119 protein-coding genes, 1 tRNA gene and 1 pseudogene (2 of these 121 running past the window's edge) are annotated in these 109,756 nt (G+C 68.4%); 60 read left to right on the top strand and 61 right to left on the bottom strand.

Annotated features, from left to right (window positions below):
• The 7 genes from BM310_RS14200 to BM310_RS14170 form a co-directional block, all read left to right on the top strand.
• Positions 1–6 carry the final stretch of a hypothetical protein gene (locus BM310_RS14200; RefSeq protein ID WP_089808784.1) on the top strand. 1,263 nt of this gene lie to the left of the window's left edge, so the window shows 6 of its 1,269 coding nt (coding positions 1,264–1,269); its start codon lies off the left edge, out of view; it ends in the stop codon at positions 4–6.
• A 148-nt stretch (positions 7–154) separates the two neighbouring features.
• On the top strand, positions 155–745 hold the full coding sequence (locus tag BM310_RS14195) for an NUDIX hydrolase (RefSeq protein WP_089809274.1): 591 nt from the start codon (positions 155–157) through the stop codon (positions 743–745).
• A 78-nt stretch (positions 746–823) separates the two neighbouring features.
• Positions 824–1,597, top strand: coding sequence for a CPBP family intramembrane glutamic endopeptidase (locus BM310_RS14190; protein ID WP_394328065.1), 774 nt, complete (start codon positions 824–826; stop codon positions 1,595–1,597).
• 136 nt (positions 1,598–1,733) lie between these two features.
• A complete protein-coding gene (tgtA, locus tag BM310_RS14185; RefSeq protein WP_089808779.1) occupies positions 1,734–3,236 on the top strand; it encodes a tRNA guanosine(15) transglycosylase TgtA in 1,503 nt (500 codons plus the stop codon).
• A 79-nt stretch (positions 3,237–3,315) separates the two neighbouring features.
• Positions 3,316–3,591, top strand: a complete 276-nt coding sequence (locus BM310_RS14180; RefSeq protein ID WP_089809272.1) for an ArsR/SmtB family transcription factor — start codon at positions 3,316–3,318, stop codon at positions 3,589–3,591.
• Between the two features lie 54 nt (positions 3,592–3,645).
• Positions 3,646–3,951, top strand: coding sequence for a hypothetical protein (locus BM310_RS14175; protein ID WP_089808777.1), 306 nt, complete (start codon positions 3,646–3,648; stop codon positions 3,949–3,951).
• A gap of 302 nt (positions 3,952–4,253) precedes the next feature.
• Positions 4,254–6,278, top strand: a complete 2,025-nt coding sequence (locus BM310_RS14170) for a DUF7282 domain-containing protein (RefSeq protein ID WP_089808775.1) — start codon at positions 4,254–4,256, stop codon at positions 6,276–6,278.
• A gap of 59 nt (positions 6,279–6,337) precedes the next feature.
• Here BM310_RS14170 and BM310_RS14165 read toward each other — a convergent pair whose 3' ends face one another.
• Positions 6,338–6,808, bottom strand: coding sequence for a pyridoxamine 5'-phosphate oxidase family protein (locus BM310_RS14165; RefSeq protein WP_089808773.1), 471 nt, complete (start codon positions 6,806–6,808; stop codon positions 6,338–6,340).
• A gap of 221 nt (positions 6,809–7,029) precedes the next feature.
• Between BM310_RS14165 and arcS the strand changes: the two genes are divergently transcribed.
• Positions 7,030–8,787, top strand: coding sequence for an archaeosine synthase subunit alpha (gene arcS, locus BM310_RS14160; protein WP_089808771.1), 1,758 nt, complete (start codon positions 7,030–7,032; stop codon positions 8,785–8,787).
• 27 nt (positions 8,788–8,814) lie between these two features.
• Here arcS and BM310_RS14155 read toward each other — a convergent pair whose 3' ends face one another.
• Entirely contained in the window at positions 8,815–10,119 is a 1,305-nt protein-coding gene (locus BM310_RS14155; protein ID WP_089808769.1) for a beta propeller repeat protein, read from the bottom strand.
• Positions 10,120–10,441: 322 nt separating this feature from the next.
• Between BM310_RS14155 and BM310_RS21040 the strand changes: the two genes are divergently transcribed.
• Together BM310_RS21040 and BM310_RS21035 are read left to right on the top strand one after the other, a co-directional pair.
• The gene (locus BM310_RS21040) at positions 10,442–10,912 is read left to right on the top strand and encodes a hypothetical protein (protein WP_143105170.1); all 471 of its coding nucleotides are present in this window, start codon (positions 10,442–10,444) and stop codon (positions 10,910–10,912) included.
• Between the two features lie 156 nt (positions 10,913–11,068).
• The gene (locus BM310_RS21035; RefSeq protein ID WP_143105169.1) at positions 11,069–11,302 is read left to right on the top strand and encodes a hypothetical protein; all 234 of its coding nucleotides are present in this window, start codon (positions 11,069–11,071) and stop codon (positions 11,300–11,302) included.
• 165 nt (positions 11,303–11,467) lie between these two features.
• Here the strand turns inward: BM310_RS21035 and BM310_RS14150 are convergent.
• Positions 11,468–11,995: pseudogene (locus BM310_RS14150) on the bottom strand (transposase); the annotation flags it as partial.
• A 320-nt stretch (positions 11,996–12,315) separates the two neighbouring features.
• Here BM310_RS14150 and BM310_RS14145 point away from each other — a divergent pair.
• The 4 genes from BM310_RS14145 to BM310_RS14130 all read left to right on the top strand — a co-directional run bounded on the left by BM310_RS14145 (position 12,316) and on the right by BM310_RS14130 (position 16,448).
• Positions 12,316–13,119 carry an alpha/beta fold hydrolase gene (locus BM310_RS14145; protein WP_089808767.1) on the top strand — a complete coding sequence of 268 codons (804 nt, stop codon included), beginning with the start codon at positions 12,316–12,318 and terminating at the stop codon, positions 13,117–13,119.
• Positions 13,120–13,460: 341 nt separating this feature from the next.
• Positions 13,461–14,252, top strand: coding sequence for a helix-turn-helix transcriptional regulator (locus tag BM310_RS14140; protein ID WP_449271704.1), 792 nt, complete (start codon positions 13,461–13,463; stop codon positions 14,250–14,252).
• Between the two features lie 493 nt (positions 14,253–14,745).
• Entirely contained in the window at positions 14,746–16,131 is a 1,386-nt protein-coding gene (locus BM310_RS14135; RefSeq protein ID WP_218156440.1) for an FAD-binding oxidoreductase, read from the top strand.
• Complete coding sequence (locus BM310_RS14130; protein ID WP_089808761.1) at positions 16,131–16,448, top strand: YdhR family protein; 318 nt, start codon at positions 16,131–16,133, stop codon at positions 16,446–16,448. Before BM310_RS14135 ends, BM310_RS14130 begins: the two co-directional genes overlap by 1 nt.
• Before the next feature lie 253 nt (positions 16,449–16,701).
• On the opposite strand, the gene BM310_RS14125 is transcribed toward BM310_RS14130, so the two are convergent.
• Positions 16,702–16,986: a nuclear transport factor 2 family protein gene (locus BM310_RS14125; RefSeq protein WP_245778501.1), complete on the bottom strand. Its 285-nt coding sequence runs from the start codon at positions 16,984–16,986 to the stop codon at positions 16,702–16,704.
• 365 nt (positions 16,987–17,351) lie between these two features.
• Here BM310_RS14125 and BM310_RS14120 point away from each other — a divergent pair, with 365 nt between their 5' ends.
• The 4 genes from BM310_RS14120 to BM310_RS14105 are packed head-to-tail and all read left to right on the top strand — an operon-like array spanning position 17,352 to position 18,720.
• Positions 17,352–17,756 carry a hypothetical protein gene (locus BM310_RS14120; RefSeq protein WP_089808759.1) on the top strand — a complete coding sequence of 135 codons (405 nt, stop codon included), beginning with the start codon at positions 17,352–17,354 and terminating at the stop codon, positions 17,754–17,756.
• Between the two features lie 45 nt (positions 17,757–17,801).
• Positions 17,802–18,086: a ubiquitin-like small modifier protein 1 gene (locus BM310_RS14115; protein ID WP_177232633.1), complete on the top strand. Its 285-nt coding sequence runs from the start codon at positions 17,802–17,804 to the stop codon at positions 18,084–18,086.
• On the top strand, positions 18,079–18,357 hold the full coding sequence (locus BM310_RS14110) for a hypothetical protein (protein WP_089808757.1): 279 nt from the start codon (positions 18,079–18,081) through the stop codon (positions 18,355–18,357). The genes BM310_RS14115 and BM310_RS14110 overlap by 8 nt, the downstream gene beginning before the upstream one ends.
• 3 nt (positions 18,358–18,360) lie before the next feature.
• Positions 18,361–18,720, top strand: a complete 360-nt coding sequence (locus BM310_RS14105; protein ID WP_089808755.1) for a hypothetical protein — start codon at positions 18,361–18,363, stop codon at positions 18,718–18,720.
• Positions 18,721–18,736: 16 nt separating this feature from the next.
• Here BM310_RS14105 and BM310_RS14100 read toward each other — a convergent pair whose 3' ends face one another.
• Entirely contained in the window at positions 18,737–20,200 is a 1,464-nt protein-coding gene (locus BM310_RS14100; RefSeq protein ID WP_089808753.1) for an amidohydrolase family protein, read from the bottom strand.
• An 855-nt stretch (positions 20,201–21,055) separates the two neighbouring features.
• Here BM310_RS14100 and BM310_RS14095 point away from each other — a divergent pair.
• From BM310_RS14095 to BM310_RS14070, 6 genes are all read left to right on the top strand, one after another.
• Complete coding sequence (locus tag BM310_RS14095) at positions 21,056–22,021, top strand: metal ABC transporter solute-binding protein, Zn/Mn family (RefSeq protein WP_089808752.1); 966 nt, start codon at positions 21,056–21,058, stop codon at positions 22,019–22,021.
• Entirely contained in the window at positions 22,018–22,758 is a 741-nt protein-coding gene (locus BM310_RS14090; RefSeq protein WP_089808750.1) for a metal ABC transporter ATP-binding protein, read from the top strand. Before BM310_RS14095 ends, BM310_RS14090 begins: the two co-directional genes overlap by 4 nt.
• 3 nt (positions 22,759–22,761) lie before the next feature.
• Positions 22,762–23,628, top strand: coding sequence for a metal ABC transporter permease (locus tag BM310_RS14085; RefSeq protein WP_089808748.1), 867 nt, complete (start codon positions 22,762–22,764; stop codon positions 23,626–23,628).
• Positions 23,629–23,765: 137 nt separating this feature from the next.
• Positions 23,766–24,872 carry a putative sulfate/molybdate transporter gene (locus tag BM310_RS14080; RefSeq protein ID WP_089808746.1) on the top strand — a complete coding sequence of 369 codons (1,107 nt, stop codon included), beginning with the start codon at positions 23,766–23,768 and terminating at the stop codon, positions 24,870–24,872.
• Between the two features lie 154 nt (positions 24,873–25,026).
• Entirely contained in the window at positions 25,027–25,770 is a 744-nt protein-coding gene (locus tag BM310_RS14075; protein ID WP_089808744.1) for an AzlC family ABC transporter permease, read from the top strand.
• On the top strand, positions 25,770–26,144 hold the full coding sequence (locus BM310_RS14070; protein WP_089808742.1) for an AzlD domain-containing protein: 375 nt from the start codon (positions 25,770–25,772) through the stop codon (positions 26,142–26,144). The genes BM310_RS14075 and BM310_RS14070 overlap by 1 nt, the downstream gene beginning before the upstream one ends.
• Before the next feature lie 18 nt (positions 26,145–26,162).
• On the opposite strand, the gene BM310_RS21445 is transcribed toward BM310_RS14070, so the two are convergent.
• The 4 genes from BM310_RS21445 to BM310_RS14055 all read right to left on the bottom strand — a co-directional run bounded on the left by BM310_RS21445 (position 26,163) and on the right by BM310_RS14055 (position 30,846).
• Entirely contained in the window at positions 26,163–26,306 is a 144-nt protein-coding gene (locus BM310_RS21445; protein WP_177232632.1) for a hypothetical protein, read from the bottom strand.
• 125 nt (positions 26,307–26,431) lie between these two features.
• Positions 26,432–28,369 (bottom strand): aldehyde ferredoxin oxidoreductase family protein, encoded by a 1,938-nt coding sequence (locus BM310_RS14065; RefSeq protein WP_089808740.1) that lies wholly within the window; start codon positions 28,367–28,369, stop codon positions 26,432–26,434.
• A 165-nt stretch (positions 28,370–28,534) separates the two neighbouring features.
• Positions 28,535–29,647 (bottom strand): hypothetical protein, encoded by a 1,113-nt coding sequence (locus tag BM310_RS14060; protein WP_089808738.1) that lies wholly within the window; start codon positions 29,645–29,647, stop codon positions 28,535–28,537.
• Between the two features lie 59 nt (positions 29,648–29,706).
• Positions 29,707–30,846, bottom strand: a complete 1,140-nt coding sequence (locus BM310_RS14055) for a hypothetical protein (protein ID WP_089808736.1) — start codon at positions 30,844–30,846, stop codon at positions 29,707–29,709.
• Between the two features lie 174 nt (positions 30,847–31,020).
• On the opposite strand from BM310_RS14055, the gene BM310_RS14050 reads away from it, so the two are divergent.
• Positions 31,021–32,097, top strand: a complete 1,077-nt coding sequence (locus BM310_RS14050; protein WP_089808734.1) for an archaeosine biosynthesis radical SAM protein RaSEA — start codon at positions 31,021–31,023, stop codon at positions 32,095–32,097.
• Between the two features lie 397 nt (positions 32,098–32,494).
• Here BM310_RS14050 and purQ read toward each other — a convergent pair whose 3' ends face one another.
• Positions 32,495–33,178 carry a phosphoribosylformylglycinamidine synthase I gene (purQ, locus tag BM310_RS14045; RefSeq protein WP_089808732.1) on the bottom strand — a complete coding sequence of 228 codons (684 nt, stop codon included), beginning with the start codon at positions 33,176–33,178 and terminating at the stop codon, positions 32,495–32,497.
• 53 nt (positions 33,179–33,231) lie between these two features.
• Entirely contained in the window at positions 33,232–33,483 is a 252-nt protein-coding gene (gene purS, locus BM310_RS14040) for a phosphoribosylformylglycinamidine synthase subunit PurS (protein WP_089809269.1), read from the bottom strand.
• 223 nt (positions 33,484–33,706) lie between these two features.
• Between purS and BM310_RS14035 the strand changes: the two genes are divergently transcribed.
• Positions 33,707–34,735, top strand: coding sequence for a formyltetrahydrofolate deformylase (locus tag BM310_RS14035; RefSeq protein ID WP_089808730.1), 1,029 nt, complete (start codon positions 33,707–33,709; stop codon positions 34,733–34,735).
• Between the two features lie 45 nt (positions 34,736–34,780).
• Here the strand turns inward: BM310_RS14035 and BM310_RS14030 are convergent, their stop codons facing one another.
• Positions 34,781–36,034 (bottom strand): outer membrane protein assembly factor BamB family protein, encoded by a 1,254-nt coding sequence (locus BM310_RS14030; protein ID WP_089808729.1) that lies wholly within the window; start codon positions 36,032–36,034, stop codon positions 34,781–34,783.
• A 189-nt stretch (positions 36,035–36,223) separates the two neighbouring features.
• Between BM310_RS14030 and BM310_RS14025 the strand changes: the two genes are divergently transcribed.
• The 3 genes from BM310_RS14025 (at position 36,224) to BM310_RS21750 (ending at position 38,091) form a co-directional block, all read left to right on the top strand.
• Positions 36,224–37,309 (top strand): alpha/beta hydrolase family protein, encoded by a 1,086-nt coding sequence (locus BM310_RS14025; RefSeq protein WP_245778500.1) that lies wholly within the window; start codon positions 36,224–36,226, stop codon positions 37,307–37,309.
• Between the two features lie 76 nt (positions 37,310–37,385).
• Positions 37,386–37,676 carry an ArsR/SmtB family transcription factor gene (locus BM310_RS14020; RefSeq protein ID WP_089808725.1) on the top strand — a complete coding sequence of 97 codons (291 nt, stop codon included), beginning with the start codon at positions 37,386–37,388 and terminating at the stop codon, positions 37,674–37,676.
• Positions 37,666–38,091: a hypothetical protein gene (locus BM310_RS21750; protein ID WP_245778499.1), complete on the top strand. Its 426-nt coding sequence runs from the start codon at positions 37,666–37,668 to the stop codon at positions 38,089–38,091. The genes BM310_RS14020 and BM310_RS21750 overlap by 11 nt, the downstream gene beginning before the upstream one ends.
• A 30-nt stretch (positions 38,092–38,121) precedes the next feature.
• Here the strand turns inward: BM310_RS21750 and BM310_RS14010 are convergent, their stop codons facing one another.
• Positions 38,122–39,144 (bottom strand): phosphoribosylaminoimidazolesuccinocarboxamide synthase, encoded by a 1,023-nt coding sequence (locus tag BM310_RS14010; RefSeq protein WP_089808723.1) that lies wholly within the window; start codon positions 39,142–39,144, stop codon positions 38,122–38,124.
• 164 nt (positions 39,145–39,308) lie between these two features.
• Here BM310_RS14010 and BM310_RS14005 point away from each other — a divergent pair, with 164 nt between their 5' ends.
• On the top strand, positions 39,309–40,121 hold the full coding sequence (locus tag BM310_RS14005; protein WP_089808720.1) for a Sir2 family NAD-dependent protein deacetylase: 813 nt from the start codon (positions 39,309–39,311) through the stop codon (positions 40,119–40,121).
• Between the two features lie 37 nt (positions 40,122–40,158).
• On the opposite strand, the gene BM310_RS14000 is transcribed toward BM310_RS14005, so the two are convergent.
• The gene (locus BM310_RS14000) at positions 40,159–40,608 is read right to left on the bottom strand and encodes a DUF5518 domain-containing protein (protein ID WP_177232631.1); all 450 of its coding nucleotides are present in this window, start codon (positions 40,606–40,608) and stop codon (positions 40,159–40,161) included.
• 155 nt (positions 40,609–40,763) lie between these two features.
• Between BM310_RS14000 and cofH the strand changes: the two genes are divergently transcribed.
• From cofH to BM310_RS13985, 3 genes are all read left to right on the top strand, one after another.
• On the top strand, positions 40,764–42,155 hold the full coding sequence (gene cofH, locus BM310_RS13995) for a 7,8-didemethyl-8-hydroxy-5-deazariboflavin synthase subunit CofH (protein WP_089808719.1): 1,392 nt from the start codon (positions 40,764–40,766) through the stop codon (positions 42,153–42,155).
• An 81-nt stretch (positions 42,156–42,236) separates the two neighbouring features.
• Entirely contained in the window at positions 42,237–42,785 is a 549-nt protein-coding gene (locus BM310_RS13990; RefSeq protein ID WP_089808717.1) for a hypothetical protein, read from the top strand.
• Between the two features lie 141 nt (positions 42,786–42,926).
• Positions 42,927–43,535: a hypothetical protein gene (locus tag BM310_RS13985; protein WP_177232655.1), complete on the top strand. Its 609-nt coding sequence runs from the start codon at positions 42,927–42,929 to the stop codon at positions 43,533–43,535.
• Here the strand turns inward: BM310_RS13985 and BM310_RS13980 are convergent.
• The 6 genes from BM310_RS13980 to BM310_RS13955 form a co-directional block, all read right to left on the bottom strand.
• Positions 43,525–44,130 (bottom strand): class I SAM-dependent methyltransferase, encoded by a 606-nt coding sequence (locus tag BM310_RS13980; RefSeq protein ID WP_089808713.1) that lies wholly within the window; start codon positions 44,128–44,130, stop codon positions 43,525–43,527. The genes BM310_RS13985 and BM310_RS13980 overlap by 11 nt on opposite strands.
• A gap of 47 nt (positions 44,131–44,177) precedes the next feature.
• Entirely contained in the window at positions 44,178–45,335 is a 1,158-nt protein-coding gene (gene cofG, locus BM310_RS13975; RefSeq protein WP_089808711.1) for a 7,8-didemethyl-8-hydroxy-5-deazariboflavin synthase subunit CofG, read from the bottom strand.
• A 197-nt stretch (positions 45,336–45,532) separates the two neighbouring features.
• A complete protein-coding gene (cofC, locus tag BM310_RS13970; protein ID WP_089808709.1) occupies positions 45,533–46,153 on the bottom strand; it encodes a 2-phospho-L-lactate guanylyltransferase in 621 nt (206 codons plus the stop codon).
• Positions 46,154–46,192: 39 nt separating this feature from the next.
• Positions 46,193–46,978, bottom strand: a complete 786-nt coding sequence (locus BM310_RS13965) for a hypothetical protein (RefSeq protein WP_089808707.1) — start codon at positions 46,976–46,978, stop codon at positions 46,193–46,195.
• Positions 46,947–48,128 (bottom strand): tubulin/FtsZ family protein, encoded by a 1,182-nt coding sequence (locus BM310_RS13960; protein ID WP_177232630.1) that lies wholly within the window; start codon positions 48,126–48,128, stop codon positions 46,947–46,949. Before BM310_RS13960 ends, BM310_RS13965 begins: the two co-directional genes overlap by 32 nt.
• A gap of 243 nt (positions 48,129–48,371) precedes the next feature.
• Positions 48,372–49,256, bottom strand: coding sequence for a complex I NDUFA9 subunit family protein (locus BM310_RS13955; RefSeq protein ID WP_089808705.1), 885 nt, complete (start codon positions 49,254–49,256; stop codon positions 48,372–48,374).
• A 161-nt stretch (positions 49,257–49,417) separates the two neighbouring features.
• Here BM310_RS13955 and tmk point away from each other — a divergent pair, with 161 nt between their 5' ends.
• A complete protein-coding gene (gene tmk, locus BM310_RS13950) occupies positions 49,418–50,017 on the top strand; it encodes a dTMP kinase (protein ID WP_089808703.1) in 600 nt (199 codons plus the stop codon).
• A gap of 59 nt (positions 50,018–50,076) precedes the next feature.
• On the opposite strand, the gene BM310_RS13945 is transcribed toward tmk, so the two are convergent.
• Both BM310_RS13945 and BM310_RS13940 read right to left on the bottom strand, forming a co-directional pair.
• Positions 50,077–50,400, bottom strand: a complete 324-nt coding sequence (locus tag BM310_RS13945) for a hypothetical protein (protein WP_089808702.1) — start codon at positions 50,398–50,400, stop codon at positions 50,077–50,079.
• Between the two features lie 50 nt (positions 50,401–50,450).
• Positions 50,451–51,650 (bottom strand): glycosyltransferase, encoded by a 1,200-nt coding sequence (locus BM310_RS13940; RefSeq protein WP_089808700.1) that lies wholly within the window; start codon positions 51,648–51,650, stop codon positions 50,451–50,453.
• A gap of 161 nt (positions 51,651–51,811) precedes the next feature.
• Here BM310_RS13940 and BM310_RS13935 point away from each other — a divergent pair, with 161 nt between their 5' ends.
• On the top strand, positions 51,812–52,858 hold the full coding sequence (locus BM310_RS13935; protein ID WP_089808698.1) for a thiamine pyrophosphate-dependent dehydrogenase E1 component subunit alpha: 1,047 nt from the start codon (positions 51,812–51,814) through the stop codon (positions 52,856–52,858).
• Positions 52,859–52,910: 52 nt separating this feature from the next.
• On the opposite strand, the gene BM310_RS13930 is transcribed toward BM310_RS13935, so the two are convergent.
• Together BM310_RS13930 and BM310_RS13925 are read right to left on the bottom strand one after the other, a co-directional pair.
• Complete coding sequence (locus BM310_RS13930) at positions 52,911–53,318, bottom strand: hypothetical protein (RefSeq protein ID WP_089808695.1); 408 nt, start codon at positions 53,316–53,318, stop codon at positions 52,911–52,913.
• A 74-nt stretch (positions 53,319–53,392) separates the two neighbouring features.
• Positions 53,393–53,626 carry an Lrp/AsnC ligand binding domain-containing protein gene (locus BM310_RS13925; RefSeq protein ID WP_089808693.1) on the bottom strand — a complete coding sequence of 78 codons (234 nt, stop codon included), beginning with the start codon at positions 53,624–53,626 and terminating at the stop codon, positions 53,393–53,395.
• 86 nt (positions 53,627–53,712) lie between these two features.
• Between BM310_RS13925 and BM310_RS13920 the strand changes: the two genes are divergently transcribed.
• Both BM310_RS13920 and BM310_RS13915 read left to right on the top strand, forming a co-directional pair.
• Complete coding sequence (locus tag BM310_RS13920; RefSeq protein WP_089808691.1) at positions 53,713–54,396, top strand: potassium channel family protein; 684 nt, start codon at positions 53,713–53,715, stop codon at positions 54,394–54,396.
• A gap of 1 nt (position 54,397) precedes the next feature.
• Positions 54,398–54,628, top strand: a complete 231-nt coding sequence (locus tag BM310_RS13915; RefSeq protein ID WP_089808688.1) for an Lrp/AsnC ligand binding domain-containing protein — start codon at positions 54,398–54,400, stop codon at positions 54,626–54,628.
• 36 nt (positions 54,629–54,664) lie between these two features.
• Here the strand turns inward: BM310_RS13915 and BM310_RS13910 are convergent, their stop codons facing one another.
• The 4 genes from BM310_RS13910 to BM310_RS13900 form a co-directional block, all read right to left on the bottom strand.
• Entirely contained in the window at positions 54,665–55,165 is a 501-nt protein-coding gene (locus tag BM310_RS13910; protein ID WP_089808685.1) for a DUF5813 family protein, read from the bottom strand.
• Between the two features lie 371 nt (positions 55,166–55,536).
• Positions 55,537–57,984 carry a methyl-accepting chemotaxis protein gene (locus BM310_RS13905; RefSeq protein WP_089808683.1) on the bottom strand — a complete coding sequence of 816 codons (2,448 nt, stop codon included), beginning with the start codon at positions 57,982–57,984 and terminating at the stop codon, positions 55,537–55,539.
• Positions 57,985–58,071: 87 nt separating this feature from the next.
• Positions 58,072–58,248, bottom strand: coding sequence for a hypothetical protein (locus tag BM310_RS21025; protein WP_177232629.1), 177 nt, complete (start codon positions 58,246–58,248; stop codon positions 58,072–58,074).
• 61 nt (positions 58,249–58,309) lie between these two features.
• Positions 58,310–59,059, bottom strand: a complete 750-nt coding sequence (locus BM310_RS13900; RefSeq protein WP_089808681.1) for a tetratricopeptide repeat protein — start codon at positions 59,057–59,059, stop codon at positions 58,310–58,312.
• A 79-nt stretch (positions 59,060–59,138) separates the two neighbouring features.
• Between BM310_RS13900 and BM310_RS13895 the strand changes: the two genes are divergently transcribed.
• Positions 59,139–60,005, top strand: coding sequence for a hypothetical protein (locus BM310_RS13895; RefSeq protein ID WP_089808679.1), 867 nt, complete (start codon positions 59,139–59,141; stop codon positions 60,003–60,005).
• A gap of 149 nt (positions 60,006–60,154) precedes the next feature.
• Here BM310_RS13895 and BM310_RS13890 read toward each other — a convergent pair.
• A tRNA-Leu gene (locus tag BM310_RS13890) sits at positions 60,155–60,239 on the bottom strand.
• Positions 60,240–60,378: 139 nt separating this feature from the next.
• On the opposite strand from BM310_RS13890, the gene BM310_RS13885 reads away from it, so the two are divergent.
• Positions 60,379–62,043 (top strand): ABC transporter substrate-binding protein, encoded by a 1,665-nt coding sequence (locus BM310_RS13885; protein WP_089808677.1) that lies wholly within the window; start codon positions 60,379–60,381, stop codon positions 62,041–62,043.
• Positions 62,044–62,127: 84 nt separating this feature from the next.
• Here the strand turns inward: BM310_RS13885 and BM310_RS13880 are convergent, their stop codons facing one another.
• Both BM310_RS13880 and BM310_RS13875 read right to left on the bottom strand, forming a co-directional pair.
• Positions 62,128–62,481 carry a ferredoxin gene (locus tag BM310_RS13880; protein WP_089808676.1) on the bottom strand — a complete coding sequence of 118 codons (354 nt, stop codon included), beginning with the start codon at positions 62,479–62,481 and terminating at the stop codon, positions 62,128–62,130.
• A gap of 85 nt (positions 62,482–62,566) precedes the next feature.
• Positions 62,567–63,079: a peptidylprolyl isomerase gene (locus BM310_RS13875; protein WP_089808674.1), complete on the bottom strand. Its 513-nt coding sequence runs from the start codon at positions 63,077–63,079 to the stop codon at positions 62,567–62,569.
• Positions 63,080–63,171: 92 nt separating this feature from the next.
• Between BM310_RS13875 and BM310_RS13870 the strand changes: the two genes are divergently transcribed.
• The 5 genes from BM310_RS13870 (at position 63,172) to BM310_RS13850 (ending at position 67,187) form a co-directional block, all read left to right on the top strand.
• Complete coding sequence (locus BM310_RS13870) at positions 63,172–63,384, top strand: DUF4177 domain-containing protein (RefSeq protein ID WP_089808671.1); 213 nt, start codon at positions 63,172–63,174, stop codon at positions 63,382–63,384.
• Complete coding sequence (locus BM310_RS13865) at positions 63,377–64,450, top strand: hypothetical protein (protein ID WP_177232628.1); 1,074 nt, start codon at positions 63,377–63,379, stop codon at positions 64,448–64,450. Before BM310_RS13870 ends, BM310_RS13865 begins: the two co-directional genes overlap by 8 nt.
• Positions 64,451–64,516: 66 nt before the next feature.
• A complete protein-coding gene (locus tag BM310_RS13860; protein ID WP_089808669.1) occupies positions 64,517–65,521 on the top strand; it encodes a succinylglutamate desuccinylase/aspartoacylase family protein in 1,005 nt (334 codons plus the stop codon).
• Positions 65,522–65,645: 124 nt separating this feature from the next.
• Positions 65,646–66,650, top strand: coding sequence for an alcohol dehydrogenase (locus BM310_RS13855; protein WP_089808668.1), 1,005 nt, complete (start codon positions 65,646–65,648; stop codon positions 66,648–66,650).
• A 36-nt stretch (positions 66,651–66,686) separates the two neighbouring features.
• Positions 66,687–67,187, top strand: a complete 501-nt coding sequence (locus BM310_RS13850; RefSeq protein WP_089808666.1) for a hypothetical protein — start codon at positions 66,687–66,689, stop codon at positions 67,185–67,187.
• A 16-nt stretch (positions 67,188–67,203) separates the two neighbouring features.
• On the opposite strand, the gene BM310_RS13845 is transcribed toward BM310_RS13850, so the two are convergent.
• Together BM310_RS13845 and BM310_RS13840 are read right to left on the bottom strand one after the other, a co-directional pair.
• Positions 67,204–68,475, bottom strand: a complete 1,272-nt coding sequence (locus BM310_RS13845; RefSeq protein WP_089808664.1) for an amidohydrolase — start codon at positions 68,473–68,475, stop codon at positions 67,204–67,206.
• Positions 68,476–68,527: 52 nt separating this feature from the next.
• Positions 68,528–69,601, bottom strand: a complete 1,074-nt coding sequence (locus tag BM310_RS13840) for an anthranilate phosphoribosyltransferase (protein ID WP_089808662.1) — start codon at positions 69,599–69,601, stop codon at positions 68,528–68,530.
• Between the two features lie 103 nt (positions 69,602–69,704).
• Between BM310_RS13840 and ahbB the strand changes: the two genes are divergently transcribed.
• Both ahbB and BM310_RS13830 read left to right on the top strand, forming a co-directional pair.
• Positions 69,705–70,751, top strand: a complete 1,047-nt coding sequence (gene ahbB / locus BM310_RS13835; RefSeq protein WP_089808660.1) for a siroheme decarboxylase subunit beta — start codon at positions 69,705–69,707, stop codon at positions 70,749–70,751.
• 176 nt (positions 70,752–70,927) lie between these two features.
• A complete protein-coding gene (locus BM310_RS13830) occupies positions 70,928–71,269 on the top strand; it encodes a hypothetical protein (protein WP_089808658.1) in 342 nt (113 codons plus the stop codon).
• 11 nt (positions 71,270–71,280) lie between these two features.
• Here the strand turns inward: BM310_RS13830 and BM310_RS13825 are convergent, their stop codons facing one another.
• Complete coding sequence (locus BM310_RS13825; protein WP_245778498.1) at positions 71,281–71,712, bottom strand: hypothetical protein; 432 nt, start codon at positions 71,710–71,712, stop codon at positions 71,281–71,283.
• A gap of 45 nt (positions 71,713–71,757) precedes the next feature.
• Positions 71,758–72,537 carry a CehA/McbA family metallohydrolase gene (locus BM310_RS13820; protein ID WP_089808656.1) on the bottom strand — a complete coding sequence of 260 codons (780 nt, stop codon included), beginning with the start codon at positions 72,535–72,537 and terminating at the stop codon, positions 71,758–71,760.
• 205 nt (positions 72,538–72,742) lie between these two features.
• Here BM310_RS13820 and BM310_RS13815 point away from each other — a divergent pair, with 205 nt between their 5' ends.
• Complete coding sequence (locus tag BM310_RS13815) at positions 72,743–74,497, top strand: Rieske (2Fe-2S) protein (RefSeq protein WP_089808654.1); 1,755 nt, start codon at positions 72,743–72,745, stop codon at positions 74,495–74,497.
• Between the two features lie 2 nt (positions 74,498–74,499).
• Here BM310_RS13815 and BM310_RS13810 read toward each other — a convergent pair whose 3' ends face one another.
• A complete protein-coding gene (locus BM310_RS13810; RefSeq protein WP_089808652.1) occupies positions 74,500–75,537 on the bottom strand; it encodes an NAD(P)/FAD-dependent oxidoreductase in 1,038 nt (345 codons plus the stop codon).
• 322 nt (positions 75,538–75,859) lie between these two features.
• Here BM310_RS13810 and BM310_RS13805 point away from each other — a divergent pair, with 322 nt between their 5' ends.
• From BM310_RS13805 to BM310_RS13770, 8 genes are all read left to right on the top strand, one after another.
• Positions 75,860–76,750 carry an aldo/keto reductase gene (locus tag BM310_RS13805; RefSeq protein WP_394328061.1) on the top strand — a complete coding sequence of 297 codons (891 nt, stop codon included), beginning with the start codon at positions 75,860–75,862 and terminating at the stop codon, positions 76,748–76,750.
• Positions 76,751–76,797: 47 nt separating this feature from the next.
• Complete coding sequence (locus tag BM310_RS13800; protein ID WP_089808650.1) at positions 76,798–77,502, top strand: RAD55 family ATPase; 705 nt, start codon at positions 76,798–76,800, stop codon at positions 77,500–77,502.
• 3 nt (positions 77,503–77,505) lie between these two features.
• On the top strand, positions 77,506–77,919 hold the full coding sequence (locus BM310_RS13795) for a hypothetical protein (protein WP_089808648.1): 414 nt from the start codon (positions 77,506–77,508) through the stop codon (positions 77,917–77,919).
• A gap of 198 nt (positions 77,920–78,117) precedes the next feature.
• The gene (locus tag BM310_RS13790) at positions 78,118–78,546 is read left to right on the top strand and encodes a pyridoxamine 5'-phosphate oxidase family protein (protein WP_177232627.1); all 429 of its coding nucleotides are present in this window, start codon (positions 78,118–78,120) and stop codon (positions 78,544–78,546) included.
• A 181-nt stretch (positions 78,547–78,727) separates the two neighbouring features.
• Positions 78,728–79,135, top strand: a complete 408-nt coding sequence (gene msrB / locus BM310_RS13785) for a peptide-methionine (R)-S-oxide reductase MsrB (RefSeq protein WP_089808644.1) — start codon at positions 78,728–78,730, stop codon at positions 79,133–79,135.
• A 120-nt stretch (positions 79,136–79,255) separates the two neighbouring features.
• A complete protein-coding gene (locus BM310_RS13780) occupies positions 79,256–79,510 on the top strand; it encodes a hypothetical protein (protein WP_245778497.1) in 255 nt (84 codons plus the stop codon).
• Between the two features lie 165 nt (positions 79,511–79,675).
• Positions 79,676–82,147: a methyl-accepting chemotaxis protein gene (locus BM310_RS13775; protein ID WP_245778496.1), complete on the top strand. Its 2,472-nt coding sequence runs from the start codon at positions 79,676–79,678 to the stop codon at positions 82,145–82,147.
• 98 nt (positions 82,148–82,245) lie between these two features.
• Positions 82,246–83,271, top strand: coding sequence for an NAD-dependent epimerase/dehydratase family protein (locus BM310_RS13770; RefSeq protein WP_089808637.1), 1,026 nt, complete (start codon positions 82,246–82,248; stop codon positions 83,269–83,271).
• Between the two features lie 2 nt (positions 83,272–83,273).
• Here the strand turns inward: BM310_RS13770 and BM310_RS13765 are convergent, their stop codons facing one another.
• On the bottom strand, positions 83,274–83,861 hold the full coding sequence (locus BM310_RS13765; RefSeq protein ID WP_089808635.1) for a helix-hairpin-helix domain-containing protein: 588 nt from the start codon (positions 83,859–83,861) through the stop codon (positions 83,274–83,276).
• 145 nt (positions 83,862–84,006) lie between these two features.
• Between BM310_RS13765 and BM310_RS13760 the strand changes: the two genes are divergently transcribed.
• Positions 84,007–84,399 (top strand): pyridoxamine 5'-phosphate oxidase family protein, encoded by a 393-nt coding sequence (locus BM310_RS13760; RefSeq protein WP_089808633.1) that lies wholly within the window; start codon positions 84,007–84,009, stop codon positions 84,397–84,399.
• Positions 84,400–84,475: 76 nt separating this feature from the next.
• Positions 84,476–85,204: a hypothetical protein gene (locus BM310_RS13755; RefSeq protein ID WP_089808631.1), complete on the top strand. Its 729-nt coding sequence runs from the start codon at positions 84,476–84,478 to the stop codon at positions 85,202–85,204.
• Between the two features lie 38 nt (positions 85,205–85,242).
• Here the strand turns inward: BM310_RS13755 and BM310_RS21440 are convergent, their stop codons facing one another.
• Entirely contained in the window at positions 85,243–86,286 is a 1,044-nt protein-coding gene (locus tag BM310_RS21440) for a PAS domain-containing response regulator (protein WP_177232626.1), read from the bottom strand.
• Between the two features lie 71 nt (positions 86,287–86,357).
• Entirely contained in the window at positions 86,358–86,573 is a 216-nt protein-coding gene (locus tag BM310_RS13745) for a hypothetical protein (protein ID WP_089808629.1), read from the bottom strand.
• 184 nt (positions 86,574–86,757) lie between these two features.
• Between BM310_RS13745 and BM310_RS13740 the strand changes: the two genes are divergently transcribed.
• On the top strand, positions 86,758–88,665 hold the full coding sequence (locus BM310_RS13740; protein WP_089809253.1) for an ABC transporter ATP-binding protein: 1,908 nt from the start codon (positions 86,758–86,760) through the stop codon (positions 88,663–88,665).
• Positions 88,666–88,689: 24 nt separating this feature from the next.
• On the opposite strand, the gene BM310_RS13735 is transcribed toward BM310_RS13740, so the two are convergent.
• Complete coding sequence (locus BM310_RS13735) at positions 88,690–89,505, bottom strand: hypothetical protein (protein ID WP_089808627.1); 816 nt, start codon at positions 89,503–89,505, stop codon at positions 88,690–88,692.
• A 224-nt stretch (positions 89,506–89,729) separates the two neighbouring features.
• A complete protein-coding gene (locus BM310_RS13730; RefSeq protein ID WP_089808625.1) occupies positions 89,730–90,449 on the bottom strand; it encodes a fumarylacetoacetate hydrolase family protein in 720 nt (239 codons plus the stop codon).
• An 88-nt stretch (positions 90,450–90,537) separates the two neighbouring features.
• Here BM310_RS13730 and BM310_RS13725 point away from each other — a divergent pair, with 88 nt between their 5' ends.
• A complete protein-coding gene (locus BM310_RS13725; RefSeq protein ID WP_089808623.1) occupies positions 90,538–92,226 on the top strand; it encodes a spermidine synthase in 1,689 nt (562 codons plus the stop codon).
• Here the strand turns inward: BM310_RS13725 and BM310_RS13720 are convergent.
• The 7 genes from BM310_RS13720 to BM310_RS13690 all read right to left on the bottom strand — a co-directional run bounded on the left by BM310_RS13720 (position 92,223) and on the right by BM310_RS13690 (position 97,097).
• Positions 92,223–92,504, bottom strand: a complete 282-nt coding sequence (locus BM310_RS13720; protein WP_089808621.1) for a hypothetical protein — start codon at positions 92,502–92,504, stop codon at positions 92,223–92,225. The genes BM310_RS13725 and BM310_RS13720 overlap by 4 nt on opposite strands.
• 33 nt (positions 92,505–92,537) lie before the next feature.
• On the bottom strand, positions 92,538–92,909 hold the full coding sequence (locus BM310_RS13715; protein ID WP_089808619.1) for a DCC1-like thiol-disulfide oxidoreductase family protein: 372 nt from the start codon (positions 92,907–92,909) through the stop codon (positions 92,538–92,540).
• A 190-nt stretch (positions 92,910–93,099) separates the two neighbouring features.
• Positions 93,100–93,351: a hypothetical protein gene (locus BM310_RS13710; RefSeq protein ID WP_089808617.1), complete on the bottom strand. Its 252-nt coding sequence runs from the start codon at positions 93,349–93,351 to the stop codon at positions 93,100–93,102.
• A gap of 87 nt (positions 93,352–93,438) precedes the next feature.
• Complete coding sequence (locus tag BM310_RS13705; protein ID WP_245778494.1) at positions 93,439–93,831, bottom strand: SPW repeat domain-containing protein; 393 nt, start codon at positions 93,829–93,831, stop codon at positions 93,439–93,441.
• Positions 93,832–93,942: 111 nt separating this feature from the next.
• On the bottom strand, positions 93,943–94,785 hold the full coding sequence (locus tag BM310_RS13700; RefSeq protein ID WP_089808615.1) for a potassium channel family protein: 843 nt from the start codon (positions 94,783–94,785) through the stop codon (positions 93,943–93,945).
• Positions 94,786–94,899: 114 nt separating this feature from the next.
• Positions 94,900–96,132 carry a nucleotide sugar dehydrogenase gene (locus BM310_RS13695; protein WP_177232625.1) on the bottom strand — a complete coding sequence of 411 codons (1,233 nt, stop codon included), beginning with the start codon at positions 96,130–96,132 and terminating at the stop codon, positions 94,900–94,902.
• Complete coding sequence (locus BM310_RS13690) at positions 96,129–97,097, bottom strand: NAD-dependent epimerase/dehydratase family protein (RefSeq protein WP_177232624.1); 969 nt, start codon at positions 97,095–97,097, stop codon at positions 96,129–96,131. The genes BM310_RS13695 and BM310_RS13690 overlap by 4 nt, the downstream gene beginning before the upstream one ends.
• 112 nt (positions 97,098–97,209) lie before the next feature.
• On the opposite strand from BM310_RS13690, the gene BM310_RS13685 reads away from it, so the two are divergent.
• Positions 97,210–98,394, top strand: a complete 1,185-nt coding sequence (locus tag BM310_RS13685) for a glycosyltransferase family 4 protein (protein ID WP_089808611.1) — start codon at positions 97,210–97,212, stop codon at positions 98,392–98,394.
• Between the two features lie 114 nt (positions 98,395–98,508).
• Here BM310_RS13685 and BM310_RS13680 read toward each other — a convergent pair whose 3' ends face one another.
• The 13 genes from BM310_RS13680 to BM310_RS13625 all read right to left on the bottom strand — a co-directional run.
• Positions 98,509–98,751 carry a hypothetical protein gene (locus BM310_RS13680; protein ID WP_089808609.1) on the bottom strand — a complete coding sequence of 81 codons (243 nt, stop codon included), beginning with the start codon at positions 98,749–98,751 and terminating at the stop codon, positions 98,509–98,511.
• Between the two features lie 410 nt (positions 98,752–99,161).
• Entirely contained in the window at positions 99,162–99,332 is a 171-nt protein-coding gene (locus BM310_RS21435) for a hypothetical protein (protein WP_177232623.1), read from the bottom strand.
• A gap of 96 nt (positions 99,333–99,428) precedes the next feature.
• Entirely contained in the window at positions 99,429–99,986 is a 558-nt protein-coding gene (locus tag BM310_RS13675; protein WP_089808607.1) for a DoxX family protein, read from the bottom strand.
• A 111-nt stretch (positions 99,987–100,097) separates the two neighbouring features.
• Entirely contained in the window at positions 100,098–100,373 is a 276-nt protein-coding gene (locus BM310_RS13670) for a hypothetical protein (RefSeq protein WP_089808605.1), read from the bottom strand.
• A gap of 236 nt (positions 100,374–100,609) precedes the next feature.
• Positions 100,610–101,815, bottom strand: a complete 1,206-nt coding sequence (locus BM310_RS13665; RefSeq protein ID WP_089808603.1) for a M20 family metallopeptidase — start codon at positions 101,813–101,815, stop codon at positions 100,610–100,612.
• The gene (locus BM310_RS13660) at positions 101,808–103,208 is read right to left on the bottom strand and encodes an APC family permease (RefSeq protein ID WP_089808601.1); all 1,401 of its coding nucleotides are present in this window, start codon (positions 103,206–103,208) and stop codon (positions 101,808–101,810) included. Before BM310_RS13660 ends, BM310_RS13665 begins: the two co-directional genes overlap by 8 nt.
• Before the next feature lie 91 nt (positions 103,209–103,299).
• The gene (locus BM310_RS13655) at positions 103,300–103,986 is read right to left on the bottom strand and encodes a helix-turn-helix domain-containing protein (protein WP_089808599.1); all 687 of its coding nucleotides are present in this window, start codon (positions 103,984–103,986) and stop codon (positions 103,300–103,302) included.
• A 111-nt stretch (positions 103,987–104,097) separates the two neighbouring features.
• On the bottom strand, positions 104,098–104,706 hold the full coding sequence (locus BM310_RS13650; protein ID WP_089808597.1) for a translation initiation factor IF-2 subunit beta: 609 nt from the start codon (positions 104,704–104,706) through the stop codon (positions 104,098–104,100).
• Between the two features lie 120 nt (positions 104,707–104,826).
• Positions 104,827–105,798, bottom strand: coding sequence for an aldo/keto reductase (locus BM310_RS13645; RefSeq protein ID WP_089808596.1), 972 nt, complete (start codon positions 105,796–105,798; stop codon positions 104,827–104,829).
• Positions 105,799–105,876: 78 nt separating this feature from the next.
• A complete protein-coding gene (locus BM310_RS13640) occupies positions 105,877–107,112 on the bottom strand; it encodes a right-handed parallel beta-helix repeat-containing protein (RefSeq protein ID WP_089808594.1) in 1,236 nt (411 codons plus the stop codon).
• 113 nt (positions 107,113–107,225) lie between these two features.
• Positions 107,226–107,756: an SHOCT domain-containing protein gene (locus BM310_RS13635; protein ID WP_089808592.1), complete on the bottom strand. Its 531-nt coding sequence runs from the start codon at positions 107,754–107,756 to the stop codon at positions 107,226–107,228.
• Between the two features lie 87 nt (positions 107,757–107,843).
• A complete protein-coding gene (locus BM310_RS13630; protein ID WP_089808589.1) occupies positions 107,844–108,986 on the bottom strand; it encodes a deoxyhypusine synthase in 1,143 nt (380 codons plus the stop codon).
• A 109-nt stretch (positions 108,987–109,095) separates the two neighbouring features.
• Positions 109,096–109,756 carry the 3' portion of a bacteriorhodopsin gene (locus tag BM310_RS13625; protein WP_089808587.1) on the bottom strand. It continues 44 nt past the right edge of the window, so 661 of the gene's 705 nt are visible here — the last part of the coding sequence; its start codon lies beyond the right edge, outside the window; it ends in the stop codon at positions 109,096–109,098.

Raw genomic sequence — 109,756 nt, 5'->3', positions numbered from 1 at the left:
CGGTAGTCCGGCGCGGCCGTCGGACTCGGACGCGGCCGCGGACCGTCACGGTGCGCCCCCGGCACCGCACCACGCTGTTTTTGCGCGCTCCCGCCGGAGTCGGCGTATGGTAGACGACGAGACGACGGACGAGGGAGACGGCGCGGACGCGACGATGGACGACGCGGACACGTCGACGGACGATTCGGACGCGTCGACGGACGAACTCGCGTGGCGGACGACGGACTCCGCGATAGACTACGCCTGCCCGGGGTTCGACGTCCGGATGGACGACGTGACGCTCCCGGACGGGACGGAGACGGACTTCCACTACGTCGACGAACCCGAGGCCGTCGTCGTCCTCCCGTTCACGCCCGACGGCGACGTGGTGCTGGTCGAGGAGTGGCGACAGGCGGTCGGCCGGGTGAACCGCGGCCTCCCCGCGGGGTCGCTGGAACCCGACGACGACGATATCGCGGCGGCCGCCCGGCGCGAACTCGCCGAGGAGACGGGGTTCGAGGCGGGGTCGCTCGAACGCGTCGGCAGCGTCGAACCCGCCAACGGCCTCCTGAACAGCGTCCACCACCACTTCGTCGCGCGCGACTGCGAACCCACCGCCGAACAGGAACTCGACTTCAACGAGAGCATCCGCGTCGCCGTCGAACCGTACGAGGACGTCCTCGCCGCCGCGGTCGACGGTCACCTGCGCGACGGCCGCGCCGTGCTGGGAATCCTCCGGTACGAACTCGCCGGCCGGTGGCGCTGAGGACGAAGCACGAACCGTTTTGACGGGCCGTCCCCAACACCGACTGTGTCCTCCGACTCTCACACCGAGTCGGCGCCGGTGTCGCCGGACGCCGACGCCTCTCCGGCCGGGGGTGCCGCCCGCGCAATCGCCGTGGCCGTCCTCCTCGCCATCGCCGGCCCCGTCCTCGGCATCGTCCTCGTCAACCTCGCGGTGGTACCGCTGGCGTTCGCCGGCGTCGAGATAACGCCCATACTCAACATCTCGCTGTCGCTCGTGTTCCTGACGTGGGGCGGCATCGGCGGGGTGGCGCTCCTGTACCTGCGCTACCGCGGGAAGGACCTCTCGTACTTCGGCGTCCGCGTCCCGTCGTTCCGCGACTGGGTCGCCGCCGTCGTCGGTTACGTGGCCGCCCTCGCCCTCGGTCTCTCGGCGGCCGTGGCGGTGAGCCAACTCGGCGTCGAAGCGGGGACGAACCAGGCGGCCCAGTTGGGGATGGAGAACCCCGAAGTGCTGTTGCTCCTCCTGCCCGCGTCGTTCCTGTTCATCGGCGTCGGCGAGGAACTGCTGTTCCGCGGCGTCGTCCAGACGCGCCTCCGCGAGACGTTCTCGCCCGCCGTCGGTATCCTCCTCGCGAGCGTCATCTTCGCGGCCATCCACTACGCCGCCGTCTCCGGGTCGCCGATGGCCCGTTTCACCAGCATCAGCCTCCTCATCTTCCCGAGCGTCGTCTTCGGCATCGTCTACGAGTACACGGACAACCTCGTCGTCCCCGTCCTCATCCACGGCGCGTACGACGCGACGCTGTTCTCGATGCTCTATCTGGCGGTGAAGTTCGCCGAGATGCCGCAGGAGACGGTCCTGTTCGTCTGACTGCCCGGCGGCGAGGGCCGGCCGAACGCAACGATTCGCTCGGTAGCCACGTCGAACCGACCGAACGCAACGATTCGTCCGGCGGCGAGGGCCCGCCGAACGCAACCCTTAGCAACGCCCCCGGGAAAGACGAACCATGCGCGACCACTTCGAGATACGCGACGGGGACGCCGCCGGCCGAATCGGCGAACTCGACGTCCCCCGCGCGGGCGTGACGGTCGAGACGCCGGCGTTGTTGCCGGTGGTCAACCCCAACATCGTCACGGTGTCGCCCGCGCGCCTCGAATCGGACTTCGGGGCGCAGATTCTCATCACGAACTCCTACATCATCCACAAGAACGACGACTTACGCGAGGAGGCCCTCGACGTCGGACTCCACGAGATGCTCGGCTTCGACGGCGCCATCATGACGGACTCGGGGTCGTTCCAACTCGCCGAGTACGGCGAGATAGCGGTGACGACCGAGGAGATTCTGCAGTTCCAGTACGACGTCGGGACCGACATCGGCACGCCCGTCGACATCCCGACGCCGCCGGACGTCTCGCGCGAACAGGCCGAACGCGAACTCGCCGTCACCGAGGAGGCCCTGCGCGACGCCGAGGCCGTCGAGACGGGCGAGATGCTGGTCAACGCGCCGGTACAGGGGTCGACGTACCCGGACCTGCGCGAGGAGGCGGGGCGGGCGGCCTACGAGACGGACCTCGACGTGTTCCCCGTCGGCGCCGTCGTCCCCCTGATGAACGCCTACCGCTACGACGACATGGTCGACGTGGTGGCGGGGGCGAAGCGCGGACTCGGCCGCGACGCGCCGGTCCACCTGTTCGGCGCGGGCCACCCCATGATGTTCGCCCTCGCCGTCGCCGCGGGCTGTGACCTGTTCGACTCCGCCGCGTACGCCCTGTACGCCCGCGACGGCCGCTACCTCACCGTCCGCGGCACCGAACACCTGGAGGACCTCGACTACCTGCCGTGTTCCTGCCCCATCTGCGCGTCGCACACGCCGGACGAACTCCGCGCGGCCGACGACACCGAGCAGGAACGCCTCCTGGCCGAACACAACCTCCACGTCTCCTTCGAGGAACTGCGCCGCGTGAAGCAGGCGATTCGGGCGGGCAACCTGCTCGAACTCGTGGAGGAACGCGCCCGCTCGCACCCCGCGATGCTCGACGGCTACCGCGCCCTGTTGGACCACGCCGACCAACTCGAACGCGAGGACCCCGTCTCGAAGGGGTCGTTCTTCTCGCTCTCGGCGGAGAGCGCGCGTCGGCCGGAGGTGCGCCGCCACCACGACCGACTCGCCCGACTGGCGGCCGAGGGAACCGTCCTCCTCACGCAGGGTGGAACGCCGAAAGGCGACCGGTTCGACGCGACGTGGCGGGTAGTCCCGCCGTTCGGCCCGTTCCCCCGCGCCCTCTCGGAGACGTACCCGCTCACCGCCGAGGTGCCAGACCGGACCGACCGCGCCGCCCAAGAGGCGGCCGCCGAGGGCGTCGCCCGACTGGTCGCGGCGAACCCCGACACCGAGTTCGTCCTCGCGCACGACGACTGGCCCGAGACGGCCCTCGAACGGGTTCCGGACGCGGTGTCCGTCGAGTCGCTCCACGGCGTCTCGCCGGACGACGGCGACGAGACGGCCTGACTCGTCGTCGCTCGCCGAAGTCTCTTCTCGTCAGACACGTTCGATGGGCTTAGGTGCCGTGCGCGTGTCGAAGGGGACGATGGAGGCCGTCTTGTGGTACGTACTCACGGGGACGCGCGGCGGAGCGAACCGTGCGCGTATCCTCCGGTCCCTCGACGCGCGGCCTCGTAACGCGAATCAACTCGCCGAGGACCTCGAACTGGACTACAAGACGGTCAGACACCACCTCGACGTGCTGATGGAGAACGACGTCGTCCAGAGCAGCGGCGACGACTACGGCGCCGTCTACCTCCCCTCTGACCGGGCGCGCCAGAACTGGGAGACGATAGAGGAGATACTCGACGGAATGGAGTAACCATGGTGAGATTTGGGAAAGTGTATATAAACGGCAGGGAGCTAGGGAGAACGAATGAGTATCTGGGTTGACGTCGCGCGCGTCTCCAGCGCCGTGAACGTCGTGCTACTGCTCGCCCTCGCATCAGTCTGGGCCAGAAACTACCTCGACATCCGCTCGAAGTACCCGCTCGGACTGCTCGTCTTCGCCGTCTTCCTCCTCGCACGGAACGCGCTCGCGCTCTACATGTACATCGTCGACCCGACGCTCTCGGGGTGGTTCAGCACCGACGTTCCCGCCATCGCGTGGCGAGCGATGATGCTCCTGCACGTCTTCGAGACCATCGGTCTGCTGTTCCTCTCGTGGATAACGTTCGACTGACGCGCTCCCTTCGCCCCGCACCCTCACCACGCGGTCCGTCCCGTCTCCCTGTCCGCCAGCGTTTGTCCCGTCCTGCACCGTTCGCCCGTTCTCCCGCGCCGTCCGTCCCGTCCCGCGCCGTTCGCCCGTTCTCCCGCGTCCTCCTCCCGCCAGCGGCGTCTCGTCTCGCCGCCGACACATAGTTCGGCGTTCGTGAGAGTCCTCATCCGGGGAACGAAACCGACGGACGCCGGCCCAATCGGGGGCGAATTTGGGTGAGAGTCCGGAAAATCTTCTTTTAAATATCGGCCAACGTGTCGGCCATGCAACGCGCACTCACAGTGTTCGTCACGCTGGTCGTGCTCGTCGGAACCGTTCCGGCGGGCGTGGCCGCGACGTCCGCGACGCAGCAGTCGTCGGACGCGTCAGTATCGTTCGCCGCCCAGACGTCGGGCGGTTCAACCGTCGTCGTCGAGAACGTCACGCTCTCGGAGGGCGGGTTCGTCACCATCCACGACGCGAGCGTCGCCGAGGGCAACGTCCTCGGGAGCGTCGTCGGGTCCTCGGCGTACCTCGACGCGGGGACGCACGAGAACGTCACCGTCCACCTCGACGAACCGCTCCGCGAGTCGGGCGCGTTCGTCGCCATGCCGCACTTCGACACCGACGGTGACCGCGTCTACGACTTCGTCGCCGACAACGGCGAGACGGACGGTCCGTACACCGCGAACGGCAGCGCCGTCGTCTCGCAGGCGAACGTCACCGTCTCCGCGACGGTGTCGATGTCCGACCAGCCCACCGACGGCGCGTCCGTCGTCGTGGACCGCGTCGAACTCTCGCAGGGCGGGTTCGTCACCGTGCACGACGCGACGGTGACCGAGGGTGCGGTGTTCGAGAGCATCCGCGGTACCTCCGACTACCTCGCGCCCGGCGTCCACGAGAACGTCCGCGTGACGCTCGACGTGCCCGTCGAGGAGAACGCGACGCTGGTGCCGATGGCGCACATGGACACCGACGGCGACCAGAACTACACCTTCCCCGAGAGCGAGGGTGAGGCCGACGGCCCCTACACCGCGAACGGCAGCGCCGTCGTCGACACCGCCGCGGTGACGCCGTCCGACACCGCGAGCGTCGCCTTCTCCGAGCAGGTCACCGGCGGCCACGCCGTCGTCGTGGACTCGACGTTCCTGCCCGAGGGCGGGTTCGTGACGGTGCACGACGCGACGGTGACCGAGGGTGCGGTGTTCGAGAGCATCCGCGGCACCTCCGACTACCTCGCGCCCGGCCTGCACCGGAACGTCGTCGTCACGTTGGACGCGCCGGTGAACAACTCCACGACGTTGGTGCCGATGGCGCACATGGACACCGACGGCGACCAGAACTACACCTTCCCCGAGAGCGAGGGTGAGGCCGACGGCCCCTACACCGCTGACGGCTCCGCCGTCGTCGCGCCGGCGAACGTCACCGTCTCGGCGAGCGTCGAGATGGCCGCGCAGGCGTCCGACGGCCACAGCGTCGTCGTTGACCGCGTCGACCTCTCGGAGGGCGGATTCGTCACCGTCCACGACGCCTCCCTGTTCGCGGGCGAAGTCGAAGGGAGCATCCTCGGCACCTCCGACTACCTCGCGCCCGGCGTCCACGAGAACGTCACCGTGACGTTCGCCGAGCCCATCCGCGCGTCGCAGACGCTCGTGCCGATGGCGCACATGGACACCGACGGCGACCAGAACTACACGTTCCCCGAGGCTGACGGGCCGTACACGGCCAACGGGAGCGCGGTGGTCGACACGACGCACGTCTCCGTGAACGCCGTCGTCACCGCGTCCGACCAGACGACCGACGGAGAGACGGTCACCATCGACTCCGTCACGCTCCACGACGGCGGATTCGTCACCGTGCACGACGCGACGGTGACCGAGGGTGCGGTGTTCGAGAGCGTCCGCGGCACCTCCGACTACCTCGCGCCCGGCACCCACGAGAACGTCACCGTCGAACTCGACGCGCCCCTGAACGAGACGACGACCATCGTCCCGATGGCGCACATGGACACGAACGGGAACGAAGTGTACGACTTCGTCACCAGCGAGGGCGCAGAAGACGGTCCGTACGTCGCCCGCGGCGGCGCAGTCGTCGCCACGGCCGAAGCCACCCTCGAGGGCGAGATGAACGGAACCGAGACGGAGATGTCGGAGACGGAGATGGGTCAGGAGGCCGACACCGAGATGGCCAGCGAGACGGCGATGAGCGGCCAGTCCGAGACCACCGACACCAGCATGCCCGGCTTCGGCGTCGCCGGCGCACTCGTCGCACTCGTCGCTGCGGCGCTTCTGGCCGTCCTTCGCGACTGAACCTCGAACCGCGCCGCATTTCTTTCGACCGCTCTCCCCGCCAGTGGCGACGCCGTCTCCTACTCGTCGGCCCCGCTCACGTCGCGCATCCGGTCGGTGTAGTCCCACGAGTGGAGGCGCGCGGGCGAGACGCGGATGCGCACCTCCTCGCGGTCGGCGCCCAGGAGGAACGTCGCGAGTTCGTTCTCCGTCCCGCCGAGATATCGCTCCAGAAGCGTCCGCAACAGCGTCTTCCCCTCGTCTGGCTCTATCGTCGCCGTCCCGCGCCCGCGGACGCCGCGGTAGGGCGGGTCGTTCGTCGACACCTCGAACGCGACGCCGTCGTTCGCGCGGAGGAAGCCCACCACGTCAGCGCCGGCACTCGTCGCGCAACACAGTTCCGGCCCGTCGTCGCCCTCGACCCACTCGTACCACAGCGAGAGCATCCACAACTGGTCCGACGGCGTCCGACACGCCAGACGGACGGGGACCGTCGACTCGCGGAGGAACGCCGCCGCCTCGTCCGCCGACCACGGACCGGTTCGTCTCACGTTCGCCGTTCGGTCGCCCGCGGCAAAAGCGCGCGGGGAGACTCGCGGGCGAGAACCGACGGTCAGTGTCGCCCGATGGCGGACGGTATCGACGGTTGGTGGTCGGTTCTGCCCACTAATATACAGTTTCCGCACGCGTGCGAGATGCCAGCACCCCTCTCACCACCGGCACACCGGCGGAGAAGGGAAGATAGTTCACCCTCCGCGGCCGAACCCGAGGTATGACCGACCACTTCGAGATTCTCGGGCGCGACGGGGCCGCCCGACTCGGCGAACTCCGACTCGCGGAGTCCGTGACGACGCCCGCCCTGGCGGACGGTGTGGTGGAGGACGCCGGGAGTCTCTGGACCGCCGAGCGAGACGTTCCCGAGGGCTCCGACGACGTGCTGACGGTGCTCCCGCACCGGTCGTTCCCCGCCGGCACGGACGAACGCGTGCAGGAGTCGTTCGCCGTCGACTCGCCCGAGGTGGACTTCCCCTCGGCGTCCGTCGTCACGGCGGAGACGGCCGAGAACACGGGTGCTGACGCCTACATCCTCTCGAACGCGCAGGGCTTCGTCGGCCACGCCTCGGCGTTTCGCGACGCCGTCGTCGCCGCGAAAGAGGCGCTTCCCGCCGACACCGCCCTCTACCTCTCCGGCGTCGCCACTCCGCGGAACGTCTCGACGCTCGCCTACGCCGGCGTGGACCTCGTGGACGGCAAACTCGCCCGCGTGAAGGGCCGGCAGGGGATGTACCTCACCACCGAGAGCGAGTACTTCCTCGAAGACCTGGACGAACTGCCCTGCACCTGTGCGGCCTGTCGGACCCCCCGCGAGGAGTTCACCCGCGAGGACTGCGCGACGCACAACGTGAACGTCCTCCGGGCGGAACTGGCAACCGTCCGCCGCCGCATCCGCGACGGCCGCCTGCGCGACTACGTCGAGGGGCAGGCCCGCCACGACCAGTGGCTGACCGCCGCGTTCCGCGAGTTCGACCAGCAGTACGGCTACCTCGAGGAGCGGACGCCGGTGATTCGGAACGCGGAGATTTCGGCGGCCACGTCCGACACCATCCGCCGCGTCGAGATTCAGCGGTTCGCCGAACGGGTGACGACGCGGTACCGAAACCGGTTCGACAACCCCCTCGTCCTCGTCCCGTGTTCGGCGACGAAGCCCTACAGCGAGTCGCAGAGCCACAGCCAGTTCCACGACGCGATTCAGTTCCGCGCCCACGTCGCGTCGATGACCTCTCCCATCGGCGTCGTCCCGACGGAACTGGAACTCACCTACCCCGCCCAGCACTACGACTCCGTCGTGACGGGCCGGTGGTCCGAGGACGAGAAGGGGTTCGTCGCGAGCGTCCTCCGGCGCTACCTCGAACGCAACGACTACCCGCGGGTCGTCGCGCACGTGCCCGACCACGGCTACCGCGACATCTGCGAACGCGTCGAGAGCGAGGTGGACGTGCCGTTCGAGTACACCGTCGAGGACCACCCGACGACGACGGACTCGCTGGCCAACCTGATGTCCACGCTGCAGGGCGAACTGAAGTACGCGAAGCGAGAGCGTCAGCACAACACGGTGAAGGCCATCGCCGACTACCAGTTCGGCCCCGACGCGGGCGAGGACCTGTTCGCCGACGCGGACGTGCGGATGAACAGCCGCTACCCCAAACTGCAGGTGTGGAACGGCGACGGCGAGCAGTTGGCGACGATGGTGCCGCAGTACGGCGTCCTCTCGTTCACGCTCGCCGGCGCGCGCGTCTGGAGCGAGTCGGACGCGCCGACCAAGCGCGTCGAGATAGACAACTTCGCGCCGCACGGGAGCGTCCTCGCGCCCGGCGTCGTGGACGCGGACGACGACATCCGCGTCGGCGACGAAGTCGTCGTCGAGGGGCCGAAGGCGTTCGCCGTCGGCCGCGCGGAGATGTTCGGCGCGGAGATGGCCGAGAGCACCCGCGGCGTCGCCGTCGAAGTGCGCCACGTCGAGGAGAAGTAGCCGACTCGGTCCGGTCGTCGCTCGCTCTCACGCCGTCCGCTCTACGACCGCCCCGCCGTCACCGACGGCGACGGCCCCGGACCCGCGGACGGCGACGCCCCGAATCGACTCGACGGCGGGGAGTTCCGCGCGCGACCACGCCGACGAGTCGAACCGCTCGTACGTCGCCGCTTCGCCGGCGGCGACGTCCCCGCTGTCGCCGGCGGCGACGGCGAGCAACGGCCCCTCGGCCACCGACGCGGGCGTCCACGCCGACCCGTCGTACCGGTGGACCGCACCGTCGTCGGTGGCGACGAGGACCGTCCGCACGTCGCCCGCCTCACGACTCGTCACGTCGGCGGCCGTCCCGTCCGCCTCGAATCCGAGGCTCTCGAACGTCCGTCCGGCGTCCGACGTCCGGAACGCACCGCCGCCGGTGTCGCAGACGTGGCCGACGTCCTCGTCCAGTTCGACGCCGGCGATGCTCGACCCGCTTCCCGGTTTCGTCGGGTCCGCCCACGAGAGTTCGCCGTCGCGGTAGCGTCCGCGGCGGACGCGCCCCGACCCGTCCGTCAGGAGGACCGTCTCCGCGCCGCCGTCGTCCGTCGCCGCGACGCCGGAGATCGCGCTCGTGTCCCCGTCGGGGGCGGAGTGGTCGGTGTGCCGGCCGGTGTCCGGGTCGATGCGACCTACCGCGCCGCCGTCGCCGGCGACCCAGACGCCGCCGCCGTCGACGCCGTCGACGCCGCGGAGGTCGTTCGACCCCGCGCCCGGCCCGTCCGAGAGGAGGGCGTCCCACTCGTCGCCGTCGCTATCGCGGGCGACCACGACCCCGCCCTCGCCGACGGCGTACGCGCCGTCCGCGGTAATCGCGGCGTCGAGCAACGTCCCGTCCGTCGGGACGGTGGCGGCCGTCCACGCCGGTTCCGTCCCGTCGCCGCCGTCGGCGTCGTCGCTATCGGCCTCATCGTCGTCGTCGGCGGCGGTGTTCCCGGTGTCGCTCCCGGCCTCACCGTCGCCGTCGGCGTCGTCGCCGGTGACGGCCTCGGTTCCCTCCTCGTCGGCGCCTCCGGACTCGACGGACGCTTCGGTCTGCCTCTCGGCGGTCGGTTCTGCCGGTTCGCTCGTCTCGTCGGCGTCGTCGATTTCGGCCGCCTCGCCCGTCGGTCGCCGGACGTACTGGACCACCGGCGGGAGGACGTACGCCGCGATGGCGACGACGGCGAACAGGCGGTTGACGAACGTCAGCAACCCGAAGGCGGTCAGTGCGGCCGTCGAGACGGTGTGGACCCACGTCTGCGCGTACTGCCTGAAGAACGCGAGGAACCCGTCGTCGTTCCGGTGGCGCGTCATCACTCCCAGTTGTCACCCCGGACGGTTGAGTCCTTTCGCCGCGAGGATTCCGTCGTCGGTTCTGGTGAAACCCCCAGATACTGACAGGAGTCGCGTACTGACTATAGAGGGTAGATGTATCGTTTGAGCATAGGGTTATCTGGCTCTGTTGAAATACTATTTTCTCGACACCTTTCTTGCTAGAATAGCCGTTAGGCAGGTGGGGGACTGATAGTTTGAGAAATCATCAGTTTCGATGGATAAGTATGCGAGCGTGCTGCATACACAGCGCGAGTGCCGCAGTACCAGTATCGTTACAATACGTGGACACACATCAGGTGCCATGCCCTCCAGACGCGAACTGATGGCAGGTGTTGCTGCCACCGTGACTGCGACCGCTGGCTGTCTCGGTGATGAAGAACTCATCGCTCGGTGTTCCAGTCGAGGCGTGGGCAGCGGTTCACAATATCTCCGAGAGATTGCCCCAATACGAGGTGAAGAACAGGTCTCTCTCGGGATACTCGTTTCGGACCAAGCCGTTACTGAAGAGCGGTATCATACAGTCAAAATACGCGATAGCGACGGCACCCTCGTCGCTTCAGTTCCGCTCATAAGCAATCGAGGGATGAGCAGTCTCAACCCCGAGGACTACTCCGTGTTTGGCTCCAGCAGTGGCGAACTCTACGCAGTACCGTTGGGTCCCCCACCGGTTCACGGTGAATACACAGTCTCGTTGACTGACCCGGATGCCGAGCAAATCGCAACCGCAAGTGTTCGGTTCAATTGCTACGCAGAGGACGAAACGCTTCCGTAACTGAGGCATTCGCCGTGCTGAATCCACTCTCTGTATCGGTTACACCACTACTGACAGGGGCCGAGTAGTTCGGCAGGCAAGTGCTGAATAGAGCACGCAAGTCTTGCACAGAGACGTTGAGAAGTTTCTTTGCGTCTGCCAACTGGTTTCTACTATATGAGGTTTCCCTCCCCCTCATACAGAGGTTACGCAGAATTTGTAGCGACTGTTCTCGCGACCATTGCGGTTCTCCAATACGTCGGAATCTTTGGTCCCTCCGGGGACATTGATGTAACATATCTCGTTGGCATGAGCCTTACTCTTCCAGTGTTTACCTATCTCCTGACAGTCGCTTTGGAGAACGTCGCTTGGGTTTCGCAGTGGGATAGAATGGTTCAAAACGAAGGGTGAGAGAAGATCAAGTTACACTCCGCATGACACGACTGGCTCAGTAAATTAGGAATGGAATCAGCGTGACCATGTGCTGACTACACTCTCTGAGTCGGTCACGACTCTTCTGACGAGAATCAGAAAGGTTCGACCAATTTCGTTGTCTCGTTCATCGATACACCTTGTTCAGAGTGACTTGTCGATGTTGTGAGTGAGACAGCCGACAACGAGTTCACGGAACTGCTTCCACCAGTGTCGTGAGCGGACGAATGCGCCACATTTCCGTTTGAGACTGGAGTTCACTGTCTCGTTCTGACTTCGTTGGCCGGCGAAGTCGGCGTCCAGCCGAGCATTCCACGCCTTGTGGAGCGACGAAAGTTCTCGGTGCTTGATCGGGGGGCGAACACCAGCGTCACGGGCTAACGCGCGAACCTTCTGGTCGTCGTATCCCTTATCACCGAGGAGAATCACCACATTCCCGACATTCCGCTTGATAAGTGACGGTGCGCTCTGCGAGTCGTGTTTTCTGGTCGTCGTCACGTGGAGATCGAGGATAGCATTCGCTCTCGCCTCCACAAGCAGTGTCACTTTCAACTGCTGAATCGTCAGTTTCGTTCGCTTCGTGTAGTGTTTCGAGGCGTGACTACGGTCGAAGCCGGAAGCGTCGATCCCCACGACACCGCTAGTCGGGAGAAGCGTGATCGAGATGTTCAGTGGACGTCCCACTTCGACAGCGCGCTATTCAACGCCGCGCTCGAAGCGTGATTCCCCAAATCAGAGAACTGTGTCCACAGACTCTCTGGATCCTGTTATCTTTGTTGCAAAATGAGACAGACAATCTGTATCTCTCACGTCCGTTCACCCACCAGATGACGAGTGTCCAGTCCCCGATTCAAGCCGTTGATCCCGACACCTCGATATCATCAACTGAGACGGTGTTCAGGACTTGCGTGCGAGAAAAAGAAGTTGTATCCAGTTGATTTCGACTTCCTGTTGAGTATACTTAACGACGAGCGCGCCCAACTACCGTTACTATGCCAACCATCCAGTGTCACGGAGCGGAACTGTATTACGAAGACCATGGCGGTGGCGACCCCATCGTTTTCCTCCACGGAGCAACGGCGGGCCTCCGGTACTTCGAACCACAATTGGCCGGTCTCTCGAACGAATACCGAACCCTTGCCGTCGATTTTAGAGGCCACGGACGCTCAGAGAAGACCGAACTCGGTCACACGCTCTCACAGTACGCCCGTGATGTACATGAGTTTCTCCTCCAACTCGACCTCGATGACGTCGTCATCGCCGGGTGGTCGATGGGGGCAATCGTTTCGTGGGAATATATCCGCCAGTTTGGGATCGACCGGGTTCGGGCCATGGTCGATGTCGACATGGAGCCCTCACCGATGAAACGCGACGACTACGACTACGGTAGCTACGGGCGTGATGATCTTGAACAGGCGATCAACCAGGTTCAAACGGATCCGCTTGGCCTCCTCGATGAGCAAGCGACGGCAATGCTCAAGGAGAAGCCATCGCGTGAGCTTCGCAATCTCATCCTTGACGAAGGATCTCGAACTCCACCAGCGATTCAGGGGACTCTCATGTTTGGACTCCTGTACCTGCACGATTACCGGGACGTGCTCCGCTCAATCGATGTCCCGGCGCTAGTGTGTGCTGGAGCAGACGAGAAATGGCGGAGTGTGGAGTCCGTCGAACACACCGCAGAACTCCTCCCGGAGTCCAGATTCGAACTGTTTGAAGACAGCGGACACTGCATCACCATCGAGGAGCCCGAACGGTTCAATCAGATACTTGGTGAGTTCATCAGCTCTCTCTGATGACTACGCCCCTTGGATGCAGCATGGTCGTTTGAGACTCCTCGGGGGCTGGTAGAATCCCCAGCGAGAGACAGAAGGTCGTATGGAGCAGAGGAGGAGTGACTGACAACGACATCGTCGGGACTGTAGGTCGAGTCCGCGCGGTCCCGACGGCGAACGGGGGCTTCCGAGCAGGTTCGTTCCTCGACACGAACGTGGAGTCGTGCCGCTCAGTCACGCAGCTGTGGCCGTTGCAGCGGTCCACTGTCCTGTTTTCGAACGGCACTCGCCGAGAGAACCGACGATCGCTCGAACTGGTTCCCCACCGGAATTGGTAATATCGTAGCAAGCATGTCTGTGGTATGATAACGCCAGTCGAAGACATCGAATTCTTGGCTCGTTCAGCACACCGCGTGAACGCGCTCGGCGCACTGGCGGCGGGCGGCCAGAGTCGCGACGACCTGCGGGAGGCGATCGGAGCCTCGAACGCCACGGTCGGACGCCTCCTCAACGAGTTCGACAAGCGAACCTGGATTACGCGGGACGGTCACCGATACGAACTGACACCACTCGGTGAGTTCATCGCCACCGGATTCTTCGCTCTCGTGGAGCGATTCGAGACAGAGCACTCGATCCGCGACATTTGGCAGTGGTTCCCAACCGACCTCGGTTTCACCATCGAGATGTTCTCTGGGGCGACCGTCACACTGCAGGACGACCGGAACCCCTACTGTCCGAACAGCCGCTACGCCGAACTCATCGAGACGTCAGAGTCGCTCCGGGAGATGGGAACGGTACTTCACAAGCCGGAGAACGTCAGAACGGTGATGGAGCGTGCTGTCGCCGGCATGGAGGTCGAACTCGTCTTCCCGAGCGACGTAATGACGGCCATGGTCGAGTACGCTCCCGAACTCGCGAACGAGGCGGTGAAGAGCGGGAATCTCGTTCTTCTGGTCTCCGACGAGCTCCCTGGTGGGTTCTGGATCTTCGACGAGCGTGTCGGCATGTGCTGTCGCGACCCCGAGACGGAACTCTCCAGGGCCGTCATCGACACCAGCACGACCGGGGCGCGGGCGCACGCGCAGTCGCTCTACGACGCGTACAGACGCGAGGCGACCCCGTTCAACCCCGCCGCTGTGTTCGTCGCGAGCTGACGGCTCTGCTGTACGCTCCCGTCGTCGACGGGGAGCGCAATCGTTCGTATCCAGCCTCCGAACGGGGTGGATTCAGTGACGGTCTCTCGAATCCACTCGCCGGAGCCGTCGTTTACCAGTCGCCGAGGCCGCACCGGGCACAAAGCGCAGATCGATTTCATCTCCAGCGGTGGCGGGTCCTGCATCGGGGCGAAACCGTAGCGACCTACGAGTGGATTGCAGGGTGTGCAACGAGAGCACGCGGCGTCGTCAAGACCCAGGAGCGCCTTCAGTATGTGAGGACAGAAGTATGACAACGAACAGCAGACAGCGCAAGACCACGGTTCCTGTTGGGATGACCCCCGTTCCAAAGTACGCTACCTGGGACGAACACCGCGATGCGATGCGTCAGGAAGCCGCGGCTCGGCGGACGGCGATGGAACGACGACGTGTCGAGACGGCCTCGAATCACCACCCTTCGGTGTAGATAATGTCTCTAACAGCAAACCAACCGTTGTCCAACGACGAAATCGACGCACTTCGAAGCGGATTCAGGGGTGCCGTCCTGCTCCCGACCGAAGAGGGATACGACGAGGCAAGATCGATTTGGAATGCGGCGATCGATAGACATCCGGCCGTCGTCGTTCGACCGCTCGGGGCTGCCGACGTGATGGCCGCCGTTCGATTCGCTCGTGAACGGAGTCTCGAGATCTCCATCCGCGGCGGGGGACACCACGTGGCTGGACACGCTGTCACCGACGGCGGGCTGATGATCGACTGCTCGGCGATGAAGTCGGTTCGTGTGAACCCCGACGGCAAGCGGGCGTGGGTCGAACCCGGGGCGCTGCTCCACGACGTGGACGTCGAGACGCAGGCACACGGGCTCGTCCTTCCAGGGGGCTTCATCTCTCTGGTCGGAATCAGTGGGCTGACGCTGGGCGGCGGGTTCGGGTACCTGTCACGCTCACTCGGGTTGACCGTCGACAGCCTTCGGTCGGTCGAGCTGGTGACCGCCGACGGGGAGTTCGTCACCGCGAGCGAGAGCGAGAACTCCGAGCTGTTCTGGGCGCTCCGTGGTGGCGGCGGCAACTTCGGTGTCGTGACGGCGTTCGAGTTCGGTCTTCACGAACTCGAACCGACTGTCCTGGCGGGCCCCATCGTCTACGATGTCGCGGACGCTCCCGACGTGATGGCTGCGGTCACTGACGTTATTCGGGCGGGCCCGGACGAAATCGGGTGTACCATGGCGATTCGGAAGGCGCCACCTGCTCCCTTCCTCCCCGAGGAGGTTCACGGCCAGTCGGTGCTCATCGTGACGGTGATGTACGGCGGTGACGTGTCCGCTGGCGAAGAGGTGCTCGCACCGATCCGTGCGATCGGGGAACCGATCGCCGACGCCGTCGGACCGAAACCGTACACGGTGTTCCAGACGATGTTCGACGCGGTCGCTGGTCTCGGCGCGCGCAACTACTGGAAGACACACTATCTCGCGGAGCTGAGCGAGGAGGCCATCGGAGTCATCTGCGAGCGTGCCGCGGACATCGCCTCGCCCGAGACGGCTATCAGTATGATGGCGCTCGGCCGCGAAATCTCGCGTCGGCCGGCCGACTCCACCCCGTACCAGTACCGCGATGCCGAGTGGGTCTTGATCATCCAGGCTCGCTGGCGCGACCCCGACGAGGACGAGACCCACACCGGATGGGCCCGAGGGGTGTTCGAGGACCTCGCGTCGCACGCGACCGGAGGCGTGTACCTCAATGCCACTAGCCCCGACGAGGGGCAGGCTGGCGTTCGTGACGCTTTCGGGACGGAGACGTACGAGCGACTCGCGATGGTCAAGGCGGAGTGGGACCCGGAGAACGTGTTCCACCTTGCTCCGAACGTACGGCCAGGAGCCTGATGGAGATCGTGAGCATCACGTTCGAGTCGGAACTGTCTCTCGAGCAGATCGAGACCCGATTTCGAGCGCGAGCCCAGCAGTTCCGCGACATGGATGGACTCCTGCAGAAGTTCTACGTTCACGACGAGGACAGTGGACGGGTTGGAGGAATCTACCTCTTCGACTCCGAAGCGTCACGCGACGCGTTGTTCGAGTCGGAGATTCACGCCAAACTCCGAGACGCCCCCGACGTACGGAATCTCGATATCACGACGTTCCACGTGGTGTTCCCGCTTTACGAGTCCGGGGACGGCTCCGTTTCCACGGGCGCTCGGTGAGAGTTTAGGCTATTAGGTGTTCGATAGACCTGCTCTGTTGAATAGCGGTGTCTCCGCGAGCGGTTGTGCTCTGATCCTGCTGCTTGGGTGGTCTCGGTGCCGATCTTGAGAACTGTCTGACCTCAGCCTCGCTTAGGAGGCGCTATTCAACGCGGCAGATAGACCTGCTGAGTCGAGAAATACCACCTCCCAGCTTCGAACTGGAAACGACGAATCGACGGGTCTCTCGGGTGTGCAGTGGCTGGGAGCGTAATCAGGCTTCGAGCGCGGCGTCGAACATTGCGGTATCGGCAAACGATATCCACTGAGTAATCGTTCCATCCTCGAAATCGAAGACGTGCGCGCCCTCGACCACCACTGACTTCCCCGTCTCGCTGGAGGTGCCACTCCACTCGAAGAGCGCGATGACGGTATCACCGTCCCCGATGTACCGCGCTGGAACCACTGATACGTTCTCCCAGTCCTTCCTCTGGCGAGCAAAGACGTCGTCGACGATTTCGTCGAATCCATAGAACGTTCCCCCACCGGCGTAATCCACCGGGCATACGAAACTCGATATCGGAGGCCATGCTGGCCCGGATGCCTTCGATGTCACCGCTGGCGAACGATTCGTAGTCCACGTACTACTCGCTCGTTGATCCGCTCCGTCTCGTTCGACATGTGAACCTCTGGAGCTATAGGACAGCTGAAAAATCAACCGTCGGCCTGCACCGAGAGTGTCAGTCGCGCCACTCGTCGCGATTAGAACGATGACCGATACGCGCGCTGTATTCAGCACTGTCTTAACAAAGTATCAGCAACTGAGGATTCCGACAGAGCCCTGTCGTCGGGACGCGGTCGGAGTGAGTCGGGCGCATCACCGCCTCCCCGGGCTTTTTGACGCCGCGTAGCCACTCTCCTCGTATGGCAGACGACACCAGCGACCGGCACATCTCGCTCGGCGTCCCCCAGCCGATTCTCGATTCGCTCCCCGAGGACGGTGCGAACGCCGCGTCGGACATGCAACGCGCGGTCGAGGGCATCGAGTCGAGTCTGAACGAGGCGTTCGAGAGGGCGACGTCGGACGCCGAGGCGGCCGGCTACGCCGTCGACGCCATCGAACACCTCGAAGACCGGATGGAGACGTACGACGAGTTCGTGCCCGAACTCCGCGCGTGGGGGCAATCGCCCATCTACGCCGTCGCGTGGCGGAACCTCCAGGCAGACCTCGTCGCGCAGATCCGCGAGTACGATTGGCTGGACGAACACGTCGAACGCGAGCGGAACTACCGCCTCGTCGAGGACGGCATCCGGTTCGACAAGCGGTGAACACGAGGGCGCGCACTTTTAGTCCGCCGCGACGCATCTAGCGGTATGACGGTGCAGATGCGGTTCTTCGCGAACTTCCGGGAAGCGGTGGGGTCGAAGACTATCGAACGCGACTACGAGGTGCGAACCGTCGGCGACGCCCTCCGCCAACTCGAAGACGAGTTCGCGGGTCTCGCCGGTGAAATCCTCGAAGACGGCCACGTTCGCCCGCAGGTGAACGTGCTGTTGAACGGTCGCGACGTCGAACACGAACAGGGTGTCGAGACGGCACTCGGCGACGACGACACCCTCAGCATCTTCCCGCCGGTCGCCGGAGGCGCGAGTGACTGACGCGAACGACGGGTGGACGGAGCGCGAGAAGGCCTTCCGCGGCATCTCGACCCGACTGGCGGGCCACTATCTGGAGAACCTCGGCGGCGAACGCGTCGCCGACGACCGCATCGAGGGCGACGGGTGGGCCGCCTCGCTCTCGGCGGAGAAGGTGTCGATCGGACCGACCGTCGAACTCACCGAGGTGACCGTCTCGTTCGAGGGCGACCCGACGGTCCTCGACGGCCTGGTCGAACGGTTCTCGCAGAAGGCGATGCGGGCCGGCGGCTGACCCGTGACGGCGTCGGTCCCACTCGACGGCGACGTCCTCCTCCTCGCCGCGGCGCGCGCCAGCGTCACCCCGGACCACTTGCCCGAACTCGTCCGGCGCGCGCAGGCCCACCTCGGCGCGCGACTCGACGAGTACGACCGGGCCTTCGAGTGCGTCCACGAGGACGACGAACGCGCCCTCTTTCTCGTCCCCGACGGCCACTGGACGGAACTCGGCGCGGAACTCGGTCTCACCGACCGGGAGGCGGACGCACTCCGCCGCGCACACGAGCAACAACTGCTCCGCGTCGGCACGAAAGGCGGCAGGCGCGACGAGTTCGAGACGGCGCTGGAGATTCGGCAGGCGGTCGTCGTCGGGCGGTAGCTTCGAGCGGTAGCTTCTAGAACGGCGACGCGTCCCTGAGCGACTGCACCGCGAGTCGGCCGAGGAGGCGCGTCGGCCCGCGCTTCGGCAACTGGCGAGCGAGCGTCGCCGCCCCCGGCGGGTCGGCGCCGCCGGGACCGACGTCCCACTCCGTCTCCGCGTCGAATCGCTCGACGGCCGCCGTCGCCCGTTCCCTGACCGCCTCGACGTCCATCGTCTGGACGCGGCCGTCCCGCATCAGCATCTCGCCGTCGACCACCACCGTCTCCACGTCCGCCCGCGTCGCGTTGTTCACCACCTGCGCGGGGACGTTGGTCAGCGGCGTGAACTTCGGCTTCTCGACGTCGAGGACGAGCAGGTCCGCTCGCTTCCCCGGTTCGAGGCTGCCTATCTCGTCGCCGACGCCGAGTGCCCGCGCGCCGTCGATAGTGAGCATGCGGACCAACTCCGTCGAACCGAACTGCCCCGCCCCGCGTTCGAGGTGCGCCGCGAGGCGGGTCTGCCGCGCCTCGCCGAACAGGTCGTAGGAGTCGTGCCAGTAGTGGTCGTCGACGCCGAGGCCGACGTCGACGCCCGCGCGCCGCAACGCCGGCACGGGCGTCCACCGCGCGTCGGCGTCGGGGTTCCAGTAGCAGAACACCGACGGACAGTGGACGACCGACGCATCCGCCGCCGCCGTCCTGCGGACGTCGTCGTCGTCGGCGACGCGGAAGTGGGCGGCGACGAGTCTGTCGTCGAGGAGTCCGACGTCGTCGAGGAGTGAGAGCGAGTCCGCGGCCCCGTTGGCCCGCGCCATCGCGTCGCTCTCCGCGAGTTCGAGCAGGTGCGTGTGGACGAGAACGTCCGGGTACGACTCGGCGAGTTCGGCGACGCGTTCCCACAGGTCGCGCGTGCACGACCAGTCGTCGTGCGGGCAGATGGTCGCCCTGATGCGCCCGTCGTACGCGCCGTGGTACTCCTCGACGAACGCCTCCGCCCGCGCGAACTGCTCCGCGACGGGGACGTCCCAGAACAGGTCGGTTATCGTCGGCCCGAAGAACCCGCGCAGGCCGGCATCGCCGAACGTCTCGGCTCCCTCGCGCGGGTCGACGTCCATCGAGTTGACGGTGGTGACGCCGCCGACGAGGAAGTTCAGGGCGGCCAGTTCGTACCCCGCCCGCGCGAGGTAGTCGAAGTCGCCGTCGCCGAGTCGGCCGTAGAGGGCCGTCATGGTCGCCAGCATCTCGGTCACCCCGAGTCCGCTGAACGCGCCGAGAAGCGGCGTCAGTTCGAGGTGCGTGTGCGCGTTGACGAGGCCCGGCATCACCACCGTCCCCGCGCCGTCCACGACTCGGTCCGCCGAACCGTCCGCGTCCCCGTCGCGCGTCCGCCGCACGTCGCTGATCCGTCCGTCCTCGACGACGACCGTCCCCCGTTCGTACAGGCGGTTCCGGTCGTCCACCGTGAGGACGGTGGCGTCGTGAATCACGATGTCGCTCATCGTCGGCAGTTGACACGCACCGACAAAAAAGAGCCCCGTCCGCCGGCCTTCTGGCGGCGACCCGTCGCCTCGTCGCCGAATCGGAGATTTGGTATCGCGGCATCCCGTTTACCACTCGGCGTGGCGCCGTTCGTCGCCGTCTGCGGGGCGTCACGACGGACTCCGTCAGAGCAGTCTACGGTCGATCCACCGCAGACGGCGCGAGTTCCACGACGCGGTCCGTCGCGGGAGCGTCGCCGGTTCCGACGCGTCGCTTCTCTCCGACGCCCGGCCGCGGGATGGTCGAGCGTACCGCCGAGGACACTACCGGAGTCTCGTGCGGGACGGTGCGTCACCGTCTGACTCGGAGGTCGGCCGTCGACGCGGTGGCGTTCGTCGGTCGTCGGCCTCCGATCCGGCGCCGAACAGGGTCCGGCGTTCTGCTCCCGACCGGCCGGGTCAGCGCTCGCGCCCGGTCGTAGGCTCTCGACGTTCTCCGGGCGGCCGTCGAAGTCCGCATCGGCCGACCCGACCGCCGGCGACTCCGGGAACCGAGCGTGCGACGCCGTCGGTCCGGTGACGGTCGATTCGACCGGTACGAAGGCGCTCGGGCTCCGACGCGCGAATCACCGCGAGTGTCCGCATCCGACCCGTAAATTAGATGTCGCGATACAGAACTCGGCTTTGGCGGTCGCTCTCCGTCTCGACGGGCGGGACCCATCGCGGCGCTCCTCCCGTGTCCGGACCGAAGCAGACCAGTCTACGCCCCGAAACCGCAGTCGGCGCAGCCTTCACGCACTCCGGATGGCGCGAGTTATTAATCAAATTCTTAATTTTAGCAAGAGCTATTAGGAGAGGACTCCGTTCTAACAATAGATGAGACAGACTCGACGGAACGTGCTCCTCGGCACGGCGGCGGTCGCGATGGGGTCGGTCACCGGATGTCTCGGAACGTCGGACGCGGGTTCGGTTCCGGAAGACGACGGTGGAACGATACAGGCGTCGTTCTTCGTCGTCTCCGACTTCGCCGACCACGTGGCCGCCGACGCGGCCGTTCGGAACCTCGTGCCCTTCGGTCAGCACGGACACGGTTGGGAGCCCGGGCCGGACGTCCAGCGGGACGTTTTCGACGCCGACGCCTTCGTCTACGTCGGTGACGGGTTCCAGCCGTGGGCGGACAAAATCGTCCAGAACGTCCGCAACGACGGCGCCGACGTGAACATTATCGAAGCGTGGCACGGCGTCGACCTGCTGGACGCCTCGGAGGACCACGACGCTCACGGGGCCGACGAACACGACCACGGGGCGAAGGACCCGCACTTCTGGCTGGACCCGAGTCGGGCGAAACAGTCGGTTCGGACCATCGCGAACGGCCTCGCCGAACGGGACCCAGCCAACGAGTCGACGTACGCGGAGAACGCGGACGCGTACGCCGAGCGACTCGACTCGCTGGACGACACGTACACGGAACGGCTGTCGGGTCGGACGAGAGACACCGTCCTCGTCGCCGGGCACAACTCGTTCCGCTACCTCGCCCACCGCTACGACTTCCACGTCGAGGCGCTGACCGGCCTCGCGCCCGACGCCGAACCGACGCCGAAGGACGTCAGGCGAGCGCAGTCGGTCGTCGACGAACACGACGTCGAGTACGTCCTCGCGCCGGTGTTCGAGTCCGACCGCGCCGCGACGCAACTCGTCCGGGAGACGGACGCGAAGGAAGCGCTCCCGCTGACCCCGGTTCCGACCCTCACCGAGGAGTGGAACGAGAAGGGGTGGGGGTACCTCGACGTGATGGAGCAGGTGAACCTCCGGTCGCTGGAGCGGGCGTTGGGGGTCGAATGAGCGTCCTCGAACTCGCCGACGTGACGTACTCGTACGCCGAGCGACCGGCGGTCGAGGACGTCTCTCTGACCGTGGAGTCGGGCGACTTCCTGGGACTCGTCGGTCCGAACGGGTCTGGAAAGACGACGCTGTTGAAGCTCATGCTGGGGCTGTTGCGCCCGGACGAGGGATCGGTCACGCTCTTCGACCGGCCGGCGCACGAGTTCGACGACGGGACCCGCGTGGGGTACGTCTCACAGGAGGCGACGGGGGCGGCCGGCGGGATGCCCGTGACCGTGCGAGAAGTCGTCACGATGGGGCGCTACCCGCACGTCGGTCTCGGGCGGTTCGGGAAGCGCGACACCGACCGCATCGCCGAGGCACTGGAGACGGTCGGCGTCGCTCACCTCGCGGACCGCCGCTTCTCGACGCTGTCGGGAGGCCAGAAACAGCGCGTCGTCATCGCGCGTGCGCTCGCCGCGGACGCTGACCTGCTCGCACTCGACGAGCCGACGGTCGGCGTCGACGCCGAGTCGCGAGAGTCGTTCTACGAACTGCTCCGGGAACTGAACCGGGACGGACTGACGATTCTGCTCGTCGAACACGACATCGGCGTCGTGACGGCGTTCACCACGCGGGTCGCCTGTCTCAACCGCCGGCTGTTCTTCCACGGCGACTCGCTGGACTTCTCGGAGAGCGACGCGCTCCGCGAGGCGTACGGCGCGGACCAGCGACTCCTCGACCATCACCACCACTGACCGATGCTCCCCTTCACTCAGCCCGGCGGGTTCGTCTCGGAGATGCTCGGGTACCCGTTCATGCAACGGGCGTTCGTCGCCGGCGTGTGCATCGCTATCGTCGCACCGCTCGTCGGGTCGTTCCTCGTCCACCGACAACTCGCGATGATCGGCGACACGCTCGCGCACACCGCCTTCGCGGGCGTCGCGGTCGGTATCTTCCTCGGCAACCTCCTCGCGACGGACGTCTCCCCGTACCTCACCGCGCTCGTCGTCGCGGTGCTGGCGGCACTGCTCATCCAGATACTATCCGAGTACACCGACGTCTACAACGACGTCTCGATGGCCGTCGTCCTCGCGGGCGGGTTCGCGCTCGGGACCGTCCTCATCAGTCTCACGAGCGGCGGCATCGCCGTCAGCATCAACCAGTACCTCTTCGGGAGTCTCTCCACGCTGACGCGGGGTGACGTGGAACTCCTCGTCGTCCTCAGCGCACTCGTCGTCGCGGCGGTGCTCCTGAGCTACCGAAAACTGGTGTACGTGACGTTCGACGAGTCGGCCGCGCGAATCGCGGGCATCGACGTCCGCCTGTTGAACCGCCTGCTCGTCGTGTTGACGGCGATGGTCGTCGTCGGCGCGATGCAGATGATGGGCGTCATCCTCGTCGCGGCGATGCTTGTCGTCCCGGTGGCGGCCGCGACGCAACTCGCGGGAAGCTTCAAACAGTCCGTCGCGTACGCCGTCGTCGCCGCACAGGTCGCGGTCCTCTCGGGGACGACGCTGTCGTACGCCTACGGCATCGCCGCCGGCGGAACCATCGTCCTCGTCGCGATAGCCGTGTACCTCGGCGCGGCCGTCGCGGGCCGTCTGGGCGTCGTCGGAGGCGGATAGCGTCCGGACGCTCGACGGCCGAGAGCCGCGCCCCACCGCACTCGCAGAAGTAACCGTGAGCAGTTACAAAATACGCCTCGGAGAACCGGCGGCAGTTACTGGATAGTTTGATTGATGTGCGCTCCATTCCGACGTCTATGTCGCTCTCGACCGGCGTCTTCGACTCGGACGCCCCGACGCCCTCGGTCGGAGCGTTCACCGGCGCGATAGGGGATTCGGTTACGGTCCTCCCCATCGCCGTCGCCCTCGCGGCGCTGACCGACCTGTCGCTCGCGCACCTCCTCCTCGGGTTCGCGGCCTTTCAGGTGGTCTGGGGCGTCCACTACGGGCTCCCCGTCTCCGTCGAACCGATGAAGGCGCTCGCCGCACTCGTCGTCGCGGGCACCCTCACGACTGGCGAACTCGCCGCGGCCGGACTGCTCGCGGGCGTCGCCCTCCTCGTCGTGGGCTCGACCGGGACGCTGCACCGCGTGGGGCGCTACGTCGGCGAACCCGTGGTCCGAGGGGTCCAACTCGCCGTCGCCCTGCTGTTGCTCGAAACCGGCGTCCGGCTGAGCCTCGGGACCCCGTCGCTGGCCGTCGTGGCCGTCGGCGTCGCCGCGGCGGTGGTCCTCGCCGGCTACCGTCGGGCGAGCGCGCTGGTCGTCCTCGCCGTCGGACTCGGCGTCGCGACGTGGCAGACGGGCGTGCCGACGCCGCGACTCCCCGGGCTGGCGGTCACGCTGCCGTCGCTCTCCGCCTTCTCCGCGCGCGCCGCCGAGGGGACGGCCGCCCAGTTGGCGATGACCGTCGGCAACGCCGCCGTCGCAACCTCGCTCCTGCTGTCGGACTACTACGACGCCGACGTGTCGCCGGACGACTTGGCGACGAGCATGGGCGTGATGAACCTGCTCGCGGTCCCACTCGGCGCGTTGCCGATGTGCCACGGGAGCGGTGGCGTCGCCGGCAAGTACGCCTTCGGCGCGCGGACCGCGTGGTCGAACGTCGTCCTCGGCGTCCTGTACGCCCTCGCCGCCGTCTTCGCCGTCGGCGTCGTCGCCGCGTTCCCCCTCTCGATGCTCGGCGTCGTCCTCGCCCTCGTCGCCGTCGAACTCGGCCGGGCCGGACTCGACACCGACGCCCGCGGCTTCGCCGTCGTCGTCGGCCTCCTGGGCGTCCTCGCGAACGTCGGCGTCGCGTTCGTCGCCGGCGTCGTCGGCTACGTCCTCTGGACGCGGCGCTCGGACGCGCCGGTGCCGGCGTGAGGCGGTCGGTGTCGCGGCGCGCGGTGGGGTCGGTGCCGCGGCGCGCGGTGGGGTCGGCCCCGCGGCGCGGAGACGTGTCGCCCCCGCCCGCGTCGAGACGGCCGTCCGTGCCGGAAACGGTAGCGGTTAGTGCGGTGGTGTCCGTCTCTTCACTGTGTTCCGTATCCCGGCAGAGGTTCGCCGCGGCGTCCGCGACGTGAGTCCCATCCTCGTCGGCATCGTGCCGTTCGGCCTCGTCGCGGGCGTCGCCGCCGTCGACGCCGGTCTCTCGCCGCTACAGGCGGTCGGCCTGTCGATGGTGGTGTTCGCCGGCGCGTCCCAGTTGGCCATCGTCGACCTGCTGAGCCGCAACGCCGAACTCGCCGTCGTCTTCCTCACGGCCGTCGTCATCAACCTCCGGATGATGATGTACTCCGCCTCCATCGCCCCCCACTTCCGGACGTTTCGCTCGGGGTGGAAGGCGGTCACGTCGTACCTCCTCACCGATCAGGCCTACGCGCTCTCCATCGCCCGGTACGGCGAGGACCGACTGAGCGCGACCGAACGCCGGAACTACTACCTCGCCGTCGCGGCGTCGCTGTGGAGCGTCTGGCAGGTGTGTACGGTGTTCGGCGTCCTCCTCGGGACGGGCGTGCCCGACTCGTGGGGGCTGGCGTTCGCCGTCCCCCTCGTCTTCCTCGCGCTCCTCGTCCCCGCGGTGTCGAACCGGCCGAGCGCCGCGGCCGCCGTCGTCGGCGGCGGCGTCGCCGTCGCGGGCGAGGTGGTGGTCGTCGGCGGCAGTCCCGGCCTGCCGTTCAACCTCGGCCTCCTCCTCGGTGCCGTCGCGGGCGTCCTCGCGGGCGTCGCCGCCTCGTCGCTCGGCGACGGCCCGGCCGACGCGGAGGAGGTGAGCCACTGATGACGACCGGGTACGGCCCGGTCCCCATCTGGGGCGTCGTCGTCGCCGTCGGCCTCGCGACGTTCGGCATCCGCGCCTCGTTCGTCTACCTGTTCGGCCGCATCGACACCGTCCCGGCGCGCGTGAAGCACGCCCTCCGGTTCGTCCCGCCCGCGGTGTTCGCCGCGCTCGTCGTCCCGGAACTCGTCGTCAGCGACGGGTCGGTCGCGTTCGCGCCGATTTCGGTGTCGCTGTCGGACCTCGCGGTCTCGGTCGGCAACGAGCGACTGCTCGCGGGCATCGTCGCCGCGGCTATCGCGTGGGTGACGGAGGACGTGTTCGCCACCATCGTCGCGGGGATGGGGACGCTGTGGGTGCTCCGGTTTCTCGTCTGAAACCCCCACGAACGACGGTCAGAGCCGCCGAGCGAAGATTGCGACGCCGAGAATCAGGAGTCCGACGCCCCACCACACCGAGTCCCCCGGCAGGACCGCGAGGAGGAGCGTGACGATACCCGAACTGATGAGCGACCAGCCGACGGTGTCCTCTGTGGCCATACGTTCACTCGTCGACCCAGTCGGTTGGGGCTTCTGGCGGACTCCGCTGGCGCGGGGCTATCGCCGTCGCTCGCGGGTGTAAAAAATACGGAGGAAGTCGCCGCTCGATTCGCCTCGCGGCGGGTTCAGTCGTCCGCGGGCGCGGGGCTGTCGCCGGTTGAGACGCCCGTTCCCGGCCCGATGTCGATGCCGAGTTCTTCGAGGCGTTCGTCGGGGACGACGCCGTCGACCCACTTGCGGCGCGCGTAGTACTCGTCTTTCATCTCATCGAGTTCGCACAGTTGGCCCTCGGAGGCCCCCTGTCCGGGGACGGCCTCGTCGCCCTCGAGGAAACGGCCCGGGAGCGTGTCGTCGGAGCCGTCGAAGCCGGCGAGGTTGTTGTAGTACCGCTCCAGCGTGTAGATGCGGTCGCCCGTCTCCATCAGTTCGTCCTCGGTCACGTCGAGGCCCGTCATGCCGTTGTACTGCAGGACGTACTCCTCGATGCCCTCCGCGAACGCGTTGAACTTGCAGATGTCGAACGAGTCGGAGATGGCGTGCATGTCCTGGAACAGGGCGCACAGTTCGCCCTTCCCCTCCCACTCGCGCGGGTCCACCTTCTCCGGCAGGCCGAGAATCTCGGCCGACGGCGTGTAGCCGCGCAGGTGACACGCGCCGCGGTTCGAGGTGGCGTAGCCGATGCCCATGCCCTTCATCGCGCGCGGGTCGTAGGCCGGGATGGTCTGGCCCTTGACCGAGAGCTTGTTCTCGTGGGCGCCCACCTCGTCGGCGACGCGTTCGGCGCCCTTGGCGAGGAGTTCGCCGAGTTCGCTCTCCTGGTTGGCGATGTCCTCCATCACGTCCATCATGTGCTCGACGTCGCCCCACTCGATGCCCTCGCCGAGGTCGTCGAGTTTGCCCTGCTCGGTCATCTCCATCGCCATCGCGAGCATGTTGCCCGTCTCGATGGTGTCCATCCCGAGCTGGTTGCACATGTCGATCATGACGGCGATGCTGTCGCGGTCGTCGTTCATCGAGTTCGGCCCGAGGGCGAACGCCGACTCGTACTCGTAGGACTCACCGCGGACGTTCATCTCCTCACCTTTCCGCTCGTAGGTGACCTCGGTCTCTTTCTTACAGGCGACGGGGCAGGAGTGACAGGTCGGCTCGTCCACGAGGATGTTCTCGCGGACGTTCTCGCCGGACACCTTCTCCGCGTCGATGTTGGGTTCGGAGGGGTCCGCCTCGGCCTCCGAGTGCGTCGAGGTGTAGCGCCCGTTGCGCGTCGGCAGGCCGTCCATCTCCTCGGTCAGGTTCATGAGGACGTTCGTCCCGTACAGCGACAGGCCGCCCTCGTTCGGCGCGGTGACGTCGGACTCGCGGATGAGTTGCATCGCCTGCTGGTAGCCCTCGGTGAACGTCTCCGGGTTCGCCGGTTTCGGCATCTTCGTGCCGGACTTGACGACGACGGCCTTGAGGTTCTTCGAGCCCATCACCGCACCCGTGCCGCCGCGGCCGGACGCCCGGTCGTCCTCGTTGACGATGCAGGCGTAGCGGACGCCGTTCTCGCCGGCGGGACCGATGGCCATCACGCTCAGGTTCTTGCCGACCTGTCCGTCGACTTCGCTCTCCAACTCGTCGATGGCGTCGTGGACGCCCCACTCGGTGATGTGGGAGGCGTCGCGGAGTTCGACTTCGCCGTCCTCGACGTACGCGTACGTCGGGTGTTCGGCCTTCCCCTCGAACAGGAGGCCGTCGAACCCGGCCCACTTGAGTCGCGCACCCGACCACCCGCCGTGGTGGGAGTCGGTGACGGTGCCCGTCAGCGGCGACTTCGTGCAGACGGCGATGCGTCCGCTCATCGGCGCTTGCGTCCCCGTCAGCGGCCCGTTCATGAACGCCAGCAGGTTGTCCGGTCCCATCGGGTCCACGTCGGGCCCCTGGTCGAACACGTACTTCACCCCGAGGCCGCGCCCGCCGATGTACTTTCGCGCGTCCTCTTCGTCGATACCTTCGTAGCGAACCTCTCCCGAGGAGAGGTCCACCCGTGCCACGTGGTCGTTGAATCCGCCTTGCTCGGTCATAGGTAACTATCTACCCTTATATTGGGACCAGAATGGGTTAGTCGTTCCCACACCGACGTAACGACAAACGGTTACGCGTTCGACGGCAAATCTCGCCCCGGACGGCTACGGTCCGCGAACTTCGGGGAAAATCTGGCCGGTAGATTCGGTTTCGTTGGTCGGCTGTCACTCCCGCGCCAGCGTCGTCTGACTCACCGACCCGCCGCCCGTCGCGTCCACGACGAGCGTCGCCGGCCCGCGCGGCGGGCACGACCACCAGACGGTGGAGAACTCGTCCGCCCCGTCTATCTGCACGCGGACCTCGTACCGCCCGGACGACGACACGGGGACGACGCTGGTCCGTTCCTCCGGCGCGAGCGTCCAGCGGTCGGCGAACAGCCCCTCCTCGTCGGACGCCACCTGCACCGTCACCGCGTGTTCGACGTCGTCGTAGTTGACGAGAGTGAGTTCGGAGTTGGCCGGCCCGCACCCCGTCGCTCGCTCCCGCAGGTCGACGAACAGGCTGGGTTGGTGCGGCACCGACCACGAGTCGGCCACCGTCGCCCCGTCGGTCTCCACCCGGACGCGGTAGTCGCCCGACCGGTAGGTGACCGGCAGTTCGACCTGCGTCCGCGCGGGCACCTCGTACGTCTCCGTCAGCACCGCCTCGCCGTCCAGTTCGACCGCGAGGCGGGCTCGCCGCGCCGCCGGGTCAGGGTTCTCCAGCACGACGCTCGCGGGCGCGTACCACCGCCCCTCGCCGTCGCCGACGAGCGGTATCGCGTCGTCGACGGCCGACGCCGCGAGGCCACAGTCGCCCCGGCACACCGCCGTCCGCCAGAACTCGAACGCGCCGTCCCGGAGCGTCACCGCGCACCCGTCGAGGCGTTCGTCGGCGACCCAGTCGAACGTCGCCCGGTCGCCGCCGGCCGCCTCGGCGACGACGCGGTACGGCCCCGGTTCCGGGAGTTCGGCGCGCACGGGTCGCCACTCGCCCGGCATCAGTTCGAGGTTCCGGACGAACGCCGTCTCGCCGGACCGCGACTCCACGGCGACGGTGACGTAGGCGTCCGTCGCGTTCGGGTTTCGGGCCACGACCGTCTGCTCGAACGTCTTACCGGTCGACGCCGCGGGACTCCCGGTCGGCGTCGCGTCGCCCCCGGCACCGTCCGCCGTCCGTCCGGCGTCGCCGGACGCGGACCCGTCGGGGAGCGCGTCGCATCCCGCCAGTCCGGCCGCGCCGAGGACCGAGAGCGTGCCGAGGAGCGCCCGTCTGGTCGGAGCGTCGGTTCGTCGCACGCGTTCGCGTTCGGCCCGCGGGGAGAAATATCGTGCTCCCGGCGCGGCGGCCCCGCCGGTCACCGGACGAAGAACGCGTCGACGCCGTCGCGGACGCGGACGAGGAGGACCCCCCGTCGCGTGACGACGACGCTTCGCGTGTTCGTCAGCGACTCGTCCCCTCTCTCCACCGTCATCTCCGCCTCGTACAGGCCGGGACCGGGGACGAACGCCGACACCGTCGCCGTCTCCTCGCGTCCGAGGTCCGCCGACCACGACGCCACCCGTTCGCCCTCCTTCGAGAGGACGACGGTGGCCGTCTGCGGCCCGCGTTCGTTCCGCACGCGGAGGTCCGCGCCCGCGTCGGGCCACGCGTCGACGCGCACGCCGTCGTCGTCCACGGCGAGGGGGAGGGCGACGCTCCGGTCGGCGTCGAGTCTGCCCCGCCACCGGTCGCCGTTCGCCTCGACGGTCACTGCAAGCCGTCTGAGCGGCGGTATCGTCGGGAAGCCGAGGACGGTGCCCGGCGGCGGCCGGTAGCGGTAGTCCAGCGCCGTGTCGCCGTCTATCTCGAAGCCGACGCGCACCTCGTGACGCCGACTGCCGGCGTTGGCGACGGTGACGGTGTAGCCCGCCCACGCGTCTATCTCCGGCCACCGGGGGTTGCCGAAGGGACGCGCCTCGCCGGCGACGGACACGTCGCCGCAGTCCGGGGTGCACCGCGCCGTCTGCCGGACGCGCACCTCGCCGTCGAGTTCGACCACGGCGTCGCGGTGGACGCCGTCCACGCGGAGGACGCCGCGGCCCGTCGCGCCGTCGGCCGTCTCCACGACTACGTCGTACGTCCCGCGCCGGGCGACGAGGTTCGGGTAGTGCCGCGTTCGGTCGGTCCCCTCGGGCGCGTACTCGCTGCTGTCCACGAGCAGCGTCCGGTCGCCGTGGCTCACGACGACGGTGACGAACCGCCGTTCCCCGCCCACGTTCCGGACGACGAGGCCCAGCGGTCGTTCGACGTTCTCGCTCGCGTCGGCGGCGCTGTAGGGGAGCGACGGTCCGTCCCCCGCGTCGCCGGTGGCGACGGCCGTCTCCGACGCCGTCGCGGCCGGCGTCTCCGTCGCCGTTCGCGCGTCCGGCCGGTCGCCGCCGAGTCCGTCGCACCCGGCGAGGCCGACGCTCCCGGCGACGCCGAGCGCGGCGAGTATCCTGCGACGTGTTGGCACGTGTGACGGTCGGGGCGGCGCGCCAATAACGCTTGCCTGTGGCGGGCGCGGCGCACTCGGCGACGACGAGCGACCGTGCCGCGGTCCGTCCGAACGCGACCGGCCGTCGATTCCGTCCGCCGGCCTCGGCGCGCAGGCGAAGCGGATTTACGCGCACGTCGGATATCACCGGTAATGAGTCAGCCGAGCCCCGAAGTGTACGAGCGGGGGAAGGGCATGGACGCCCACAACGAAGTGATGCGCGAGATTCGCTCGCGCAAGGACCGGACGTACGACCCGCACGAACCCACGCGCGTCTGGTTGGACGAGGACAACACGCCCGACGGCGTGAAGCGGTCGCTCACCATCATCCTCAACACCGGCGGCTGTCGCTGGGCGCGCGCCGGCGGGTGCACGATGTGCGGCTACGTCGCCGAGTCCGTCGAGGGCGGCAGCGTCGCCCACGAGGCGCTGATGGACCAGATTCAGGTCTGTCTCGACCACGAAGCGGAGAACGCGGACGAACCGGCCGACCTCATCAAGATATACACCTCCGGCAGCTTCCTCGACGAACGCGAAGTCGGCGCGGAGACGCGACGGGCCATCGGCGAGACGTTCGGCGACCGGGAGCGAATCGTCGTCGAGTCGCTGCCGGACTTCGTCGCCGCCGAGAAACTGGACGACTTCACCTCGCAGGGACTGGAGACGGACGTCGCCATCGGACTGGAGACGGCGACGGACCGCGTGCGCCACGACTGCGTGAACAAGTACTTCGACTTCGCGGACTTCGAGGACGCCTGCGCCGAGGCCGGCGACGCGGGCGCGGGCGTGAAGGCGTACCTGCTGATGAAGCCGCCGTTCCTCTCGGAGTCGGAGGCGGTCGCGGACATGAAGTCCTCCATCCGGCGGTGCGCCGACGTCGACCACTGCCACACCGTCTCGATGAACCCGACGAACGTCCAGCGCTACACGATGGTCGACGAACTCTACTTCAACGGCGGCTACCGCCCGCCGTGGCTCTGGTCGGTCGCCGACGTGCTGGAGTCGACCGCCGACGTGGACGCCATCGTCGTCTCCGACCCAGTGGGTCACGGCTCCGACCGCGGCGCGCACAACTGCGGCGACTGCGACGACCTGGTGCAGAAGGCCATCAAGGACTTCGACCTCCGGCAGGACCCGACCGTGTTCTCGCAGGTGTCCTGCGACTGCGAGGGAACGTGGGACGTCGTGATGGCGGAGGAGACGTCCTACTCGATGCCGCTGGCTCGCTGATTAACTCGCCGACAACGTTCGGTAGGCGGTGACAAAACTTCCGCTAAGGGTCCGTTACGCCCCGCGAAGGCTGTGGGTAGTGATAGGGGTAGCCGCCGTCCCCTCTTCCGGATGCGACGTAACCGCGAAAGGTACTGCGTACCCGCGCGCCTGCGCGGCGTCGCACCCACTCTACAGATGTACAAGACCGTGTATTACGCCGACGGCTGGCTGGAGATTCGGGAGTCCGACAACCCCGACGGCTGGATAGCCACGAGTTCGCCCCGTGCGGTAGACCCCTGAGACGACCGCCTCGTCACACCGTCGCTTCGTGTTGCTCGTCGAGTCGCGACGACGCGGTTCGTCGCACGGATAGGTTCTCTCTCCCGAGTGGCGTCTTTCGCCCGAGTGACGCCGCTCAGTCCCGCGCGAACCCGCGGAGGACGCCCGCGCCGTCGGTGCTGCCGTTCAGGTCGGGCAGCGTCGCGCGTTCGGGGTGCGGCATCAACACGCCGACGTTCTCCTCCTCGCCGGTGATGCCGGCGACGTTGCCGCGGGAACCGTTCGGGTTCGCCGCCTCGGTCACGTTCCCCGCCGCGTCGCAGTAGCGGAAGAGGACGCGGTCCTCCGCGACCAACCGGTCGTACCGGTCGTCGCTGATCTCGAACCGCCCCTCGCCGTGCGCGATGGGTATCTCGATCACGTCGCCCTCGTCGTAGGCGGCGGTCCACGGCGTATCGGCGTTCTCGACGCGGAGGTGGACGTACTCGCACTGGAAGCGAGCGCTCTCGTTCGTCGTGAACGCGCCCTCGGTGAGACTCGACTCGCAGCCGATCTGCGCGCCGTTGCAGACGCCGAGGACGGGCGTGCCCTCGGCCGCCGCCTCGCGCACGTCGTTCATGATGGGCGACCGCGCGGCCATCGCGCCCGCGCGGAGGTAGTCGCCGTAGGAGAACCCGCCGGGGAGCACGACGCCCGTCGCGTCCGCCGGCAGGCCGTCCTCGTGCCAGACGCGTTCGGCGTCGATGCCGAGGTGTTCGAGGGCGGCGACGGCGTCCCGGTCGCAGTTCGACCCGCCGAACTGTATCACCGCGACCGTCACCGGGACGCACCTCCGTGTGCGGCCTCGACGGGCGGGGTGTCAGGCACGGTCATCTACGCCTCGGCCACCTCGACCTCGTAGTCGTGGATGGTCGGGTTGGCGAGGAGTCGTTCGGCCATCTCGTCGGCGCGGTCCTCGGCGACCGCGGCCGACTCGGCGTCCATCTCCACCTCGAACTGGTCGGCCGAGCGAAGCGACTCCAACTCGAACCCGAGGCGTTCGAGGGCGCGCTTGGTCGTCTCGGCCTCCGGGTCGAGGACGCCCTGTTTCAGGCGGACCGTCACCGTCGCGGTGTAGGTCGTCATCGGTTCGTGGTGCGCGGTCATGAGCAAAAGCAGTTTTGGACTGCGTTCGGTGTTCACGTTCGTGGGTATTCGTCGCGGCGCGGCCGGTGCATGATGCGTGCTACCGTGAGGCATGTCACGCTCGGGACGGCGGCCCAATCGTTGCGCGGAAAGACACCCTTTTGCCCGAGCGAAGTCTCCACCCGTCGATGACTCCGTTCGACAGCAGTCGGCGGTGGTACCGATGACAGACCTCACCGAGATCACCGTCATCGGAGGAGACAGGACCGGACTCGTCGCGAACGTCACCACCCTGCTGTTCGAGCGCGGAATCAACGTCGAAGACCTCGACCAGGCCGTCCGCGACGGCGTCTTCCGCATGACGCTGCACGCGGACACCTCCGAGATGGTCTGCACCGAGGAGACACTCCGGGACGCGCTCTCGGACCTCGGCGACGACCTGGGCGTGGACGTGCAAGTGCGCTTCCCCGCCGACCGCGACACCCAGCGGATAGCCGTCCTCGCGACGAAGGAGAGCCACTGCCTCGAAGCGCTGTTCGAGGCGTGGACGAACGGCGACCTCGACGCCGAAATCTCGGTCGTCGTCGGCAACCGCGACCACCTGCGCCCCCTCGCGGAACGCTACGACGTGCCGTTCCACGACGTCGGCGACGAGAAGGGGTCGCCCGACGAGGACGAACTGCTCGCCCTCCTCGACGACTACGACGCCGACCTCGTGGTGCTGGCCCGCTACATGCGCATCCTCGGCCCGAACGTCGTCTTCCGCTACGAGGACCGTATCATCAACATCCACCCCTCCCTGCTCCCGGCGTTCCCCGGCGCGGCCGCCTACCGGCAGGCGAAAGAGGAAGGCGTCCGCATCGCGGGCGTCACCGCCCACTACGTGACGACGGACCTCGACCAGGGGCCCATCATCACCCAGCGAGCGTTCGACGTGCCCGACGACGCCTCGCTGGAGGAGATCAAGTCGCTGGGGCAACCGCTGGAGGCCGACGCCCTCCTCGAAGCGGTCCGACTCCACCTCGACGACGCGGTGAGCGTCCACCGCGGACGCACCAGTCTCCGACCGGGCGCGGACGCCGACGACTACCAACTCGGCGCGACGGACGCGGCGACGGCGGCGAACCCGGACCGCCCCGTCGACGGACTCGCCGACACACTCCGCGACGGCGAGACGGCGGGAGCAGAGTCGGACGACGACTCGGCGGCCGACGAATCCGAGGCCGAAGCGCCGAACCCCTCGGACGACTGAAGCCGCCGGGTCGAGGCCGCCGAATCCGAGACCGACCCCTCCTTCTCAGCCGAACCGGTAGAACCCGCCCGCCCACTCGTCCACGTCGCCGCCCGTTCGCCCGCCGAGGTAGAGCGTCCCGTCCGCCAGCGACGGCGGCGCGGTCACCGTCACGTCCACCGTCCGCCGCCACCGTTCCGCGCCGTCGAACCCCGTCTCGGAGACGGTTCCCTCGCGGGTGACGGCGTAGATTCCGTCGTCGGCGACGACGGGCACGTGGTGCCGTTCGTCCGCGGGGCCGGCGGTCCACGCCGTCTCGCCCGTCGCCGAGTCGTAGGCCGTCAGCGGACCGTCCCACCGCCCGACGACGACGCGGCCGTCGGCGAGCACCGGTTGTTCGTACTGCGAGGCGTGGTTCGTCGAGACGCCACGGCGCGACCACAGCACCGCGCCGTCGGCCAGCGAGACGGCGTGCAGCGACCCCTCGTCGTCGACCGCGTAGCAGGCGTCGTCGCCGACGGCGGCCGGTTGGTGGACGGTCCGCACCGACGACTCCCAGCGCACGCTCCCGTCGGCGGCGTCGAGGCAGAACAGGCCGCCGCCGTTCTCGTTGTAGCCGTTCGAGACGACGACGACGCCGTCGCCCGCGGCGCACGTCTGCACGGCCGGCATCTCCTCGGCGGTCCGCCACAGTCGCTCGCCGGTCACGGCGTCGAGGGCGAGGAACCGCCTCCCGCCGACGTACACGCGGCCGTCGCGGACGGCGGGCGAGACGTGCGGGAAGCCGTATCCGCTCCGATAGCGCCAGCGAACGTCCCCCGTCTCGGCGTCCACGGCGCGCGTCCCGTCGGTGTCCTCCACGAAGACGGTCCGTCCGATCACCGTCGGGACGCCCATGTCCGGTCGTGTCCGCAGACGCCAGCGCTCGGACCCCTCGCGATCGACGGCGACGACGCCCGAGAACGGTTCCCCGCCCTCGCGTTCGACCCACCGACGCACCGTGAACAGGAGGACGTCGGCCCCGACGACCGCCTGCCTGTTCGGGTGGTGGTTCGACCCGTGGCGGCGGGCGAGTCGGGCGTCCCGACCCGGTCCGGTCGCGGGCGTCGAACCCGTTCGACGCGCGTCGTGTCCGAGCGTCGGCCACGGCCCGTCAGGCCCGGAGAGGTCGGCGTCGCTCCGGTGCGTGCGCGGGAAGTAGCGCTCTCGGAGGTCGGTACAGCCGGCGGTTCCGACGGCGAGTGCGGTGCCGGTCGTAGCGAGAAATCGGCGGCGCGTGGGGGAACTGTCACCGGGAGACGGCGCGGACGTGGAGGGCATCTGCCGACGGGTCACGGTCGCGCGGCAAATGTCTTCCCGTCTCTCGGGCCGTCGAAGCGACGGCCTCGGGACCGATGCGAAAGCCGTGCCGAAATTGTGCCTAACGTGTGGCTAATCTCGGCAATGAGATAAGTCCGTCCGGAGACCAGCGACTCGTAGATGTCACCGGAGATATCGAGACGAGCGTCTTTGCGGGCGGCAGGTGTCACACTCGCCGCGGGGTTCGCGGGGTGTAGTGGTCTCGGTAGCGGGACCGAAAACGAGTCGACCGGCTCGGGGACGGCGACGACCAACCGATCCGAGACACCCCGGCCGACGCTGAGTCGCTTCTACGTCGGGGAGTCGGACGTCGGGAGCGACGCCGTCATCGACGCCCGCGCGGAAGTCGTCGCCGTGCGTCCCGACTCGGAGACGGACCGCGACCCCGTCGTGATGGTGCCCGGACTGGGTCTCTCGCCGTACATCTACCTCGCGACGCCCGACGGTCGCCCCGGCTGGGTGGAGCACTTCGTCGACGCCGGATACCCGGTGTACGCGTTCAATCCGCCGCGAAACGTGGACTCGGGAGGGCTGGATACCGCTGCGCTCCGGAACACGGAGTCCGCGTCGCTCTCCCGGTGGTCGCTGTCTCGCGCGTGGCCGACGTGGGGGTTCGGTCCCGAGGTGGGCGAACCGTACGACGACGTTCGATACCCCGTCGAAGCGGTCGACCAACTCGTCGCCTCCTTCCCGGCGTACGTCGGCACGGGCGGCGGCGGAGGCGGGGGCCGGCGGTCGGCCGCGACGCAGACGACGGCCGCGAGCGGTGGACAGAGTCAGGCCGGTGACGCCGGCGGTGGTGGTGGAACGCGGTTCGCCTCGTCGCGAGAGACCGCCGCGCTGACGGCGCTCTTGGACCGCGTCGGTCCGGCGACGCTCCTCGTCCACTCGGCGGGTGGCGCGTCCGGATTCGCCGTGGCGCGGTCCACGCCCTCGCTGGTCGAGCGCATCGTCGCGGTCGAACCGGTCGGCTGTCCGACCGACGAAGCCGCCGTCTCGCAGATGGCCGGTGACACTCCGTTCATGGCCGTCTACGGCGATTACGTCGCCGACCGCGGACAGACGGGACGGAAGTCGGCGTGCGAAACGACGGCCGCGCTGTCGGACGAGGCGAACGCCGACTCTCGGATGCTGAACCTCCCCGACGACGGGGTGTCCGGAAACACGCACCTCCTGATGCAGGACGACAACAACGGCGCCATCGCCGACCGAATCCTGAACTGGATGGCGGGGTGACGGCGCGGTGACGGGATGTCGGGGAACGACGGGAAGCAGAACCTATTTCGCCCGACTGCACCGTAGCTTCCGATAGATGCGGCAGTTGCTCTGGTGGCTCATCGGCGGCTCCCGCGGCGGTCGAAACCGCCTTCGCATCGTCCGTGCGCTCCACTCGCGTCCGCGGAACACCAACCAGCTGTCGAACGATCTGGACCTGAACTACAAAACCGTGCAACACCACCTCGAAGTGCTCGAAGAGAACGGCGTCGTGACCACGGAGGGCGACAACTACGGACAGTTGTACTTCCTCTCCGAGCGGATGACAGACAACCTCGACATCCTGCAGGAGGTGGCCGAACAGGCCAGATTCGACGATGAGACGTGACCCAACCGCGACGCCGCTCCGGACCACGGTGACGCTCGTGGTCGTGGCGAGCGTCGTCGCCCTCGCGGTCACGCTGACGGCGTCGATTCCGACTCACGGCCCCGCGTCGCGCACGCTTCCGGCACAGATCCGAGTCCTGATTCGCGCCGAGGTGTTCTTCACCACGCTGAACCTCGTTCTGCTGCTGGCGCTCGCCGGAATCTACGTCCGTCTCTACCGCGACCTCCCGAACAAGTACACCGTGAGTCTGGTCACGCTGAGCCTCGCGTTGCTGCTGTACGCGCTCACGTCCAACCCGCTCGTCCACGCGCTCCTCGGGTTCCGCCCGCGACCGAACGTCGGGGCGTTCGTCTTCGTGCCCGACCTGTTCGTGGGGCTCGCTATCGTCGTCCTCCTCTACCAGAGCCAGACGTGACCGAACGGGCGTCGCCCGTTCTCGCCGGCGCTACAGGTCGCGAACTCGGTCCACCGCGTCCTCGACGGGCGGCGCCTCGAACCAGTCCGACCCGGTGTAGGCGTTCGTCCCGGCGGCGTACATCTCCGAGACGGCCGTGAGGACGGGCGCGGGCAGGTGGTCGGGCGACGCCTCGCAGAGCGACCGCCAGTCGGCGACGCCCTCCTCGCGGGCGCGTTCTTTCGCGTCGCCGACGGCCGCTACCCACTCGGGGTCGGTCCGCCTGTAGTACTGCCGGACCACCTCCTTCGACACCTCCTGTCCGTCGTAGGAGAACCGGTTCTCGTCGAACGTCCCCACCACGTCGGCGACTTTGATGGTGCCCTCGTGGTACAGACACTCTATCTTCCCGTCCTCGTGAGTGAGTCCCGCGCGGGCGGCGCGTTCGTTCAGGATGTGGTTGACCGCGAGTGCGAGTTCCTCCAGTCTGTCGAGTTCCGCGCGGCCCGCTATCTCCTCGGCCGCCGACCGGTCGAGGTAGCGGTCCTGTTCCTCGTACTTCGTGGAGAACTCCACGACCGGCCGGGGCAGTTCGACGGCCTCCTCGGGCCACTCGTCGGCGTCGAGTCCGTAGTCCGCGGGCGACCCTCGCGTTCGCAGACTGGACCCGACCGGGACGGTGTTGCGGAAGACGATTTCGAGCGGAATCAGGTAGTTCTCGCCCGCCTCCTCGTGGTAGGCGTCGTAGTCGTACTCCCCGTCGCCGAGGTAGGGGAGGTCCGGCACCTGCGTGAGTTCGATGGCCATCTCCGTCGGCGGCGACTCGCAGTCGCCGAGGTCCTTCACCTCGCCGTCCTCCACCACGCCGAGGTAGTGCGTCGGGACGTGGTTCAGGTCCAGCAACTCGAAGTTGAACGCGCCCATCGTACAGAGGGAGGCGCCCTTCTGCGGGACGTGGTCCGGCATCTCGCCCCAGTCGAACACGGAGTACTGGTCCGTGAACACGAACCGACCCCGGCCGAGTGCCGCCGCCGTCGGCGGCGTCTCCACCTCGAACTCCTTGACGCTCGTCATACCCGAACCGCCGTCCGCCGCTTACAAGAATCCTTCCACTCCCGTGCTCACTCTACCCCACGTAGTCCGATATAATACGCACGTATGTGTACCATTAACCGCCCGTTAGTATCAACATAATACCAAACGTGACACTTTTATCGCTCGCTTGCGGTAGTCCGACTATGGACGAACAGCTGGTCGCACTGGCGGAGTCGCTGGTCGCGGCCGATGGGGTATCCGTGCTGACGGGCGCGGGTGTGAGCAACGCTTCGGGGGTCCCCACGTTCCGGGGGGACGGGGGAATCTGGAACGACGGGTTCGACCCGGCCGACTTCCACGTCGACCGGTTCGAGAGCGACCCCGCGGGCTTCTGGACGGACCGACACGAACTCCACGAACGGATGTTCGGCGAGGTGACCGGACCGAACGACGCCCACCGCGCCCTCGCTCGACTGGAGGAACTCGGCGTCCTCGACGTCGTGGTGACGCAGAACACCGACGGCCTGCACCGGGAGGCGGGGACGAACCGACTCGTCGAACTCCACGGCGACGCCGCGCGGTCTGTCTGCGTCGCGTGCGGGGAGTCCGTCTCGACCGAGGCCGCACTCGACGACGTTCGCGCCGGCACCGCGCCGCCGACCTGTCCGACGGTCGGCTGTGAGGGTCACCTCAAGCCCGACGTGGTGCTGTACGGAGAGGACCTCTCGGCCGCGGCGTACGGGTCGGCGCGTCGGATGGCGCGCGAGAGCGACGTGTTCCTCGTCGTCGGGTCGTCGCTGACCGTGGCCCCGGCGTCGACGCTGCCCGAGGAGGCGGCCGCGCGCGGCGAACTCGCCGTGTTCGACGTCGCGGAGACGGCGAAAGACCACCTCGCGGACTACCTCGTGCGGGGCGACGCGACGGAGACGCTCCCGGCCCTCGTCGAGGCGGTGCAGGCGCGCCTCCCGAACGAGGTGACCGTCGGCGACGCGGGCGGAACCGCACAGGAGGCGTAGGGCGAGAGAGGGAGACCGGGATTCGGTTTCACGCGACTCAGACGGCCGCTTCGGCGTCGGCGTCGTCGTCCTCGCGGCGGCGCGAGTCGCCGCCGTCGTACTCCTCGCGGACGTAGACGCCGAGGTAGCCGCCGAGGGCCGACAGGCCGGCCGACAGCGCCACCACGAGGAGGGTGACGAGCAGGAACGTCCCGACGAAGAACACCGCCGCGCCGAGGGCGTTCTCCACGATGGTTATCAGCCCGAGGCCGCCGAACACGAGGCCGACGACGAGGAGGACCGGGACCGCGGCGATGGCGCCAGAGACGGCGCCGACCCGGAGGCCGTCGTCGCGCGACCCGGCGTACAGGTAGCCCGCCACGCCGCCCCCGAGGACGGGCGAGAACGGGACGACGCTCGCGACGACGCTCACCAGCGCTCCGATGAGCGCGCTCACCCAGAAGCCCATCCCCTCGCGGTCCGTCGTGTCGATAGTAGTTTGCGTCATACTCATATCTACGCGCGCCGAGCGAATATAGCCACGTCTGAGGCGGGATAGCACCTCGCCGGTCCGTTCGACGCCGACGGCCGTCTCGTCGTCGCTGCCGGCTCCGGTGGCCGATACCGCCTCACTTTTGTGCTCCCGCGCGGTGGTGACGAACCATGACCGACGCGTCGGCTTCGGGCGGGGCGGACCTCGACTTCGAACACGTCCCCGACACCGACCAGTCGTTCGAGAACGCGCTTGCGAAGGCGCGCGCCGGTGACAGACTCACCGTCGCCGACGGCGTCGAACTGATGACGACGGGGACGGACCGCGAGGGCATCGACCCGGTGCGGAAAGAGCAGGTGCTGGAGGCCGCCGACCGCCGCCGCGCGGAGATGGTCGGCGACGACGTGACGTTCGTCGCGAACCTGAACAACAACGTCACGACGGCCTGCAACACCGGCTGTCTGTTCTGCAACTTCAAGAACACGGCCCACCAGTTCGAGTCCGACCACGAGGGCGACCACACCGGGTTCACGAAGACGCCCGCCGAGTCCCGCGCCGTCGTCGAGGACGCCCTCGACACCGGCATCTACGAGGTCACCTCCGTCTCCGGCCTCCACCCCGCGTTCGTCCTGAACGAGGAGCACCGCGAGATTCTCGACTCGTACGACGACCCGTACGCCGAAGTCGACTACAAACCGCCCGCGGCGTACGACACGGACCCCGGCGCGTACGTCGAGCAGATGCGCGCGATGTCCGTCGGCGGGGCGCACCTCCACTCGATGACGCCCGAGGAGGCGTACCACGCCCGCCGCGGGACGGACTGGTCCTACGAGGCGGTGTACCGCGAACTGAAGGCCGCCGGCCTCGCCTCCGTGCCCGGCACCGCCGCCGAGATACTCGTCCCCGAGGTTCGCGACGTCATCTGTCCGGGGAAGATAGGAACCGACGAGTGGGTCGAGGGGATGGAGGGGGCGATGGCCGCCGGCCTCGACGCGACGGCGACCATCATGTACGGCCACGTCGAGAACGAGGCTCACCGCGTCATGCACCTGAAGGTGATTCGCGACCTGCAGGACCGAACGGGCGGCATCACGGAGTTCGTCCCGCTCTCGTTCGTCCATCGGAACACCCCGCTGTACGAACGCGGACTCGTCACCGAGGGCGCCTCCGACGCCGAGGACGAACTGATGGTCGCCGTCGCGCGCCTGTTCCTCGACAACGTGGACAACGTCCAGTCCTCGTGGGTGAAGTTCGGCGACGCCAAGTCGCTGAAACTGCTCAACTGCGGCGCGAACGACTTCATGGGCACTATCCTCTCCGAGGAGATAACGAAGCGCGCGGGCGGCGACTACGGCGAGTTCCGGTCGTTCGACGACTACGTCGAGATGGTGTCGGCCATCGGCCGCCCGCCCGTCGAACGCTCGACCGACTACCGGCAGCGACGCCGTCTGGACCCCGACGACGGCCCGCACGGCCCGATGCTCGGCCCGCGCGCCGACGGGACGCCGATGGTCGCGCGCCCCGAAGACGACGGCGGCGAACCGGCGCCCGCGGACGACTGACCGCGGCGGCCCGTCGGCGGGCGCGGGACCACTCTGCCGAGGGGCGCAGTCTGAAGTGTCCGTCGCCCCTCTCTGTGAGCGATGATGGTGACGACCCACGCCGCCGCGGCACTCCTCCTGTTGGGCGCGCCCGCGGCCGTCGTGGCACCCCAGTTCACGGCGGCGGCCGTCGGCGGCGCCCTCCTCGGCGGCGTCGCGCCCGACGTCGACCTGTTCGTCGGCACGCACCGCAAGTCGCTCCACTACCCCGTCTACGCCTCGCTGGCGGGCGTCGTCGCCGCCGTCGTCGCCGTCGCGGCCCCCTCCTCCGCGACTGTCGCCCTCGCGACGTTCCTCCTCGCCGCCGGTCTGCACGCCGCGTCCGACTGGTTCGGCGGTAGCGACGAACTCCGCCCGTGGGAGCGCACCTCGCCGCGCGCGGTGTACCTCCACCCGCGAAAGCGGTGGCTCAGCCCGCGGCACGTCGTCCGGTACGACGGCGCACCCGAGGACTTCCTCCTCACCGCCGCCCTCGCCCTCCCGGCGGCGTACCTCGTCCCCTCCGCTCGCCTCGTCGTCGCCGTCGGACTCGTCGTCGCCGCCGTCTACACCCTGTTTCGGCGGCGCGTTCCCGACGTGCTGGGCATCTGACCCGGGTCGAGGGCGGCGCGTCGGCGGGCGGACGGCGACGCCGGACCCGAGCGCACGAGATATATGCCTCCGCGTCGACCAGTTCGGTCGGATGAACGAACCACAGAGGCATCGCGCGCGAACGGCGGTGAGCGAGCGATGATGGCGCCGACGCACGTCGGGGCGGGCATCGCACTCGCCGCTCCCGTCGCCCTCCTCGCGCCGGAACTCGCGCCACTGGTCGTCGTCGCCGCCGTCGCGGGCAGCGTCTTCCCCGACCTCGACATGGTGGCGGGCGAACACCGGCGCACGCTCCACGCCGTCGAGGCGTACGCCCTCCTCGCGGTCCTCGCGACGTTCGCCGCCGTCGTCGCCCCCTCAGCGCCCGCTGTCGCCGCCGCGACGTTCTTCGTCGCCGCGGCGCTTCACCCCCTGTTCGACCTCGCGGGCGGGAGTTCCGAGGCGCGCCCGTGGGAGGCGGCGACGGACCACGGCGTCTACCTCCGGTCGCGCGAGGCGTGGGTCGCGCCGAAGCGGTGGATTCGCTACGACGGCGCACCCGAGGACCTCGCGCTGGCCGCCGTCCTCGTCGCGCCCGGACTGGTCGTCTTCGGCGAGGGCGTCCGCGCGTTCGCGCTCGGAACGCTGGTCGTCGGTGCCGGCTACGCGCTCTGCAGGAAACGGATTCCGCAGTTGTCCGGGCGGGTGAACCTCCCCGTTCCGCCGGTGCTGACGGCCGTCGTCGCCCTCGTCTCCCTCTTCAGGCGGTGACGTCGCCGGTCGACTCGTTCCGCCCGACGACGGCGTAGTGGTACGGCGGCAGGTCGACCGTCTCCCTGTCGTCGAACGCCGCCGAGAACACCTCGCGCGTCTCCGCGACGGACATCCGGAGGTCCTCGGGCGGGCCGCGCGGTTCGCCGTCGACGGTCGTCTCGGCGCGCGGCAGGTCGTGCCAGTTCACGACGACGAACCGCCCGCCCGGGCGGAGCGACTCCCGCGCCAGTCGCGCGAACTCGGCCTGCCGTTCGACGCCGTGGAACGTGTTGGCGACCAGTACCACGTCGACGGGTTCCGGCAGGACGTCCGGGAGGTTCCGGGCGTCGCCGTGGAGACAGCGGACGTTGGCGCAGTCCCGGGCGTCGGCCCGCGTCGAGAGTTCATCGAGCAACGCTTCGTCGATGTCCACGGCGTACACCGGTTCGTCGCCGACCACCTCCGAGAGCGGGAGCGTGAAGTAGCCGTTCCCCGACCCGACGTCCGCGACGGACTGACCGGCGTCGATGCCGACGCGCCGGAGGACGGCCTTCGGTTCCGGCCAGAGCGTCTCCCACCAGTCCCAGTCGGGCTGTCGCGTGTTCTCGAACACGGTTCTGATTCGCCGACTGTCAGGATAGTTCGCTCGGTGGTGTGCGCTCAGTCCGCAGAGCCGACGGCGAGGGGGCCGTCGCGTCTGGCGACGCCGCGGTAGCGTTCGCCGTGGACGTCGTCGGCGTCTATCGCCGCGCGGACGCGGTCGGAGAGCCACGTTCCGGTCGCCGGCCGGCCGTCGAACTCGGGGCGGCGGTGACGCTCGGGGAGGTAGCGCTCGTACACCGGCAGGCGTTCGTGCAGGGGGACCCCGCCCGCGTCGGCGACGTCGCGGAGTTCCCGCAGCGCGGGCCACTCGTAGTCGGGGTTGACGTAGTCGTCGGTGACGGGCGAGACGCCCCCTAGGTCGTCGACGCCGCAGTCGAGGAGGTCGCGCGTCGGCGAGAGGTTCGGCGGCACCTGCACCGACACTTCCTCGGGGAGGGCGGCGCGGGCCATGGCGACGACGCGGCGCATCGTCGCCACCGACGGCCGCTCGAAGCTCGACCGCTCGTTCGGGACGACGTTCTGGACGATGACCTCCTGAACGTGGTCGTGGCGTTCGTGCAGTTCGCGGATGGCCAACAGGCTCTCGGCGCGGTCGCGCCACGTCTCGCCGATGCCGACGAGGATGCCGGTGGTGAAGGGGACGCCCACCTCGCCCGCGGCGCGGACCGTGTTGAGTCGCTGTCCCGGCGTCTTCCGCCGGCCGCCCGAGTGCGCCGCCACGTCCGCCGTCGTCTCCAGCATGACGCCCATCGACGCGTTGACCGGGGCGAGGCGCTCGAACTCGGCTTCGGTGAGGTCGCCCGGGTTCGAGTGCGCGAGCAGTCCCTCCTCCATCGCCATCTCGCAGCAGTCGCGCAGGTACGCCAAGACGTCGTCGTACCCCCACTCGGCCAACTGGTCGTGTATCGCCGTGTAGCGGTCGTCCGGTTCGTCGCCGAACGTGAATAGCGCCTCCGTGCAGCCGGCGTCGGCGCCGACTCGGAGCGTCTCGCGCACCTCCTCGGGCGACAGCAGCGTCGCCTCGCCCGGCACGTCGTAGTAGGTGCAGTAGGTGCAGGTGTACCGGCAGGCGGTGGTCAACGGGAGGAAGACGTTCCGGGAGAAGGTGAGTTCCGACGCCGGGTCGACGTCGTCGGGCGAGACGGCCAGCAGTCGCTCGACGGCGTCGTCGTCCGGTTCGATGTGTACGTCGTACTCGTCGGCCGCAGGGAACACGACTGCGCGTCCGTCTCGGAGGCACAAAAGTATGTCACTCGCGGTGACGCCGGCCACGTCTCCGCGCGGGGACTGCGCGACGCGCTACTGCGTGCGGTACGGTGCGGACGGTGAAACGCCCGCTCGCGCCCGGCACACCCGGCGCGTCGCGCATCGTGAGACTTCGTCGCTGAAACGTATAGTCCTACTGGCGTGGCTCACTCGCGCGCGACGCCGACGCGGCCGTCCGCGACGGCGAGTTCGAAGCCGGCGTCCGTCAGCCACGCCCGCGCGGCCCCCTCGCCGTGGAGGAGGACCTCCGCGAGGTCCGCGGGTTCGTCCACGTCCGTCGCCAACCGCATCGAATCGACGACGGCGACGGACAGTCCGGCGTCGGCCGCGATTCGCCGGTGGTCCCGGTAGGAGGCGCCGTGGTAGTCCACGCGGAACGCCGGGTCGCGGACGACGAGCGCGTTCGTCCCGCCGCCGCGCCCCGGTGCCACGACGACGTCGCCGTCGCTCTCGAACAGTCGCGCGAGCGCGTCCGGCGTCGCGAGCGGCAGGTCAGCCATGACGACGCCCACCGCCGACTCCGCCTCCTCGGCGAGTATCGCGTTCACCGCGGGCGTCAGCGGCCTGTCGTCGACGACGACGGGGGCGTCCACGCCGTCGTCGAGCGGTTCCGTGGTCAGGACCGTCGGCGTCTCGCCCGCCGCGCGGACGGCGGCGACGACGTCGTCGCGCATCGCGCGGGCGAACGCGCGGCGTTCGTCGGGAGCGAGGACGCCGGCGAGGCGACTCTTCGGCTCGCGCGTGGTGTACGGGACGACGACGTGCATGTCGATACCGGCGTGGTCCGCAAAGAAGAACGGTGCGGCTCAGCCCAGTTTGTCGTAGCTGTCCTGCTGGGAGCGCCAGTAGAAGACGCCACCGACCACGACGGCCAGGGCGACGAGTCCGCCGGCGGCGTACACGAGCAGTTGCTGCGTCTGGCTCGACTGCTGGGCCTGTTGGGCCTCGCTCTGCGCCTGATTCGCCAGCTCGGTCGCGAGTTCGAAGTTCCCGTTCTCGAACGCGCTGACGGCGTTGTCGAACGTCGATTCGGCCTGGTCGGACCCGGCGCTCTGGACGGCCGCCTGCGACTCGTCGAGCGCCGACCGGGCGCTCTGACTCTCCTCGGTGAAGTGCTGCGTCGTCCACGACCCGATGTCGTTCGAGGAGCCGCCTTCGCGCGTCTGCTGGAGGCTCATGACGGTGAACGACTGCGCCGGGTCGTACACGTACGACTCGACGCTCGGCGCGGTGCCGGAGACGCGCACCTCGACCTCGCTGGTGCCGTCACCGGCGTCGATGGACGCGCCGCTGAAGTTCTGGCCGTCGAACGACTGCTGGTTCACCTTGGCACCCGTCTGGTCGTAGTAGGTGACGGTCCACGTCACGTCCGTCAACTCGGTCGACCCGGCGAGCGTCCACGACTCCAACTGCGGGTTCTGGTACAGTTCGTTCAGCGTCACCGTCGTGGTGACCTTCGAATCGACCTGCGCTTCGCTGGGCACGTCGTCCTCGGCGACCGACACGGCGGCGACGGGTGCCGCGAGGGCCGTCAGGGCGACGAGACAGGCGAGCGCGAGCTTAGAAAAGCGATTCCAACTCGTCTTCGTCATCGTTGACCAGATTTTCCAAGTTCTCGTCGCTCTCCTGCCGAATCTCGTCGATGTTCTCCTGCGCTTCGATGGCCACCTGCTGCAACTCCTTGATGCGGGGCACGTTGGTGACGCCCGAGAGCAGGATGACCGACGCGACTTTCCCCGAGTTGCGGATGGGGTAGTCGCCGCCGCGGACCTCCATGCTGCCGGTCTGCTCCTCGATCCACTTCCGGCCGCGCTCTATTCCTTTCCGGTTGAGATGCTCCGGCGGACCGGCGAGGACGAGCAACGCGCGCTCGGTGCCCTCTATCTCGCACGGGAGCGTGAGGCGGCCGAGTGCGGCCTTCCGGACCAGCGACGTGATGCGGTTGGTCGTGTGGGCGGTGTCTATCTGCTCGTCGCCGTCGCCGCCGGTGATGCGGGAGAGGAGTCCGCCGCTGGAGTTCTTCTCCTCGACCGTCTCGGAGGCGTACCCGACGGTGGAGACGCCGCCGCCGGCGAGCGTGTTGATTATCTCCGAGGAGTCGACGACGCTCTCTGCGACTTCGCCGCCGTGTTCGACTTCGCCCGCGCCGAACAGGACGCCGAAGCGAGTGACTATCTCCTCGTTTATCTCGTCGTACCCCCCCTGGACGGACTCACCGGTCTTGCGCCAGGCGTCGTTGTCGAACACCATGAGGTTGTCAACCTCGCGGACGAACGTCTGGAACGACCGCGCGGCGTTGAGGGTGTAGATACCGCCCTCGTCACCGCCCGGCAGGACGCCGAGTCCGTAGACTGGCTCTGTGTAGATTCGTTTCAAGTGTTTCGCTAATACGGGCGCGCCACCGCTGCCGGTGCCGCCGCCGAGTCCGGAGACGACGAGGAACGCGTCCACCTCGTGGACGGGGATGCTGTCGATGGCACCCTGCACCTCGTCGATGTCCTCCTCGGCGATTTCAGCGCCGAGTTCGTTGTCGGCACCGACCCCGTGACCCTTCACACGCGACTGCCCGATGAGGACCCGTTGGTCCTGCGGGATGTGCTCTAGGCCCATCAGGTCGGCCTTCGCGGAGTTGACTGCGACGGCGGCCCGGACGATACCCGAACCGTGTCGCTGGTCGTACTCGACGAATTTGTCGACTATCTTTCCCCCGGCTTGCCCGAATCCGATCATTGCGAGTTTCATCGTTTGTTCGGTCCCCTCGCCATTGACTATATGCCAGCACGAATGCGAACATAAACTTTGTGATGGGGAAACATCTGGAAAATGATACAATAATCCTCGAAATCGACAGACGTGGGGCAGACGTTAATCACCCGTTATACGAAACCGGGTAATTCTCACTATAGAGAATATCTCTTTTTATATAATATTTTGCGGTCGATAACGGACGTGATGCGGCAATTTTTTCTTATTCTACTCGTCGCCCTAGTCGTTGAGGTACGCCCGCAGCGTGGTCAGTTCACCCGTACCGTAGTCGAACGCTCCGATGTCGTTGTCGTCGGTGACGTTGTCGAACTTCAGCGACCGGTACTGGTCCGAACCCATCGGGAACCCGGGAATCGCGCCCCCGACGGCGAGTCCCACCTTGGCGAGACCCATCGGAACCGGGACCACGGTGGTGGACCGCCCGTTGGACTCGTGTATCAGTTTCGCTATCTCCGCGAGAGTGAGTTTGTCCGGGCCGCCGATCTCGTACGTCTGGCCGACGTGTTTCTCGTCTTCGATAGCGTCGGCCATCATCCGGACCACGTCGTCGACGTGAATCGGTTGGAACCGCGTCTTTCCGCCGCCGGGGAGTGCGCTGACGTACGGCGGCGCGAGCAGTTTCGTGAACTTGACGAACTCGCCGCCCTCGCCGAAGATGACCGACGGGCGGAAGATGGTCCAGTCGAGGACCGATTCGGTGACTATCTGCTCGGCTTCGCCCTTCGCTCGGATGTAGGCGGTGGGGCCGTCCTCGTCCGCCCCGAGAGCGCTCATCTGGACGAACCGGTCCACCTCGTGTTTCTCGGCGGCGCGCACGACGTTCTCGGTGCCCTGTCGGTGAATCTTGTCGTGCATCTCCTTGCCCCCGCTCGGTTTGAAAAGCGGCGACAGTGCGACGAGATTGTAGACGGCGTCAATCCCCTCGAAGGCGTTCTTGATGGAGTCGTACACCGTGACGTTGCCCATCGTCTTGTTCACGCCCTTCGGCAACGCCTCGCTACTCGGACTCCGCGAGAGGGCCGTCACCTCGTGGCCCCGCGCTTTCAGTTCACGGCACAGGTTCGTTCCCACGAAACCGCTTCCGCCGACCACGAGAACTTTCATCACCTACAGTTGTCGCGGAATCGACGTAAATGTACCCCCGTTGGGTGCCGTCGTCTCGCGATTTGTGGGCGAATTCGACCCTCGAACCACCGCCGACCCGACGCGGTCCGGGGCGGCGGCGACCCGAGCGGTTTTACTCCCCCGACCGTCCACCTCGAACCATGCTCATCACGCTTGAGGGGTTAGACGGCAGCGGAAAGACCACGGCGTGGGAGGCGTTGCACGACGCCCACCCCGACGCGGTGTTCACGCGCGAACCCACCGAGTCGTGGTACGGCGACGCCGTGTCCCGGTCGATGGCCGACGAGGACGCCGACTCGCTCGCGGAACTGTTCCTGTTCACCGCCGACCACGCCGACCACCTCTCGCGCGTGGTCCGCCCGGCACTCGCCGACGGCGAACTCGTCGTCTCCGACCGCTACTCGGACTCCCGGTTCGCCTATCAGGCCGCGACGCTCGAAGAGTCGGACCTCCGCCGACCGCTGGACTACATCCGCGGCATCCACGCCGCCTTCTCCCGGCCGCCGGACGCGACCATCTACCTCGACGTGGACCCCGAGACGGCCGCCGCGCGCGCCGGCGCGACGAACAAGTTCGAGCGCGCCTCGTATCTGGAGTCGGTGCGGCAGAACTACGAACGCCTCATCGACGCCGAACCCGAGCGGTTCGTCCGCGTCGACGCCAGCCAACCCCCAGAGGACGTAATCGAGATGGTCGAACGTAGCGTCGAGCGACTCGTCGCCGAACACGAACGGCGGTAGCGCTCGGGGCCGCGCTTCGAACGAGTCGTTCCCAGTTTCGCGCTCCGCCGCGGTCGTTCCTAGTTCCGCGCTTCGGGCAGGTCGTACTCCTCCGGCGGCGGGACGTACAGCGTGTCGACGGTGAACCCGAGCGCCAGCGGCATCCCGATGGACGCCGCGAGCAACGCCGGCGTGTCGAGGTTGAGACTGCCGCCGATGGGGAGGAGGCCGAAGAACACCAGCGTCGTCACGAGGAGGACGACGGGGATGAGCAGCAGGGAGTAGACGACGTACCCCCACTGCGTCTTCAGCCGGATGCGGAAGAATCGGGTCATCACCGCCGCGATGAGGGTGTGCCCCGCGACGACCACACCGAACAGCACGAGGTCGAGGACCGAGACCATACCCGACGTAGGGCGCCCGACGACTTTACATGCTCGGGTGCGTTCGACGCTCAGTCGGCCGTCTGGTCCACCGACCGCCTGCCGTCCTCGTCGGTCAGGTCGCCCGGTTCCATCTCGGGGTGGGCGTCGACCAGTCGCTCGGGAACCACCTTCTCGGTCACCTCGAACGTCCGCACCGGCGAGAGGACGCCCCACATCGCGCCGGCGGCGTGGACGACGACGGCCACCGGCGTGAGCGCCACGTACAGGAGAGCGAGAGGGAGCGACTTGCCGTACGATACCGCTCCGAGCGCGGTGTAGACGTAGAGCAGGAGGCCGAACCCGGTCGCTATCCCGGCGTACAGCGCGAAGTTCGGCGCGGTTCCGGGGTGGACGTAGGCGGCCACGACCAGCAACGGCACCAGCGGCGAGAACGCCCACGCGACGATGCGCGTCGCGTACAGCGGACGGTAGCGCCACGCCAGGTGACTGTCGTCGTCGATGGACCCCGAAATCCACCGCCGGCGCTGGCGTATCAGCGCGCGAACCGACGGCGGCGCCTGATTCCGGAACTTCGCGTCCACGAGGGCGTACGTCGCGCGGACGTCCCGCGCCGCCCGCCAGACGAAGTTGGTGTCCTCCGTCAGCGTCTTCGCGTCCCACGTCACGCGCGCCTCGACCGACCGCCGGACCGCGACGGCCCCGCCCCACGCGTACAGGGGGTAGCGGAGTCGGTGGAACCCGCGCTGTTCGTACTGGTAGCCCATCCGGAACACCTCACAGAGGTAGGCGAGCCTCGACCCCGTGAACATCGGGAGTTCGGAGAACTGCACCACGTCTGCGTCCGGAACGCCGTCGAACCCGGTCATCAGCGTGTCTTCGTCGAGGTAGAGGACGTACTCGCGGTCACACGCCACGTGTCGTCGGGCCCACTCGACGGCGCGTCCCTTGTTCGTCGCCTCGCAGGTGAACGCCGACGGGACGACGTGCACCGTCGCGCCCGCGACGGTCATCGGTCGCTCGGCGACGACGTGGACGTCGGGTATCTCCTCGGGGATGGCGTCCACCGTCGCCTGCACCACGTCCTCGGCGTCGACGGTGAGTATCCGCACCTGCACGTCCTCGGGTCCCCAGACGAGTCTGTCGTCGGTCCGCCACCCTCGCGACAGCACCGTCGTCTCGAACAGCCACCAGAGCGCCGAGAACCCGTAGAACCCGAGGGAGACCCACAGGAGAACGGTCACGACGAGTTCGGCCCGCACCTCGAACATACTCTATTTACTGACTGTCCCGATATAAGTAGAGTGCACCGTTCCGGACTACGTGGGCCGTTAAACCGGCGGTAGCAGGTTCCTGTGGGGCCGAGACCGGTTCGTGCCGGTGACGCGCGTGAACCGGGGACGTTTATCACGAGTCACGGTGTGAAGCCGACATGCACCGACTCATCGGTGAGCGGTCCCTCGACGACTCGTGGCTGGACGAGCAAGACGCGCGTGCGGCCTTCCGCGACATGGTTCGGACGCGGCGGTTCGACGAACGCGCACTCGCGCTCCAACGGCGGGGGTGGATGAGCGGCTATCCGCCCTTCACCGGACAGGAGGCCTCGCAGGTCGGCGCGGCCCACGCGATGCGCGACGACGACGTGCTGTTTCCCACCTACCGGTCGAACGCGCTCCAGATCGCTCGCGGCGTCCCGATGAGCGACATCCTCGCGTTCCGCCGCGGCCGCCCGGAGTACCTCTCGGACCACGACGTCCCCGTCTTCCCGCAGGCGGTGCCCATCGCCACGCAGATTCCGCTGGCGACGGGCGCCGGGATGGCGGCGAACTACACCGAGGAGGACCACGCGATTCTGGTCTGCTTCGGCGACGGCGCCACCTCCGAGGGCGACTTCCACGAGGGGCTGAACTTCGCCGGCGTGTTCGACGCGCCGGTGGTGTTCTTCTGCGAGAACAACGCGTGGGCCATCTCGATGCCGCGGGAGCGACAGACCGCCAGCGACTCCATCGCCGTCAAGGCCGAGGCGTACGGCTTCGAGGGCGTGCAGGTGGACGGCAACGACCCCCTCGCGGTCCGCGAGACGGTCACCGAGGCCCTCGCCGACGCCCGCGAGGGGAGTCCGGTCCTCGTGGAGAGCCTGACGTACCGTCAGGGGGCTCACACCACCGCGGACGACCCGAGCGCTTACCGCGACGACGACCCGGACCTGCCCGAGTGGCGCGTCCGCGACCCGCTCGACCGCTACGAGGAGTTCCTGCGCGACCGCGGGGTGATAGACGACGCGTTCGTCGAGACGGTGCGCGAGAACGCGGAGGCCGAACTGAAAGACGCCGTCGAGTGGGTCGAGGACCTGCCGCCGGCCGACCCCGACGACGCGTTCGAGCACGCCTACGAGACGCTGTCGCCGGCCCTCGTGGAGCAACGCGAGGAGATGCGCGACTTCCTCACCCGGCACGACCCGAACGAACTGGAGTACTGAGCGTCGGGGGGTCGGCGCGCGGAGCGGTCGCAGCCCACCGGCCCGACGCGAATCAGGGTGGCAGGACGCTGCCCTCGTCGCCGGCGTACTCGATGCCCGCCACGGAGTGGAGGTACCAGTTGCCGGCGGCGACCCCTCCGAGGAACGAGACGACGCCGAGGCGGACGCCGGGCGACCCTCCGGTCGCCAGCCACACCAGCGACAGCGTGACCGAGAGCGTGAACGCGAAGCGGAATCCGCGGTGCGTCAGCGCTTCCGCGACGCGCGGAGAACTCTTCCCCAGCGCGAAGAACGCGCCGACCGGAATCGGAACGAGCGCCGCTCCCAGAACCGTCCACGGGGACGCCTGAAGCAGTACCGTCGAGAAGCCACCGAGGGAGGCGAACACGGCGGCGGCGAGCAGGGACGTCCAGGCTTCGGTCTTCAGCGACGTTCGGAGGTCACGGGGGACCGTTGGCACGCGACACAGTATCCCCGAGCGACACTTGACCGTTCCGCTCACCTTCGGCCGTCGCCCCTCGCGCCTCGCCGCACTCAGTCGTCCATCGTGATGTACGTCTTCGTGTCCGTGACGCCCTGCAACCCCTGCACCTTGCTCGACGCCGTCTGGAGCACCTCGTACACCTCGTCGGTGTCGACTTCGGCGATGATGTCGTACGCGCCCGCCACGATGTGCGCCTCCGTCACCGTCTCCAGTTCTCGAATCGGCGCGAGGAGCCGCTCTGATTCGCCGGCCCCGGTCTTGACCATGATGAAGGCGTGGACCATGCTACACAGGTGCACGCCGCGCGACATAGCGTTTGCGCCGGCCGTCGGGGGAAGCTTATTCATCTCAGGCGGTGTAGGTATTCTCCATGCGGTTCGTTATCATTGGTGCAGGTCGTGTCGGACTCAGAACGGCCCGCGTCCTCCGCGAGGAAGGGCACGAGGTGACACTCGTCGAGGTGGACGCCGACCGAATCGAACGCGCCCGCGAGGCGGAGTTCGAGGTGGTCGAAGGCGACGGCTCCAGAGAGGTGGTCCTCGACCGGGCGGGCGTCGCGGACGCGGACGCCCTCGGCGCACTCACGAGCGACCTGAACGTCAACTTCGCCGCCTGTTCCATCGCCAAGCATCACGGTCTGCGGACGGTGCTTCGCGTGGACGAGGACTACCGCGAGGAGGTGTACCGGAAGTACGCCGAGGAGGTGGACGAGGTTGTCTACCCCGAACGCCTCGGCGCTATCGGCGCGAAGAACGCCCTCCTCGGGGGGTCGATTCGCGCCATCGCCGACATCGCGCAGAACCTCCAGGTGGTCCTCATGACCGTCTCCGACGAGTCGCCGATGCGCGGCTACTCCATCGAGGAGGTGGCGCTCCCGGCGCACGCTCGCATCCTCGCGTTCGGGAAGGCCGACGAGAAGATGGGCATCCCGATGGGCGACGACTCCCTCGAGACGGGCGACAGACTCGCCATCCTCGCGGACTTCGACGTGCTCAACGAGGTGCGGCAACTCGTCGTCGGCGAGGACGTCGCCACCGCCGCGGGGGGTGCCTGAGATGGTCACCGCCTACGTGATGGTGAAGGCGTCGACGGGCGACGTGGACCGACTGAAGCAGTCGATGCTCGACCTCGACGCCGGCGTCGAGACCGTCAGCATCGTCGCCGGCGACGTGGACTTCATCGTCAAGGCGAACGTCGACGGTCCGGGCGACGTCAAGGACATCGCGGCGTCCATCCACGAGATGGACGGCATCGAGGACACGCAGACGTACATCGCGATGGACTGAGACGCCGCGCCGCCCCATTTCGACGTCGGGACGCTCTCAGAGCGGTGCGCCGTCGCTGTTGGCCGCGTCCGTCGCGCGCTGGACGAGGCCCGAAACCGGCTCCGTGTACTCGTAGCCGGGGATGATTCCCTGCACGTACGTCCCCTCGACGTAGTCGATGACCGCGCCGGCGTCCGCGACGCCGCGCCGTTCGTCGATGTCGGTGAAGGACGTGCTGACCACCGCCGTCGACCCCTCGCGGGACACGTCCACGTCGAAGTCGTGCTCTTTCTTGGTGACCCCGCCGACGTCCTCGACGCGCAACTCGAACGTCTCGTACCAGCCGTCCTCGACGACAGGGGCGACGTCGTCCTCGACGGCGGCGTCCAGCATCGGGACGCGGACGGTCACCGCGAACGCGATTTCGCCGCCGTCCGCGCCGGCGGTCACGCGGCCGTCGAACGCCGTCGCCGTCCACTCGTACGTCGTCTCGTCCACCTGCTCGAAGGAATCGTGGTCGCGGAAGGCACGCCGTGCCCGGTCCGGTACGTCGCTCATCGCTTACAGACAGGTGACGACGGGACAAAAGCCCCTCGCGTCGCGTCTCCGCCCGGCCGCGTGCGGTTTCGTCACGACGGCACACAACCGGAGATTTTCCTGGCGTGCGGCACGTTTAAGTGTCTGCCAGCCATCGGAACATGTGACGCTTCGCTTTGGAGGGCCGAAGCGTCAGCGGGGACCAATTCAGGGCGGCAGCGTCCGTTCGGGCTGTTCCCGAACGGGCGCTACCTTTTCCCACTGATTCGCACGTTCGAGCGACGGCGCCGACCACCGAACCGGTCGGTCGATTCATTTGATTCGTCCACTACGCCGAGTTCGAGTGGCGACGCTCTCGCGCCGTCGCGGGCGAAGCGACGGCCCGCGGCGGGTCACTCGTGCCGGTCCGAGTCCGCTCGCCCGGCCTCTGTCGCGGCGGCCGTCACTCCGTCCGCGTCGCCGTCGTCGGTCCGGTCGGCGTCCGTTCTCTCGTCGTCGCCGTCGGTCCGGTCGGCGTCCGCTCTCTCGTCGCCGTCGTCGGCCTCCTCGTCCGGCTTTTCGTCGCTCTCTCCGCTCTCCGCGTCCTCGCCGTCCACCGGGTCGGCCCCATCGCCGGTCGCGACCGGCGTCTCGTCGGCGTCCCCGCGGGTCCGCGCGTCTTCCCTCACGTCGAACGTCTCGACGCGTGCGGCGAGGTCCCCCGTCTGGTCGGCCAACTCGTCCACCTCGTCGGCGACGGTTTCGAGCGAGGCCGTCTGTTGCTGCGCCGCGGCGGCGACCTGTTCGGCCTCGTCGTGCGTCTGCGCCGCGATGCTCGCCGCCTCGTCCACGCGGTCTGCGGCCTCCTGCGTCGCCGAGGCCTGCGAGTCGGTCGCCTCGTCGATGGAGTGGACGCCGTGGTCCACCTCCTCGACGATGTCCACCGCCTCGCGGATGGCGTCGACGCCGTCGTCGATGGTCTCGGACCCGTCCTCGACGGACGACTGCATCTCCTCCATCTCCTCGACCGCCTCGGTCGTCGCCTCGCGGACCGACGCGATGGAGTCGGCGATGTCGTCGGTGGCCGCAGCCGTCTCCTCGGCGAGTTGCTTCACCTCGTCGGCGACGACGGCGAACCCCTCGCCGGCCTCGCCCGCCCGCGACGCCTCGATGGAGGCGTTCAGCGCGAGGATGTTCGTCTGCTCGGCGATGTCGTCGATGAGGTCGACGACCGACGCGATGTCGGCCACCTCCTCGTCCAGTCGGGACACGCGCGCCGTGACCGCTTCGGCCTGGTCCGCTATCTCGTCCATCTCCCGACCGACCGCCGTCGCCGCCTCGCGCCCCTCGTCGCCGCGCGTCGCCGCCTGCTTCGACAGCGTCGCGAGTTCGTCCGCCTGCGCGGCTATCTCCTCGACCGTCGCCGACAGGTCGGCCGTCTGGTCGGACACCGCCTGCAGGGTGTCGAGTTGGTCCGCGACGCCCGCCGTTATCTCCTGCGTCGACCGACTCACCTGCTGGCTGGCGGCCGACACCTCGTCGGTGCCGGCGCCGACCCGTTCGGACGCGGCGGCGGCCCGGTCGGCGAACGCGCCCACCTCGGCCACCGTCTCCTCCCACTCGTCCATCATGCGGTTGAAGCGGCGGCCGACTTCGGCCATCGACTCGGCGTCGCCCGCGGCGTCGGGGTCCATCCGGACCGTCAGGTCGCCCGCGGCGGCCTCGTCCATCGTCTCGCCGTAGTCGTCGGCGGCGCGTTCGAGAGACGCGGCCGTCGCCTCGGACTGCTCGATGCGCTCTCGAAGCGCGTCCCGCATCTCGGCGAACGCGTCCGACAGCGCGCCGAACTCGTCTATCCGACTCGACGAGAGGTCGACATCCATGTCGCCGTCGGCGAGTCGTTCCGCCCGCGTGCGGAGGCGACGCAGGGAGACGACCGTACTCCGGCCCAGCGTCAGTCCCATCACGACGAACCCGGCGACGGCCGTCCCGATGAGGATGAACAGGTCGTTTCGGACCTCCGTGAGGAGGGCGAACACGTTCTCGCGCGGCGCCTGGACGAGGACGACCCAGTCGGTGCCCGTGACCGGCGCGTAGGCGACGACGCTCGCGTCCGCGGCGCGTTCGACGACGCCGCCGCCCTCGGCCGCCGCCGCGGCGTCCAGTCCGGGCGCGGCGTCGCCGTCGCGGTACGTCGTCAGGACGTTCTTGCCGTAGCGGTCGAACAGGACGGTGCCGTCCTCGCGGACGACCTGCGTGTGCGACCCCTCGACCGGTCGCCGGAACGACTTCGCGTGCTGCGTCGCGTCGGTGACCAGCATCACCGCGCGGTCCGTCCCCGGAATCGGGCTGGCGAAGGCGACCAGTTGCAGTCCGCCGTTTCGGTACACCTCGCTCACGGCCACGTCCGTCGACTGGGTGAACGCCAGTTCGCCACGCTGCCAGCTGAGGTCCACGTCGTCGAGCGACTTGGTCTCCATCTGACCGGCCGTGCTGCGGACGATGTCCCCCGTCTCCAGGTCGACGTAGTGAACCGCGTACACGTCGTTCGGCAACCGGCCGTGTTCGCGGAGGAGCGTCCGGTCCACGCTGTCGGGGTCGTCGGCCTGCAACCCGCGGTGCTCCGACAGCATCCGCGCCCGCTGTCGGTTCGTGGCCACCCACTCGTCGAGGTTCGCGGCCTCTAGCTCCGCGATGGTCTGTAGTTCGGCGTGCTTCTCCCCCGTCAGTTCGTCGCCGACCACCTGTTGGGTGTACAGGCCGACGCCGACCATCGACGCGACGAGGACGGCGAGCACCAACACGTACTTCCGGAAGTAACTCCGCCGAAAGAACGCTGGAAGAACGTCCAGTCTTCTCATCGACGTGAACGTATCTGGTACCCTATTTAGTGATTGCTACCAATTATCAAAATAGGTACTCGGGAGGGCGCGCCGAGAGGAGGCGACTCACTCGTACTCGCCGAGCGTCCCACCGATGCCGACGCCCGCCGCGATGAGCGACCCGACGCTGGCGGCCAAGTAGATCGGAACGGCGGAGAGCGCACCCAACAGCGCGGCGCAGAAGAGACTCGCTCCCATCGCTCCGAGGAGGTAGTCGAACCGCGTGGGTTCGTCGGCGGGCATCACTGACATGGCGTGTAATGAGATATAATTAGCCAGCCTCGTATAAGTTGCGGGCGACGCGTCACTCGCGAACGTCTCGCACGGATTCCGCGTCGCGACGCCGCGTCGCCCGTTCCTCGACGGCGGCGGCCCGTTCGTACTCGCCGAGTGCCGCCAGCGCCCGGACCCGTTCGTCGTGGACCCACGCCGTCCGCAGACCCAGCGAGAGGGCCACGTCGAGACACCGTAGCGCCTCGGCGTGTTGGCCGCGTTCGTTCAGGAAGTACCCGCGGTTGTACCACGCCTCGGGGAGTCGCGGGTCGCGTTCGACGGCCGCCTCGGCGTGCTCGAGCGGACTCGTGCTCTCGCCCGCCTCCCAGAGGGCCGCCGCGAGGTTCGTCTCCGCCGCCGCCGACAACGCGTCGTCGGCGTCGATGCGCAGGGCTTCGCGGTGTGCGCCCGCCGCCTCGTCCCACTCGCCGAGTTCGCCGTGCGCGATGCCCCGGTTCACCCACGCCTCCTGCGCCGCCGCGGAGTCCTCGGGGGCGTAGTGGGCCGCCCGCGCGAACGAGTCGATGGCCTGTTCGTACTGTTCGATGGCGACGTACTCCACCCCCACGTCTATCAGCGCTGATACCTCCACGTCCGCGGGTCGAACCGCCCCCTCCTCGACCACGTCCGCGAGGACGTAGTCGTCCGCCGGGTCCACGTCGGCTATCGGCCCCTCGAAGGCGGGGTCCAGACGGTCCGGCCCGAGGTCGAACCTCTCGTACGGGTCGCCGAAACCCTGCCCGTCGGAGTAACGGTGCGGTGAGGAACGTCGCGTCGTCATCCCGGAACCTTGGACGCTGAGCGAGATAACCGCGTCGGCGGCCGAAAGCTTATGCCGAGACTGACGAGCAATCGACCGCATGCCCTCCAGACGAGACGTGCTCCGCCTCGCCGGGGGTTCCCTCCCGTTCCTCGCCGGGTGCGTCGCCGGACCGCCCGCAGGGGACGCGGCGTCACCCGAGTCGGCCACCGAGACGAGTCGTCGGACGGCGACGACACCGGCGACAACGGCACCGACGGCGACCGGACCGACGGCCGACGTGCGAATCCGTGAGGTGACCGTCACGCCCTCGCTCGTCGCCCTGAACTCGCCGGACTCCATCGGCACCGACGGCGACCGAGACGACCAGTTCGTCGTCGCCGGCGTCGGCTCCCGCGGCCGCCTCCCGTTCGACCGCGCGGCGTTCGAACTCGCGACCGAGGAGACGACGTACGCGCCGACGGCGGCCCGTCAGGTGACCGCCTACGGGATGCTCTGGGGACACGGCGACCCCTACGAACCCGAGACGGGCGGCTTCCTCCTCTTTCGAGTCCCGAACCCGCTGGCCGCCGACTCCGTCGCCCTCCGCTGGCCGGACGGCGAACGGTCGCTCCCCGAGGACGCCCTGCGGCGACTGCGCCGCCCGCCGACGACGTTCGCGGTGCGTGAGTTCGCCGCACCCGCGTCCGTCACCACCGGGTCCGAAGCGACGCTGACGCTGACCGTCGAGAACGTCGGCGACGCCGACGGCACGTTCGTCGCCGGCCTCAACCGCACCGGCCCGGAGATAGCGTACGCGCCCGTCGAAGCCGTCTCCATCGACGCGGCGGCCGGCGAGTCGGCGACGTGGACGCACTCGTACACGCCGACGGTGCCGGCGCCGGACGAGGACCTGTCGTTCGACTTCGTCATGCACTGGCGCGGCGGCGACGAACGCGCGACTGTCGGCGTCGAACCGCGCGGGTAGCGGAAATCTGAACCGGGTACGTCGGTCGGAGAGAGTGTACGGGAGACGGGAGTCGGACGACGGGTCGTCTCGGTCGCTATCGCTCGCGTCACTCCCTGATTCGAGTCCCACCGACGCCGCTCCGCGCTCACTTCGTTCGCGCAGGAGAGTGCGGGGGATGGGATTCGAACCCATGAACTCCTACGAGAGCGGATCTTAAGTCCGCCGCCTTTGGCCTGGCTCAGCCACCCCCGCGCGTCTCCCGATTATTCACTGTCTCCAATGATGGTTTCGCTTCGCCGCCGGCCGGTGTCTGGACGCGCATCGTAGATGCCGGAGAGTTATGTGACCAACCGCCACTCATTAGGGGCTGTGTTGGGTACGTTGGACGAAAATGAACGGAGAAGACAACAGTCCGTCCAGACGTCGTGTCCTGCAAGCTCTCGGTGCCGCCGGGGTAACGGGACTCGCCGGCTGTTCGGGCGGTGGCGGGGACGAAGCGACCGACGCGGCGACCACCGAGGGGTCGGCCGCGACTGGGACCGAGACGGAGTCGGCCACGGAGACGGCCGAGTCGGGGGGCGGGACGTTCTACTTCGCCCAGACGAAGTCGCCGCTGGACTTCGACCCGCTGAAGGCCAACGACATCCCGTCGCTGCAGGTCGTCGAGCGCATCTTCGACTCGCTGTACACCTACGAGGAGGGCACCTCGCTGACGCCCGAAATCGCCGACGGCGAACCGGAAGTGAGCAAGGAGGGGACGCGGTACGTCGTCTCGCTGAAGGACGGCGCCACGTTCCACAACGGCGACCCAATCACCGCCGAGGACGTGAAGTACTCCTTCCTCGCCCCGATGCGCGAGGAGACGGAGAACGGGTCCGAGTTCACGATGATAGACTCCATCACCGTCGTGGACGAGCGGACGGTCCAGTTCGACCTGAAGTACCCGTTCGGGCCGTTCCGACACAAACTCGCGTGGACGCCCGTCCCGAAGGCGTACCGCGAGGAGAACAAACAGGCGTTCAACACCTCGGACCCCCTCGGCAGCGGGCCGTTCGAGTTCGCCGACTGGCAGGAGGGCGACTACGTCCGCCTCGAACGCCACGAGGACTACTGGGGCGAACCGATGCCCGAGGTGCAGACGCTGGAGTTCACGCCCATCACCGAACCGACGACGCGCGTGACGACGCTCCGCAACGAGGAGAACCACGTCGTCCAGACGGTGCCGCCGAAGCTCTACTCGACGGTCGAGGGCATCTCCGGGGCGAACATCCAAGAACAGCCCGGACTCGGCTACTACTACCTCTCGTTCAACTGCAACGAGGGACCGACGACGGACAAGAAGGTCCGAGAGGCCATCGACTACGCCATCTCGATGGACCAGGCGGTGTCGAACTACGTCGAACCCGCCGGCCAGCGGATGACGAGTCCGCTCCCGCAGTCGCTCATCGACTCGTGGGGCTTCCCCGGCGAGGAGTGGTCGCAGATTCCGCACGAGAAGGACGCCGAGAAGGCGCGGCAGTTGCTCGAAGAGGCGGGCGTCCCCAAGGACTACAGCTGGAAGATAATCGTCCCGCCGGACGACAAGCGCGAACAGATCGGTATCACCGTCTCGAACGCCCTGCAGTCGCTGGGCTACTCGAACGCGACGGTCCAGCGTCTCGACTGGGGCGCGTTCCTCGACAAGTACTCGACCGGCAACGAGAACGACTACAACATGTACACCCTCGGCTGGGTGGACGAGGTGGACCCCGACGGCTACCTCTGGTACATGTTCCACGAGGAGACGGAGGGCGAGACGAACGGCTGCTACTACAGCAACGACGAGGTGATGTCGCAACTGAAGCAGGCCCGGGAGTCGCCCGACCAGGAGGAGCGCAAACAGCTCTACACCGACGCCATCACCACCATCCTCGAAGACCGCCCGCACCTGCCCGCGTACAACCTCAAGAACAGCTTCGGCGTGCGCGACTCCGTGAAGGGGTTCCGCGCGCACACCATCTCCAGCGTCAACCCCCGTATGGCCGGTCCGCTGGGGACCGTCTCCATCGACGAATAAGGGCACCGCGACGGTTCGGTGACCGCACTTTTTCGGTTCGTCGCCGTCGACCGACCGACGACGCCGACGCTCGCGACGGGCGCGCTACCAGTCGACGCTGAGCGTCCCGTCCCCGTTCGGGTCGGGCGCTAGCTCCTCGTCGGCGCGTCGGTCGATGACGTGGATGACGCCCCGTCCCTTCTTGGCCGGACACACCTCGGCGGCGCGGACGTTCTCCGCCAGTTCGTCCTCGCCGAAGTAGTAGGACTTCGGCCGCGCCAGCCCCGACGTGATGTCCATCTCCCAGTTGTCCGCCACTTCCGCGCACTTGCCCGCGCCGAAGCACTTGTTCGCCTCGAAGATTATCTTGTACGGCTTCTCGTCTACGGGCGGCGCGTTCGCCTCGTCGCCCACCTCGCTCGGACGAAGTGGTTCGTCCGACGACTCGGAATCGCTCATCGCCGGAGGATAGCGGCGGCGCGAACTTTGCGCTGTCGGTCGACCCGTCGGAAAATGCGTGTCTCGCCTCGCTGTCGCCGGCGACTTACTGGTCGACGTCGACGGACTCGATGACGACGTCCTTCATCGGCTTGTCGTTGCGGTCCGTGGGGAGCGAGCCGATCTCCTCGACCACGTCCATCCCCTCGACGACTTCGCCGAAGACGGCGTGGCGGCCGTCGAGGTGGGGTTGGGCGTCGAGCGTGATGAAGAACTGCGAGCCGTTCGTGTTCGGACCGCTGTTGGCCATCGACAGTTTGCCCGCGCTGTCGTGGCGGAGTTCGTCGTGGAACTCGTCGTCGAACTGGTAGCCGGGACCGCCGCGGCCGGTCCCCTCGGGGTCACCGCCCTGAATCATGAAGTCCTCGATGACGCGGTGGAAGATGGTCCCCTCGTACAGCGAGTCGGTACGCTTCTCGCCCGTCTCGGGGTCCGTCCACGCCTTCTCGCCCGTCGCGAGGCCGACGAAGTTCTCGACCGTTCGCGGCGCGCGCTCTTCGAACAGTTCGACGACGATGTCGCCCCGGTTGGTGTGCAGCGTCGCAGTCGGGTTGCTCATACCCTTCCGAGGGGGTGCGGGGTGAAAACGTTGGTGAGTCGCCCTGCTCGGCGGCCGGTACTCACATATCGCCGCCTACCGGAGAGTCGCCCATGACAGGTGAGACGACGCGGTGGGAGTATCGGACGCTCCGTCCGCCGCGGGGGTCGGCCCGGGCGGAGGCCGAAGACCCGCAGGCGGCGCTGAACGAACTCGGCGAGGAGGGGTGGGAACTCGTCTGCGGCGTCGACTACACCGACGGCGGCACGAAGTACCTCGTCCTCAAGCGCCCGAAGTCGGTTGCCGACACGGAGAGTCATGGCTGACGCGGAGGACGGACGCGAGATAATCGACCGCACGTACGACCCGAGCGCGGACGACGACGCCGCCGTCGCGACGGCGAACACGATGCGCGAACGCGCCGGGGAGTCGCGGCTGAAGCTGTGGATTCTGCTCGACGCGAACCGCCTCGTGGCGACGGGCGTCCTCGCCGGGACGTTCTTCGTCCTCCTCGTCGTCACGGGCATCGCGCTGGACCCGCCGTTCCTGTCCACCGTAGCGAGCGGCGACGTGCTGGACACGATGTTCTCGACGATGGCCAGCGCCACCATCACCGGCGTCACCCTCGTCGTCACCATCACGCAGGTGGTCATCTCGCAGGAGTTGGGGCCGTTCGACGACCAGCGCGCGCGGATGAGCGGCGCGATGGACACCCGCGAGTACATCCGCGAACTCACCGGCCTCGACGCCGCCCCCGCGGACCCCTCGGCGCTCCTGTCGTCGCTCGTCGCCGCCGCGCAGGTGGAGGCGGCGAACGTCGCGGACGCCACCGCGAAGATAGACGACGAGGACGCCAGCGAGGAACTGTCGAGCTTCTGCGACAGCCTCTCGGAGAACGCGGACGTCGTCCTCGACAGACTCCACGGCGCGCAGTTCGGGACGTACGACCTCCTCTCGGCGGCGCTGGACTTCAACTACGGACGCAAGGTGTTCGAGGTGGACCGACTTCTGGCCCGTCACGCCGACGCCATCGACGACCCGACGAGCGCGGCGCTGAACGACCTGCGGGACGCGCTGGTGATGTTCGGGCCGGCCCGCGAACACATCAAGACGCTCTACTTCCAGTGGGCGCTCACCAGCCTCTCCCAACTCGTCGCCTACGCCGCCGTCCCCGCGCTCTTGGTGTCGCTGTCGATGCTGGCGTTCGTCGACGCCGCGACGTTCACGGGGTCGATAGCCGGCGTGAACAACGTCGTCTGGGTGACGATGCTCGCGCTCACCGTCTCGCTCCTGCCGTTCCTGCTCTTGCTGTCGTACGTGCTCCGCATCGCCACCGTGGCCAAGCGCACGCTCTCTATCGGCCCGTTCGTCCTGCGCGACAGCCAGCGGTGACCGGCGGCCGCGGCGTCGCTTTCCCCCGTCCGTAGCTACTAACCGCGTCGTTCCGAAACGAGGGGTATGCACACCGCAGAGACGCTCACGCTCGCCCGCCTCCCGTCGGGCGTCGAAGTCGAGACGACGGTCCACACGTACGGCGACGCCGCCGAGCGAGATACGGCCGGCAGTCAGACGCACGCCGACGACGGAGACGGCCCGACCGTGTACGTTCAGGCCGCTCAGCACGGCCGCGAGATAAACGGGACGGAGACGCTCCGCCGCGTCCACGAACGACTCGACGCCGACGACCTATCGGGGACGCTGGTCGCCGTGCCCGTCGCCGACCCACTGACGTTCGACCGCGTCTCCTACACGACGCCCGAAGCGCTCGACTCGGTCAACTCGAACATGAACCGCGTCTGGCCGGGCGACGAGGAGGGGTCGCTGCACGAACGGATGGCGGCCGCCCTCTGGGAGTACGCGGGCGACGCCGACTACATCGTGGACCTGCACACCGGCAGCCTCGAGATGCTGACGCACACCGTCTACCTCGACGGCGACGACGAGAGCCGCCGCCTCGCGGAGGCGTTCGGGACCGACATGTTGCTCGCGGAGGCCGCCGGCGACGACGCCGACACCGAGTGGTCCGAGCGCAACTTCGGCGGCAAACTCCGCGTCGCCGCCACCCGGGCGGGCATCCCCTCCATCACGCCCGAACTCGCGCACAACAAGCAGTTGGTCGAACCCGCCATCGAGACGGGCGTCCGCGGCGTGTTCAACGTCCTCCGGGAACTGGGGATGCTGCCGGGCGACCCCGAGATACCGGCCGACCAGACGACGGCCCGGAACCACCTCGGGCGCGTCAGAGCGGCCGAGTCGGGGCTGTTCCACCCCGGACCGGAGGCCGAACTCGGCCGCGAGGTGGACGCGGGCGACCACCTCGGGCGCGTCTACGACCCGACGACGTACGAGGTGTTGCAGGAGGCGACGGCCGACCGGTCGGGCGTCGTCTACTCCGTCTGCCGCGAGGCGACGGTCACCGCGGGCGAGACGCTCGTCGGCGTGGCGATGCCGGCCGACGAGTAGCGCCGTACCGGACGCCGCGCAGTCGGCGTCGCCCGCAGTTCTTCCGCTCGGAACGGTCACACTCGGCGACGGGTAAGCGAACCACCCAAACCACTGACGGTCGCCGTCCCCCAACGACGACCCGATGAAAGCAGTCCAAGTCACCGAACCCGGCGAGCCGTTCGAAGTCGTCGACCGAGACGTGCCCGACCCGGACCCCGGCGAGGTCCGCGTGGTGGTGGAGGCGTGCGGCATCTGTCACAGCGACGCGTTCGTGAAGGAGGGCCAGTGGCCCGGCATCGACTACCCGCGGGTCCCCGGCCACGAAGTCGCCGGCCGTGTCGACGCCGTCGGCGACGACGTGACCGAGTGGACGGAAGGTGACCGCGTCGGTGTCGGCTGGCACGGCGGCCACTGCTTCACCTGCGACGCCTGCCGGCGCGGCGACTTCATCACCTGCGAGCACGGCGCGGTGACGGGTATCTCCTACGACGGCGGCTACGCCGAGTACATGACCGCGCCGCACGAGGCACTCGCGCGCATCCCCGAGGAACTGGACGCCGTCGACGCCGCCCCCCTGCTCTGTGCCGGTATCACGACGTTCAACTCGCTTCGGAACGCCGACGCCCGCCCCGGTGACCTCGTCGCGGTGCAGGGGGTCGGCGGCCTCGGCCACCTCGGTATCCAGTACGCCCGCGCCGCCGGGTTCGAGACGGTGGCCGTCTCCACGTCGCCGGACAAGGAGGACCTCGCCTACGAACTCGGCGCCGACCACTTCCTCGACGCCAGCGCGGTGGACCCCGCCGAGGAACTGCGCTCGATGGGCGGCGCGAAGGTGATTCTCGGCACCGCGCCGAGCACCGACGCGATGGAGTCCATCGCGGGCGGTCTGGGCGTCGACGGCACGCTACTCACCATCGCCGTCCCCGGCGACGAACTCTCGGTGAACGTCCAACCCCTCGTACAGGAGCGACAGAGCGTCGGCGGGTGGCCCTCGGGCACGCCGCGGGATTCGGAGGACACCCTGGAGTTCAGCGCCCTCCGCGACGTGACGCCGCGCGTCGAGACGTTCTCGCTCGACGAGGCCGAGGCGGCGTACGAGGCGATGCTGAACGGCGACGTGCGGTTCCGGTCGGTGCTCGTCCCCTAGCCGAAAGCACTTGTCCCCCGGTTCGAATCGGTCCGTATGCGACGCCGCGCCCTCCTCCGTTCGCTCCCGTTCGCCGCCGCAGTCGCCGCCGCGGGGTGTCTGACCGCCCCGCGTGCCGACCCGCCGTCCGCCCCGTCCGCCGCGGACGTGCGGCGGTCCGACGAGACGTTCTCGCTGTCCGCCTCGCCCGCGCGCGTCCCGGTGGGCGAGACGGTCACGTTCACGCTGTCGAACCTGACCGACGAACGGGTGACCGTCGGCGGCGACGCGTGGTCGGTCTGGCGCCTCGACGGCGAGACGTGGACCGCGGCGGTCACTCGCGAGGACGTGACGCTCGACTTGCTCGTCGCGACGCCGGGCGGTGCGGCGTCGTGGACGCTCCGACCGACTCCGGACGCGACGGACGACGAGTTGGGCGAGGGGTCGCCGCCGCGACCCGTCCCGCTCGGTCCCGGTCGCTACTGGTTCCTGAAGCGAGTCGCCGGCGGGGACGACGGGACGCGGTACGCCGTCCCGTTCGAAGTCGTCGAGAAGTAGTCCGCCGTCGGCGGAACTACAGGTCGTCGGCCAACCGCCGGACCGACTCCGTTATCACGTCGACGCCGATGTCGAGGGACTCCTCCTCGATGTCGAAGTACGCCGTGTGGTGGCCGGCGGGGTTGCTCGCGCCGATGCCGACGTAGGAGGCGACGCCGCCGTTCTCCTGCACGCGGCGGACGAGGAAGGAGGCGTCCTCGCTCCCGCCGAACGGGCTCCGCCCGCACACCTGGTCCACGGCCTCGACGGTCTCAGCGGCGTCCATCACCGTCTCGACGACGGACTGGTCGTTCTCGAACGTGGTCGTCATGCCGTACAGACTGGTGTCGAAGTCGACGTCGTGCATCCCCGCGGCGTGTTCGACGACGCGGTCGGCCTTCGCCATCATGTAGTCGTTCAGGTCGGCGTCCTCGCCGCGCACTTCGACGCGCATCCGCGCCTCCTCGCAGATGACGTTCTGCGCGTTGTCGGCGTGGACCTGCCCGACGTTGATTCGCGTCTTCCCGTCGGCGTGCCGCGGGATGGCGTACAGGTTCTGAATCGCGGTGCTCATCGCCTGCAGGGCGTTTCGCCCCTCGTTCGGCGCGCCGCCGGCGTGGGCCGGTTCGCCGTCGAACGTCACGTCTATCTTCGCGTTCGAGAGCGGGCGGTCGTAGCCGCCGACGATGGTGCCCGTCGCCTCGTCCAGTCCGAGGTGGAGGGCCAACAGGGCGTCCACGTCGTCGAGGTGGTCGGTCTCGCTCATCGGCTTCCCGCCGCGGCCGCCCTCCTCCGCGGGCTGGAAGAACAGTTTCAGCGTGCCGTCGAACCCCTCGGCGTCGAACGCGCGGGCGATGCCGACGCCGATGGCCGTGTGCCCGTCGTGCCCGCAGGCGTGCATCTCCGTCGGGTGGGTGCTGCCGAACCCCTCGCGCGCCGGCCGGTGGTCGTCGTCGGTCGCCTCCGACCGCGCGAGGGCGTCCATGTCGACTCGGACGCCGATGGTCGGGCCGTCGCCGTAGCGCTTCGACGCGACGAGGCCCGTCACGTCGTCCATGTAGTCCAGATACTCCTCGGGTGCGCCCTCGCGCCGCGCGCGTTCCCGCGCGGCGGCTATCTCGTCGTCGGAGGGCACGCCGAGTCGTTCCTCGGCGTTCACCGCGTCCGCGCCGAGAGCGAGGTCGAACCCGAGTCGATCCAGTTCCTCGGCGACGAGCGCGGTCGTTCGGAACTCCTTCCAGCCCTCCTCGGGGTGGCGGTGCAGGTCACGGCGAATCTCGACCAGCGAGCGGTCGTCGAAGGTGGTCATACCCGACGCTCGCCGCCTATCCAAAAAAACGCGCGGGAAGCGGAGAGGGAGGTCAGAACGCGCGCAGGTCGTCGAGGACCGCCTCGGCGGCGCCCGATTCGATGCTCTCGCGGGCCATCTCCAGTCCGTCCGCCAGCGTCTCGGCGTCCTCGCGGGCGTAGATGCGGAACGCCGCGTTGAGGGCGACGGCGTCGTAGAAGTGGTCGTCACGCTCGCCGGCGACCACGGACTCCGTGATGGCCGCGGAGTCGCCGGCCACGTCGTCGGGGTCGACTTCGAGGTCCTCGTTCTCGAAGTCCATCCCGTACTCGGCCGTCTCTATCTCGAAGTCGGTGAACTCGCCGTCGGTGGACTCGCCCACCTTCGTGTAGCCGGGGCGGATGTCGTCGTAGCCCTCCATCCCCTGGAACATGACGACGCGGCGCGGGTTTAGTTTCTCGGACTGCTCGAACGTGTCCACGATCTTCTTCGCGAACGCGAGGTGGTAGAAGCTCCCGAGGTGGACGTCGGCGTTCGCGGGGTTGGCGATGGTCTCGATGGTGTTGACGAACGTGCGGACGCCCATCTGGTCGCGGCGCTCCCACAGGTCGTCGATGGCCGGGTTGAACGCGGGCTGGTAGTAGAAGCCGAAGCCCGTCTCGTCCACCTGGTCTGCGCTCTCCTCGGGGGACAACTCGGTGCGAATCCCGAGTTCGTCGAGGACGTGCTTGTAGGCGTCCTGCTTCTGCGTCGGGACCCGGTCGCCCGAGTGCACGACGACGGGCGTGCCCGCGCCGGCGGCGACGATGCCCGCGGCGGCGCCCAGTATCGCCGTCTCGCCCTTCCCGTCGTAGTTTGCCCCGCAGTCGACGGGGTCGGCGTCGGGTTCGGCGTACTCGACGTGTTCGCACATCACGTCGGCGTAGGCCGCGAGTTCCTCGGCGACGTTGTGCTTCCACCGGTTCGCCAGCCAGAACGCCCCCAGCGTCGTGTGGTCGGGTTCGCCCGCGAGGATGCGTCGCATCGCCTCGCTCGCCTGTTCGCGCGTCATGTCCTCGGCGGACTTCGTGCCCGTCCCCACCACCTCGGTCATGAGTCGCTTCAACGGCCACTCCCCGAACTCGGGGCTCTCCGGCGCTTGTGCCATGATTCGGAGTTGGGAGTCGCGGGTCAAAAGTGGTGCGTTAGCGATAGCTGAATCGTCGCCCGAACCCGAAATAGGTACGTTCACCGAGTCCTCATAGCCGGCAATGAGCGCACTCTCCGACGACTGGCGGGCCGACTTAGACGAGGTGGACGCCACGCTCATCGACGAGTACCAGAGCGGATTCCCCGTCGTCGAACGGCCGTTCCGCGCCCTCGGCGCGGAACTCGGCATCAGCGAGGACGACGCCCTCGCGCGCGTCCGCGCCCTCCGCGAGGCGGGCATCTTCCGCCGGTTCGGGGCCGTGTTGAACCCGCCGGTCGTCGGCAGTTCGACGCTGGCCGCCGTCTCGGCGCCCGCGGACCGCTTCGAGGAGGTGGCCGAGGTGATAAACGGCTACCGGCAGGTGAACCACAACTACCGCCGCGACCACGAGTGGAACATGTGGTTCGTCGTCACCGCCGCCTCCCGCGAGGTGCGCGACCGGATTCTGACCGAAATCGAGGAGCGAACCGGGCTCGCGGTGCTGAACCTCCCGATGCTCACCGACTACTACATCGACCTGGAGTTCCCGGTGATGAACGACGACCGGTTCGCCCGCGAGAGTCTCGCCGAGACCGAAGTCAACGCCACGCGCATCTCCGAGGAGGCGACGGGCGACCTGTCGCCCCTCGAGGCGAACCTCCTCGTGGAGATTCAGGACGGGTTCCCGCTCTCCGCGACGCCGTACCGGGACGTGGCCGACGCCATCGGTGCGGACGTCGACGACGTCCTCGCGGCCGTCGACCGACTCCTCGACGACGGCTGTATCAAGCGCATCGGCTGCATCGTCAACCACGTCGTCACCGGCTTCGACGCCAACTGCATGGTCGTCTGGGACGTGCCCGACGAGGAGTTGGACGAACGGGGCGAAGCCGTCGGCCGCCTGCCGTACGTCACGCTCTGCTACCACCGGCCGCGCCGCCCCGACCAGGACTGGCCGTACAACCTCTTCACGATGATCCACGGCCGCGAGGCCGACGCCGTCGACGAGAAGATAGACGAACTCGCCGCCGACCACCTGCCGTTCGACCACGAACGCCTCTACTCGACGGCGACGCTGAAGCAGACGGGCGCGCAGTACGAGGAACTGGTCGGGTCGGAGTCGCCGTAGCCATCGGCGCGTGACCGCCGGTGACATCGTGACCGCCGGTCCGGGTCGCCGCCGCGACCGGTCGGGATATATTTGTAAACCTGACACGTCTGTCGGCCCGTGCCCTCCGATGGCGATGCCCGGAACGTGAGCGACCGTGCCGACAGCGCACCGACGGCCGAACGGAGGTCGGAGGGGTGAACCGCGACGACGTGGACGTCGAGCGACTCGCCGGTGCCGCCGTCTTCGTCCTCGGGTTCGCCCTCCTCGACGTTCCGGCGACGCCCGTCGAGTACGCTCTGTGCGGACTCGTCGTCGTCGGGAGCCTCGCGGCCGCTATCGAACCATTCCGGGCGAATCGGACGTTCCGCATCGGTGCCGGCCTCGTCTACCTCGGCGTGGGCGGCGCCAAACTCGTCGCGGCGGTGGGCGCGCCCAACGTCGTGACTGCCACGGGTCTCGACGGTCTGTTCTCCCTCCTCTTGGTCGCGGACCTCCTCGGCGCCGAGTACCGGCGACGCCGTCCGCTCTCCGAGTGACGAACGTCCTCTCAGCCGTCGCCGAAGCGGTCCGCGAGGATTCGGTAGACCACGTACGCGGCGAGAGCCACGGCGCCGCCGAAGACGGCGCTCTGGACGCCGGCCGGCGGGACGTCGAACGCGAACGCGAGGCCGAACACGAGGGCGACGACGCCGAAGACGATGGCGAGGCGGACCGCGCCGTGAACCGCGCGGAACCTCGCGACGAAGCGGCGACCGGGAGCGGTCGACGCGGCCGGCCCGTACGCGAGGCTCGTCACGACGAACCCGGCGACGAGGAGCGCGGGCGAGACGTCGCTCATCTCGTACAGCGACGCGCCCGAACTCAGGAGTATCAGTCCGGACAGCGCGAGGTTGAACAGCGGCCGTTCCTCCGGGCTGGCGGTGCCGTCTGACGCGCCGGTGTCGGTGCCCGCGGTGTCGGACCCGGTGGTGGAGGGCATCGGCTCTGGTCGACGAACTGACGGGACAAAAGCCTCCTGTCGCGACTACCGCGAGAAGGGAGAGACGCGGTAGAGCAGTTGCGCGGCCTGCACGACGCCCGTCTTGGCGACCGACCCGCTCTTGACCGCGCCCTGCTTCGCGACGTAGCCGCTCTTTCTGACGCCGGCGCCGGCGTAGTGGCGGGCGCTCGTCGGGATGGGCGTCCGTCGACCCTCGACGCGCGTCGCGCCGTCGCGGACGGCGTCGAGGACCACGTCCGTCGTGAGTTCCGGACGGCGCACGTCCGGGATGTCTATCTCGGTGTACGCGCGGCCGACGTACCCCACCTTGTGCGCGTCGCTGCCGGCGACGCCCGGATAGCCGCCGGACTGGGCGAACCGGCGTGCGCGGCGGTTCTTCCACCCCGTGAACAGCCACGAGTTGTACACCTCGATGGCGTCGGGGTCGACCCCGCGAAGCCGCTTCTTCCGGACGCCGTGGCGACTCCGCTGGAAGGGGTGCGGGACGATGGCGACGCCGCCGCGGTCACGGACCCACTCCACCGTCTCCTTCATCGGCGCGCGGCGCGGCGGCATCTCCCGGACGCCGAGGCAGAGGAGGTGACCGTCCGCCGTCGACACCTCCACCCCGGGGATGCCGACCAGCCCGTACATCGGGGCCAGTTCCGCCGCGCGAATCGACTCGTGGATGACGTCGTGGTCGGTGATGACGACGGCGTCGAGACCGATTTCGGCGGCCTGTTCCAGTATCAGCTCCACGGGGTCGTGCGCGTCGTACGACGCGTCGGAGTGAACGTGGGGGTCGATTCGGACGGTGAGAGACACAACGGAACGTTCGCGTTCGTCGGCAAAAAACCGTCGGATTATATGACAACACGGGGCACACGAGCGCTCAGAGAGCCGATTTCGGCGTCGAGAGTCGATATGAGTCGGCTACCTCCGAGAGATATATGCCCTCTACTAATAACAGTCTGGTTACAATATTACGCTTCAGCGAAGCTTTAGGCGCGTATGCGTGCTACCGTGTCACATGAGTTCGACCGACCGGTTCCGCGAAGTCGTCTCGCTCTCCGACCTCGAACGCGACGGGCGCGTACAGGCGTCCGTCGACGGGCGGGCACTCGCCGTCTTCTACCACGAGGGGGAGATTCGCGCGGTGGACAACCGCTGTCCCCACATGGGGTTTCCCCTGTCGGAGGGGAGCGTCGAGGACGGTGTCCTCACCTGCCACTGGCACCACGCGCGGTTCGAACTCTCCTGCGGCGACACGTTCGACCCGTGGGCCGACGACGTGCAGACGTTCCCCGTCGAGGTGCGCGACGGCACCGTCTACGTCGACCCGCACCCCGAACCGGACGAACCGCCCGCCGACCACTGGACCCGCCGACTCGACGACGGGTTAGAGCAGAACCTCCGCCTCGTCGTCGCCAAGTCGGCCATCGGCCTCGTCGACGCGGGCGTCTCCGCAGACGACGTCGTCGAACGCGGCGTCCGCTTCGGCGCGCGCTACCGCGAGAGCGGGTGGGGCCCCGGTCTGACCATCCTCGCGGCGATGCGGAACGTCCTCCCCGACCTGCGCGAGGCGGACCGAAAGCGCGCGCTGTATCAGGGACTCGTCCACGTCGGCGACGACTGCGCGGGCGAACCGCCCCGGTTCGACCAGGACCCGTTCGAGACGACGGACGTGTCGTTCGACCGCCTGACCGAGTGGTTCCGCGAGAACGTCGAGGTCCGCGACGCCGACGGTGCGGAACGGGTCCTCAGGACCGCCATCGCCAACGGCGCGGACGACGCACGCCTCGCGACGATGCTGGCCGCGGCGGCGACGGACCACCGCTACCTGAACACCGGCCACACGCTCGACTTCGTCAACAAGGCCTGCGAGGCCCTCGACCACGTCGGCTGGGACCACGCCGACGCCGTCCTCCCGAGTCTGGTCGAGGGGATGGCGACGGCCGCCCGCGCCGAGGAGCAGTCGTCGTGGCGACAGCCAGTCGACCTCGCGGCGATGCTGGACGAGACGTTCGCGGACCTCGATTCGCTCGTCGCCGCCGGGGAGGGGTCGGCGTGGTCCGCGCCCGAGGGGTTCACCGAGACGCTCCTCGCGGAAGACCCCGAGACCGTTCTCGCGGCCCTCGAAGACGCGATTCGCGCGGGGGCGTCGGTCGAAGCGCTCGCCCGCGAGGTGGCGTTCGCCGCCGCGACGCGCGTGGCGCGGTTCGCGACGGTCAACGAGTTCTCCGACTGGAACACCGTCCACCACACGTTCACCTACGCGAACGCCGTCCACCAGTTGGCTCGCCGGACGGGGGCGACCGAACTCTACCGCGGCGTGTTCGACGCCGCCACGAACGTCTACCTCGACCGCTTCCTCAACACGCCGCCCGCACCGCTCCCCGACCCGGCGTCCGGGGCCGGGGCGGACCCGGCGGACCACCTCGACGCCCTCGTCGAGACGTTCGAGCGGGAGGGGGAGGTGAACGAGGCGGGCCGCCGCGCCGCCCACTACCTCGACTGCGGCGGCGACGTGGACCGCCTCCGCGAGCGACTCGGCGAAGCGCTCCTCCGCGAGGACGCCGGCTTCCACACGTATCAGGCGCTGGAAGCCGGGTTCACGCAGGCGGCGCTCAGGGACGACCCCGCCGAAACGCGGACGCTCCTCGTCGCCGTCGCGCGCTACCTCGGCGCGCACTTCCCGACGCGGCGGGAACGCGAGCAGACGTTCACCATCGCCGCGCGCCTCCACCGCGGCGAGAAGATTCACGAGGCGTCGAGCGCGGAGTAGCCCTACTCGCTCCCGGCGATTCGCTCGCCCGCGTCGTGCCCGTTCCAGAGGGCGCGGTGGACGCGCCCCTCACCGACCAACCAGTCGCCGGCGAAGAACAGGCCGGCGTCCTCGACGGCGGCGAGTGCGTCCGCGTCGACGCCGCCGTTCGGGAGCGCGTAGCGCCAGCCCTGGTCGTCGACCCAGTCCGGGTCGGCGTACCGGTCGTCGTCCAGCAACGCGGCGACGAGCGCCGCCGCGTCGTCGCCCGCCTCGTCGAGTGGGTCGTCGTACCGCGCCGTCGACCACTCCGGACTCATCTGGGCTATCAGGAGGCTCTCGCCGTCGGGGACGTGGCCGTCCTTGCACTCCTCGCGCGAGAGCCACCCCACCTCGTGCGCTTTGTCCACGTTGACGAGGCCGTACCACGGGTACGACTCGCGGAACGGGTAGTGGAGGACGAACGTCCGGATGGTCCGGTACGAGACGTCTTCGACGGCGGCGACCACGTCGTCCAGTCGGCCGTCGTCCCAGTCGGTCGCTCGCAGGAGGGCGGCCGTCTGCGGCGCGGGCGGGGTGAGCAGCAGACGGTCGAACGGGCCGTGCGTCCCGCCGTCGGCGTCGGTGAGCGTCCACGTCGCCGCGGACTCGTCGCGCGTCACCGACTCGACGCGGGTCGTCCGCCGCACCGTCGCGTCGGTCCGGGCGAGGAGACGCTTGCCCAACTGGGTGATGCCCGCCGTCCACGTCCACTTGTGCGCCCCGTCGTCGTCGCCCTCGGCCACCTCGCCGTCGGCGTCGAACACCCACACCGGCTCTTCGACGTCCACGAGTCCGTCCTCGCCGAGGTCCCGAATCAGCGCCTCCGTCCGCTCGTCGGGGTCTTTGATGTAGTTCGCGCCGTGTTCGTAGCGGCAGCCGTTCTTGCGCCGCGTCGCCGCCCGTCCGCAGACGCCGCGACTCTTCTCGACGATGGTCACGTCGGCGTCCGCGTCGCGGAGGGCGTCGGCCGCCCCGATGCCCGCCGCGCCCGCGCCGACGATGCCGACGCGCAGCGTCATCGTCGCTCCGCGCCGTCGTCCGATTCCGTCGTCACGTTCATGTGGGCGAGTTAGGGCTCGCGTCGCTTTACCGTTCGGGCGTCGGCGGTTCCGGACGGGGCGGAAAGAAGGCGACGTGTGCGAAGAGAGGCATGTCCCACCATGAACCGATTGCACACGAAACGGACGCGAGGTCCGCAAGCGAGAGTAGTCGGCCGGCGGAGGAAAACGTGTCGGCGGTTCTCACCGGCAGACGGTACGCTATTACCGCCGCGCCTCGCTCACTCTCCATGGAGTACGACGCGGTCCCCCGCGACGACGGCGAACCGGACGGTGACCACCGATGACGGACGACGCCGGACCGACCGTCGGTGACGCCGGACCGACCGTCGGTGACGCCGGACCGACCGTCGGTGACGCCGGACCGACCGTCGGTGACGCCGGACCGACCGTCGGCGACGCCGAAGTGCCGGCCGTCGGACTCGGAACGATGGGGCTGGACACCGCCGCCGACGCGCGGGCCGTGACGACGGCCGTCGAGATGGGCTACCGCCACGTCGACACCGCGCAGATATACGGGAACGAGGCCGTCGTCGGCGACGCCCTCGCCGCGGCGGACGTGCCGCGCGAGGACGTGTTCCTCGCGACGAAGGTGTGGGCCGACCAACTGGCCCACGACGACGTGATTTCGAGCACGCGCGAGAGCATGGCGAAGTTGGGCGTGGACTATCTGGACCTGCTGTACGTCCACCGGCCCATCGACGCGTACGACCCGCCGGAGACGCTGGCGGCGTTCGACCGCCTGCGCGAGGAGGGGCTGATTCGCCACGTCGGCGTGAGTAACTTCGAGCTGTCGGACCTCGAAACCGCTCGCGCGCACCTCGAGGCGCCCATCGCCGCCCACCAGACGGAGTACCACCCCCTGTTCACCCGGCCGGAACTCGTCGCCGACGCGCGCGAACACGGCTACGCGCCCGTCGCCTACTCGCCGTTGGCCGGCGGGCGCGTCGCCGACGTGCCCGAAGTCGTCGCGGTGGCCGAGAAACACGACGCCACGCCGCACGCCGTCTCGCTGGCGTGGGTGCGGGCGAAGGGGTTCGCCGTCGTCCCGAAGGCCAGTTCGGAACCGCACCTCCGCGCGAACCTCGACGCCGCGACGACGCTGGAACTCGACGCCTCGGACGTCGCCCGTATCGACGCCATCGACCGGGAACGCGAGCTGTTCCCCGAGTGACGTAATTCCCCGGAACGATTATAAGTCAGAATACGGAGAGTAGCGGTATGCGGATTCCGAGTGGGGTAAGTGGATTCGATCACCTCATCCAAGGTGGGTTCCTCCCCGGCCGACTCTACGTGCTCTCAGGTCCTCCGGGAAGCGGAAAGACGACGTTCACCGCCCAGTTCGTCGCAGAGGGACTTCGAAACGGGGAGAACTGTATGTACATCACGATGCACGAGACCCGAGAGGAACTCGTCAACGACATGTCGAGCTACGACTTCGGCTTCGAGACGCTCACGTCGTCCGACCAGTTCCGGTTCATCAACCTCGCCAGTCAGAAAGGCAAGCACGTGCTGAACCAGTTCTCGGGCAACGGGGGGACGTCCGGCGTGCAGAGTCTCACCGACAAGATCGTCGCCTTCGTGAACTCGCGGAAGGTGGACCGCCTCGTCATCGACTCGACGATGCTCCTCCAACTGCTGTTCACCGGCGACGACGCGGAGATGACGCGGTTTCTGACCGCGCTGAAGCAGGGGGACGCGACGACCCTCCTCATCTCGGAGATGACGGACCCGAGTTCGTACTCCGACGAGCACTTCCTCGCGCACGGCGTCATCTTCTTCCACAACTACCTCGAAGCGACGGGGATGACGCGGGGCATTCAGGTGGTGAAGATGCGCGGGACGGACATCGACTGCGATATCCGCTCGCTGAAGTTCGAAGACGAGGGGCTCGTCGTGGACCCGATGGACCACGTGGACTTCTGACCCATGTACGAACGCGCGTTCGACCTGGACTGGGAGACCATCAGCGCCGAGGAGGCGCTCCGTCGGATGTACGCCCTGGGCATCTCCGCCGAGTTGGGCCACGAGTACGACGACGAGCGGACCCGAATCCTCCGAATCGCCGACACGGCCTACCAGCGGAGCGTCCTCGACTTGGCGTACAACGAGGGTCGGAACGCGTTGCGCGACCACCGGGAGGAGTACGAGTCCGACGACGCGGCGTGGGAACACCTCGTCGAGGCGAAGGGTATCGACCTGGACCCGTCGGCCGAGGAGATAGACACCGACGAGACGCCGTCGGAACTGCCGACCGCCGTCGAACGCGCCTCGATGCTCGAACTCGACGTGGACGACCTCGAACGGCTCAAACTGCCGAAGTTCCTCCGCCGCGACGACTGAGTCCGGTCCGCCGCCGCGACCCATCCCGGGGTCCGCCGCCGCGGCCCGCCCCGGGGTCGGTCGATTCCCGCGTGTGTCGGGACCCAAATAGTTCTACCGAGCGGTAACTCCCACCCAAAACTAGTTGTGAGTCGGTGTCGTTACTTCTCTGGGATCAAAATGTCAAGCAACCCATACGCTCAGTTTAGCGGCGTTCCGATGGACCAGCGGGACATCGACGCGTTGTTGAAGGGACGGGGACACGGCGTCGTGTCGCTCTGCCGAGACGGCGAACCGTACAGCCTCCCCATCTCGTTCGGCTACGACGGCGACGCCGTCTACTTCGGATTCCTCGAAGACACCCCGAACCCGACGAAGATGGAGTTCATCCGGGACGGCGCGACGGCACGCCTCCTCGTCACCGACATCCGCGACCGCTTCGAGTGGCAGAGCGTCGCCGTCACCGGGACGGTCAGAGCGCTCGACAGGGACGGCGACGAGTGGGACGACTTCGTCGAGACGCTGGACGACAACGCCTGGTTCATGGCCGCCTTCGAGCAGTCGGACGCCATCGACTCGCTCAGCGGGTGGAAACTACAGGTCGAGGAGCTACGCGGAATCGAGCAGAAAGAGGAAGCGTACGAGTGAGCCGTCGCCGACGCCCCGCCGTCGAACCGGCCTTCGGCGGGTCCGCGTCCTCGCCGTCAACGGCCGCGTTCCTCCCGGGTCGCGGGGGGCCCGCGGACGCGAATGCGACCCCGGCGTGACCGTTCGAGCGCCGTCGCACCCGGTGAGTGGGTTCTTTGCCGTCGAACGCCTACCGGTACGTATGTCCGAACACCAGTCGGAGGACCCCCCGACGACCGACGAGGAGTGGCGCGAACGGCTCTCGGCGGACGAGTACCACGTGCTGCGCGAACGCGGGACGGAACCACGCTTCAGCGGCGAACACGTGGACAGAGACGAGGACGGCGTCTACCGCTGTGCGGGGTGCGGTGCCGAACTGTTCGCGGCCGAGACGAAGTACGACTCCGGTTGCGGGTGGCCGTCGTTCTTCGCCGCGCACGACGACGCCGTCGAGACGGAGACGGACACCCGACACGGGATGCGACGCATCGAGGTGACGTGCAAGAACTGCGGCGGGCACCTCGGCCACGTGTTCGACGACGGCCCGGACCCCACCGGCAAGCGCTACTGCATCAACTCCGTCGCCTTGGACTTCGACCCCGACGACTGACGACTCCGCGCCGTCCGGCGTCGCCGCCGCGTCGCTTACGAACACGATAACCGCCGGTATCGCACCGTTGCGCCCGGATACGCGGCCCATACTCATTCGCCTCCTCGACGTGGCCGGGGTATGGTCCGACCCGCCGGCCCGCGCCGCCGAGGGCCGTCTCTCCCTGTGTACCTCCTCTTTCTCGCGGGACTGGTTGCCGTCGTGGCCGGCGTCGCGTACCCCGCCGAGGCCCTCCTCGCCGCCGCGTCTCCGGGGTCGCTGGTGACCGCCGAGGCCGGTCTCACCGCCGTCCCGTTCGCCCTCGGCGGCACGTCGGTGCTACTCGGGTCGTGTTCGCTCGTCGTCGCGGAGTTACTCTTCCTCGCCCGTCGGTGAGGCGCTATCAGACTCGAAAATATCGACTGGCACCATCGCTGACGCGTCGTTCGAGCTAATTCTCGAACTTCAGGCGCTCAGGGCGATATTTGGGTACGGCAATCGTTCGCTCAATAACCTATATATTACGACACTTTATCACCGATGAGAAGGCACGTCCGGGCGATGGGAAGTATCTGGTCACGGCTTCGGTCGCTCGGCGTTCGGGATGCGGTTCGGCGCGTCCGCCGCGGCGTCCCGCGCCCGAGTGTGAGAGGGCTGGTTCCGCGCGTCGTCCGGCGGCGGTACGCGTGGAAGTTCGCCGCGGCGATGCTCGTCGCCATGCTCGTCATGGGGTCGGTCGGGGCCGTCTCGTACGCGCGGGTGACGGACTCGCTGGACGGGCAGGTCGAACAACAGGTCACCTCGACGGCTGAGTTGCAGGCCGACGGGATGGACGAGTGGCTGGCGAGCAAGTCCGCGCAGACCCGGTCGCTCTCGCAGGCCAAGGCGTTCCAACTCGGGCAGGAGCGGAAGATAGACCTCTACCTGTTCGACCAGGCCGACGACCTGTCGGCCGACGTCGTCGCGATTCACTACGTTCGCGTCGCCTCCGGCGACGTGGTCTCCAGCACGGCCCGCGAGATGAAGGGCGCGAACGCCGCAGAGATGGGTCTCCCGTGGGGGGAGAACCGCGCCGCCATCGACTCGGCGACGAACGACGCCGGCGTCGTCCACGTCTCACAGACGCCCTACCGGTCTCCCGTGGCCGACGGGCAGGCGCTGGCGTTCGTCAGCGCCGTCCCCTCGAACACCGAACACGCCGTCGTCGTGACCGTGAACCTCACCCACCGGGTCGACCAGTTCTACCAGACGATGGCGGGCGGGGAGACGACCGTCTACACGGCCGACGGCGACCCGGTCGTCTCCACCGACTCCGACGCCGAGACGGCGGCGTCGAACGCCTCCGCTCCGGTGGCGAACCTCTCGGCCGCCGCCGTCGGCGACGCGGCCCGGTTCTTCCGCGGCGACGACGCCGTGGCCGCCTACGCCTCCCTCGACGGCGTGAACTGGGTCGTCGGCACGCGGGTCCCGGCCGAGAGCGCCTACGCTCTCAGAAACGGCGTGGGCGAGAGTCTGCTGTGGACCGTCCTCGCCGCGGTGGGCGCACTCGGCGTCGTCGCGGCCGCCCTCGGCCGGCGGACGACGCGGACGCTGACGCATCTCACCGACCGCGCGGAGACGATGGCCGACGGCGACCTGTCGGTCCCCCTCGAATCGTCTCGCGAGGACGAGTTCGGACGCCTCTACGACGCGTTCGACGAGATGCGCGCGTCGTTACAGTCGAGTCTGCACGAGGCCGAGGCGCTCAACGACCACCTCGAATCGACCGCCGAGGAGTACCGCGCCGTGATGGAGCGCAGTGCGGACGGCGACCTCGCGTGCCGGATGGACCCCGACGACGAGAACGAGGCGATGGCCGACGTGGCCCGCGCGTACAACCGGACGATGGACGAACTCGCGGCCGTCGTCGCCGACGCGCAGGCGTTCAGCGAGGACGTGGCCGAGGCGGGCGCGGAGACGAGTGCGAGCGTCGCGGAGGTGCGCGAGGCGAGCGAGAGCGTCTCGGCGTCGATGACCGACATCCTCGACGACGCGGTTCGGCAGGACGACCACCTGACGGACGCCGCCGACCGGATGACCGAGTTCTCCGCGACGATTCAGCAGATGACCGCCTCGGCGGCCGACGTGGCCGACCGGGCCGACGCCGCGCGGGAACGCGGCGAACGCGGCCGCGCGGCCGCCGAAGACGCGGTGACCGAACTCCGCGCCATCGACGAGGCGACGGCGACCACCGTCGAGACGGTCGCGGAACTGGAGGCGGTCATCGAGGAGATAGAGTCGGTCGTCTCCTTCATCGACGACATCGCCGACCAGACGAACGTGCTCGCCCTGAACGCCTCCATCGAGGCGGCCCGCGCCGGCGAGGCGGGCGAGGGATTCGCCGTCGTCGCCGACGAGGTGAAGCAACTCGCCGAGGAGACGCAGGCGGCGACGGGGGACATCGAGTCGTCCATCGACCGGGTGCGCGACCAGACCGAGACGACGGCCGCGGACATCCGGCGCACCCGAGAACGCGTCGTGGACGGCTCCGAGACGGTCGAGGAGGCGATGGAGGCAATCGAGACCATCGTGGACGACGTGGAACGGACGACCGAGGACGTCCGGGAGATACGCGCCGCCACCGAACGGCAGGCGGCGACGGCGGCCGAGGTGGAGGACGTCGTCGCCGACGTCTCCGACATCAGCGACCGGACGAGTTCGGCCGCCGAGGACGCCGCCGCCGCGACCCAGCAACAGACCGCCTCGCTGGCGTCGGTGTCCGACGGCGTCGATTCGCTCGCCGACCGGGCAGACGACCTGCGGGGGACGCTCGACCGCTTCGACGTGACCGGCGAGACGGCCGTCGCCGACGAGTCGTCGCCGGCCGACGCCGACACGTCGCCATCGGTCGACGACGCTCTCGACGCCGACACGTCGCCAGCGACCGACGACGCTCTCGACGCCGACACGTCACCACCGACCGACACCGAGTCGTCGTCCCGACCGCCGGACGCCGTCTCAGTCGAGACTGACGGCGGCGACGTGCGGGACTGACCGGGCGCGGGGACTCGAACGCCGACCGGGTCGGACGGTCCGACCGCCGCCGTCCGACCCGGCGGCGTCCTTTTCTCCCGCCGTGCCGCACGTCGAGTATGCACGTCCTCATCGTCGGCGGAACCGGCCTCATCAGCACGGGAATCACGCGGCAACTGGTCACGTCGGGACACGACGTGACGACGGTGACGCGCGGCGAGACGGACGCCGAGATTCCGGACGGCGTCCGCGAGGTCCGCGCCGACCGGACCGACTACGGCGCGTTCGAGCGCCGGATGCGCGAACTCGACCCCGCGCCGGACGCCGTCGTCGACATGGTGTGTTTCTCCGCCGAGGACGCCGAGAGCGCCGTCCGGGCGTTCGAGGGTCGCGTCGACCGGTTCGTCCTCTGCTCGACCGTCGACGTCTACCACCGCCCCCCGCAGTCGAACCCCGTCACCGAGGACGCGCCGCGCCGGCCGCCCGTCAGCGACTACGCCGCGGGCAAGATTGCCGCCGAGGACGTGTTGTTCGCGGCCGACGGCGACGCGTTCGACGCGACGGTTATCCGGCCGTGGAGCACCTACGGCGAGGGCGGGACGCTCCTCCACACGTTCGGGACGGACTCCTCGTACGTCTCGCGCGTCCGCGAGGGCCGACCCGTCGTCGTCCACGGCGACGGCACCTCGCTGTGGGGGCCGTGCCACCGCGACGACGTGGCCCGCGCGTTCGTCGGTGCCGTCGAAGCCGACGCCGAGACGGTGGCGGGCGAGGCGTACCACGTCACGAGCGAGGAGACCATCACGTGGAACCAGTACCACGAACGCGTCGCCGCCGCCCTCGACGCGCCCGACCCGGACCTCGTCCACGTCCCGACGGACGTCCTCCGCGCCGTCGCCCCCGACCGGACCGAGATGCTCCGCGACCACTTCCGGTACAGCACCGTCTTCGACAACGCGAAGGCCAGACGCGACTTGGGCTTCGAGTACACCGTCGACTTCGAGACGGGGGTCGGGCGAACCGTCGAGTGGTTGGACGCCAACGACGCGGTCGACCCCCTCGCCGACGAGACGTTCGAGGACCGCCTCGCGGCCGCGTGGCGCGAGTCGACCGACGACTTCGTCGCATCGTTCCACGCCGAGTGACCTCAGCCCTCGGAGTCGGTCGCTTCGGACGACTCCGACGCCGACGCGGCCGGCCCGGACCCGGTTCCGGCGTCGTCCGTCGACTCGTCTTCGGACGCCGCCGAATCGGACTCGGACTCCGATGCAGTGTCGCGTCCGGCCGCCTCTCGTTCGTTCGCCGCGGCGCGCCACCGCCTCGCCCGACTCTCGGCGACGGTCGCGGCCGTCGCCACCGTGGCGGCGTCGGCGTCTCGAAGCGCCGCGAGCGAGTCGATACCGGCGTCGTGGAGTCGCCGCGCGTACGTCTCGCCGAGGCCGCCGAGGACGGTCAGTTCACTCTGGAACCCCTCCTCGGCCTCCCCGCCGAGTGTCCGCCCGTCCTCCGCGAGCACGGCCGCCGGAAGCACGTACAGGAGTTCGTCGTGCGGGACGAACCCCGACACGCGCTTTCGCTTCTCGTCCTCGAAGAGGAGGACGCCGGAGTCTATCGCTTTGAAGTTCGCACACGGGACGGTCGGGCCGGATCGCATGACCACGCGCATCCGCTCTGCTCCCGCGTCCGCCCCGTCGGCGGTCTGGCTCCCGTTCGTCCGTTCTGAATCGTCTCTCATGTCTCACACCGCGCGGTCTGACCGCGCGACGTAGATACGTCGTCTTCGCACGTGAATGTCTCCCGCGTGTGGCCACGCCGTCGAACGTCTCGTCGGCCGCGCACCGCGCCCGGAGAGTTTTCTCGCTCGGCTTCGACGTGACGGTATGGCGTCAGGCGTCTCCGACGAGATAGCGCAGTTACTGACGAGCGAACCGTTGATGGCCCACGTGGCGACCTGTCGGGACGGCCGCCCGCACGTCGCTCCCGTCTGGTACCGCTACGAGGACGGCGTCGTCGAACTCGTCACGGGCGGGACGAAGCTCCGGAACATACGCGAGAACCCCCGCGTCGCCCTCTCGATACAGAAGGACGACGGCGGCGACGCCCAGTGGATGGTGTCGCTGCTCGGGACGGCGACGGTGGTGGACGACGCCGAAGCCACCCGCGAGGCGACGCGGAAGATAAACCGCAAGTACGGCGTCGACGACGACGCGTGGGCGGAGAACACGCTCGTCCGTATCGACGTGGGGACCGCGAGTCACCGGACGTACGACTGAGAGGCGGGAGGACCGCCCGCCTGACCGGTCAGGGGCGACGAAGGTTTTTGTCGGAGCCCGCGACTACTCCGTGACGATGGAGCGCAGCGCGGACCTCGACCGGCTGTACGCCCTGTTCGACCGACTCGAAGCCCGCGTCGGCGGCGCGAAGCGACTCGCCGACTGCACGGGGTACGCGGACTGGCCGAAGCGAGGGGTGTACTTCTTCTTCGCGCCGGGGGAGACGCGCGCCGAGAGCGGTCAGCGTCGCCTGACGCGCGTCGGGACGCACGCCGTCTCCGCGGGCAGTTCGACCGCGCTGTGGGACCGGCTGAAACAGCACTACGGCACCGGCGCGCGAAGCGACGACCACCCGCACGGCGGCAACCACCGCGGGTCCGTCTACCGCCGGCGCGTCGGCGAGGCGTTCGTCGAGCGCTACGGCCTCCACGACCGCTACCCCGACTGGGGGACGCCGTCGGTGCCGGACGGCCGCGACAGGGCCGCGGTCCGCGACGAGGAGTACCCGCTGGAACGCCGGGTCAGCGCCTTCCTCCGCGACCAGCCGTTCCTCTGGGTCGCCCTCGACGACGAACCCGGCCCCGACAGCGACCGGGCGTTCGTCGAACGCAACGCCATCGCCCTCGCGAGCAACTTCGACCGACGCCCCGCGGACGCGCGGCGAAGCGACTGGCTCGGCGGCTACGCTCGGAGCGCGAAGATTCGCGCCGGCGGCCTGTGGAACGTCGCGCACGTCGCGGAGTCGTACGACCCGGCGTTCCTCGACGTTCTCGAACGGGCCGTCGAGCGGACGGACCCCGTCTGACCGCCCGGGAACGACGCGGCCCGCCCGGCCCGCGGCGGCTACTCGCCCACGTCCGGCGAATCCTCGTCCGTCGAGTCGTTCGCCGACGAGTCGTCGTCGAGTGGACCACCGTTCGAGAGGAGCGTCCGGACTCGCTCCAGCGCGTTCGCACACCGGTCGTGCGCGTCGGCGGCCGCCTCGCCGTCGGCCGTCCGGGCCTCCGCCAGCGCGGACTCGGCGTCGCCGACGGCCGAGAGCGCCGCCTCGCGGCGCCGCCGTCGGAAGTGTTCGTCGGTGATGTCCTCGACGACGCCCAGCACCCCTTCACCGCTCGGAGCGAGGTCGAACGGGAGTTTCTGCACGCGTTCGACGATGAGCGAACCGTCCTCGGTCCGTCGCCGTTGCTCGGGGCGGTACGTCGGTTCGCCCGACGCCAGTATCTCGCGGTCCTCCTCGCGGAACCGCTCGGCGTCCTCGGGCGGCAGGATGTCGCGGTCGAGGCATCCCTCGACCGCCTCGGGCGTCATCCCGTACGTCTCCGCGCCGGCCCGGTTCACCAGCACGTACCGGCCCGCCGCGTCCTTCACGAAGATGCACTCGGGGAGGACGTCCACGACGCGCCGGAGGTGCGTCTCGCGGCGTTCGGCCTCGCGTTCCGCGCGGTAGCGGGCGACGGCGTTCCGAATCCGGTTCGCGAGCACGTCGAACCGGTCGGCGCTGCCGCCCTTCCGGAGGTAGTCGGTCACGCCCGCGGAGATGGCCCGGCTGGCTATCTCCTCTGAGCCCTTGCCCGTGAAGAGGACGAACGGCAGGTCCGGCCGTCGGTCGCGGACCGCGTCGAGGAGGTCGAGCCCGTCCGTCTCCGGCATCTCGAAGTCGCTGACGACGCAGTCGGCGTCGTCCAGTCGGTCCAGCGCCGCGTCGGGTTCCGTGACGCTCTCGACGCGAATCGGCCCGCCGTCCCCGTCCGTCCGCGCCAGTCGTGCGGCGGTGAGGTCACCGAACGCCGGGTCGTCGTCCACGTGGAGGACGCGTATCGGGGCCGTCTCTCCGGACGACAGACGAGACTCGACGGCCTCCGACTCCGCACCGTCACCGTTCATACACTCTCCTTTGCAGTTCGCGGTATAGCTATTCGGGATGTCGGCGGCCGCGTCGGGCGGACCGGTCGCCCTCACTCGCCGGCCGCGAGGACGTCCACGCCGGTCAGGACGAACCACGTCATCCACAGCGAGAACGTGACCAGGTAGAGGCCGTACTGCGTCGTCTCGCCCCGCGGGCCGCCGAGGACCGCCGGCACGAGGAGTTCGGCACTCACGACCAGCACCGTCGCGCAGACGGCGCCGACGGCGACGTTGCGCCGGACCACCGCGGCTCCCGGAAGCGGCATCGCTCCCCATTCGACTCCCCGGGACGAAACCGTTTGCCCCGAACCGACGAGCGCGCTATATAGCTCGGGCCGCTGTACTACTCGTGAACGAGTACCGGAGACGGGGACGGTGGTGGCCGGCGTGAGGAACGCGGCGGTCGACGACCCGGACGAGGCGGAGTCGTTCGCGTCCGACGGCGGGTCGATGTGGCGACTGTACGCGACGTACGGGCGCGAGAACGTCGGGGACGCGGTCCTCGGTGCGGTGATGACGCTCTTCGCACGGTCGACGGGGCTGCTCCCGCCGTTGCTGTTGGGCCTGGCCATCGACGCCGTCCTGCTGGGGACGCGGCGGTACGAACTGCCGCTCGTCCCCGGGACGTGGGTGCCGGAGACGGCCGCCGGACAGGTGTGGTTCACCGCGGGCGTCCTCGTCGCCGCGGCGCTCGCGAGCGCGGTGGCGTCGTGGCTGCAGGGGTACGGCTGGAACCACTTCGCACAGAACATCCAGCACGCGCTCCGCGTCGACGCGTACGAGGTGCTGCAGCGACAGGACCGCGCGTTCTTCGACGACACGCGGACCGGCGAACTGCTGTCGGTGCTGAACAACGACGTGAACCAGTTGGAGTCGTTCCTGACCGACGGCGTCAGTTCGACGCTGCGACTCGTCGCCCTCGTCGTCGGCGTCGGCGTCGTGCTGGCGACGCTCAACCCGTGGCTGGCGCTCGTCTCGATGACGGCCGTCCCCCTGCTGGCGGTCTTCACGTTCGTCTTCGTCCGGCGCGTCCAGCCGAAGTACGCCCGGATGCGCGGACGCGTCGGCGAGCTGAACGCCCGACTGGAGAACAACGTCGGCGGCATCGAGGTCATCAAGACCGAGCACGCCGAGGCGTACGAGGTGGACCGGGTCCGCGAGGCGTCGCGGGCCTACTACGACGCCAACTGGGACGCCATCCGGACCAGAATCACGTTCTTCCCCGGCCTCTCGCTCGTCTCCGGGCTGAGTTTCGCGCTCACGTTCGTCGTCGGCGCGCTCTGGGTGCTGAACGGCCCGCCGGCGTTTCTCTCGGGAACCCTCTCGCCCGGGGAGTTCGTGGCGTTCATGCTCTACACGCAGCAGTTCGTCTGGCCGCTCGCGCAGTTCGGCCAGATAATCAACAGCTACCAGCGCGCGAAGGCCTCCAGCGAGCGGGTGGACGGACTGCTCCGCGCCGAACGCTCGGTCGGCGAACGGGCGGACGCGTTGACGCTCGACGCCGTCGCCGGCCGCATCGACTACGAGGGGGTGACGTTCGGCTACGGCGAGTCGACGGCCCTCGCCCGCGGCGACGACGACGGCGACGACGACGTGCCGCGCTCGCCGGTCCTCCGCGACGTCTCGTTCGACGTCGAACCGGGCGGGACGGTCGGCGTCGTCGGCCCGACTGGTAGCGGCAAGTCGACGCTCGTGAAACTGCTCGTCCGACTGTACGACCCCGACGACGGCGTCGTCCGCATCGACGGCCACGACGTGCGCGACCTGTCGCTCGCGAGTCTCCGGCGGGCCGTCGGCTACGTCTCGCAGGAGCCGTTCCTCTTCTACGGCACCGTCAGGGAGAACATCGCGTACGGGACGTTCGACGCGACGGACGAGGAGGTTCGGACGGCGGCCCGGCGCGCGGCGGCCGACGAGTTCGTCGAGAACCTCCCGGACGGCTACGACACGCTGGTGGGCGAACGCGGCGTGAAGCTCTCCAGCGGCCAGCGGCAGCGTCTCACGCTCGCCCGCACGTTCCTCAAGGACCCCGCGATTCTCGTCTTAGACGAGGCGACGAGCCACGTCGACACCGAGACGGAGGCGCTCATCCGGCGGAGCCTCGACGACTTCGCCGCCGACCGGACGACGGTGGCAATCGCGCACCGCCTCTCGACGGTGAAGGACGCCGACGAGATTCTCGTCCTCGACGGGGGGCGCATCGTCGGACGCGGGACGCACGCGGAACTGCTCGACGCCGACGGCCTGTACGCCAACCTCTGGCGGGTGCAGGCGGGCGACATCGAGGCCCTCCCCGACTCGTTCTTCGAGGAGGCCCTCGCGCGCCGGGCGGTGCTGGAGAGCGACGGCGGGGAGTGAGCGTCCGCGGCGACGCGCCCGCCGTCACAGCACGAACGTCCCCTCGGGGAGCAACTCGCGCTCGGTCCGCTTCGCCTCCGGACCCGCCTCGACCAGCGTCGGCGACGCGGGCACCTCGTCGAAGCGGTCCACGTCGGGTTCGACGCGCTCCAGCATCGAGGAGAACACCGACCCCTTGCGACCGCCGCCGGAGACGATGCCGCCCGTCTTCCGTTCCTCGAACGACGTCTCGTCGGGGTCGGGGAACGCCTCGCGGATGTACGCCGCCGTCGCCGCTATCTCCTCGGCGGCCTCCCGTTGGGTGTAGTGGCTCTCCGCGGAGTACGTCAGCGCGGACTGGGCGTCGAGTTCCTCGACGAGGTGTTCGGGCGACTCGTACAGCACCGACCGGGTCGTCCGGTGGCCGCTGGCGAACCGGAGGTTGACCGTGAAGCAGTCGGGGTAGCGGAGGATGATGGGGAAGAACAGCATGTCGGAGACGGTGATTCGCTGCTGCATCCGCCACAGTCCCTCCAAGTAGTACGCCGCGATGGCCGCGGTGTCGTCGTCGCGTTCCCCGCGAGCGTAGGCGAGTGCGACCGACTCGTACTCCTCGCCCGCGACGCGCAGACACCGCTGTCGGTACGTCTCGGCGATTCCCTCCAGTTGTCGCTCGTACGCCTCCAGCAACCGCACGTCGGGGTCGGCCAACATCTCGGCCTTCCGCTCCTGCGCGGCGGCGACGTTCATCATGTTCCGGTGGAACTCGCGTTCGGCGTCGACGTCCGGCAGTGGCGTCAGGACCGCGCGTTCGTGAAGTACGTCGACGTTTCCGTTGAACGGTTTCCCGTCGTTTCCCATCCCGAGAGACGCTCTACTCGGTATCCGTATTAAACGCTCACATTTCATACTGGTGGTGACATGTCGTAACAGAGCCACGTCCCGGGGACGGAAGACGGCGTTCGACGCTCAGTCGACGACGGCCCGGACGTTCGCCTCCGCCACGCGGTCCGCGGCCTCGACGAGGAAGCGTCCCGCGCCGTCGACGCGGACGCCGGCGTCCGCTATCGCCGCCGTTCGGCGACTCACTCCCCCTTAACGACGGTGTTCCGAAGCGTCCCGACGCCCTCGTACCGTATCTCCACCTCGTCGCCGGGTTCGACCAGTCCGGGGTTGGCGGGACTGCCGAACGAGACGACGTCGCCCGGCTTGAACGTGTAGCGCTCCGAGAGGAACGAGACGACTTCGCGCGGCGAGAACAGCATCAACTCGGTGTTCGCCTCCTGTCGCAACTCGCCGCCGACGTGGGTGGTCATGTCGACGGCGTCGGGGTCGAGGTCCGTCTCTATCCACGGGCCGAGGGGGCCGGAACCGTCGAACGCCTTGCGCGCGGTGCGGCCCGGTTGGTCGAGGGCGTCCAGGTCGTTCATGATGGTGTACCCCCGCACGGCGTCGTCCACCTCGTCCTCGGCGAGGTCCGTACACTCCTCGTCGATGACGGCGGCGAGTTCGCCCGCGTAGGTGAGTTCCTCCGTCCACGACGGGTACTCGACGTCGGTGCCGGGGGCGACCACCGACACGGGCGGCTTGATGAACCAGTCGGGCTGGTCGGGCGTCTCGTACTCCATCTGCTCGATGGTCTCGGCGAAGTTCCGGCCGACGCAGTAGCACGCCGAGGGCTCGCACGGGGCGAGCAGTTCGGCGTCCCCTCCGACGACGTACGCGCCGTCGTCCGTCTCGACCGTTCCGTCGTCGTATTCGCCCGTCAGTACGCCGTCGTCGGTCCGGATTCGCGCCAGTCGCATGACCGGCCGTTCGAGGACGACCGGACTATGGCTTTCGGTAGCGCTCCGCGGACGCCACGCTAAAGCGTCTCTGCTCCCTCGAACCCACATGGCTACGGCCCGCGTCTCGGACGCGTTCGAACTGTCGCGGCCGGAGGTTGCGGTGTTCGTCTCCGGCGTCGCCAGCATGGGGCTGGAGATTCTCGCCGGCCGGATGATCGCGCCGCAGTTCGGCAGCAGCATCTACACGTGGGGGAGCATCATCGGCGTCTTCCTCGCCGCACTCAGCTACGGGTACCACCGCGGCGGCAAGCAGGCGGCCGAGCGAGCGACGAACGGGCGGATGGCGCGCGTGTTCCTCCTGACGGCGGCGTACGTCGCCGGCCTCATCTTCCTCGGCGACCTGCTGTTGCGCGCCAGCACCGGCTTCCCGCTCCCGAGTCGGTTCGCGTCGCTGCCGGCCATCACGCTCCTGTTCGGCCCGCCGACGTACCTCCTCGGCTACGTCAGCCCGTACGCGGCGGAACTGTCGGCGAAGGAGGGGCTCGGCGAGGCGTCGGGGCACGTCTACGCCCTCGGCACGATCGGCAGCATCGTCGGCGCGTTCGCCACGACGTTCGTCCTCGTACCGTGGCTCGACATCGAGTACATCGCGTTCGTCTTCGGCGCGCTCTCGCTCCTGACCGCTCTCGTCCTCGTCCTCCCGGAGTTCGAGCGCGACGACGCCGTCGCCGGCGGGTTCGTCGCACTGTTGCTCGTCGCCGCCGTCGGGAGCGGCGTCGCCGGCTACAGCGTCGAGGGGCGCGTCGTCTACGAGACGCAGACGCCGTATCAGGAGCTACAGGTGGTCGACAGCGGCGACACGCGGACGCTCTACCTCGACGGCCAGCGACACAGCGCGATGGACCTGTCGGACCCGAACCGTCACGTGTTCGACTACACCCGCTACTTCCACCTCCCCCTGCTCCTGACCGACGACGTCGACCGCGTGCTGTTCGTCGGCGGCGGCGGGTTCACCGGCCCGAAGCGGTTCGCGAACGACTACGACGTGACCGTGGACGTGGCCGAAATCGACCCCGAGGTCATCGACGCGGCGAAGCGCTACTTCGACGTCGAGGAGTCCGAACGGCTGAACATCTACAACCGGGGCGGCCGGCAGTTCCTCCGGGAGACCAACCGGACGTACGACCTCATCGTCCTCGACGCCTACCGGAAGGACAAGGTGCCGTTCGAGTTGACCACCGAGGAGTTCATGCGCCTCGCGTCGAGTCGCCTCGACGACGACGGCGTCCTGTTCGCCAACGTCATCTCCGCGCCGTCCGGCCCGGCGTCGGAGTTCTACCGCGCCGAGTACAAGACCATCGAGCGGGTGTTCCCGCGGGTGTACAGTTTCCCGACGGCCGGCGGGGGCGTCGTCCAGAACATCGAAGTCGTCGCCACGAAGGACGACTCGGAGGTCACCGAGGCGGAACTACTGGCGCGCAACGACCGGCGCGACATCGGCATCGACCTCACCGAGGAGATACGGAACTACCGGCGGTCGGCCCCGCCCACCGACGACGTGCCCGTCCTCCGCGACGACCGGGCACCCGTCGACAGACTGCTGGACCCGATGGTCGGGCAGCGATACGTGCTGCAGGAGGCCGACGAGGTAAACGAGTCGTCGGCGGGGGGAACGGAGGCGAACGAATCGACGGCGGGGGAGACGGACGCGAACGAGTCGGCGTCCGCCTCACTCGCGGCGACGCCCCTCTCGACGCCGACGTGGACGCCGGCGCGCGCCCGTCCGTCGGCCTAGCGGACGTTCATCTGCTTGGCCATCTCCGCGGCCTGACTCGTCACCTGTTCGATGCTCGCGTTCGACTGCTCGGCGAGGACGCGGGTCAGCATCCCGAGTTGCTGGGCGGCCATCTCCTGTAACTCCTCGTCGTCGACGTCGTTGGCGAAGTAGTACTCGTTCTGGCCGTCCGGGCCGGCGAGGCCGACGTACAGCGACGCGGCGTCGCTCTCGGTGAGGGCCTCGGCCGCCTGTTCGCGCACTCGCTCGAACGTCGGGTCGTCGGGGCTGTCGCTCATCGTCACCCCCTCGGCCGCCCAGCGGTAAAACGGTCACTCCCTCGCCGGCGGCCGCTTCGAGAGCAGTTTCCCCCACCACGCGCGGGTTTCCGCGACGCGGCGGTACCCCAACTCCCGGAGGTTACGGTAGGTGCCGAACGTTCGCAGCGATTCCACGGCGGGCCGGAAGCGCGACCCGACGTCGGTGCGGAGCAACGCCTCCTCGATGGACGCGCCGCAGGAGTGGACGGCGTCGTCCGTCACGAGGTGCGCGCAGGACTCGAACTCCGGCGGCAGTCGCTCTCGGAGCGACGGGTCGAGGTCGGAGAACCCGACGATTCGGAGGTCGGCGCGCCCGTCGAGGAACTCGGCCCACCACGTGCAGAACCCGCAGTCGTCGTCGTAGACGAGTACCGCGTCGCTCATGCGCGGACGGAGGGGCGCGAGCCACAAACGTCTCACGTCCGTTCCGCTCGGTCCTCCCCTCTCGGCGTCCGTTCGGTCGACTGCCCCGACCGCGCGCGGCGCAGTTCGTCCGGATTCGACTCGGCGGCGGCGTCGCTCTCCTCGTCGTCGGCGCGGGCTGTCTCGGCGACGGAATCCGCCGGGAACTCGACTACCGAGCGTCGCCGTCGACGCCGGCTTCGAGCGTCTCGACGCGGAACGACGCGAGCGACTGCCGCGTGGCGGCGGCGGCGACGCAGAGCATCGCGAGGACGAACGCCGCCACGAGCGGAGACTGCGCCCCGTGGACGACGGCGTTCGCCGCCTGCGCGACCGCGAGGACCACCGGTGTGACCGAGAGGACGGCGGTGCGAGCGGGGTACGCTCGGACGAGCGCCGGGAATCCGGCGAACGGCTTCGACATCGTACGCACCCTCTTTCGAGAAACCGCACAAAAGTCTTTCACCGGTCGGTCGTCGCGACTGTCCGAAAAATCGAGGGAGGGAGAGCGCTACACGCCGGGGCTCTCGGCGCCCGATGCGCCCGTCGCCGTCCGCGCTTCGTAGGCTTCGTACCCCGACAGCACCGCGATGGCGGCGCCGCTGGCGACGCTACTCCACGTCGTCGTCGTCGCGGCCTCGTACACGACCGGCGCGGCCATCGCCCACAGACCCAACAGCGCGGCGAGTCCGGAGGACCAGGCGTTGCCCGTGCCGGTCACACGCGAGCGGTACGCGCTGTATCCGGCGAGCAGGACGACTGCCGCGCCGACGACGATGCCGTTCCAGTACGTCGCGCCGACGAGGTCGAACACGAACGCCGAGGCGACCAGCCACGCGCCGAACAGTGCGCTGACGATACTGACCCACTGCGCGCTGTCGCTCATGACGGGTAGCACCTCCACGGCGCGCTAGCACCTCTCACGCGGAAAAGCCTGATGGCACACTCCCGGAGAACGCGGCCGAGTCGGCTTCTCTCCTCCTTCGTCGGGGGCCCGACCGCCGTCGGGCGCCGACTACTCTCGCGAGTCGTACTCCTGATAGATGACGTGTCCGCAGGCCTTGCAGTGGGAGGCGTCCGGGTCGTGGTAGGCGAGTCCGCAGTCGGGGCAGGTGACGTTGACCTGCTCTCTGTGGGTCCACTCGCGCACTATCTTCCCCGCCTGCCACGGGACGAGGACGATGGCCGCGAGGACGCTCGCGACGGTCACCCAGCGACCCAGACTCGTCGTCGGCGTGATGTCGCCGAAGCCGACGGTGGTGAGCGTCACCACCATGTAGTAGAACGCGTCGCCGAAGTTGCGCACGTCGGGGTTCGTCTGGAACTCGGCGCTGTAGAACAGGCCGGCGGAGACGAAGAACACCACCAGCACGGTCAACAGCAGTTTCATCACCCGGAGGGTCTCCAGCGAGACGGTGCCGAAGAAGAACTCCTCGTCGCGCGTGAACCGGTAGAACCGCAGCACGCGGACGACGCGGACGACGCGGAGGAACCCGACGGTCATCGCCACCGCGGGGACGGGCAAGAGCAGTACCGTCACCGTCGGGAGGACCGACAGGAGGTCGACCATCGTGTACGGGTTGGTGAACTCCCCCAGTCGGTCGCGCGCCCCGTACAGTCGGAGGACGTACTCGGCGACGAACACTGCCGCGATGACCACTTCCGCCGTCCAGAGCGACGACCGGAGCGTCGCCGAGACCGCGTACGTCTGCGCGACGAAGACGCCGACGAAGACGAGGTTCAGCGCCAGCAGCGCCACGTCGATGGTCCGACCGACCGCCGTCTCGTGGTCCAGGAGGTAGAAGCGGACCCGTTCTCGGAACCCGTCCGCTCCGCGAGTGGGCGCGTGACTGGTCATACTGCTACCGGGCGGTCGAGGATACTGAATCTTACCGGCAGACGTCGGCGGTCCGACGGCGTTCGCTCGGAGGCCATCGGACCACGGCGACACCGTCACCCGACGGCGAACGACTCACTCGGAGATGCCGAACCCCTGATAGCGGGCGTTCAGTCGGTCCGAGCGGAGGGCTCCCCAGACGTCGTAGACGAAGGCGTCGTCGTCGAGGTGTTCGTTCAGTTCCGGTTCGATGCCCTCGAACGCCGAGTGGTTGACCGCGAGGACGGCCCCGTCGGCGTCGGCGAGCACGGTTTCGAGGTCCGTGTCGTAGTCGTCGATGTGCGGGTCGTAGCTCCGCGTCTCGACGCCGTGCGACTGCAGGGACTCCTTGATGGCCCACGCGGGGGAGTTGAACACGTCGCCCACGTCGCGCTTGTACGAGAGGCCGAGAATCGCCAGTTCCGAGGGCTGTTCGAGGAGCAACTCGGTCACGATGTACGACTGGAGGGACGCGTTGGTCCGGCGCGTGAAGTTGAACAGGTCGGGCGTCGTCGGCTGGTCGCAGACGCGTTCGTCCGTCAGGAAGTGGGGGTCCTTCGGGAGGCACTTGCCACCGACGGTGCCCGGGAGGGGGATGTCGTTGCGGGGGTACTCGAAGTTCGCCAGGTCGATGGCCTCGTGCGCGTTGAGGTCCAACTGGTCCGCGGTGTAGGCTATCTGGTTCGAGATGGCGAACAGGGCGTCGCGGTAGGAGTTGTCGATGAGTTTGACGAGCATCGCCGTCTCGGGGTCCGTCACCTTCACCGAGCACTCGAACGGTTCCAGCAGTCGGCGGACGGCCGCCTCGCCGGCGTCGCTGTCCACGCCGACCACCTTCGGCAGCGTCTGTATCTCCGCTATCGCCTTCCCCTCGGCCAACCGTTCGGGGAAGACGGCGAAGTTCACGTCGCCCGTCGCGTGTCGCTCGACGATGTCGCGCGTCCGAGAGACCATGTTGACCGGCAGCGTGCTCCGGGAGATGACCGTCTGCCCGTCGACGAGGCGTTCGGCGTAGGACTCGACCACGTCCACGTAGTCCGACATCCCGTTGCGGGGCGCGTTGACGGTGAAGGCGACGTACTCGTGGTCGGTGACCGCCTCGGGGTCGGTCGTCGCTCGCATCGCGCCGGACTCGACGGCCGCCTGCATGTACTCGCCGAGTTTCGGTTCCGCGAACGGCGCCTCGGCGTCGTTTATCTCCTCGACCCGCGTCTCGTCCACGTCGACGCAGGTGACCTGCCAGTCCTGCACGGCGGCCAACACCGCCGCCCACGGGAGACCGATTCGACCGGCGCCGACGACGGCGATATCACGCTCGAACGTCGTCACAGGACCTCCTCCTCGTACCAGCCGATGTACTGTTCGAGCGACTCGTCGAGCGTGATTTCGGGCTCCCAGCCGAGCACCTCCTGCGCCTTCTGGGAACTCGGGACCCGCTTCTGCACGTCGTGTGCGAACGCCTCGGTCGTCTCGAACTCGATGTCCACCTCGCGACCGCTGCGCTCCCATATCTTCCGAGCGAGGTCACGCATGCTGACGCCCTCCTCGGAGCCGAGGTTGAAGTGGTCGTTCGCGGCGGCGTCCTCGAACGAGCAGAGGTAGACGCCGCGCGCGATGTCGCGGACGTTGGTGAACGACCGGACCTGCCGGCCGTCGCCGAGAATCTTCAGCGGGTACTGCTCCTTGTCGAGGATCTTCAGGACGAAGTCGGGGATGACGTGCGCCTGTCCGACCTCCTCGCCCGGCGGTTCGCGCGGGCCGACGGCGTTGAACGGGCGGAAGATGGAGTACTCCACGTCGTACTGGTCGTGGTACGCGCGGCAGTAGTACTCGCCGGCGAGTTTCTGGAAGCCGTAGGCGCTGTCCGGCGGGGGAATCTCCGAGATCTGGTCCTCGGTGACGGGGAACTCGGTGGCGCGTTCGTACACCATCGACGAACTGGCGTAGACGACGCGGTCGAAGTCGTGTTCGACGGCGGCGTCGAAGACGACCTTGTTCATCGCGTCGTTCATCGCGATGATGTCGGCTGGCACGTGGTGGAAGTACCCGATGCCGCCGATCTTCGCCGCGAGGTGGACGACGACGTCGATGTCGTCGAGTCCGTCGATGGCGTCCTCGGACCGAAGGTCGAGTTCGCGAATCTCGACGTCGTCGGCGGACTGCTCGAGATTCTCGGCCTCTCCGGAACTGAAGTCGTCGACGACGACGACGTCCTCTCCCTGTTCGACGAAGTAGTCCACGATATGCGAGCCGAGGAAGCCCGCACCCCCGGTGATAGCTACTTTCTGAGACACGACTGGCGATTTCCGCGCGTCTCTCATAAACACTACCGGTTCTCTTCGCGCCGTGCGGACGGCATCGGGGGAGAAGAAAGAATTATAGCTGGAACTGGGCAACTGCCACCGAATGGGTTCGGACATCTCTCGCGTCTGTTTCGTCGGTATCTACGGTCACAATCAGGACGAAGTGCTCAGGCAGGGGCTCGAACGGCGCGGCATCTCGCTGTCGGAGGTGCGCGTCCCGCAACGCTCGCTCTCGGAGGCGAAGGCCGAGCGTCGACTCCCCGTCCGAACGATGCGTGCGACGATGAACTGGTTCGACGGCGCGCCCGGGTGGCTCTTCCCGTTTCTCGTCGTCGCGACGTTGCTCGTCCACACCGTCGTCACGACGGCGGCCGTCCTCGGCAACCTCGGCGACCTGCGGCGGGCGGACGTCATCGTCGTCCCGCACATGGGCGACACGTCGGTGTTCGTCGCGAAGCCGTTCGCCGTCCTGTTCGACACGCCTCTGGTCTACTTCTCGCACAACGGGCTGTACTTCACGCTCGTGCGCAACCGCGGCATCTACCCCGAAGACAGCGTCGCCGGGAAGTTCCTGTTCGCCCTCGACTTACTCGTCCAGCGACTCTCCGACAGAGTGGTCGTCTTCTCGCAGGAGTCGGCCGACCGCTTCTCCGAGGCGTTCGGCCTGCCGGCCGAGACGTACGAGGTGATGTACATCAAAGTCGTCGAGTCCAACTTCGACACGAGCATCGAACCGGCCCCCGAGTTCGAGTCCGACGTCCTCTACTGGGGGAACTTCCTGCCGCACCACGGACCGGACACGATGGTCGAGGCGGCGGCGGCCCTCCCGGACGCCGAGTTCGTGTTCGTCGGCGAGAGCGACAAGCGACAGGGAGTCGTCGACCACGCCGACCGAGTCGGCGCGGAGAACGTCTCGTTCCCCGGGTTCGTCTCGCTGAGTGAACTCGTCCAGTACGTCAAGGGCGCGAGGGTCGTCCTCGGTCCGATGGGCGACAACCCGCAGACGGAGTTCACCATCGGCACCAAAGTCGCCGAGGCGTCCTATCTGGAGAAGGCCATCGCCGTCGCCGACCAACCGGGGACGAGCGAGGTGTTCGACCACCGGGAGACGGCCTACCTCGTCGAACCCGGCGACGCCGACGCACTCGCCGCGGGCGTCGAGGAGATTCTCGGCGACGACGACCTGCGCCACCGCCTCGAAGACGGCGCCGCGGACGTCTACCGGCGACACTTCTCGGTGGACCGCGCGGGAGAGCGGTTCGTCGAAATCGCCGCGTCGGCTCGCTGAACGCGCGCTTCGACGCTCTCGACACTCGCCGGTTCACGCGCTCTGGTCCGCGACGCCGACGACGGCCGGCACTCGTCGGTCGCGTCCGAGAGCGGTACCGCCTGCTCGGACTCGCTACAGGTTCCCGCGCAGGTGAAGCTTCTCCGAGGCCTTCGTCTCGACGGCCGTCTCGTCGACCGTGTACTCGTCGGACTCGGTGTCGGCCCACCCCATGTCGGCCTTGATGGTCTCGGTGAGGCTCGGGTCCGGGTCGACGTACGCGGTGTCGCCCTCTATCTGCGTGACGAGTCCGAGCGTGTTCCCGCTGGCGTCTACGACGACCTTCCCCTCGTCGTCGTCCGTGAAGGTGACTGTCATCGACAGAACGTGGGGTTGGCGCTCACTAATGCCTGCTGGCCCCGAGAACGTTCGTTTCGATGGCGAACCGGCGCGTTCTGCTGTCTCGCCGACGAACGCGGCTTCGTCCTCCTCCGGACCCGGGCGCAACCAGTACCGACGCCACCCGGAATCGCGGGTGACGAGGCGCGGCGGGGTCCGAGGACCGACGGATGCCGGGACGACTCGCTGGTGGGCGTGAACCGACTGATTCGCTCGCCCCGGAGGAGAAGCGGTCCGTCCGTCGGAAACGGAGGCCTCGGCACTCATAGGGTTCGTCACCGTCGGGTGCCACCCCGACTCGGGACGGTGCCGTCGTCATCGGCCATCGAACGGTACTGGAGCCACGCAAAAGAGGATTCCGAGCGACGGCGGTGTCCGAAGCGGCCGTGTCAGTGCGCGACCAGACGGGCCAGCCAGACGATGGGGACGACCGGTATCGCCAGTCCGGTGACGAGGAGGAAGACGGCGACGACTAGCTTCTCGCCGCGACTCGAATCGTGCCAGACGGACCGCCACATCTCGTCGATGGACCGTGCCGTTCGCTGTACGAGTCCTGCCATGTGACACCGTCGAAGAGCGAGGAACGTAACCTTCGTGGCCGTCGGCGGCGAGAGCGGAACCGACCCACCGAAGGGTCGGCCGGCGCGTCGCCGTCCTCAACCGAGGGCGTACCGGAGCCAGCGGTTGTTCTGCACGAACTCCGTCCGTTCGAGGTAGGCGTCCACGCCGAGGATGCGGCCCGCGCCCCACGCGCCCAGACCGAACAGGAGGAGCGCGTAGATGATGTGGTCGTCGATGAGCCAGCCGTGGGCGACGGGTAACCCCTGTGCGATGCCGCCGGTGAGTGCCGCGAGCCAGTAGAACAGCATCATCACCGCGCCCCAGAACGCGGACCATCGGACGGCCACGCCCAACATGAGCGCCAACCCGGTCAGCGTCAGGCCCCACGCGTTCAGCGGGTCGATGATGCCGATGTAGTTGTTCGCCAGCATCGCCCAGAACCCGCCGAAGGGGTTGCCCTCCGGAATGGCGTTGAGCAGGAATCCCGACGCCGACCAACTGGGGTCGAGTACCTTCACGATGCCGCCCTGAAACAGGACCCACCCCATCGCCACCCGGAGCACGAGGATGGAGTACGCCACCCACCCCTCCGAGTAGTCGAACGAGACGTCCTGTCCGAATATCTCCGCGTCGAGTGCGTGCCTTGTTGACATTGCAGTAGGTAGCTATTCAACTCACGGCAAAATATGTTACTCAAACTATGAGACTGGTTTGGTTCTCGAACGTGACGGCGCTCAGTGGTCGCGAGACGGCCGCGTAAGTGGTCAGACGCCGTCCGGCATCGCGTGGTTCTCCGCGTCGGCGAGGTTGCGGAGACGTGCCGTCCCGCGCGCCGAGAACATCCGCTGACACCGACTCGGGCCCGACCGGTCGTCTCGTGCCTCGACGCCGTCGTTCGAGTGCGTCTCGGTGCCGTCGTCCGCGTCGGTAGCGTCGTCGGTGTGGGTGTCGGCGGCAGGGGCGTCGGGAGGCGCCGCGGGCGGCGTGTGGGTGTCGGCGTCGGAATGCGATTCTGTCGGGTGTCGGGTGTGTGTGCTCACGTGTGTCGGGTTGCGAAGGTCGGTCGGGAGGCTGTACGGGCCGGAGGAGAGTCACTCGCGTACAGATACGACCGACATGAGATACCGGTACGTGTGGGTAGAAGTATAATAAACGTTCGTGTACGTCCGAATACTGCCTCGCCCGGCGGCGTGCCACCGGGGCGCGTCGGTGCGGGGCCGGCGTCCGCCGACAGTCGAGTCGGGGACCGACCCGCGAGGCGACCCCGGCGACCGACTCAGCCGCAGAACCGGACCGCGGCGTCGGCGACGATGTCGGCCACCTCGACCACCTCGTCGGTGTAGACGAACTCGCCCGCGCCGTGGATGTTCTCGCCGTCCGGGCCGACGATGACCGTCGGCAGGTCCGCCCGGTCGCCGAGGTAGTTGAAGTCACCGACGCTGGAGAAGTAGCCGTAGTCGGGGTCGGTGTCCGCGACGGCACGCGCCGCGTCGGCGAGTGCGGTCACGAGGGGGTGCTTCTCGTCGGTGACGTACGGGCCGTAGACGATGTCGGGGTCCGGCGCCTCGCGGAACCCGATTTCGACGTCGCTCTGCAGGTCGAGTTCCGCGACGACCCGTTCGGCGTCGGCGCGCGCGTCCTCCATCGTCTCGCCGACGACGACGTGTCTGTCCACCATCAGACGCGCGCGTTCGGGCACCGACAGCGTCTGGCTCCCGCCCTCTATCTGGAGCGGACAGACCGACCCCGACCCGAGTCGCGGGTGGTCGCCCGTCTCGATGTCGTTCAGGGCGGCGGCGAGTTCGCCCGCCTCGACGACGGCGTTGACTCCCTTCTCGGGTTGGGAGCCGTGGGCCGCGTGCCCCCGGACCTCGATGTCGTAGAGGAACCGCCCGCGCGCGCCGAGCAGTAGCGCCGGGTTCTCGACGTCCGACTGCGCGAGGATGGGGCCGGGTTCGGTGACGACGGCGGCGTCGCAGTCGTCGGTGTAGCCGTCGCGAATCAGCCTGTCCGTGCCGAGGCCGTACGGTCCCTCCTCGTCGACGACGGCGGTGAGGAGGACGTCGCCGGCCAACGGCACGTCGGCGAGGGCGTCGAACGCCGTCATCACGGCCGCCAGCCCGCCCTTCATGTCGCAGGCGCCCTGTCCGTACAGTTTGCCGCCCTCGATGCGACCCGAACACGGGTCCTCCTCCCAGTCTTCGACGAGTTTCACCGTGTCCACGTGCGCGTTCAACAGCAGGGAGGGCGCGTCGGGGTCGCTACCCGCCAGTCGGGCGACGACGTTGTCACCCTCGTACTCGGTGATGTCGGGTTCGGAGACGTGGTGGTACTCGGGGTCGTGCCCGCGGGCGTCGAGCCAGTCGTAGACGAACTCGCATATCTCGGCCTCCTCGAAGTACGGACTCGGAGTGCGGACGAGTTCCTGCAGGAGGTCGATGGTCTCCTCGGGGTCGACGGTCGGCGCGGCGTCGTCAGTCATCGCTGGCCCCCCGGATGGCCGGGTCGTACTCGTTCGACGGGACGCCCGGAAGCGTCGCGAGGATGGCCTCCACGTCCACGTCTCGCCGCTGGCCGCGGTACCAGTAGACGCCGAAGACGACGAGGCCGACGGCGACCCACGGGACGTACACCGACAGCGACCCCTGGTAGGCCTGCGTGAGGAGGCCGCCCGCGCCGACGGCGCCGACGGCGCCCGTCGCGCCGAGCAACAGGGGACGCGTGAAGCCGGCCTCCTGCGCGAGACTCGACCCGGTCCAGAGGACGTACAGCACCGTCACCGAGACGGCCGCGTAGGCGATGAGGTAACTGAACGTGGCGATGGCGATGGCCTGCGACAGGCCCGTACTCCAGAACGTCAGCCCCGAGGCGACGACGTAGAGCGTCAGCAGCGACCAGTGCGGCGTGCCGAACCGGTCGGACACCTCGGAGAACTTCTTCGGGAACACCTCGTCCCACGCCCACGAGTACGGCATCTTGATGCCCGCGGCCATGACGGCGTGGACGGAGGAGGCGGTGGCAAGCAGGCCGCCGACGGCGACGATGGTCGTCCCGACGTCGCCCATGAACGCCTCCGCCGCCGTCGCCAGCGGGCGGGCCGAGTTCGCGAGGACGGTGTAGTCGGAGACGACGCCGTAGATGACGACGGACGTGAGGACGTACAGGAGGATGAGGATGGCCGTCCCGCCCGCCATCGCAAGCGGGAGGTTGCGCGAGGGGTTCTTCACCTCCGCGCCCATCTGCCCCGCGACGGCGATGCCGATGTAGGCGTAGAACAGGGGGACGGCGGCGCCGACGAAACCGTCGAAGCCGCCGGTGAAGAACGGCCGGTAGTTCGCCGTGTTCACGTTCGCCAGTCCCGGCACGATGAGGACGAGAATCGAGAGGATGAGGAAGCCGAAGATGGCGTTCTGCGAGACGCTGTACCCCTTCGACCCGACGAGGTTGACGAGGAACAGGACGGTCAGGAGGCCGAACCCCGCGAGTGCGGCGTTGACGGAGGGGTAGAACACCTGCAAGTAACTCCCGAACCCGAGAGCCAACACGGCGTCGGCGGCCATGTAGCCCAGCCACTTCGACCACGTCACGACGAACCCGGGGAGACGGCTCTCGAACGTCCGCGAGACGTAGGCGTACGACCCCGCGGCCGCCGGGAATATCGTCGCCATCCAGCCGTAGTTGAGGGCGATGCACATCGCCAGAAGCCCCGAGAAGACGACGACGAGGATGACGCTCGGCCCCGTCGTCGAACTCGCGGTACCCAGCGTGACGAACAGTCCGGCGCCCAGCGTTCCCGCGACCACCGTGCTCACGGCCCCGAGCAAGCCGATGTCACGCGAGAGACTGCGCCCGTCGTTCACGTCTACCGATGACATGTGTTCACATGCGTCGTCTATCCCGCATATGCTCCCTCCCTCTCATGAGAGGCGGTCTACGAACGGCACCGGACGCGTCGAGTCGCTCCCGTCAGTCGTCGCCGAGGAGTTTCGACTCCGCCTTCCGCAGGTGTTCCAGCAGCGTCGCCTTCGAGACGTCCACTTCGGCCGCCAGTTCCGCCGCACTCGTCTCGCGCGGCCACGTGTAGTAGTCGCGCCGGCGGGCCAACTCGAACACCTCCCGCTGTCGCTCCGAGAGGGCGTCCGTCCGGAACAGTCCGCTCCCGCCCTTCGGCGCGGTGATGAGTTCGACGCGGATGTCGGCGTCCATCTCCGCGCGAACCTCCTCCAGTCGCTCGTGGACGGTCTGTCGCGTCTCCTGGACGAGGACGGTCCACTGCTCGCGGCCGCCCTGCATCCGGACCGGTTCGTCGGGGATGAACCCCCGCGAGACGAGGGCGTCGTTGATGGAGTTGCCCATGTCGTAGCGGACGACGATGCCCCGCGTCGCACTCCCCGGCACCGCCTCGTCTTCGAACTCGCCCGTCTCCCACACCGACTCGGTCAACGGCGAGTCGCGGATGGCCGCGACCAACGCGTCGAGTTCGGCGGTGCTGTCGGCGTAGGCGGTGAACCGCCCGTTCGCCAGTCCGTCTATCTCGTGGACGCCGTGTCCGAGGAGGCCGCCGTCGGTCGCTTCCGTCACCTCCAGCGTCCAGCAGTCGGGGTGCCAGATGTCGAGGCTCACGCGCACCCCCGATTCCTCCTCGTGCGTCATCGTTCGTCAAGGGCGACGCGCCCGCAAAAAGGTACGCGTAGACGCGGCGACGCGTCGGCACCGCAGACCCTCTCGTTCCGTGGGGACTCTGAGACCGGTCCGGTTCGTCGTCTATACCTTCCGCGCGAACGCCAGCGTCCCGCTCGTCCGCTCGATGAGTGCACGGACGGTGTCGCCCTCTCGCGCGCCGGTGACGAAGATGGTGTACTTGCCCTTCTCGGCGACGCCGTCGCCCTTGCGACCCGTGCCGGTGATTTCGAGTTCGTACGTCTTGCCCTCCTCGATGGCCGGCCCGGTCTGGGTCTGCGTCTTCGCGGCCTGCTTCTGGACCGGCCGGAACGCACCACACGCCTCACAACGGAGCATGTCCACGCCGTCCTCGGTGACGAGGCGCGTGTCCGGCAGGCCACACTCCGTACAGGAGACGTACTCGGCGACGTACTCGTCGATGGCCGCCTCGAAGTCAGCGACGCTGAACGACCCGTTGTAGCGGGCGCGGTCGCCGTCGAACTGGCCGTTCGTCCCGAGTTCTCGCTGGATGTTTCGGTGGAGGTGGCTCGCCTCGCGGCCGAGGGCGTCGGCTATCTGGCCGAGGTTCGTCAGGCGGGTGAACGCCCCGTCCGTCTCGCCCTCGGGGTCGGGTACGTCGAGGCGCGACTCCTCGTAGTTTCGCTCCGGCAGTGTGTCGAACGCTCTGTCGAGAGAATCTGCGTAGTCCATACCGACCGGAGTGGATGCGGACCTAAAGCCGTTCCGTGTCTCGTGGTGGCGTGGGCGCGGCGGCCGTCGGGGCCGACGAACCGCTCTCTCGACCCGTCCGCACACCACCCCGATACCCGGCTACTCGTGGCCCGAGACGGGCACGGGTTCGTACGGCGCTTCGAGGTACTCGACGTCGGACTCCGAGAGGTCGATATCCAGCGCTTCGACGGCGTCTTCGAGGTGTTCGACGCTGGAGGTGCCGACGATGGGCGTCGTCACCCACGACTTCTCGAACTGCCAGGCCATCGCTATCTGGGCCATCTTCACGCCCTTCTCGTCGGCGAGTTCCTGCACGCGTTCGTTCACCTCCGGCCCGCCGCCCTTCGTGTACCCCCGGTCGTGGTCCGCCTCGTGTTCGCCGCGCGTCGTCGCCTCGAACTCCTCGTGCGGGCGGGTGAGGTAGCCCGCACCCAGCGGCGACCACGGCATGACGGCGACGTCCTCCTTCTCGCAGAGGGGTAGCATCTCGCGTTCCTCCTCGCGGTAGGCGAGGTTGTAGAGGTTCTGCATGGAGACGAACCGCTCCAGTCCGAGTCGGTCCGAGGTGTGCAACGCCTCGGCGAACTGGTGCGCCCACATCGACGACGCGCCGATGGAGCGGACCTGCCCCCGGCGCACCGCGTCGTCGAGGGCGCGGAGCGTCTGTTCGATGGGCGTGTCGTAGTCCCAGCGGTGAATCTGGTAGAGGTCCACCGTGTCCATCCCCAGACGGTCCAGCGATGCGTCCAACTCCTGTTCGATGGTCTTCCGCGAGAGGCCGCCCGAGTTCGGGTCGTCCTCGCGCATCTCGCCGTACACCTTCGTCGCCACGACGAACTCGTCGCGGTCGTAGTCGGCGAGGACGTCGCCGAGAATCTCCTCCGACTCGCCGTACGAGTAGACGTTCGCCGTGTCGAAGAAGTTGATTCCGAGGTCGATGGCGCGTTCGATGAGTTCGCGGCTCTCCGCTCTACCCAGTGTCCAGTCGTCCCAGTTCGTCCCGAAACTCATGCACCCGAGGCAGAGTTCCGAGACGGTGACGCCCGTCGAACCGAACGTGGTGTACTCCATGACTCGACCCTCGTCGCGAGCCGAAAAAAGTGTACGTCACGGCTCCCCGTCCTGCCGGGACTCGGTTGGGGGGCCGCCTCAGTTGCCGCGGCCGGGGTTGCCGCCGCCCCGCCCGGGGTTTCCGCTGCCGCCCCGGCAGGCGTTCTGGAGGTTCTGCCCGTTGGCGACGGAGCGAACCAGCCACGACTCCGCCGCCACCGGACCGAAGTACGCGCTCCGACCCTGCCGGTTCGGACCGTCGGCGGCGGCGAGGTTCCCGTCGACTTCGCGCGGTCCCTTCGGGTGCCCCCAGTAGTTGCAGTTGGCGGTGACTGTCGTCGCGGTGGCGTTGCCGATGCCGACGGGTGCGACCAGGTCGTTGTACTCGACGGTCAGTCCCGACGCGCCGCTGTCGACCTTCACCGACTCGCCGTTGAAGAACTCGGCCGCGATGTCCCCGAGAACGTTCTCCCTGACGGTCACGCCGTCGGTCGAGTCGGCGCTGACGTTGACGCCCTGCGCGTACGTTACGAACTTCGTCCCGTCCTGTTCGGCCCGCGACCTGTCGTTGCTCGCCTCGACGTTCGAGACGTGGTTTTCGGAGACGGTCACGCCGTCGAGGTCTCCCTGCAGAAGGATTCCGAGAGCGCCTGTCTCGGCGGCGATACCGCGGACGACGTTGGCGGTCACCGACGCGTCCCCGTACCCCCCGCCTTCGTCGTCGAGGAAGATACCGTTCGTCGTCGGGTAGCCGGATTCGTCGGCGGGGAACTCGCTCGCGACGTTCTCGACGACGTTGTCCCGTATCCGGAGGCCGTCGTTACCGCCGGCGGCGATGATACCCGTCGTCCCGAGTCGCGTGAACGGACCGACGTTCGAGACGTGCGTGTCCTCGACGACGACGTTCTCGAAGCCGCCCTGTATCTTGACGCCGAGCAGATTTCCGGGGTTCTCGACGGCGAATCCCGCGAACGTCACGCCGTCGGCCTCGACGCTCACCGCCGCGCCCGTCTCGTCGTCGCTCCCCGAGACGGTCGCCGTCCGCGGCGACGACGTGCGCACGGTCAAGTCCGCCACGTCGACGGTGAGCGTCCCGTCGTACGTCCCCTCGGTGACGACCACCTCGTCACCCGGACCGGCGGCGTCGACGGCCGCTTGGACGGTCGAGTAGTCCGCCGGAACCGTCAGCGTCGCCGCCGCCGCCGTGCCCGCACTCGCCGCGAGTCCGACGCCCCCCACGGCCGCCGCGCCGGTCGTCCGGAGGAAGCGCCGTCGCGTCGTCGCCGGTCGCCCCTGTCGCTCTCGCGTCCCGTCGTCGCTGTCACTGTTTGTCATCTCGCGTCTGGATTCCAATCACAGAGGTAAAACAGCTGTTCAGACGAACGATACTGTCAACCGGCCGATACTGTCGCCACGGTCGGTCGCGCTCGACCCGGCCGATTCGCCCGTCAGAACCGACTCCGACCGCCGTCTTCCACGACGGCCGCGCGTTCGCGTTCGGCGCGCGCGTCGTCCACCGAGTCGTTCGCCACCAGCCTGCCGAGTTTTCGCTCGAACTCCCGTTCGGTCAACTCGCCGTCGACGTACCGTCGCTTCAGTCGCTCAAGGGCGTCCTGTCGCTTCTCTTCCGGCGACGGCTCCGGTTCGGCGAACGCGTCGCCGAGTCCGAGGGCGCGGAGCGGCGGGTACTCGCTCTCGGCGCGTCGCGCGACGGACTCGATGCGGCCGCCGCGCGGGAGCGACGCCCGTCGAGCGAGACCGTAGACGACGCCGACGGCGGAGACGACGGCGACGGCCGTCGAGAGGGCGAACAGGGGGAGGACCGGGAACGCGAGTTCGAGGAGCGCGGCGACGAGCGTTCCGGCGAGGAACGCGCCGCCGACGACGAGTGCGGCGTAGCCGAGGAGGACCGCCGAGAGCGTTCCCGACGCCACCAGCAGGAGGAACGACACCAGCGTCAGTCGGTCGCGGAGGGCCATTGCCGTCGTTTCGGGCCCCGACCGGACTAAGTTTGTCGGTGGCCGTGAGACGCCGGCGTCGCCGCGGGACGGCGCGTCCGCCCGCGGTCAGAACCGCTCGTCCGCGCGTTCCCGCGCGGCGGCGGCGACGAACGGGAGCGTGATGGTGGCGTCGCCGACGACGGTGACGTTCCTGGCGGACTTCTCCAGTTTCCCCCACGACCGAGCCTCGTCCAGCGTCGCGCCCGACAGGCCGCCGGTGTGGTCGGGGTCCATCGTCAACTGCACCGCGTAGTCGTAGGCGTCCGGGATGGTCAGCATCGTCTGCAGGACGTAGTTCTTGGGGACGCCGCCGCCGACGACCATCGCGCCCGCCTGCTCCGCCTCGAACGCGAGGTCCGAGAGGTGGGTCATGTCCTTCAGGGCGTCCAGCGTGAACTCGGAGGTCTGCGAGTATATCCACGCCTGAATCCCCAGCACGGAGTCCTGAATCGCCGGGCAGTAGACCGGCACGTCGTGTTCGTACGCCGCGGCGGCGACGCCCGCGTCCTCGTCGATTCCCTCTGCCTCGTTCCGTTGGAGGTTCGCCCGCCCCAGTTCGGCGGTGAACTCCTGAATCGACACCGTCCGCTCGACTTCGGGGAAGACGTTCTCGCGGAGGTGTCCCTCGAACAGCGCGAAGTGTTCCTGCGGGAGGTAGACGTTGTAGATGCGGTCCACCTGCTCGTCGCGCAGGTGTTCGTCGTGGTCGCGAAGCGTCTCGCCCGTCGGTGTCGCCGTCTCGTCCGACGGGTGGGGGTCGTGCGGTTCCGCCCGACCGTGGTGGTGTTTGCCGCCGATAGCCTCGATGGCGTCGTGCGTCAGGTTCGCCCCCGTCGTGACCAGCGCGTCGATGTGGCCGTCGCGGATGAGGTCCACGACTATCTGTCGCATCCCGGTGGGGACCATCGCGCCCGCGAGGCCGAACAGGTTCGTCACGTCGTCGCGCCCGAGCATCTCGGCGTACACGTCGACGGCGCGTTCGAGGTTCGACGCGCCGATGCCCGCCTTGCCGTACTCGGTGGCCAGTTCGCCGACGGTCATCCCCGCGCGGACCCGGGCGTGACCGACGGGGTTCTCGTGGAACTCCTCGCGGTGCGGCGGGTGGTACTCGTGGTCAGTCTCGGACTCGTCGGCGTCTGCCGCGCCGTCGTGGTCAGTTTCGGACTCGTCGGCGCCGTCCGCGCCGTCGTCGTGGGCGTCGTCGCTCATACCTCCGGGTGGGTCGCCGCCCCGTTTAGTGGTCGCGGTCCGCGACGGGCGCAGTCGGCGACCCGTCGTCGAACGAAAAAGAGCGCGCGAAGCGTGATCCCTCGCGCCGTCAGTCGGCGCTCTCGGCGGTTATCCGCGCCGACTCCAGCGACCGAACCGACTGGAGGCCGCCGACGGCGACGACGACGAAGCCGACTTTCGACACCAGGTCGAGATACGTCAGCACCAGCACCTGCGTGTTGGGTAGCAGCAGTCCCAGCCCCGTCGGCGCGAGAATCCACACGATGGGGTACAGCGTCCAGACGACCACCGTCAGGTTCCGGACCGTGGTGAACGTCGCCACCACGTCGCCGGACTGGAAGTCCGCCCCCCGCGGGAGCGTCCGCACGAGGAGGTAGACGAGGACGAGGTAGGCGACGACGCCGACGGCGAAGGCGGCGTAGCGCGCCGTCCCGTCGACCGAGGCGGCTACGACGCCGCTCACGATGACGACGACGTCCGTGACGACCAGCAGGGCGTAGATTCGCAGTCCGGACCGCGCGAGGAGGCCGAGGTACAGCACCATCAGCGGCGTCGTCACCAGCCAGTCCGTGTAGCGGACGATAGCGACCGAGTTTCCGCCGACGGCGATGCTCCCGTAGCCCTGCGCCATCAGCGCGTAGGCGACGGCCGCGATGCCCGTCACGAGGGCGAGGACGGCGGTGTACCCCCGGCTCTCGGCATCGGTCAGAAACTTGTACGCCGGCGGTACCGTCCCGAGCGCCATCCCG

Source organism: Halogeometricum rufum (genome assembly GCF_900112175.1).
Classification (GTDB): domain Archaea; phylum Halobacteriota; class Halobacteria; order Halobacteriales; family Haloferacaceae; genus Halogeometricum; species Halogeometricum rufum.
The sequence above is the reverse complement of the archived record's forward strand: the minus strand, read 5'-3'. Positions and strand labels throughout refer to the sequence as shown.

What these genes read in the sequence shown, in the direction of transcription:
- BM310_RS21445 (WP_177232632.1), bottom strand. Translation starts at nt 26,306, where the DNA reads ATGGCCACAGAGGACACCGTCGGCTGGTCGCTCATCAGTTCGGGTATC.
- BM310_RS13660 (WP_089808601.1), bottom strand. Translation starts at nt 103,208, where the DNA reads ATGTCATCGGTAGACGTGAACGACGGGCGCAGTCTCTCGCGTGACATC.
- BM310_RS13675 (WP_089808607.1), bottom strand. Translation starts at nt 99,986, where the DNA reads ATGTCAACAAGGCACGCACTCGACGCGGAGATATTCGGACAGGACGTC.
- BM310_RS13800 (WP_089808650.1), top strand. Translation starts at nt 76,798, where the DNA reads ATGCGGATTCCGAGTGGGGTAAGTGGATTCGATCACCTCATCCAAGGT.
- BM310_RS13640 (WP_089808594.1), bottom strand. Translation starts at nt 107,112, where the DNA reads ATGACAAACAGTGACAGCGACGACGGGACGCGAGAGCGACAGGGGCGA.
- cofC (WP_089808709.1), bottom strand. Translation starts at nt 46,153, where the DNA reads ATGCACGTCGTCGTCCCGTACACCACGCGCGAGCCGAAGAGTCGCCTC.
- BM310_RS21025 (WP_177232629.1), bottom strand. Translation starts at nt 58,248, where the DNA reads ATGCCCGCCGACGAACCCACGCGGTTCGACTACCTCCTCGGAGCGATG.
- BM310_RS13900 (WP_089808681.1), bottom strand. Translation starts at nt 59,059, where the DNA reads ATGACGACGCGACGTTCCTCACCGCACCGTTACTCCGACGGGCAGGGT.
- BM310_RS14130 (WP_089808761.1), top strand. Translation starts at nt 16,131, where the DNA reads ATGGAGATCGTGAGCATCACGTTCGAGTCGGAACTGTCTCTCGAGCAG.
- msrB (WP_089808644.1), top strand. Translation starts at nt 78,728, where the DNA reads ATGTCCGAACACCAGTCGGAGGACCCCCCGACGACCGACGAGGAGTGG.
- BM310_RS14070 (WP_089808742.1), top strand. Translation starts at nt 25,770, where the DNA reads ATGACGACCGGGTACGGCCCGGTCCCCATCTGGGGCGTCGTCGTCGCC.
- BM310_RS13720 (WP_089808621.1), bottom strand. Translation starts at nt 92,504, where the DNA reads ATGAGCGACAGCCCCGACGACCCGACGTTCGAGCGAGTGCGCGAACAG.
- BM310_RS13745 (WP_089808629.1), bottom strand. Translation starts at nt 86,573, where the DNA reads ATGCCGCTTCCGGGAGCCGCGGTGGTCCGGCGCAACGTCGCCGTCGGC.
- BM310_RS14140 (WP_449271704.1), top strand. Translation starts at nt 13,461, where the DNA reads ATGATAACGCCAGTCGAAGACATCGAATTCTTGGCTCGTTCAGCACAC.
- BM310_RS13765 (WP_089808635.1), bottom strand. Translation starts at nt 83,861, where the DNA reads ATGAGAGACGATTCAGAACGGACGAACGGGAGCCAGACCGCCGACGGG.
- ahbB (WP_089808660.1), top strand. Translation starts at nt 69,705, where the DNA reads ATGAGCGCACTCTCCGACGACTGGCGGGCCGACTTAGACGAGGTGGAC.
- purS (WP_089809269.1), bottom strand. Translation starts at nt 33,483, where the DNA reads ATGACGACCTACACCGCGACGGTGACGGTCCGCCTGAAACAGGGCGTC.
- BM310_RS14090 (WP_089808750.1), top strand. Translation starts at nt 22,018, where the DNA reads ATGAGCGTCCTCGAACTCGCCGACGTGACGTACTCGTACGCCGAGCGA.
- BM310_RS14035 (WP_089808730.1), top strand. Translation starts at nt 33,707, where the DNA reads ATGACAGACCTCACCGAGATCACCGTCATCGGAGGAGACAGGACCGGA.
- tgtA (WP_089808779.1), top strand. Translation starts at nt 1,734, where the DNA reads ATGCGCGACCACTTCGAGATACGCGACGGGGACGCCGCCGGCCGAATC.
- BM310_RS13795 (WP_089808648.1), top strand. Translation starts at nt 77,506, where the DNA reads ATGTACGAACGCGCGTTCGACCTGGACTGGGAGACCATCAGCGCCGAG.
- BM310_RS13755 (WP_089808631.1), top strand. Translation starts at nt 84,476, where the DNA reads ATGGAGCGCAGCGCGGACCTCGACCGGCTGTACGCCCTGTTCGACCGA.
- BM310_RS14005 (WP_089808720.1), top strand. Translation starts at nt 39,309, where the DNA reads ATGGACGAACAGCTGGTCGCACTGGCGGAGTCGCTGGTCGCGGCCGAT.
- BM310_RS13870 (WP_089808671.1), top strand. Translation starts at nt 63,172, where the DNA reads ATGACAGGTGAGACGACGCGGTGGGAGTATCGGACGCTCCGTCCGCCG.
- BM310_RS13760 (WP_089808633.1), top strand. Translation starts at nt 84,007, where the DNA reads ATGGCGTCAGGCGTCTCCGACGAGATAGCGCAGTTACTGACGAGCGAA.
- BM310_RS14095 (WP_089808752.1), top strand. Translation starts at nt 21,056, where the DNA reads ATGAGACAGACTCGACGGAACGTGCTCCTCGGCACGGCGGCGGTCGCG.
- BM310_RS13665 (WP_089808603.1), bottom strand. Translation starts at nt 101,815, where the DNA reads ATGACTGACGACGCCGCGCCGACCGTCGACCCCGAGGAGACCATCGAC.
- BM310_RS13780 (WP_245778497.1), top strand. Translation starts at nt 79,256, where the DNA reads ATGGTCCGACCCGCCGGCCCGCGCCGCCGAGGGCCGTCTCTCCCTGTG.
- BM310_RS13990 (WP_089808717.1), top strand. Translation starts at nt 42,237, where the DNA reads ATGATGGTGACGACCCACGCCGCCGCGGCACTCCTCCTGTTGGGCGCG.
- BM310_RS13700 (WP_089808615.1), bottom strand. Translation starts at nt 94,785, where the DNA reads ATGACCAGTCACGCGCCCACTCGCGGAGCGGACGGGTTCCGAGAACGG.
- BM310_RS13680 (WP_089808609.1), bottom strand. Translation starts at nt 98,751, where the DNA reads ATGACAGTCACCTTCACGGACGACGACGAGGGGAAGGTCGTCGTAGAC.
- BM310_RS13935 (WP_089808698.1), top strand. Translation starts at nt 51,812, where the DNA reads ATGCACCGACTCATCGGTGAGCGGTCCCTCGACGACTCGTGGCTGGAC.
- BM310_RS13945 (WP_089808702.1), bottom strand. Translation starts at nt 50,400, where the DNA reads ATGGTCTCGGTCCTCGACCTCGTGCTGTTCGGTGTGGTCGTCGCGGGG.
- BM310_RS13920 (WP_089808691.1), top strand. Translation starts at nt 53,713, where the DNA reads ATGCGGTTCGTTATCATTGGTGCAGGTCGTGTCGGACTCAGAACGGCC.
- BM310_RS14065 (WP_089808740.1), bottom strand. Translation starts at nt 28,369, where the DNA reads ATGACCGAGCAAGGCGGATTCAACGACCACGTGGCACGGGTGGACCTC.
- BM310_RS14010 (WP_089808723.1), bottom strand. Translation starts at nt 39,144, where the DNA reads ATGACGAGCGTCAAGGAGTTCGAGGTGGAGACGCCGCCGACGGCGGCG.
- arcS (WP_089808771.1), top strand. Translation starts at nt 7,030, where the DNA reads ATGACCGACCACTTCGAGATTCTCGGGCGCGACGGGGCCGCCCGACTC.
- BM310_RS13910 (WP_089808685.1), bottom strand. Translation starts at nt 55,165, where the DNA reads ATGAGCGACGTACCGGACCGGGCACGGCGTGCCTTCCGCGACCACGAT.
- BM310_RS13655 (WP_089808599.1), bottom strand. Translation starts at nt 103,986, where the DNA reads ATGACGCACGAGGAGGAATCGGGGGTGCGCGTGAGCCTCGACATCTGG.
- BM310_RS13860 (WP_089808669.1), top strand. Translation starts at nt 64,517, where the DNA reads ATGCACACCGCAGAGACGCTCACGCTCGCCCGCCTCCCGTCGGGCGTC.
- BM310_RS21040 (WP_143105170.1), top strand. Translation starts at nt 10,442, where the DNA reads ATGCCCTCCAGACGCGAACTGATGGCAGGTGTTGCTGCCACCGTGACT.
- BM310_RS13965 (WP_089808707.1), bottom strand. Translation starts at nt 46,978, where the DNA reads ATGACGAAGACGAGTTGGAATCGCTTTTCTAAGCTCGCGCTCGCCTGT.
- BM310_RS13960 (WP_177232630.1), bottom strand. Translation starts at nt 48,128, where the DNA reads ATGAAACTCGCAATGATCGGATTCGGGCAAGCCGGGGGAAAGATAGTC.
- BM310_RS14030 (WP_089808729.1), bottom strand. Translation starts at nt 36,034, where the DNA reads ATGCCCTCCACGTCCGCGCCGTCTCCCGGTGACAGTTCCCCCACGCGC.
- BM310_RS14020 (WP_089808725.1), top strand. Translation starts at nt 37,386, where the DNA reads ATGCGGCAGTTGCTCTGGTGGCTCATCGGCGGCTCCCGCGGCGGTCGA.
- BM310_RS13955 (WP_089808705.1), bottom strand. Translation starts at nt 49,256, where the DNA reads ATGAAAGTTCTCGTGGTCGGCGGAAGCGGTTTCGTGGGAACGAACCTG.
- BM310_RS13735 (WP_089808627.1), bottom strand. Translation starts at nt 89,505, where the DNA reads ATGGGAAACGACGGGAAACCGTTCAACGGAAACGTCGACGTACTTCAC.
- tmk (WP_089808703.1), top strand. Translation starts at nt 49,418, where the DNA reads ATGCTCATCACGCTTGAGGGGTTAGACGGCAGCGGAAAGACCACGGCG.
- BM310_RS13815 (WP_089808654.1), top strand. Translation starts at nt 72,743, where the DNA reads ATGAGTTCGACCGACCGGTTCCGCGAAGTCGTCTCGCTCTCCGACCTC.
- BM310_RS14085 (WP_089808748.1), top strand. Translation starts at nt 22,762, where the DNA reads ATGCTCCCCTTCACTCAGCCCGGCGGGTTCGTCTCGGAGATGCTCGGG.
- BM310_RS13880 (WP_089808676.1), bottom strand. Translation starts at nt 62,481, where the DNA reads ATGAGCGATTCCGAGTCGTCGGACGAACCACTTCGTCCGAGCGAGGTG.
- BM310_RS13710 (WP_089808617.1), bottom strand. Translation starts at nt 93,351, where the DNA reads ATGTCGAAGCCGTTCGCCGGATTCCCGGCGCTCGTCCGAGCGTACCCC.
- BM310_RS13850 (WP_089808666.1), top strand. Translation starts at nt 66,687, where the DNA reads ATGCGACGCCGCGCCCTCCTCCGTTCGCTCCCGTTCGCCGCCGCAGTC.
- BM310_RS14050 (WP_089808734.1), top strand. Translation starts at nt 31,021, where the DNA reads ATGAGTCAGCCGAGCCCCGAAGTGTACGAGCGGGGGAAGGGCATGGAC.
- BM310_RS13650 (WP_089808597.1), bottom strand. Translation starts at nt 104,706, where the DNA reads ATGGACTACGCAGATTCTCTCGACAGAGCGTTCGACACACTGCCGGAG.
- BM310_RS13825 (WP_245778498.1), bottom strand. Translation starts at nt 71,712, where the DNA reads ATGCCCTCCACCACCGGGTCCGACACCGCGGGCACCGACACCGGCGCG.
- BM310_RS14195 (WP_089809274.1), top strand. Translation starts at nt 155, where the DNA reads ATGGACGACGCGGACACGTCGACGGACGATTCGGACGCGTCGACGGAC.
- BM310_RS14145 (WP_089808767.1), top strand. Translation starts at nt 12,316, where the DNA reads ATGCCAACCATCCAGTGTCACGGAGCGGAACTGTATTACGAAGACCAT.
- BM310_RS13775 (WP_245778496.1), top strand. Translation starts at nt 79,676, where the DNA reads ATGGGAAGTATCTGGTCACGGCTTCGGTCGCTCGGCGTTCGGGATGCG.
- BM310_RS13770 (WP_089808637.1), top strand. Translation starts at nt 82,246, where the DNA reads ATGCACGTCCTCATCGTCGGCGGAACCGGCCTCATCAGCACGGGAATC.
- BM310_RS13940 (WP_089808700.1), bottom strand. Translation starts at nt 51,650, where the DNA reads ATGTTCGAGGTGCGGGCCGAACTCGTCGTGACCGTTCTCCTGTGGGTC.
- BM310_RS14115 (WP_177232633.1), top strand. Translation starts at nt 17,802, where the DNA reads ATGACGGTGCAGATGCGGTTCTTCGCGAACTTCCGGGAAGCGGTGGGG.
- BM310_RS14155 (WP_089808769.1), bottom strand. Translation starts at nt 10,119, where the DNA reads ATGACGCGCCACCGGAACGACGACGGGTTCCTCGCGTTCTTCAGGCAG.
- BM310_RS14000 (WP_177232631.1), bottom strand. Translation starts at nt 40,608, where the DNA reads ATGACGCAAACTACTATCGACACGACGGACCGCGAGGGGATGGGCTTC.
- BM310_RS14120 (WP_089808759.1), top strand. Translation starts at nt 17,352, where the DNA reads ATGGCAGACGACACCAGCGACCGGCACATCTCGCTCGGCGTCCCCCAG.
- BM310_RS13715 (WP_089808619.1), bottom strand. Translation starts at nt 92,909, where the DNA reads ATGAGCGACGCGGTACTCGTCTACGACGACGACTGCGGGTTCTGCACG.
- BM310_RS13685 (WP_089808611.1), top strand. Translation starts at nt 97,210, where the DNA reads ATGGGTTCGGACATCTCTCGCGTCTGTTTCGTCGGTATCTACGGTCAC.
- BM310_RS14080 (WP_089808746.1), top strand. Translation starts at nt 23,766, where the DNA reads ATGTCGCTCTCGACCGGCGTCTTCGACTCGGACGCCCCGACGCCCTCG.
- BM310_RS13845 (WP_089808664.1), bottom strand. Translation starts at nt 68,475, where the DNA reads ATGACCACCTTCGACGACCGCTCGCTGGTCGAGATTCGCCGTGACCTG.
- BM310_RS14180 (WP_089809272.1), top strand. Translation starts at nt 3,316, where the DNA reads ATGGAGGCCGTCTTGTGGTACGTACTCACGGGGACGCGCGGCGGAGCG.
- BM310_RS13840 (WP_089808662.1), bottom strand. Translation starts at nt 69,601, where the DNA reads ATGGCACAAGCGCCGGAGAGCCCCGAGTTCGGGGAGTGGCCGTTGAAG.
- BM310_RS13885 (WP_089808677.1), top strand. Translation starts at nt 60,379, where the DNA reads ATGAACGGAGAAGACAACAGTCCGTCCAGACGTCGTGTCCTGCAAGCT.
- BM310_RS13985 (WP_177232655.1), top strand. Translation starts at nt 42,927, where the DNA reads ATGGCGCCGACGCACGTCGGGGCGGGCATCGCACTCGCCGCTCCCGTC.
- BM310_RS14170 (WP_089808775.1), top strand. Translation starts at nt 4,254, where the DNA reads ATGCAACGCGCACTCACAGTGTTCGTCACGCTGGTCGTGCTCGTCGGA.
- BM310_RS13915 (WP_089808688.1), top strand. Translation starts at nt 54,398, where the DNA reads ATGGTCACCGCCTACGTGATGGTGAAGGCGTCGACGGGCGACGTGGAC.
- BM310_RS21750 (WP_245778499.1), top strand. Translation starts at nt 37,666, where the DNA reads ATGAGACGTGACCCAACCGCGACGCCGCTCCGGACCACGGTGACGCTC.
- BM310_RS13925 (WP_089808693.1), bottom strand. Translation starts at nt 53,626, where the DNA reads ATGGTCCACGCCTTCATCATGGTCAAGACCGGGGCCGGCGAATCAGAG.
- BM310_RS13855 (WP_089808668.1), top strand. Translation starts at nt 65,646, where the DNA reads ATGAAAGCAGTCCAAGTCACCGAACCCGGCGAGCCGTTCGAAGTCGTC.
- BM310_RS13730 (WP_089808625.1), bottom strand. Translation starts at nt 90,449, where the DNA reads ATGCGACTGGCGCGAATCCGGACCGACGACGGCGTACTGACGGGCGAA.
- BM310_RS13630 (WP_089808589.1), bottom strand. Translation starts at nt 108,986, where the DNA reads ATGAGCGACGACGCCCACGACGACGGCGCGGACGGCGCCGACGAGTCC.
- BM310_RS13865 (WP_177232628.1), top strand. Translation starts at nt 63,377, where the DNA reads ATGGCTGACGCGGAGGACGGACGCGAGATAATCGACCGCACGTACGAC.
- cofH (WP_089808719.1), top strand. Translation starts at nt 40,764, where the DNA reads ATGACCGACGCGTCGGCTTCGGGCGGGGCGGACCTCGACTTCGAACAC.
- BM310_RS13810 (WP_089808652.1), bottom strand. Translation starts at nt 75,537, where the DNA reads ATGACGCTGCGCGTCGGCATCGTCGGCGCGGGCGCGGCGGGCATCGGG.
- BM310_RS13645 (WP_089808596.1), bottom strand. Translation starts at nt 105,798, where the DNA reads ATGGAGTACACCACGTTCGGTTCGACGGGCGTCACCGTCTCGGAACTC.
- BM310_RS21440 (WP_177232626.1), bottom strand. Translation starts at nt 86,286, where the DNA reads ATGAACGGTGACGGTGCGGAGTCGGAGGCCGTCGAGTCTCGTCTGTCG.
- BM310_RS21035 (WP_143105169.1), top strand. Translation starts at nt 11,069, where the DNA reads ATGAGGTTTCCCTCCCCCTCATACAGAGGTTACGCAGAATTTGTAGCG.
- BM310_RS13875 (WP_089808674.1), bottom strand. Translation starts at nt 63,079, where the DNA reads ATGAGCAACCCGACTGCGACGCTGCACACCAACCGGGGCGACATCGTC.
- BM310_RS13895 (WP_089808679.1), top strand. Translation starts at nt 59,139, where the DNA reads ATGCCCTCCAGACGAGACGTGCTCCGCCTCGCCGGGGGTTCCCTCCCG.
- BM310_RS13740 (WP_089809253.1), top strand. Translation starts at nt 86,758, where the DNA reads ATGTGGCGACTGTACGCGACGTACGGGCGCGAGAACGTCGGGGACGCG.
- BM310_RS13905 (WP_089808683.1), bottom strand. Translation starts at nt 57,984, where the DNA reads ATGAGAAGACTGGACGTTCTTCCAGCGTTCTTTCGGCGGAGTTACTTC.
- BM310_RS14175 (WP_089808777.1), top strand. Translation starts at nt 3,646, where the DNA reads ATGAGTATCTGGGTTGACGTCGCGCGCGTCTCCAGCGCCGTGAACGTC.
- BM310_RS13805 (WP_394328061.1), top strand. Translation starts at nt 75,860, where the DNA reads ATGACGGACGACGCCGGACCGACCGTCGGTGACGCCGGACCGACCGTC.
- BM310_RS13725 (WP_089808623.1), top strand. Translation starts at nt 90,538, where the DNA reads ATGGCTACGGCCCGCGTCTCGGACGCGTTCGAACTGTCGCGGCCGGAG.
- BM310_RS13790 (WP_177232627.1), top strand. Translation starts at nt 78,118, where the DNA reads ATGGACCAGCGGGACATCGACGCGTTGTTGAAGGGACGGGGACACGGC.
- BM310_RS21435 (WP_177232623.1), bottom strand. Translation starts at nt 99,332, where the DNA reads ATGGCAGGACTCGTACAGCGAACGGCACGGTCCATCGACGAGATGTGG.
- BM310_RS13635 (WP_089808592.1), bottom strand. Translation starts at nt 107,756, where the DNA reads ATGGCCCTCCGCGACCGACTGACGCTGGTGTCGTTCCTCCTGCTGGTG.
- BM310_RS14100 (WP_089808753.1), bottom strand. Translation starts at nt 20,200, where the DNA reads ATGAGCGACATCGTGATTCACGACGCCACCGTCCTCACGGTGGACGAC.